We start from the raw sequence: 114,449 nt of genomic DNA, 5'->3' as shown, positions 1-114,449 counted from the left end.
GCTCATTGCCCAACCAACGACTTTGCGAGAGTAAAGATCAATTAGCACAGCAAGATAAAGCCAACCTTCACCCGTCGCCAAGTAGGTGATATCACCCACCCACTTTTGATTAGGGGCTGAAGCCCTGAAGTCTTGCTCTAGCAGGTTTGGCGCAACAGGTAGCGAATGTCGAGAGTTTGTGGTGGCCTTGAACTTACGGGCAGCTTTAGCACGCAGGCCTTGTCGCTGTAAGCTGGCAGCCACGGTCTTGCGATTCACCGGTATTCCGTCATCTTGCAGGTCTAGAGCTAATCTCGGGGCGCCTGAGCGGCCTTTACGTTGGTGAAACGCCGCAGCCACACGCTTATCGAGAACGGCTTGCTGGCTGCGCTTTAGAGACAGACCTCCTTCGCGCTGTCGCCAAGCGTAGTAGCCGCTTCGAGCGACCCCAACAACATGGCACATGCGCTGAACACTGAAAGCCTGGCGATGACGATGGATAAAGGCGTACTTCACTTCAGGCTCTTCGCAAAGTACACCGCGGCCTTTTTTGTGATAGCCAGCTCCTCATTGGCTTCGGCTAATTGCCGCTTCAGACGAACGTTTTCTTCTGCCAGCGAGCGCTCTCGCTCAGATGTATCTTGCTGTTGCTGAACCTTAGAACGCCACTGATAAAGCTGACTCGAGTGTATGCCCAGTTCACGAGCCGCTGCGGCAACGCCTATGCGATCAGCAAGCGCTAACGCTTCTTGCCGATAGGTATCTGAGTAACGGGTATAGGATTTTTTCTTCATTGATGTCGTCGATCTTGCCATGGTTCACCTCGTGGCAGTGTATTACATTCTTGAGGTGTCCATCGTTACTGGGCAAGATCATATGAAATGTCAGCTGGCCTTATCCAGCTCAAGGAACCGCCTAACCCGTTCACTACCAGGATTATTAAAAAACACATCCGGCGCCGATTTTTCAATAATGATTCCCTTGTCCAGAAACACCACTTGATCTGAAACGTTACGGGCAAAATCCATTTCATGCGTGACGATAATCATGGTGTAGCCTTCCTGCGACAGGTCACGCATCACCGACAGCACTTCACCTACTAACTCAGGGTCTAGTGCGGATGTGGGTTCGTCAAACAACATGACCTTAGGTTGCATAGCCAGCGCACGCGCAATGGCGACCCGCTGTTTTTGTCCACCAGAAAGCGTGCACGGATATGTGTCCGCCTTTTCTGCCATTCCTACTTTTTGTAAGAATCCCATTCCACGTTCCCGGGCTTCCTCTTTTTTCAAGCCTTGAACATAGGTGAGTGCTTCGGTCACATTTTTGAGTACCGAAAGGTGCGGCCATAAATTGAATCCCTGAAAAACCATGCCCAGCTGAGTGCGTACTTTGGCCAGCTCTCGTCGAGTCATCGGTTTGCTGGAGTCCTCACGGACCCCGATACGCTCTCCGTTAATACGTATCTCGCCCCGGTCAGGCACTTCCAACCAGTTGATACACCTTAGCAGTGTGGACTTGCCTGACCCCGAAGACCCCAGAATACTGACCACCTCGCCACTGCTAACATCGAGACTGACATCCCTGAGGACTTCTGTACCGTCAAAACTTTTGGATAGATTGTTGATGCTCACTTCAGAATATTCAGGCATTGCTAAAACCTCTTTTTTCACCAAGGCGCCCCAGCAGGCGGATACTTTGCTCAAGCATTAAACTGATCGCCCAGTAGAAGCCAATCACCACAATAAAGGCCTCCATAGGGATGAAGTAGGTGCTTGATAGGCTATTAGCAGCAGCCGTTAACTCCCTCACGGTGATGATCACCAGAAAGGCTGTGTCCTTAAGCAGGATAATCAGCTGGTTTCCCATCACCCCTCTGGTGCGGAGAACGAGTTGCGGCAATATAATGCGTATGAACATGGACGGACGTGAAAACCCCAGCGCCGTTGCGGCCTCTTCCTGCCCACTGGACAAGGTGACCCGGCTGCCACGTAAGATTTCGGCAAAATAGGCACCATGATAAAGAATCAAGGCTGACACACCCGCCTGCCAGGCACTTAAGCGTATTTCCAGACTGGGTAGACCATAATAGAAAAGGTACGCCAGAATCAGAAAAGGCAGCATGCGCATACCATCAATGAAAATGCGTAGTGGCGTCTTCAGCCGAGGCCTGGCGCCTTCCATCATAAAGACGAGCAGGCTTCCCAATAAAAAAGCAGCAATCGCGGAAATGACGAAGATGGTGACGGTATTTCCAAACCCTTGCCAGAACACATCGCGGGACGACCATAGAATTTCCCAGTTGCTCATACTCCCCCCCTGACACATCAGGCATTAAATACAATGGCTTACATAGCTAATCGGTTTGCCTTACGCTCAGCGATCCGCTGACCCCATACCAGGAATCCGATAATCGCCATATACAATAGAGCGGCTGCCAGAATCGGCGGCAAAGGATCATAGGTCACCGCTGAAATACGGTTGGTCACACGTGTCAAATCAACAATTCCGATTACCGCAATGGCGGGACTGCCTTTCACTAGAAAAGACATTTCGTTGACGAGGTTAGGCAAACTGGTGATCACCGTTTGAGGTAGCATGATGCGTCGAAAATAAGTCCAGGGTGTCATCCCCACTGCCATCGCGGCTTCACGCTGGTCATTAGAAAAGTTGTTAAAGGCTGAGCGCCAGATTTCTGCATTGAACGCCGTAGTATTTAGCGTCAAGGCCATGATGGCCGCCACATTGCGATCCAGGTTAATACCGAAGGTAGGGCCTGAGAGAAAGATAAACAGCACAAGGGTAACCAGCGGAGTGGCTCTTGCCATACTGATATAGGTGCCCAATAGCTGATGTATGAAAGGCAACCTTGCCAAACGTATTAGGGCAATAATGAGGCCCAGTACCACACCAAGTGCAATAGAGACGGCAGATATCCAGGCTGTTGTCCATGCTCCCTGAAGCAACAGCCCCCAAGCGCTACTATCCATGATCGAGACCCCTCTTTGTGTCACAGGAACCCGGCCTTAAGCCGGGTAGCCCGCTAGCCATTGGCGTTAAAGACTCGTTCATTAATGATACTGGCAGTTACATGCCAGCCATTTGATGAAACTCTTCAACACTCATTATTGGGGTAGTAGGTAGTTCCTCGAACGACTCACCAAACCAGGTTTCTTGTAGTTCGTACAAGCGGCCTGACTCTCTAAGGTGAGCCATGAAGTCCGACAGATACGCAAGAAGTTCAGGGCTATTCTTGGGTACCGGCCAGGCAACAAACCCCGGCCCGGATACCGCCTGCCCCGCCTCGAATACATCACCACGCGTACTTATAAGATCATTTACAGGTACCGCCGAATTGATGACGTAATCCAGTCGACCATTGGCAAGGTCAGCATAGATTTCCGGGTAGGCCTCATACTCCATGACATCTCCCAGCTCACCGCCGGTTTCTTCGAGCATGGCCTCCAGCTCAGGCAAACGGCTTAACAGAACACTCCCCGCTTGCACGCCAACCGTCATACCATCAAGGTCAGCCACACTGTTGATACGGTCATCACCTGCGCGCTTAACGTAAAAATGCTGTGCCGAGGCAAACGGTGGCGCGTAATTGAAGACCCGCAAGCGCTCATCCGAAACCGATGCTCCGGTAATTGCCACGTCGTACTGGCCGTTCGACACGGCAGCCAACAAGCCTGTCCAGGGCAGGATTTCCTGACGAATTTCAAAGTCAGCGTACGCTTCAAGCTCGGTCAGCACATCTTCGATAAAGCCATCCGGATCACTGCCATTCATGAAGTTGAAAGGCGCATAGTTATCTTCAGTGGCAACACGCATGTAACCACGCTCCTCGATTTCCGGAAGATCTGCAGCCAGCACCATCACAGAGGCACTCATTGCCAGGCTTCCTAGGGCTAGTACAGCGCCCCTTCTGAAGGCTCTAGGCATCGTTGATGCGACGAGCTTACGGGTTAGTGATTTATCAATAAGAAGATTAAAAGGCTGCATGGTGAATTCTCCGCAAGACGCCTGCTCAAGGCATTGTTCAATCAAGCTGCCAGCCGCCATGGACACGCTGACCGTGCCACCACCTTAGAATTTTCATCACCATCTGCTTAGAGCCAGTTACCTGACAAGATATGGACAGTTTCATGGCACGCATCATGCATGGGCATAACGGGCTGTCGCCCGAGAAGGCAGCGTTGCTGCCTGCAACAGTGTTACGGAAAGGAGTGGCCCTATGATTCTCGGCTTAACACTGCACAAAGACACAGACCGTTGTCTGCAGGAACAACTGAGGTCAGCACTGCTTGATGCCATTCATTCTGGCAGTTTGCCTGACAATGAGGCTATGCCCTCATGCCGCAAGCTCTCCAAGCAACTCGGGGTATCTAGAAACACTGTCGCTATCGTGTATGAAACGCTTGCTGATGACGGCTATATCATCAGCCGACCACGCAGTGGCTATTATCTGCACCCGAACTATCATTTCGACCATTCATCGGGGAAAGCGTCACATCGACCGCCACAGAGTTCCTCTTGCCAAAACAGGACACGGCATCACGTCAATGCAAATACCACTGATTATGCACCACTATGGAACGCCAGACTCAAGCAGCGTCCTAGCCATTTTGAAGGCGTATTAAAGCCAAGCAACTGGCACGCTTACCCTTACTCCTTCATATATGGCCAGCTAGATCCACAACAGTTTCCACTGTCACAATGGCGTGGCATCACTCGGCGGCTGCTGTGCGCCACCCGAGAGAAAAGTTGGCTGAATGACTGCATTGATCAGGACGACCCTTTGCTGATCGAGCAGTTGCGCCAGCGTGTCCTACCGCGAAGGGGTATCTTTGCCAGAGAGGATGAAATTCTGATCACCCTAGGCTCGCAGAATGCGCTTTTTCTACTTTCTCAGCTCTTGCTGGACTCACACAGCCATGTCGGCATGGAAAACCCAGGGTATAAAGAAGCTGCCAATATTTTCCAGCATTGCGGTGCGCAGCTGGTATTCAATGATGTTGACCGAGAAGGCATGGTGATTGATCAACTATCAAGCCAGTGTGATTACCTCTATGTGACCCCCAGTCATCAAGTTCCGACCGGTGTTAGGATGACGCTGGCTCGTCGCCGAGCGCTTGAGGCGCAAGTGATGCGCCATGATCAAGTCATTCTAGAAGATGACTATGACGCAGAACTGCATGGTGACAAACAAGCTTTGCCCGCCATGAAAGCTGGCTCTGTGGGTCATCGCGTCATTTATTTCAGCAGTTTATCCAAAGCATTTGCGCCAGGCCTGCGGCTTGGGTATGTCGTTGCCGACGCTGAACTCATTAATGAAATGCGTGCGTTGAGGCGGCTGATGTATCGTCATCCACCAGCGAATATTCAACATCAAGTTGCTCAATTCATTGCTCAGGGGTATTACGAGAAGTATCTAAGAACACACATCGACGACACCGACCGGCGCCGGGACATTTTGCGCGAAGCACTACAGCGCCATATTCCGGACCTTGCCTGCTGCAGCCATTCCAGAGCCAGCGCCTTCTGGATGAGCGCTACTCCTGACATAGATACACAGCGGCTTGCTTGGCAGGCCGCTCAACAGGGTGTATTGATTGAACCCGGATTTCAGCACTTCTTTGATGCGGCTCCTCCGCGCCACTTTCTGCGCCTTGGGTTCCAAGCCATAGCCCAGCGCCAAATCGTACCGGGGATTACAACCCTGGCTAAGGTGCTGGCACGTTAACTTGGCTTGATCATGCCCCTATCTCAGTTATCACCTGCTGAACAGCATCATGTCACATCGGCCACGCGCAACTGGCCCTAAACCTCAGACACTATTCCCCGCTAAGGTCACAGACTACGACACTGAGGGGAACCACATCATGACAGACGCCCACTGGCTGCTACCGGGAACATTGCTGGCACTTCTTGCGGGCGGGGTTCGCGGCTATACCGGCTTTGGTTTTGCCATGACGTTGGCACTGGGGCTGCTCTGGCTCCTTCCCCCACTACAAGTCATCGTAGTGGTACTGATGCTGGATATTCTGGGCGCTTTAGGGCTGGCCCGGCGCGCCTGGAAAGCGGCAGACAGAACACTGCTGGCCCGCCTAGTACCCGCCATGTTTGGCATGTCTTTACTGGGCACCCTCGTGATGACATCGCTGCCTTATCACGCTGCCAAACTGCTTATTTCAGGGCTTTGCCTGATCGGCGCTGTGGCGACGTTTTTACCTACGGGCCTTATAAGCCGCTCTCGCAGACGCGACAAGGCCATGGCGGTTCCTGCAGGGGCGGCGTCAGGGTTAGCCATGGCAGTGGCATCTGCCGGTGGGCCTCCTCTAATGCTTTATCTGATGCACACCACACTGGATGCCACCCAAGCCAGAGCAACCGCCATCGTTTTTTTTATCGCGGCCAGCAGTACAGCACTGTTCGGTTATAGCTTTAACGGTGCCGTGCCCTTATCAGCCTTCATCATGACTGGCGTGTTATTGCCTGCTGCACTGATGGGCGCCTGGTTAGGGCAGTACTGTTTCCACCGCTTTCCACCTGCTTCTTATCGTAAAAGCGTCAGCCCGCTACTGATCGTGATGGCGCTATGGATTCTGGTGAGTGAGCTGTGGCCAGGAGCTTCCGGCGCTGCAATGCCGTAAGGCGATGTGCGGATTCACCGAGGGCGTTAGGTTGCTATTCAGGCACTTGTCCGCAAGAGCCACCGTGTATTTATCGTTTCGTGAACTCAAGGAGATATACATGCCCGTCATTTTTATTACCGGTGCAACATCCGGATTTGGTTTGGCAACGGCCAGACGCTTTGCACAGGCAGGCTGGTCACTGGTACTGACTGGCCGTCGGGAAGCGCGTTTGAACGCTCTGAAAGAGGAGCTTGCTCAATATTGTGCCGTTCACACTCTGACACTGGACGTATGCAACCGTCAGGCCGTCCAGAATGCGGTAGCGACCTTGCCAGCCTCCCACCAGTCGGTTCAGGTGCTAGTCAACAATGCTGGGCTGGCGCTTGGTACCGAGCCTGCCCAGGCCTGTGATTTCGATAACTGGAAACAGATGATTGATACCAATATCGCAGGATTGGCCAGCATCACCCATGCCCTTCTTCCCATTCTGATTGACCATGGCCGGGGCGCTAGCATCATCAATCTAGGTTCGATTGCCGGGCGCTGGCCGTACCCTGGCGGCAATGTCTACTGTGGCACCAAGGCATTCGTCGATCAGTTCTCTCACGCACTACGCTGCGATCTCTCTGGCACCGGCGTGCGCGTCACCAACCTGGCCCCAGGCCTTTCAGAAAGTGAATTCACGCTAGTACGCACAGGCGGTGATCAGCAAGCTTACCAACAACTCTATGAAGGCGCTGAGGCCATACAGCCGGAAGATGTTGCAGAGACCATTTTATGGCTGGCTAATCTGCCCGCTCATCTAAACATCAACCACCTTGAAGTCATGCCAGTGACCCAGTCCTGGTCACCCTTTTCTGTTTATCGTCAAACACAAGATACCTAACCAGGAGTACATCATGATAAAGCTGACAGAAAGCACACCGACAGCACAGCCAGAAACCTGCGAGCTGGAAGACCTAAAGAAGCAGGATCAACAGCATGTTTGGCACCATCTGACGCCTGGAGCCGCAGCGGCAAAGGGTGTCCCTATGTTTGTACGCGGTGAGGGGCTTCAACTCTGGGACAGTGACGGCAATCAATACCTAGACGCTTCGGCCGGAGGGGTCTGGGTAACCAATGTCGGTTATGGGCGCCGTGAAATTGCCGATGCCATGTACCAACAGCTGCTAGAACTCAACTATTTCGCCGGCTCCATGGCTAGCAAACCCGCCACTCGGTTTGCCACTCGCCTACTGGAAAAGATGCCTGGGTTCAGCCGGGTGTATTATTCAAGCTCAGGCTCCGAGGCCAATGAAAAAGCCTTCAAGATGGTACGCCAGATCAGTCAAAAACATTATCAAGGCAAAAAACACAAGATACTTTACCGCGACCGCGACTATCACGGTACGACCATTGCCACACTAAGTGCATCCGGGCAGAACGAAAGACGCGACCACTTCGGGCCTTTTGTGCCTGATTTTATTGCTATTCCACACTGCTGTGAGTATCGCAATCAGTACCCAGAGGCCGAACACTATGGGCTGCGTGCCGCCCAAGCACTGGAAGACGTTATCCTACAGGAGGGCCCAGACACCGTCGGAGCTGTGATTCTTGAACCGATTACAGCTGGCGGAGGCATCATCACGCCCCCTGAAGGATACTGGCAGCATGTCAGCGACATTTGCCAGCGGCACAACGTATTGCTGATCATGGACGAAGTCGTCTGTGGCCTGGGGCGTACAGGCGCATGGTTTGGTTACCAGCATTTTGGCATTCAGCCAGACATTGTCACTATGGCCAAAGGGGTTGCGTCTGGGTACGCGGCCATTTCGTGCACCGTCACCAGCGAGCACGTTTACGCCCTTCTACAGGAAAGCGAGGAAGATACTCTGGGCTATTTTCGTGATATCTCCACCTTCGGTGGCTGTTTAGCGGGCCAGGCAGCCGCATTAGCCAACCTGGAAATCATTGAGCGCGAAAATTTAGTAGATAACAGCGCCCGTATGGGCAAGCGGCTATTAGACGGTTTCCGCACATTAGCTGAACACTATCCGATGATAGGCGACGTCAGGGGTATGGGACTTTTTGCAGGTATTGAGCTGGTGGAAGATAAAGTCACCAAAGTTCCTGTTCATGAGCGTATTCCCACTGCCATTGCCGCCGAATGTAAGCAGCGCGGGCTACTGATTGGTCGAACCAACCGTAGCATGAGCGGCTATAACAACATTCTCAATTTCAGCCCTGCTCTTATCGCTAGCGAAGGGGATATTGACAATATTGTGCGTATTCTGGATGACGCTATGGCCAAGGTATTTAATCAGCACGCCGCATGGGCTTCACCCAACGATAAACTTTAATCACTTATACCCGCCTCATTCACGAGGGCTCTGATCGGGCAGTCTGAAGCTACGTGCCATCGGCATTTTTCCGGCGTGAGCGCCTGCTTCGTAATGCCCGAACACTGCGTTTCTTTCGCCGATTTATAACCTCCAGGAATGAGTCTCGACCTTCAAAGCAGCCGTGATCGCCGACCGCCCCTGCGGCCGTTCGACTTCTGGTGCTGTGGTGGTCTCGCTGGAGCGTCAACTCAACGCGGTCAGCTTTGGCAACCCCTTCAGCAGCGTCGGCCACCACTTGTCGGCGGCGGCGCCGAGGTGAACCGTGATGCGCCGAGCGTGCAGCGACAAGGTGGCGGCGGTCTTGAGCACTTGCTCACGAAGCCGGCTCAGACTCCAGCCTTGCCGAGTCTGCCGCTCCAACAGGCAGCGCAGGCCATGCAAGACCTGATAGGCGTAGAGGCTCAGCAGCAGACTCACCTCGTTGCGCGCCATCACGTCCTGGACGGTGGAGGCGCCGCGATCCGTCGACGAGAGGTGTACGTCGAGTGCCGACGTCACCTCGCCCATGTGCGCTTCGGCGCTGCCGCGCTTGCGGTAGAGCGCCTGGATCTTCTCCGGCGGCCAGTCGAACTTGCCGAGGTTGGTGACCAGGAAGAAGGCATGCAGCAGCAGGTCATCGGGGCGTTCCTGCACCACCAACACCACGCGCATCACTGCAGGCCAACTGCCAGAGCGGGTCGCGGCGCAGCGTGTCGGTATCGCTGAGATCGATCCAGCCCATCGCGCGCTGCAGCACCAGGGTACGCAGCTGGCTGGCCAGTGAGTGGCGGACGCGTAGCGGATTGCGGAGGTCGACCAGATTGTCCTCGAGCGCCTCGATCACGCCGCTGTTGTCGAGGGCTTCACGCAGCAGCAAAGCGCCGCTGTCGCTGGTGGTGCGCTGGCCGCTCAGCTCGACACGGACAGCGCCGTTGCAGGAGGGCGTCCAGGTGGATAGGCTTTCACCCATGGCGAGTGGTCCTCTTGAATCGTGTTCTGCCAGGAACATCCTGATTCTACAAGAGAAAACCACTCGCCATCTTCGTTTTCAGGCCGGCCTCGTGAATAAGCCGGGTTTAACATGCGATGAAGGGCTGAGCGTGATAATGCTGGATTGAGGAATTCACGCGCTACTGCCAGCAGGTCATCCAGCCCCAGACGCAGGTACTCACGGGCAGCAATCAAGACGGTTTCCTGTGCAGGGGTTAAAGTGGCCAAAAGGTTGTGGCGGGTATGGGGTCGATCATGAACATCGTCACGATAACGCCAGCGACGGATCGTAGAGACAGAAACACCATACTGGGCGGCCAGATCTTTATTGCTGACTGATTCTGGGCTCTTCTGTATCTCCGCTCTGATCCTGGGTGTAGTGGTGGCCTGTTATGCAGTTTGATGTTCATGAATACGCTCCTGAATGATCTGCTGAAGGAGACCCTTTGCAGCAAGCAAAGGATAACTCCTAAATGAGACTTGATCATCCGGGACCCTACATCTACTCAATACCCCATCATGCTCGGCAGCCAGGTCGCCAGTCCAGGCACGGCGATCAACAGCAGGATCGTGGCCAGGATGGGCAGCAGGAACGGCAATACGGCTTTGACCACCTGGCCGTACCTCAACCGGGTAATCCCGACCATCAGGAACAGTACCGTGCCAAAGGGCGGCGTGATGACGCCCACCGAGAGCGTGATGACCATCACGATACCGAAGTGAACGGGGTCCAACCCCGCGCTGAGGGCGGCCGGTACGACGATGGGCGTGAAAATCAGGATGCTCTCGATCACCGACATGAAGCAGCCGATCAGCAGGAAAAACAGCGCAAAACAGAGCAGCAGCACGATAGTGGGCATATCGATGCTGGCGACCTGGCCTGCCAGCGCCTGGGGGATACCCATACGGACCAGAATCCAGCCGTAGAAACTCGATACCGCGATGATCAGCAGAATGACCGCGCTGAACATCAGGGTTCTACGAAACGCCAGAAATAAATCCCGCCCGTTCAGGTCACGGTAGATCACCCCGCCCAGGATCACCGCGTACAGCGAGGCAATCGCACCCGCTTCTGTGGGGGTGAAAAAGCCTCCCCAAATACCGCCCACGATAATGGCGGGCATCATCAGAGGCAGGATGGCCCGCTTGCCCGTGCGCACGACTTCGCAGGCATCGAACGCGGTCGGTTTGGGCATCACCACTCGGCCAGTCATGCCCAGCACCACCGTCATGCCCATCAGTAACAGCGCCATCAGGATGCCCGGTAGCAACCCCGCCATGAACAGCCCACCGATACTGACATTGGCCAACCAGCCATACACCACCAGCGCAATGCTGGGCGGCAGGATAGGGCCGATGACGCTGGAGGCCGCCGTAATACCGGTGGAATAGCCCAGCTCGTAGCCGCGCTCCTTCATGGCCTTGATTTCAATGCTGCCAAGCCCGGCGGCATCGGCGACTGCGGTGCCCGACATGGTGGCAAAAATCGAGCTGGCCACGACATTGGCATGCCCCAGCCCACCTTTGGTGAATCCCACCAGCGCCGTGGCGAAGTCGAAGATACGGGTGGTCGTGGAGCCCACGTTCATGATGTTGGCCGCCAGAATGAACAGCGGGATGGCCAGCAGCGTGAAGTTGTTGAGGGTTTGCACCATGCGCAACGGCAGCAGCTCCACCGGCAGCCCCCCCGCCCCGGTTACCGCCAGGGCAATGAACGAGGTCACGCCAATGGCCACCACCACGGGCAATCCAATGGCCATCAGGGCCAGCAAGCCCCCTACGAATACGAGCAATTCCATCATGGCTGCGCGGGCTCCTCTTCACGGGGCGCTTCCAACCAGGCCACGGGGCCACGCAGGGTCTGCCACGCGGCGATCAGCGCCATGCCCGAGAAACTGAGCAATACGCCGTAATAGAGAAAACTGAAGCTGATACTCAGCGATACGGTCTTGTTGTTGGCACTCATGTCGGACATGATCCAGGCGCCCCAGGCCGCCAGCACGAAAAATCCGCAGGAGATCATGGCCGTCAAGCGATACTGAAGATGCCTGCCCACGTTGGAGAGCCGGTGACTAAACAGGTCCACGACCAGATGCTCACTACGCACCCACGCCGAAATGGAGCCAAAACCAATCGCATAAATGGCCAGCAGCGACGCGACTTCTTCTGTCCAGGGCATTCCCAGCCCCAGCAGGTCACGAGCCACCACGGCGGCCACCAGCAGCACCAGAATGGCCACCATCAAGGTCACGCCCACCACATCGCACAGGCTCGTAATGACACGCAGCACACTTTGGGCGGCTCTATCCAGCCCCTGCACGGGTGCCGCTTTCTCTTCCGAGGGAGCATTCATCGATAATTTCCTGAGGTGATCTCGCAATCCACGGCCACGGGGGTGTCGGGCACCCCCGTGGCTGCACCCAACGCGTTGGCGCTAGCGCGTCATTCGCCCTGATGCCCGAGGGCGTCCTCGCTCACACCATCGGCCATATCGGCCATGACCCGCTCGATGGCAGGCAACGCAGCGGTTCTGAACGCTTCGATATCCGGTTCGATGATGGTCATGCCCTGCTCTTCCAGCGCGCCGAGGTAGTACTCGTCCAGCTCGCGCTCACGCTCGGAGCCATGGGCTCGCGCCACGTGTATGGCCTCTTCGATCAGCGCTTGATCGTCTTCTTCCAGGCCGTTCCACCACCGCGAACTGGCCACCCAGTTCCACGGGAACTGCACGTGGCTGGTCAGAATGATGTGATCCTGCACTTCCCATAAGCGCCGGGTATATGGCGAAGAGAGCGAGTTTTCATGGCCGTCTACCTGGCGCGTCTGCATGGCCAGGTAGATCTCCGGAGCAGGCACGTTGACCACCTGGGCACCGATCTCTTCCCATACCGCCAGCCACACCGGCAACGAAGGTAGGCGCATGCGGAAACCGCGCAGGTCTTCAGGGGTTTCGATGGCCTTATTGGCCGTCATGTGGCGCGGCCCACGATGCTGGGTGCCGAAGTACTTGAGCCCGCCCTGGCTTTCGGCCTGCGCGATCAACGCCTGCCCAGAGGGGCTCTCCATGTACGCATCCACCTCTTCCCAAGTGGCAAACACGAATGGCACGGTAATGGCGTCGTACTCAGGCGCATACTGCTGGCGCCAGTTCCCGCCGGTAATGGAAAGCTGGGTCTGCCCCAGGTTGAGCAATTCCAGAATGGCATCCTCGCCTCCCAGCGAGCCCGCCAGGAAAGGGCGAACGTTGAAGCGGCCTGGCGCCTGCTCTTCCAGGTACTCCGCAAAGCGCTCCACGGCGGCGCTTTCGGAACCGCCTTCGCTCATGGTGTTGTTGACTTGGATTTCGATCGGGTTAGCCAGAACGAACGGTGCTGTCGTCAGCATGCCCAGGGTCGCCAGCGTGGCAAGCAGTTGTTTCCGCATGGGAAGGCTCTCTACGGTTGTCGTTATTGGGTGTGGTACTGATTCGATCTTGAAACAAGCCGTCAAACGGCTCAAATCGGCGTTCGAGAAGGCAGGCTTCGTCAATGACGATGGCTGCAATGTCCCTCATAGCGGCACTTTTTCCAGGGCGCTGCGAAAGGCTGCGACTAAAGATGGATACTCAAGGGCTCGGGTTCGTTACCCAATGGCGCTACCCCGAGAGGTTCCATGACAATTCAATGTGGGAGTATTCTCCATGCACGAAACCGAGCAGGTCGTGTTCATCACCGGTGCGACGTCCGGCATTGGGCTGGCATGCGCGCATCTTTTTGCCGATGCGGGCTGGGCACTGGTATTGACCGGGCGGCGTCAGGACCGCCTGGCGCAGCTGCAGGCCACCTTCGAACAGCGCGTGCCTACCCATACGGCGGCTTTGGACGTCAGCGACGCCGAGGCGGTGGCCGAAGTCGTGGCGGCCTTGCCCGAGCGTTTTCAGCGCGTGCACACGCTGATCAACAATGCCGGGCTGGCGCTGGGCAAGGACCCGGCGCCGCAAGCATCGCTGGAAGACTGGCATCGCATGATCGACACCAATATCAAGGGGCTGGTCAACGTCACCAAGCACCTGCTGCCGCTGCTGAGCGCTTCCACCCCAAGGGCCACGATCATCAACCTGGGCTCCATTGCCGCCAATACGCCCTACCCGGGTGGCCATGTTTACGGCGCCACCAAGGCCTTCGTGGAGCAGTTCAGCTATAATCTGCGCTGTGACGTGAGCCCGCTGGGCATTCGCGTCACGGACCTGGCCCCCGGCATGACGGCCAGCGAGTTCACCCTGGTGCGCATGAAGGGCGACCAGAGCGTCGCAGACCGCTACTACGAAGGCGCCCAGCCGCTCCAGCCAGAAGACGTGGCCGCGCAGGCGCTGCATGTGGCCTCCCTGCCTGCCCACGTCAATATCACCCGCCTGGAAGTCATGCCCGTGTGTCAGCAGTGGTCAGCGCCTACCATTTTGCGCCACCAGACGTAAGCGTTGGCCCGGCGACTTACGCCGGGCCAACCACATGCTTCACCTCCAGGTAGGCGCTCAACCCCCAAGGGCCCAGCTCGCGACCAATACCGCTGCGCTTGAAGCCACCCCAGGCGGTTTCGGGCAGCACGAGCTGCTCGCTGTTGTACCAGATACTGCCCGCTTTCAGCTGGCGGCCAATCCGCTTGGCGCGTTCTGGATCGCCGCTGATCACCGTGGCGGCGAGGCCAAAGTCACTGTCATTGGCAAGCCGAATGGCTTCGGCCTCACTTGCCACGCTGCGGCCGCAAAGCACGGGGCCGAAGATCTCTTCTTTCCACAGTCGGCTCTCTAACGGCACATCGCGGTAAAGCGTGGGTGCCAGAAAATAGCCTTGGGTGGGTAGCGTGCGATGCCGCCCATCGCGCACTACCGTCAGCCCTTCCTGCTCGGCAATATCGAGATAGCGCTGTACGGCATCGCGCTGCCTGGCGCTGGTCAACGGCCCCAGGTCGGTGCCTTCAGCGAGCGGGTCTCCCAGCGTCAGCGCGTCCATACGCTCGGCAAGCGCCGCGTAGAGCGCCTCGGCAACGTCTTCGTGCACCAGCAGTCGCGAGGTGGCAGAGCAAATCTGCCCGGCGTTGAAGTAGATACCCGCCATCACCCAGTCAGCGGCTTGGGCGGGGTCGGCATCGTCCATCACCAGGATGGGGGATTTGCCGCCCAGCTCCAGCGATACGCTCGCAGTGCGCGCGCTGGCGGCCTGCATGACGGCCTCGCCCACGCGGTTACTGCCGGTAAAGGAGATTTTATCCACACCTGCATGGTGAGTGAGCGGCGCGCCAATGCCTTCACCGTCACCATTGAGGAGATTCAGTACGCCTGCGGGCAGGCCAATGTCCAGCGCGATCTCCGCCAGCACCCGCTCGGGCAGCGGAGTGACTTCCGAGGGTTTGAACACCACCGTACAGCCTGCGGCCAGCGCGGGCGCCAGCTTCCAGGCGCTGGTCACCAGCGGGAAGTTCCAGGGCGCAATCAGCCCCACGACGCCGACAGGGTCGTGATAGGTGCGGGCTTCTACGCCTTCCATTTCGAGACTGACGCGCTCTCCTTGGCGCGCATCCAGCGCTTTGGCCTGGGCGGCGTAATAGCGGTAACAGGCAATCGCATCGTCCAGATCGATCCCTGCCTCGGCCAGCGGTTTGCCGTTGTTGGTCGCCGACAGCTGCATCAAGGCCTCACGCCGTGCCTGTAGCGCCTCGGCCAACCTGGTCAGATACTCGGCCCGTGCCGCCCCGCCCAACGCCTGCCACTCGGGCTGTGCCTGCCGGGCAGCGGCCACCGCCGCATCGACGTCTGCCGCATCGCCACCGGTCACTAGCGCAATCCGCTCTTCGCGGTAAGGGTTCATCACATCGAGCAGGCGAGTGCCCGCCGAGGCGACCCATTGATTATTGATGAACTGCTGGTCGAGAGTCTGCATGGGAACGTCCTAGTCGGGAAGTGAGCACGCCCGCTGCCAGGCAGCGGCGTCGATTTCGATCAGTAGCGGGCCGCTGGGCACGCGCTGAGCAAGCGCTTTGGAAAGCTCGTTGGGGCTCTCTACCAGCATGCCGGGGCAGCCGAAGCCTTCGGCCAGGGTGAGAAAATTGGGCGCTTGAATATCGACCCCCAGGCGGGCCACGCCGTTGGCATCCATGTAGCGGCGGATCTCTTCATAACCGGCGTTGTGCCATAGCACGATGACCACTGGCAGGCGGGCTTCCACCGCAGTGGCAAGCTCCGAGAGCGTAAACATCACCCCGCCGTCTCCCACCAGCGCGACGACGGGGAGATCAGGCCGGGCTAGCTGTGCTCCCAGTGCCGCAGGCAGCCCATAGCCCAGGGTGCCGTAGCCGGTAGAGGCGTTGAAGTAGCGCCTGGGCGCAGGCTGGCTGACCAGATGGTTACCGGCATACACCGGCGCGGTGGAATCACCGACCAGGATGGCCTCAGGCAGGTGGTCAGCCAACGCGGCATAAAGCGGTACGAAATCGCGAAACGCAGGATCATTGACCAAATCCAATGCGTTTAGCGCAGCGGCCGTTCGCTCGGCGCCCTGACGTTTCAGCGGCTCAGAAAAATGCTCAAGCAGAAGCTCTAAACTGCGCCCGGCATCACCCACCAAACCCAGCGTGGTGCGCTGATTGCGCACCAATTGCTCGGGGTCAAGATCAATGCGAATCAGCGTGCCGTTGAGGTGAAAACCGTCGTCGAAAACGACGTCATAGTCGGTTTCACCCAGCTCGGTGCCTATGGCCAGAATCACATCGGCACTGGCAGCCAGCTCCCTGACGGCAGGCAGCGCGGCATTGGCTCCCAGGTCCAGCGGGTGATCACGCCCCAGCAGCCCCTTGGCGTTGATGGTCGTCACCGTGGGCGCATCCAGCTGCCCAACCAGCGCTCGCGCGGCTGCTGGCGCTGACACACAGCCACCCCCCAGCAGCACCAGGGGCTGCTTCGCCGCCTGGAGCAAGCGAGCCGCTTCGGCCACGCCTTCCGGGTCGGGGGCCGCTCGGTATAGCGTTGGCGCTTGCCAACTGGTCGGCACGGGTACGGGTGCATTGAATAGATCGATGGGGATTTCGATATGCACCGGGCCTGGGCGAGCACCGTTGAACACAGCAAAGGCGCGGGCAAGTACCTCCGGCAGCGTGCTGGCATCCAGCAGGGTGTGGCTGAACCGCGCCACGCCGCTGATCATCTGCTGTTGGCTGGGCAGTTCGTGCAGCCTCCCTTGGCCCAGGCCCAGCGTATCGCGACGATTGACGCTGGAGATCACCAGCATGGGGATGGAGTCCGCCAGGGCTTGGCCCATGGCGGTGGCCATATTGGTCATCCCCGGCCCGGTGATGATCAGGCAAACGCCGGGCTGGCCACTGGCGCGGGCATAACCATCGGCCATGAACCCCGCCCCCTGCTCATGGCGCGGGGTGATGTGCGCCACCTCACTGCCCTCCAGGCCACGGTACAGCTCCACGGTATGCACGCCGGGAATGCCAAACAGCGCCCGCACGCCGTAGGTATCGCGCAGCAGGTGGATCAACAGGTCGGCGCAGGACATCGTCTTCGACTCGTTCATGCATCGCCCCTTAGAAGAAAAACGTGTGGGCCATGAAGGCAATGATCGGCAGCGTAATGGCCGTACGCAGCAGGAACACCACGGCCAGTTCCCAGAACTTGATGGGAATCTTCGACTTGAGCAGCAGCGCACCGATCTCGGACATATAGACCAACTGGGTCATGGAAAGGCAGGCAATCACGAAGCGGGTCAGCTCGCTTTCGATGTTGGTAGCCAGCACCGCAGGCAGGAACATGTCCACGAAGCCTACCAGCGTGGCAGGTGCAGCCGCCTGGGCTTCAGGAATGCGCAGCAGCTCCAGCACCGGCACCATGGGGTACGAGAGCCAGGTAAACAGCGGCGTGAACTCGGCCAGAATCAGCGCCACGGTGCCAATCGCGAATACCAGCGGCAGCAGCGTCAGGAAGATGTCGATGACGTTGAGCAGCGCCAGTCGGGCCAGCGCTTTTGGCCCGGGTGCGCCCGCCGCACGGCGGGTGGCCTGCAGCAGGCTGTAACGCAGCAACCCCACGTTGTCAGTGCGCTCTTCGCTCAGCTGGCAGCCCACCGGCTCGTGGTAGTCATCGGGTTTACGCGACAGCGGTGGGATACGCGACACGATCACCGCCGCGATCAACCCGGATACGACGACGGTAAAGTAGAACGGTATGAACAGGTGATTGAGATTGACGAAATTGACCACCAGCAGACTGAATGCAATCGACGCTACCGAAAAGTTGGTGGCAATGACCGAGGCTTCACGGCCGTTGTAAAAGCCCTGTTCGTACTGCTGCGAGGTGATCAGCACGCCCACCGTGCCCGAACCCATCCAGGAAGCGGTAGCATCGATGGCACTGCGACCCGGCAAGTTGAAGATGACGCGAAACGGCTTGCGCACCATGGTGCCAATGAACTCCATGAAACCAAACTCGACCAGAAACGGCAGCAGCAACGCAGCGAAAAAGAAGAACGTCAGCAGCACCGGTGCCAGGTCGTTCAGCATCACGCCGCCGGTAAAGGACGCCGTCACGAACTCAGGGCCGACCTGAAAAAAGGTCATGATGACGAAGACGGCCCCCAGAACGCGCATGGCAATCCATACGGGGCCCACATCGAACATCTCCTTGAAGTGGCCTTGCCGTGCCCAGGCGGGCTTTGCCAGCTTGACGTACAGCGTCACCATCACGGAAACGCACAGCACGCCTAGCGCAATGGCAGGCAGCGCCCCACCCAGCAGGGTCTGCAGGCCATCGGCCATCAGCCCCATGCCGATATTGACGGTCTCACCAAACTGAAAAGGGATCAGAAACAGCAGCACGCCGATCAGCGAAGGAATCAGAAACTTCAGCAGATGCGCGCGGGGTATCGACGTGGACGAAGCGGATGCATCCGGCGTCGCTTTAGAGTGTGACATACGGTTCACCTATTGGATGTGATTATTGGAGGTGGGCTGGCGGCGTCCTGAAAGGGAGCACCGCTCCCCTTCCTGTGTATTGTCATCCGCGCCTTGTCAGGTCGGCGCTTGGTGCAGGGCACTTTTGCAGGCAGCGCTTACGAGCGGCGTTGCGCTGCGGGCAGTACGCAGAGCATTTCATACAGCAGCGTGGCGCCCATCAGCGCCGTGTTGCCGCTGGGGTCGTACGGCGGCGACACCTCGACCAGGTCCCCGCCCACGATGTTCAAGCCAGCGGCACCGCGCACGATTTCCAGCCCTTGAGCAGAGGTCAGCCCTCCCATTTCCACCGTGCCGGTACCGGGGGCGACCGAAGGGTCCAGACCATCGATGTCGAAACTGATGTACACCGGGGTATCGCCCATTTGCTCACGCACTTCGGCCATCAGTGGCGCCAGCGAGCGGTACCAGCACTCTTCGGCGGGCACTACGCGGAAACCCTGCTTGCGGCACCAGTCGAAATCTTCCGGGGCATAGCCGGTTCCACGCAGGCCGATTTGCACGACCTTGTCACGGGCCAGCAGCCCTTCCTCCTGGGCACGGCGGAACGGCGTGCCATGGGCAATGGGCTCTCCGAACATGTGTTCGTTCACATCCGCATGGGCATCGATATGAATCAAGCCCACCGGGCCGTGCTTTTTGGCCATGGCGCGTAGAATCGGCAGCGTCAGCGTGTGCTCGCCCCCCAGCGTGAGAGGAATGCAGTCGTGCTTCAGCACGTCGTCGTAGAAGGCGGTGATGATGTCGACGCTTTTCGGCAGGTGAAAGGTGTTGATGGGTACGTCACCGATATCGGCGACCTGAAGCCGCTCGAAGGGAGCCGCCCCCGTGGCCATGTTGTAGGGGCGCAACATGCGCGACTCATCGCGAATCTGGCGTGGCCCCAGGCGGGTACCCGGGCGATTGGAGGTGCCGATATCCATGGGAATGCCGATGAACGCCGCGTCCAACCCTGCTGCGCTCTGTTGCGTGGGCAAGCGCATCATGGTGGCGGGGCCTGCAAAGCGTGGCATGGTGTTGCCGCCCAGCGGCTGATTGAATTCCGACATCGTTCTCTCCTTGGATTTATTGTGGCCAGCCTGACGGGCCAAGCGCTTCAGCGATTTATCCAGCTCATACCGCTCATGCATCGTTGATGCACAGATCAATACACAGACCACTGCACAGACCATGCCAAGTCACCTGCGCTGATAAATAGGGAGGTTTACCGCCCCATCGATGCAAAAATGAATCAATGAATCATATTTGCATCGCCCTGTTCATCCAACGATACAAAAGCGGCTGCGGTAGATAAGGAGGGACGCATGAGTGAAATCGACAGGCGCGTACTGCAAACCATCGTGGAAACCGCCAATGACCACTTCTTTATCGTCAGCGGCGACGGTCAGATTATGGATATCAGCCCCGGCGCCGAGGCGGTATACGGCGTATCACGGGAGGAGCTGCTTTCCAGCAGCGTTCAACAGCTCCAGGCCGCCGGTGTTCTGAAACCGTCCATCACCATGGAAGTCATCCGCACTCGCCAGCCCGCTCAGCTAATGCAAATCACCGGCACGGGCCGCCGCGTCATTGCCGAAGCCTACCCCGTGTTCGTCAACGGCAAGCTGGAGCGCATTGTCAGCCGCTCACGGGATTTGACCGACCTTCAGCTGCTGCAGGACGAATACGCTCTGCTGCAAAAACGTTTTAGTGAACACTTGAAGCGCAGCCAGGCCGCCCCCGATGCCGAAGAGCAAGCGCTGGATGCTGCGCTGGACCATCTTCAGGTCAGAAGCCATGTGATGCGGGAAATCGCCCTGTTGCTCAAGCGCGTGGCACCATCGGATGCCAACGTGCTGATGCTGGGGGAGTCTGGCGTGGGCAAGACGGCCTTTGCCAAGCAGCTCCACCGCTGGAGCGAGCGCCATCATGGCCCGTTCATCGAGGTCAACTGCGCAGCGATCCCGGAAAACCTGTTCGAGTCGGAGATGTTCGGCTACCAGCCCGGCGCCTTCAGCGGTGCCGCGCGGCAAGGCAAGGCCGGACTGCTGGAGCAGGCCGAAGGGGGCACGCTCTTTCTGGATGAAATTGGCGAGCTGCCGCTGCTGATGCAGACCAAACTGCTGAAAGTGATTCAGGATGGCAGCCTGACCCGGTTGGGCGACACGCGGGCTCGTCGCGTCAACTTCCGGCTGGTCGTGGCGACCAATCAGGACTTGGCCAAACGGGTCGAAACTGGCCTGTTCAGGCTGGACCTCTACTATCGTCTGAACGTCATCCCCATCACGCTGCCCCCGCTACGCGAGCGCCGCGAAGACATTCCCGTGCTGGTGGAAGCCTGCCTGACCCGGCTGAACCACCGCTATGGCCGCCAAAAAATCATCAGTAACCCGGCCTGGTCGACGCTGATGGGCAGCGACTGGCCCGGCAACGTGCGGGAGCTGGAAAACTGGCTGGAAAGAGCCTGGCTCTCAAGCCCCGGCGACCAGATCGAAGCGCCCGCGGCACCCCCTCACGCCGAACAGCTCCCGGCTAACTTGCAGAGCGCCTCGCCAGCAACGTCGGCAGTAGCACTCGCCCCCCAGGAAACCCTCAAGCAGTACCTAGCGCGGCTGGAGCGTGAAACGCTTGAAGAGTTATGCCATACGCTACCCAGCACTTACGCCATCGCTGAACGGCTGGGCATCAGCCAATCCAGTGTGGTGCGCAGGCTGCAGCAGTACAGTCTTAACGCTCCCCAGCGCCAGCCCAGATAACACACGCGGTAGGCATAATGACACGCAAAGACTGTCAGGCCATCGACTCGCCCAAGCCTGACCGAGAAGGCAGGAGCTCTGAAAGCTTCCCAGAATCAGTTAATCATCCTCAAGCCATGGCCCGTTCCAGCCGCTGCTTGCGCCGTTCCCAGTCCGGCATCACCTGCTCTAGCAGCTCGAAAAATGCCGGGCCGTGGTGGGGTTCGGCGCGGTGGCAGAGCTCATGGGTGATCACATAGTCGATGGCGTCCACCGGTGCCTGAACCAGGCGGCGATTGAGCAGCAGACGGCCTGCGGGAGACATGGATCCCCAACGCTGCTGAATCCGACGCACGATGATCCCGATCGGGCGAAATGACTGTGGCACCGCGAAGCGATCCAGGCAGTGCTCCAGCCGCTCTGGGAACTTGAGGTGCGCCCGTTCACGATACCAGGCCTCAAGCAGCTCACGCGTCGTCTCGGGGCTTTGGGGGCGAGGGGTCTGCACGACGATGAAGCCCCGGATCAGCGTCACACGCTTGTGCGTATGCGGGATCACTTTCAGGCGATACTGCCGTCCGAGGTAGAGGTGCGTCTCACCGGCGAGATACTGCCGCTCGGGTGTCCGCGGCAGGAACTGTGAGAAATAGCGCTGCTGCCGCACCACCCAGGCGGCGCGCTTGCGCAGCTTGGCCTCGATAGCCGCCAACGGGGTTTCCATGGGGGCTGCGATCATCACCGAGGCGTCCGGCTCGACGGCGATTTCGAGCGTCTTTCTGGGGCGGCGTTTGACCTCGTAATGAATCTCCTGGACCCCATAGCGCAGGCAGTGCCGTTCCCGAGTCATGCGTTGAACCTGGCGCGAGCGAGGTTCATGATCTTCTGCTCCAGTTCGTCCAGCACCTCGACCGGCAGATCGACGCCCTTCTGGTCGCGGATGACATCGAAGAAGTAATCGTCGATGGCGTTGCGTAGATCGTTCTGTGCCACTTCGTTCGACCACAGGTCGACGATCAGATGTGACCTGATGATCTCGATGATGTCCAAAGAGATGACGGCCGCTTCGTCGCCCGCCACCGCCGCCTCGTCCCGGGTCTGGAGTTGGCCGTCGAGGATACCGAAGAGCGCCTGCCCATCCTCATCGCCACGAAGGCGCTCCGGCACGTGATGGCCGCGCTCCTTGCGCGCTATCTGGCTCGCCAGCTTGACCACGCTCTGCAGGTACTCACGCTCGGAGAGGCGCTGCTCGCGATAGGCGCGAATCGTCTCTTCGAGCAGCTCCGAGAAACGTTTATAAAAGGTGGGGTCCTCATCCATGTTCTCGGTGATCGCCCGCCGCGTGGCACTGGAGATGCGGTCGGCCTTCGAGGCTTCCGAGACGCCGGTTTCCTCGACCACCGCTTTCAGCGCATCGGGGTCGTTGATGTTGACCACATCGATGATCGTCTCGGCGGGCATCGCCACGACATGGTCGTCGAGCAGCTTCTGGATCTTGGGCTCGAACTCGCGGATATCGACCGTTTCCTGATAGCGGATCTGGACCGAGCGCTTGAGTTCCGAGAACTGCTGCCAGTCGCGCTTTAGGGCGTCCACTTTATTCTGGTCGAAGACGTCAAGCAGCTTATCCGACGACATCGCGATGTGCAGGCAACGGCTGAAGGCGCTCAGGCGCGCATAGAAGTCCTGGCGGCGCGCTTCGTCGGCGAGATGGCGCTCGAACTGCTCCATGTCGCGCTTGTTGCGCACCGGCTTGAACAGATCCCACAGCTGATCGTGACGCTGAGGCAGCTTGCGGATCTCCTCGCGAACATCGTGCACCGTCCCGGCGAGATCGGCCGCTTCATAGCCCTCGAAGGCGTTGTAGGTGGTCAGCGCGCTGTCGAGCTCGCCGAGCAGGCCTTCGTAGTCGATGACGAAGCCGAACCGCTTCTCCGTATTCCCCTCCTCGAAGAGTCGGTTCACGCGCGCGATGGCTTGCAAAAGATTGTGCTCCTTGAGCGACTTGCAGACATAGAGCACGGTATTGCGCGGTGCATCGAAGCCGGTGAGCAGCTTGGAGACCACGATCAGGATTTCCGGATCGCCCGAGCCTTTGAACGCCTCGACGATCTCGCGATTGTAGGCCTCCTCGGTTTTGTACTGCGCCATCATCTTCGCCCAGAAGTCGCGCACGAGATCTCGGGCGTCCTGGTCGACTTCTTCGTGGCCCTCGTTGTCGTCCGGGGGCGAGATGACGATGGCGCTCGAGACATGGCCGATCTCGTCGAGCACCGCCTTGAAGCGCACGGCGGCGGCCTTGGAGGGCGCAACGAGCTGCGCTTTGAAGCCGGTCCCCTGCCAGTGCTGGCGATAGTGTTCGGAGATGTCGAACGCCTTGGCGCGGATTGCTTGCTCGGTCTTGGCCAGTGCATCCATGCGCGAGAACTTGCGCTTCAGATCGCGGCGCTGATCCTCGCTCAAACCAACGCTGATCTTGTCGAACCAACGGTCGATCACCTGCCCCGAGACCTGCTGCTCGACCAGCCTGCCCTCGTAGAGCAGCGGCACCACGGATTCGTCGGCCACCGCTTCGTCGATGCCATAGCGGTGGATCAACCGGCCGAAGGTCTGTAGCGTGTTTTTCTCTTTCTTCAGCAGCGGCGTACCGGTGAAGCCGAGATAGCAGGCGCGGGGCAGCAGCCGGCGCATCTTGGCGGCAAACTGGCTATGCCCGCCGTAGCGGCCGGTCTGTGTGCGGTGGCTTTCGTCGACCAGCACGAAGACGTTGGGATCGTCATCCGGCGGCTGGTTGTGCTTCAGCGCGGTATCGAACTTGTTGATGATCGTGGTGATCAGTGGCGTCTTGTCGCGCACGAGTTCGAGCAGATGCGCGCCGGTCGTCGCCCGTACCGGCTCCAGATCGCAGGACTTGAACGTCCCCTTGATCTGCCGGTCGAGATCGTCACGGTCGGTGACGATGATGATGCGCGGGTTCTCGATGCCGCTTTCCAGCGCCAGGGCACGCCCCAGCATCACCATGGTCAGCGACTTGCCCGAGCCCTGGGTGTGCCAGATCACACCGCCCTTGCGCGCGCCGCGGGTATCGTGCTGGCTGATGGTCTCGATCGCCCGCCGGATGCCGAAGAACTGCTGATGACGTGCGATCTTGCGCACACCGCCATCGAACACGGTGAAGCGACGGACCAGATCGAGCAGCCGCGCCGGTCGGCACAGCGCGTAGAGCGTTCGATCCTGCTCGGTCACGGCGCGCTCGCCTTCCTCCCGCAGCGCCAGGAAATGGTCGCGGGCATCCGCCAGGCGACTGGCATAAATTGCCTGCGCTTCCGCGATGCTCAGCGGCTGGTTGGCCGCCGCCAGCAGTCGCTCGGCTTCGTCCTCGCTGGCGAGCTCGGCCATCTGCTCCGGGGCCGGTGCTGCCGTGGCGGGGAGCGCGCGCGCCATGACGGAGAGGGCATCCTCCGCGTCGTCCTCCTCCCGCCAACCGTGCCAGAACTTCGCCTTGGCACCGACGGTGGCATAACGCGCATCCACTCGATTCATGGTCATCAGCAGCTGCGCAAAGTGGAAGAGCTGAGGAATGCCATCTTCGCGCTGGTAACCGATCAGCTGGCTATCGGCCTTCTTCAGGTCTTCGGTGGGCCGCTTGTTCTCGATCACCACGAACGGGATGCCGTTGACGAACGCGACGATATCGCAGCGCCGAGTCTGGCGAGACGCTGTCCGCTCGACCGCGAATTCGGCGGTGACGTGGAAAACGTTGTTTTCGGGCGTCTCCCAGTCGATATAGCGAAACGAGTGGCTCTTGGAGTCGCCGTCGATGGATTTGGTGATCGTGGTGCCGAGCACCAGGGTGTCGTAGATCTCCTGATTGGTAACGCGCAGCCCTTTCAGCCGGTCCGGCGTGGGCTTGAGCCTGCGCAGCGCCTCATGGGCATCCTGCAGGTCGAAGGGGTACTCTCGCCCGCGATGGGTGAAGCGGTTGAGGCGCATCGACTGCTCGATCAGGATGTCGTCCAGCACCACGTTCTTGAGCCGCCCACCGCGCAGGCGCAGCACCTCCGCCTGCGACAGCGGGGTGAAGCCCAGCGCCACCAGCAGCTGTAGCGCGGGAATCTGGGACTGGTGTTTTTCGGCGGCGTCAAAAACCACGCTTTATCCTCGCAATATCTCCGTACTCCGTGATGTCAGGCCGGGCATCTAAAAAATTCTTGACATGCTCGCGCGAGATATGCATAGTTCGCCTGAGTTCACTGCCCAGCGGCCGTGAATCTGTCGAGGCTTCGGACGCTGAGCCAGCATAGCGAATCAGCGTTTCTTTTTTTGCCCCCTCTTGTCTCACTTTATTGCAGCTCATTCAGACAATCCTCCAGCGTCCATAGCGGGGCTTGGGCCAATTTGGCTTGTGTCTTGACGTCGGCGGGGTAGCAAGTCACGAACTGGGCTCGAAGCTGGCCCTGGCCTCCTAAGCGCAAGGCAATCACCACGAGAAAGCCATCGATGAATACGGTCACACGCCGCCTCGGATCGTGACGCTGTTCTTTCTTCAACCAGCCTTGTAGGCATTTTGCATCGGGATTTGCCAGAGCAGGGGCGATCCAGTCCATGCGTCTCGCGCGCTCGATGGAAAACACATCGTTCTCCCCCGCGCCGTCCTGAGCTTTCGAAAAAGGCGTGGTCGAACTCCTGTTTACGGAAAAAGACTTGGATACCATCGTGGGTAAAGATACCCCCGCGGCAGAGCGTGCGCTCATAATGCCGACGGTAGGCAGCCTGATCGGCGAGTTGCAGGAATGGAGGCGTCACCAGCCACCCCCTAGTCGAATCTTGAAGATATTGAATTTCTCCTCCGACTTTGGGGTGGGAACGAGCTGGTGACGGTTCAGACGCCGCTCCAGGTGGGAAATCACACCCTCCTTCGCCGTACCAAGATCAGTTCGCCCATTGATTCGTGCGGAAGCCGCCCCGAGCAGGATATCGCATAGTTGCAGCGGCACGACTTCAGCAGAGGGAAGCGATTGTACGTCTCGGACAATCGAGGTGCGGTTGGCGTTACTCAGAACGCGCTGTAGCGTGTGCAGGCGTGTACGGTCACGATTGCGTTTGAGATCGCAGAAAACGGTGTATTCGTTCCGATCCAGAATCCAGTGGTGCAGGACCTGGTAGTAGAACTTGTAGAATCCGAGCTCGGCGTCGCCATTGTGAAGTTCTAGATTCATCGCCTGGCGGTCTACCGCGATGCAACGAAACCGGAGGTCCAGACCAAACCCCATGAACAGATCCATGAGATCGGTATAAAAAGCGACCTTCGATGGCGAGACTTTCCGCCACTTCAGCTCTCCATGAACCTGGTGATGCTGACGCAGTTCCGAAGTTCGCGCCTTGACCTCTTCGCGCAACTCGCCTGGAAGCCATAGGCTACCAATCATCAGGTATCGAGCTTGTGGATGGACCGAGGTGAATAGCTCCGGCCGTGTTTCGTCACAGTAGACTTCGAACCTCATGCCGCGACCCTCCACTCTCCCGTCAGCAGCTTCTGCATAAGTCCGCGCTTCTGTCGAGTCACTGCGTCGATTTCTGCATCGAGAATTGACAGCTCTTTCCGTGCGCAGGACAGGATATCGGCGATGTGGTCCTGGGTGGCGCGGTCTGGCAGGCGCAGCGGTGAGGCCAACCAATCATCGGGAGCGACACGACGAGCCTTGCGCTGGCCGCGTGCCAAGTGAATTTGCCGCGTGTAATAAGCGGGACGGGTAAGATATTCGATCAGCCATGCCGGGTTGACGCTGGGGTCGCAATCGAAGGCGGGGAGATCTAACGTGGATTCACAGCCGTCGAGTTCAGGGCCGATAAGGGCAAAAGCGCCGTTCAAGAAGTCCAGTTTGCTCCAGATAATCTGGCCTGTCTTGCGGCGATAGTAACGCGTGTTTGCGCTACCGCTACGGGAGCCATTTTTCTCCAGCGTGCCTTTTCCATACAGACGGACCGAGATTTTCCGTGCTGTTGCGCCGTTGCTGCCGGGGATACGGCTTTCCGTGAGAAAGTCACCGAAACAAGCTGGCCGACCTTGTCGGCTGGCGCGTGCCATTAGAGAGTCTCGGAGTCCAAGAAGGCGACTCTCGTAAGCGATGCGCAGTCCATTGAGCTTCTCGATGGCCTCATCCCAAGTTCGCAGAATCTTGGCGATCTTGAGTTGTTCTGGACGAGGAGGGCGTAGGACTTTTATAGTATGTAAGTCATTGCGGTTAACGCCCGGCACTCCTGTCTTTCCACTTAGCTTGGAAAAATTCAGAGATTTGAGTAACTGATAAATAAATGGTGGATGGTTAGAATGAAAATCAGAGACAAAAAGAGTTGTGTTTAAAGGCCAGTAAGGTCTGTCGACCCAATATACCTCACCGATAGAGCCATACCTTCCAGTTACTACGCCTGGTCCGTCTTGTTTCTTATCCGAATGCCAGCCGGTAACGCCACCAGATGAAATGATAGGAAATTCGCCGTCTTTGCGGCGATTGGATGGCAGGTCGTAACCACGCTGAAGCGTTGCCACTTTGCCTAGCGGCAACCAATCCCATTGGTTTATCTCACTCATCTCCACGCCCCCTCTTCCCCGACTTCGCCACATCGGCAATGCGCTTCAGCTCCTCGAGATCGCCCGCCTCATCCGCTGCCTGCCGCTGAGCGGCCTTGCGCTTGGCATCGAACGCTTCGTAGCGCTCGTGGGCGATACGCTTGGCGGCTTCCGCCGAGATGGAGCCCGCACCCTCCAGTTTTGGCAGCTCGTTGGCGGTCAGGAAGGTGTCGAGCACGCGCTCCCACTCCGCCAGCCGCATGGTTTGGCGTCGCGTCGCGCGCAGTTCGGCGGTGTTGAGGAAGGTCTCGACGATCAGGTTGAGCTCCTTGATTTCGGCTTCGGCCAGATAGTTCTTGGCCGTGCCCACATCGGCCTTTCGCAGGGGGCGCCCCTTGTCGGCGTTCTTCCAGGTCATTAGGCCCATATTGGGCTGCTCGGGGTTGGCGCGGGCGCGAATCAGCTCGCCGGCGGTATGGCTGGTCACAGCGTTGAGCATCTTGTTCTGGATCGTGGCGTAGAAGGTGGGCACGGCCGACGAGCTGGGGTCGTAATCCTCGCTGAGCGCCAGGATATCGCGCACTTTCTGATAGAAGCGCGCTTCCGAGGCGCGGATATCGCGGATGCGCTCGAGCAGCTCGTCGAAGTAGTCCCAGGCGGGGTCCTTCAGGCGCTCGTCGTGCATGACGAAGCCCTTGACGAGATACGCCTTCAAGACTGCCGTGGCCCAGCGGCGGAACTGCACACCGCGGGGGCTGCGCACGCGGTAGCCCACCGCCAGAATCAGCTCGAGGTTGTAGTGCTTGAGCGATCGGCGCACCTGGCGCCCGCCCTCGCTGCGAACTTGTAAGAATTCCTTACAGGTTGCCGCCTCGGTCAGCTCTTCATCGTCGTAGATTGCGCGCACCAGCTGGGTGATGGCCTGCGGGCTGGAAGCGAACAGCTCTGCCATCTGGCCTTGGGTCAGCCACACGGTACCCTCCACGGCGCGCAGCTGAATCTCGGCCTGGCCGTCCTCGGTGGTGTAGAGGATGATTTCGCCTTCAGACATCGACACCGAGCTCCTTCAAATAGCCGGCCATCTTGGCGCGAACCTCGGCCAGCTCACCTTCGATGCGTTCGATGTCGCGCTGTACGGCGGCCACGTCGATCTCTTCTTCCGGCTCGAAGGTATCCACGTAACGGGGAATGTTGAGGTTGTAGCCGTTTTCCAACAGCTCCTCGGGGCTAGCGCGATGGGAGTAGCGCTCGATCTCGGCGCGGGTGCGATAGGTCTCCAGCACCTTGCCGATATGGGTGTCATCCATCACGTTCTGAGTCTTGCTCGGCGTGAATGCCTTGCTGGCGTCGATGAACAGCACGTCGCGGCGTGATTCGTTGGCACCGCCTTCCTCCCGCGAGCGGTCGAAGATCAGAATGGCGACCGGAATCCCCGTGGTGGTGAACAGGTTGGCAGGCAAGCCGACGACCGTATCGAGCAGATTCTCTTCGATCAACTGCTGGCGGATGCGACCCTCGGCACCGGCGCGGAACAGGACCCCGTGGGGCACGATGACCGCGACGCGGCCGGATTGGCGCTTGGCGATCTCGATCATGTGGGTGATGAAGGCGTAGTCGCCCTTCGATTTGGGCGGCACACCGCGCCAGAAGCGCGCGAACGGATCGGCACCGGCGTTCTCTGCGCCCCACTTATCCAGCGAGAACGGCGGGTTGGCCAGCACCACATCGAAGCGCATGAGATGGTCGCTTTCTACCAGCGCCGGGCTGTTGAGGGTGTCACACCACTCGATGCGCGCGGCATCCTTGGCGTGCAGGAACATGTTCATGCGTGCCAGTGCCCAGGTGGCACCGTTGACCTCCTGGCCGTAGAGGGCGAAGTTTTCGGAGCCGACCTCCTGAGAAGCCTGGATCAGCAGCGAGCCAGAGCCGCAGGCGGGATCGCAGATGGTGCTACCCGGTTCGGGGGCGGCCAGCTTGGCCAGCAGGCGCGAGACTGCCGTGGGCGTGTAGAACTCGCCTGCCTTCTTGCCGGCGTCCGAAGCGAAGCGCGAGATGAGATAGATGTAGCACTCGCCGATGATGTCCTCGGTCACCCGAGAGGGGCGCAGGTCGAGTGCGGGTTTGGCGAAATCCTCGAGCAGATTCTTGAGCCGGCGGTTGCGGTCCTTGGGGCGGCCAAGATTGGCTTCCGAGTTGAAGTCGATATTGCGAAAGACCCCTTCCAGCTTGCTGCGGTTGGCGTCTTCGATCTTTTCGAGGGCGATATTGATCAGCTCGCCGATATTGGGCGCGTTGCGCTGTGCGTGCAGGTCATAGAAGCTCGCGCCCTCGGGGAGGACGAAGCGTTCGCGCTCCAAGCGGCGGCGAATGCGGGCCTCGTCGCCGTCGAACTGCTCGCGGTAGGTCTTGAGGTGATCGTTCCAGAGATCCGAGATGTACTTCAGGAACAGCATCACCAGGATGTAATCCTTGTACTGGCCGGCATCGACGGCACCTCGGAAGGTGTCACAGGCGGCCCAGGCGGTCTGGTTGATCTGGTGTTGCGTCATTTGGTCGGTCATGGGGCCATTTCCTTGTGATCAGCGGCCATCGCGGCTTCGCCGAGAATGAGGCTCGATAGTCGTTCCCGGTGTGTGGCGAGTTCCCGCAGCAGATGCACTTCCTGCCGCGACAGGGCGTTCAGTTCGACGATGCGTTGCTGCGTGGCGAGGTCGGGGACGGCGATCTCGAGCCGTTCCAACACTTTCATCGGAATCATTCGCAGGCTCGTGCCCTGGGCTTCGGCGCCAAGCCTGCGCTGGGCATCGGGTTGATTGATAGCCCAGGCCAGATAGGCCGGCAGCAGGTAGTTCGTATCGGGGCGCAGGATGAAAAGAGGATTGACGACCAGTACGGGCTCCGTCAGACCATCGTCAATGGCGACGGCAGTGCTCGGCTCTCCCCGAGAGCGAAACACGACCTCACCGCCGGTCACGAAATAGCGAGCAGCAAGACCTTCTAGCATGTAACGCTCAAACCGAGGCCCAGGCGGCATAGCGTCCGTAGCGATATTGCGCAACTGAAGCACTGGAACCCCTCCATGTGCGGCGGGTTCGAGACTGCTGCGCGCTGTATATCCTGAATGAATACTGCAAATCTCAGCGAGCATCATGCATTAACCTCTGTAGCAACTATACAGCAATATAATCACCAACCCCAAAACAAGCAACTCATATTTTATGCAGTTTTTCTCCTACAGAGACCGTGCGCAACATCAGGGCAAGAATAGTCTAGTAGTGAGCTGCGCGTAGCATCGATTTTTCAAAGGACAGTTACTTTCGGCACCGAGGTGATTGCTGAAAAACTAGACCGACGTTAATGAGAAGTATCAGCCCGGCTGATGGACACTTTGCAGGCCTGCTCTAGCGCCCATGGCCGCCGGGGCGTTTCATGTACTAACAAACGCCATATAAGTGTCACGCAACGGAAACATCATTGGCCCAATGTGATTGGCTATAGCCACTTTCAGTCTCACGTCGAGCGCCAAGCCATGAACCAATCGCGCATTCGCCTGGCAGGCGTCTCCAAGCACTGGGGCGCGACCACGGCAGTCAACGACATTTCCTTCGATATTCAGCCCGGGCAGTTCGTCATTCTGCTGGGGCCGTCAGGCTGTGGAAAATCCACCACCCTGCGCATGCTGGCAGGGCTGGACGACGCCAGCAGTGGCCGCATCCATATCGGCGAACGGGACGTGACCCACCTGCCGCCCGGCGACCGTGGGCTGAGCATGGTGTTTCAGTCCTATGCGCTATTTCCGCACTTGAGCGTGGCCGACAACATCGTCTTTGGCCTGCGCAGCCGCAAGGTAGCGAAGGCAGAACGTCAGCAGCGCCTGGCCCAGGTGGCCGAGCTGGTGGACCTGACGGATTACCTACACCGCAAACCGGCACAGCTTTCCGGCGGCCAGCGCCAGCGGGTGGCGTTGGCGCGCGCCATCATTTCCGAACACCCCATCTGTTTGATGGACGAGCCGCTGTCCAACCTGGATGCGCGGCTGCGCAGCGATATGCGCAGGGAGATCAAAGCCCTGCAATCACGACTCGATATGACGGTGGTTTACGTCACTCACGACCAGGTAGAGGCCATGAGCATGGGAGACCGTGTGATCTTGATGCAACAAGGACATATCGTGCAGGACGGCACACCCGACGAGCTTTATAACCAGCCCGCCAGCGCCTTCGCCGCCAGCTTCATCGGCAGCCCGGCCATGAACCTGCTGCCGCTGGTGGCCGGGGCACAGGGAGCGGTGATCGAAGGCGAACCCACCACCCCCGTTGCCCCGTTGCCCGCGGCAGGCGGCCAGTTGGGCATTCGCCCCGAGGATATCGAACTGCGCGGGGCCTCGGCGGCTGGCCTGCCCGGCCTGGTGGAAAGCGAAGAGTATCTGGGCGCCGACACCATTGCCCATGTGAGCGTCGGGCAGCACACCCTGCGTGTGCGGCTGGGCGGCAAACACAGCCTGACGGGCCAGCCCTGCCGACTGTTCTGGTCGGCAGACAAGGCCCACCTGTTCGGCCCCTCCGGCGCACGCCGGGACGACCTGTCGGCGCTGGAACTCACGCCGTATCGCACCATTCCGCGCCCGCCGACGGTGGGCTCTTTTCAGCACTGAGTTTGCTCACCACCCCACAACCCTTGCGACATCACCCACTCTTTGAGGAGTCAGCCATGCGAGTTTCTCATCCCTTGATGTCCGGCGCCCTGCTTGCCAGCGCACTGGGCGCCGCTCAGGTTCAGGCGGATACCATCGATTTGACGATGTACTACCCGGTGTCGGTGGGGGGCGCACTGACCGACGTGATCGATGGCCTGGTGGCTGAATTCGAAAGCGAATATCCGGACATCAATGTGGAAGCCATCTACGCAGGCAACTACGACGACACCCGCGTGCGCGCCATGTCCGCCATGGAAGCAGGGGATGCGCCTCAGCTCTCGGTGCTGTTCTCCATCGACCTGTACGAGCTGATCGAGCAGAACGCCATCGTGGCCTTTGATGACCTCATTGACACCGAGGAAGAGCAAGCGTGGCTGGATGGCTTCTACCCCGGTCTGATGGAGAACGGTCAGTTGGATGGCAAGACCTACGGCATTCCCTTCCAGCGCTCCACCATCGTGCTGTTCTGGAACAAGGACGCCTTTGCAGCCGCTGGCCTGGACCCGGAAACGCCGCCGGAAAACTGGGAAGAGATGGCCGAGATGGCCGCCACCGTGCGCGAAGCCTCGAATGGTGAACAGTGGGGCGTGATGGTGCCGTCCACCGGCTACCCCTACTGGATGTTCCAGGCCTTTGCCTTCCAGAACGGCCATCGCCTGATGAACGACGATGGCACCGAGGTCTATTTTGACGACCCGGCCGCCATCGAAGCCCTCGAATACTGGGTGTCGCTGGCCACCGAGCATGACGCCATGCCCAGTGGCACCATCGAGTGGGGTACCCTGCGCCAGAACTTCCTCGAGCAGTCCACCGCCATGATGTGGCACACCACGGGTAACCTGACCGCGGTACGCAACGAGGCCAATTTCGAGTTTGGCGTCGCCATGCTGCCCATGAAGACCCAGCGCGGCAGCCCCACCGGTGGCGGCAACTTCTACATCTTCGAAGATGCCAGTGAAGAGGAGCAGCGCGCAGCGATGACCTTCATCCGCTGGATGACCGCTCCCGAGCGTGCCGCCGCGTGGTCGATTGACACCGGCTACATGGGCGTCAGCCCCGCCGCCTATGACACCGATGCACTGCAGCGCTACGTGGCAGAGTTCGCCCCCGCCGCCGTGGCCCGGGACCAGCTCGAACATGGCACGGCTGAGCTCTCTACCTACCAGGGTGGCCGCGTGCGCCGTGCCTTAGATAACGCCGTGCAGGCCGCGCTAACGGGCCAAATGAGCCCTGCCGAAGCGCTGAGCCAGGCCCAGCGTGAGGCCGATGCCGCGCTACGCCGCTATGCACAGTAAGTGTCACTAGGGTTACGTTTCCATGCTCGCCGGGGTTCGCCCCGGCTTTTTCTCATCACGGCTGCCCTATGAACCTGAACGCCCATCGAACGATGCAGCTTTACGGTGCCCTACTGCTCCTTCCAGCGGCGCTGCTGCTCAGTACCTTTGCCTACCTGCCCACGATCACCACCGTGATCAACAGTCTTTTTTTGCCCGGCTTTCGCGGCGAACCCGCCGCCTTTGTCGGGCTCGACAATTATCGCGTGCTGCTGGACGACCCCACGTTCTGGAAAGTAGCCCGCAACAACCTGCTTTACGCACTGGGTACGATTCCCACGTCCATTGCGCTGGCCCTCGGCATGGCGCTATTTGTTAACGGCAAGCTGCCAGGGCGCGGGCTGGTTCGCATGGCCTATTTCACGCCCACCATTCTGCCCATGATCGCCGCCGCCAATATCTGGATGTTTTTCTACGCCCCGCAGATAGGGCTATTCAACAAGCTGCTCGGCGCCCTGGGGTTTGCCGGGGTGAACTGGCTGGGCGACCCCGGCGTGGCATTGGGGTCGGTCATCGTCATGTCGGTGTGGAAAGAAGCGGGCTTTTTCATGATCTTCTACCTGGCCGCGCTACAGGCCATCCCCCCGGAGCTCAAGGAAGCCGCTGACCTGGAGGGCACGAGCCGCTGGAGCTTCTTTTGGCGAGTGACGTTTCCCCTGCTGATGCCCACCACGCTGTTCGTGCTGATCAACGCGCTGATCAATGCGGTGCGGGTGGTCGACCACCTGTTCATTCTGACCAAGGGCGGGCCCAATAACGCCACCAACCTGCTGCTTTATTACGTCTACGAGAACGCCTTTTCGTTCTTCGACCGCACCATGGCGGCCACCATCACCGTGGTCATTCTGCTGGTGTTGGCGGTGGTGGCCACGCTGAAGTTCACGATTCTGGACCGCAGGACGCACTACCAATGAGTACCTCCTCTTTTCCGGTGTCGCCACGGCGCACCCTGGCGCTTCCCCGCCTGGAAACCCTGGCGGCCTGGCTGCTGGCCGTGATCTGGATCTTTCCGCTGCTTTACGCGGTGTGGGCCGCGATTCACCCGCCCGCCTACATGGTACGTTTCGACCTGCTGGCGCCTTTGACGCTGGACAACTTCACGAACGCCTGGGCCCAGGCCCCCTTTGCGCGTTACTACCTGAACACCTTCGCGCTGGTGACCGGCGTGGTACTGGCCCAGTTCGTGGTCTGCACGCTGGCCGCCTTTGCCTTTGCCCGCTTTCCGATCCCCGGCAAGAACCTGCTGTTCATGCTGGTACTGATTCAGCTGTTCGTGTTTCCCGAAGTGCTGATCGTCGAAAACTACCGTATCGCCAGCGATTTGGGGTTGATCAATACTATCACCGGCATTGGCCTGCCCTACGTGGCCAGCGCCTTCGGCATTTTCCTGCTGCGCCAAACCTTCAAGACCATCCCCCGAGAGCTGGAAGACGCCGCCCGGATCGAGGGCTGTGGCTGGCTGGAAATCCTGTGGAAGGTCTACGTGCCGCTGGCCAAGCCCACCTATCTGGCCTACGGGCTGGTGTCGATCAGCCACCACTGGAACAACTTCCTGTGGCCACTGGTGGTGACCAACTCCGTGGAGAGCCGCCCGCTGACGGTAGGATTGGGCGTGTTCTCCGCGCCAGAAACCGGCGTCAATTGGGCCACCGTCAGCGCTGCCACGCTGCTGAGTATTGCGCCGCTGCTGGTGGCTTTTCTGCTGTTCCAGCGCCAGTTCGTGCAGTCGTTTTTACGCGCGGGGATTCGCTAGCCCAACTCACTCGGGTTTTCGTGCGACAATTCTCCTTCACGCACACGACAAGGAGAGCAGCGATGCACGGCGACCCGGCAGCCCTCAAGGTACTGCAGGAGGTCTTTGGCTACGACCACTTTCGTGGCCCCCAGCAGGCCATCATCGAGCACGTGACGGGCGGCGGAGACGCACTGGTGCTGATGCCCACCGGCGGCGGCAAATCGCTGTGCTATCAGATCCCGGCGCTGCTGCGCGCTGGCACTGCCATCGTGGTCTCGCCGCTCATCGCGCTGATGCAGGACCAGGTGGCCGCGCTGATCCAGAACGGGGTGCGCGCCGCCTACCTCAACTCCAGCCTCGAAATGCATGAGGCGATGGAGGTGGAGAACCGCCTGCGTGCAGGCGAGCTGGACCTGCTCTACATCGCGCCCGAGCGGCTGGCCACAGCGCGCATGCAGATGCTGCTGGAGCAGACCCACATTGCGCTGTTCGCCATCGACGAGGCCCACTGCGTTTCCCAGTGGGGGCACGATTTCCGCCCCGAGTATCGCCAGCTCTCCCACCTGCATCAGCGCTTTCCTGACGTGCCGCGCATCGCGCTCACCGCCACCGCCGACGTGCCTACCCGGCACGACATCATGGAGCATCTGCAGCTTCAGGAAGCCGCGCTTTACAACAACGGCTTCGACCGCCCCAACATTCGTTACCATATCGCTGAAAATCAGGGCAATGCCAAGGAGCAGCTGCTGGGTTTCATCCGCGAACACCACGACGGCGAGGCGGGCATCGTCTACTGTCTCTCACGGCGCAAAGTAGAGGAGACCGCCGCCTGGCTGGCCCGCCAGGGACTCACCGCACTGCCCTACCATGCCGGGCTGCCTGCCGAGCAGCGCCAGCAGCATCAAACCCGTTTTCTGCGCGAAGATGGCGTGGTGATCGTCGCCACCATTGCCTTCGGCATGGGCATCGACAAACCCGACGTGCGCTTCGTGGCGCACCTCAATCTGCCCAAAAGCATCGAAGCCTACTACCAGGAGACCGGCCGCGCCGGACGCGATGGGCTGCCCGCCGATGCCTGGATGGCCTACGGCCTTCAGGACGTGATCACCCTGCGCCAGATGCAGCAGGACTCCAGTGCCGCCGACCAGCAGAAGCGCATCGAACAACAGAAGCTCGATGCCATGCTGGGGCTCTGCGAGATCATCAGCTGCCGCCGTCAGGCGCTGCTCCACTACTTTGGCGATTCGCTAGACGAACCCTGCGGCAACTGCGATAACTGCCTCACCCCGCCTGACACCTGGGAGGCCACCGTGGCCGCGCAGAAGGCGCTGTCGTGTGTCTACCGCACCGAACAGCGCTTTGGCGTCACTTATCTGGTGGAGGTGCTGCTCGGCAAGCGCAACGAGCGTATCAGCCGCTTTGGTCACGACAGCCTGAGCACCTTCGGCATCGGCCAGGAGCTCACCGCCAGCGAGTGGAAAGCGCTGTTTCGTCAGCTGATCGCCAGCGGCTATCTAAGCGTGGACATGGAGGGCCATGGCGCGATCAAGCTCACCGCCAACGCCAGGCCCATACTGCGCGGCGAGCAACGTCTCACCCTGCGCAAACCCAGCAAGCCTGCGCGGCGCGGAGCCAAAGGGGCATCCGCCGCCAAGGGCCACGGCGTACTGTGGGAAGCGCTGCGCCAGCATCGCAAAGCGCTAGCCGATGCCCAGGGCGTACCCGCCTACGTGATCTTCAACGACGCCACCCTGGCCGAGCTGGTAGCGCAAAAACCGCAAACGCTGCAGGCGCTGGGCACCATCTCGGGCATCGGCGCACGCAAGCTGGCCGATTATGGAGAAGGCTTTCTGGAGGTAGTGCTAGCACACCCCGACGAACCCGCCGCTAGCGCTCCTGTGGGCAGCAGCGCTCTAGAATCCGCCGCGCTACTGCGCCAAGGGCTAACGCCGGAGCAAGTCGCCGAGCAGCGCGGGCTGGCCGCCAACACGGTCTACCGTCATTTGAGCGATGCCATTCAAGGTGGCGAACTGGCCCTGGAAGAGGTGATCAAGCTCGATTCAGCAACCCTGGCGCAGATTCACGCCGCCTTCGAGCAGTTTCCAGGCCAGGGGCTGAAAGTGGTGTTCGAGGCGCTGGAGGGGCGTGTGGATTATCCGATACTGCATTGCGTGCGGGCTTCCATGGCGGCCCGACGTTAGTCGCCACCAATTGAGCGATTTTTTATAAAACCGCTCAATTGGTGTACTCTCTATACAAGAGAGGAGACGCGATATGGCCATTCAGCACAACACCGCTACCAAGCGCCGCGACATGGGAGCTGCTGCCATGCGCACGTATCCCAACATATCCCGCCGCTGGGGCCTGAAAGAGAGCGAAGCCGCCTTGTTACTCGGCGTGCCCGACTCGACTTACCGACGCTGGAAGCAAGCCCCCGAGCAAGCCCGCCTGGATGCCAACCATCTTGAGCGCATGTCGTTGATTCTGGGCATCTACAAGGCGCTGCATATCCTGCTCCCCAACCAGGAGGCCGCCGATAGCTGGCTAAAACGAGCCAACAGCAATCCCCTGTTTGCTGGCCACACGCCCATGGAGCGCCTGCTGAGTGGTCACGTTTCCGACCTCTATGTCGTTCGCCAGCACCTGGATGCCGCACGTGGAGGGGGCCATGTATGAACTTCCCGCTCAGCAACGTCACATGGCGGCCAAGCTACCGCGTCATCCCTTCACGTTTCCCACCGATCGACCTGTTCGAAGGCGTCAACAGCCACACGGACGACTGGGATTTGCTCAACGAACTGGAAGGCGAGACCTCTGCCAGGCTTCGTGAAGAGGCGGGCGCGATTCATCTGGTGCGCGACGGCGACCGCCGTTATGGGCCAGGCTGGTCTCCCGTCATGGCGGCGTTTTGCCATTTCTCTGCCTCCGGTTCACGGTTCAGCGATGGCACCTTTGGTGCCTACTACTGCGCACTCACCGAAGCCACCGCCATTGCGGAAACCCTGTACCACGCAGAGCGCTTCATGGGAGAGTCCAACGAGCCGCCCATGATGCTGCAGCAGCGCGTGTATCTCTCCGATGTGATGGGCCAACTGATTGACTTGCGGGGCCACCGCGACGCAGCGCCCCTACTCGCCCCAGACAGCTGGTCTGCCGGGCAAGCCCTGGGCAGAAACGCTTGGGAGCAGCAGGCAGATGGCATCGTTTACCCCAGCGTTCGCGACCCCGGCGGCCAGTGCGCGGCCGTGCTAAGACCCCCGGTACTCTCCGCCACTCGGCAAGGCCGTCATCTCGGGTACGATTGGGACGGCCAGCGAATTCGCCATGTGTACGAGCTGACGCTGCTGGAATGAGCCTGCCGGAACGTTAACGCCATCCTCGCAGATGCTCGCCCTGGGCAATAGCGGCGGCGTCGAACACGCCGGTATCCAGAATCCAGGCGGTGACTAGTTTGGCGGGCGTCACGTCGAAGGCTGGGTTCCACACCGGGGCATCGCTCGGTGCCCATACCACCTCGCCAAACGCGCCGGCGGCACCGCGCACCTCCGCGCCATCGCGCTGCTCGATGGGAATCGCCGCGCCGGTCGCGCAGGCGGGGTCGACCGTGGTGTAAGGGGCCACCACATAGAACGGCACCTGATGGTAGTGCGCCGCCACCGCCAGCATGTAAGTGCCCACTTTATTGGCAAAGTCGCCGTTGGCGCAGATGCGATCCGCCCCCACCATCACTTTATCCACCTTGCCCGCCGCCATCAGGCTGGCCGCCATGCTGTCGGTGATCAACTGGTAGGGAATGCCTAAATCGGCCATTTCCCAGGCGGTCAAGCGGCCGCCCTGGAGCAGCGGGCGGGTCTCATCCACATAGACATGCAGCGCCACGCCGCGCTGTTTGGCGATGGCCAGCGCGCCAATCGCGGTGCCTACGCCCGCCGTGGCCAGCGCGCCGGTGTTGCAGTGGGTCAGCACCCGGTCGCCGGAGGCCAACAGGTCAGCGCCCCGTTCGGCCATGCGCTGGCACAGGGCACGGTCCTCTTCGAACAGCGCTTGGGCACGCTCGGCCAGGGCGTCTGGGCCTTGGGCAAAGCAGGCTTCCATGGCGTCCAGGCAGTACATCAGGTTCACCGCCGTGGGGCGCGTCGCCCGTAAGCGGTCGCTCACTAACTGCCACTCACTTTGCGGATGGCGAGCCGCATACTGGGCCAGTACGAACGCCGCGCTCAAGCCGATCAGCGGCGCCCCGCGAATGGCAAGATGCTTGACGGCGTGCTGCCACGCCTCGGGAGAGTCGCAGCGCACCCACTCTTCGGCCTGGGGGAGCCGGGTCTGGTCCAGGTATTCGAGGGCGTCGGCATGCACTCGTAAACTGCGTGACTGTAACGTAACCATGAAGGGCTCCTTGAGGTCTTGAACCGGTGAACTCGGCGCGCGGCTTATCAGGCGCGAAGCTTATCATATAGAATGATGCCCATTGGATGAGACGATGCAGGCCTTATGACTACCTTACACACCGAACTGCTGGACGCCATTGCCTGGGCAGCGCAGCAAGGCTGGACTCCCGCCACCGGCGGCAACTTTTCCGCGCGTACCGAGGCTGGTTACTGGGTCACGGCCTCCGGGCGGGATAAAACCCGCATTCAGGCGGATGACCTGCTGCTCTGCGATCTGAATGGCCAAGTGCTGGAAGGCAACGGCAAACCCAGCGCCGAAAGTGACCTGCACGCCGCGCTGTACCGGCTAGACCCAAGTATTCACTGCGTGCTGCACACCCATACCGTGGCCAGCACCGTGCTATCGCGGCGCTTTCCCGATGGCATTGAGCTGAGCGGCTTTGAGATGCAAAAGGCGTTGGCGGGTAACGTGACCCATGAGGCGACCATTCACCTGCCGGTGGTGCCTAACTCCCAGGACATGGAGGAGCTGGCCAGGCACGTTCGCCAGGGCTGGCCGATGCCCTGGGGCTTTTTGGTGGCAGGCCACGGCATTTACGCCGTGGGCGACAGTATTGCCAGCTGCCGCCGCCATCTGGAAGCGATTGAATTCTTACTTGCCTGTGTACTGGAAGAGAGCCGATGGCCCCAATGAGTCAATCAACCGTTCGCGCTATCGTGACCGATATCGAAGGCACCACCACCGATATCAACTTCGTTCACAAAGTGCTGTTCCCCTATGCCTACGCCAAGCTGCCTGACTTTCTGCGCGAGAACGCAGAGGCACCGGCGGTGGCCGAGCAGATCCAAGCCGTGCGTGATGTCATGCAGGACCCCGACGCCTCGCTGGAAGCGGTGATTGCGACACTACTGCACTGGATCGACACCGACCAGAAAGTGACGCCGCTGAAAGCCCTGCAGGGCATGGTATGGGCCGACGGCTACCAGCGCGGCGACTTCACTGGCCATTTATACGCGGATGTGGCGCCGGCGCTGCGCCAGTGGCAGGCGGAAGGCAAGGCGCTGTATGTGTACTCGTCAGGCTCGGTGCAGGCGCAGAAACTGCTGTTTGGCTACAGTGACGAGGGAGATTTGACCCCTCTGTTCAGCGGCTACTTCGACACCCATGTTGGCCATAAGCGCGAGGCCGCCTCGTATCAGCGTATCCTCGACACCCTTGACCTGCCGCCCGCATCGGTGCTGTTCTTGTCAGATGTCGTCGAAGAGCTGGATGCGGCCCAGCAGGCGGGCATGCAAACGCTACAGCTGGTGCGTGAAGGCACCCAGGCGGGAACACACCACGCCTGCGTCGCACGCTTCGACGAGATTGCCGTCTAGCGGCAACGGTTGACCATTGCTTATTTCAGGAGTCATTGATGTCACAACTGAAAGTCTTTGCCGATCAAAACCCTAACGATGCGCTTCTGGATACCACGGACGGCGCGCAAATCGCCGCAGAACTGAACCGCGTGGGCGTTCTGTTCGAACGCTGGGCAGCGCCGGGCGAGATTGCCGACGATGCCACCCAGGAAGAGATCCTGGCGCTCTATCAGGAAGATATCGACCGGGTCAAAGCCAAGGGTGGCTACCAGACCGTCGACGTGCTCCACATGGTGCCCACCCACCCGGACAAGGAAGCGATGCGCCAGAAGTTCCTGAACGAGCACCGCCACCATGAAGACGAAGTGCGCTTTTTCGTAAAGGGCCAGGGGCTGTTCTGCCTGCACATCGACGACAAGGTCTACCAGGTGCTCTGCACCCGCAACGACCTGATCAGCGTGCCCGCCAACACCCCGCACTGGTTCGATATGGGCCCAGAACCGGAATTCACCGCGCTGCGCTTCTTCGACAACGTAGAAGGGTGGGTGCCCCACTGGACCGACAGCGACATCGCCGGGAAGTTTGATCGTTTGGATCAGCTTTAACGTGTGAAGGCGGCTATCGCCGCCCTCGCGGGTGCCTCATTTGCTCGTACCTCGCAAGATTCGTTACGCCGCGCTACATGGCTTCGCCGAACTCCAGGAGGGGCATTCGTAGCGCGGCGTAAGCGGAGCGCACCCGCGAAGCACCGCAAAGCGGTGCCGAAGGTGCCACCGAGGGTTAATCATTCACAGCGCCCCCACCCAGGCGGCTACCGCCGCCCTCGCGGGTGCCTCATTTGCTCGTACCTCGCAAGATTCGTTACGCCGCGCTACATGGCTTCGCCGAACTCCAGGAGGGGCATTCGTAGCGCGGCGTAAGCGGAGCGCACCCGCGAAGCACCGCAAAGCGGTGCCGAAGGTGCCACCTAAAGTGCTTACAGCACTGATTTCTGATTGTATGCCTTGGCTAAAGCCACCAGCGCATTGAGATCACAGTAAGCTTGCGACTCCATGATCAGCGCTTGGCCCATCAACACGTTGCGCGCTTCCAGCTTGGCGCGCAGGGCAGTGTCTTCGATCTCTTCGAAGTCGGCATTGTGGGCCAGCGACAGCACGCGGCGGTGCATTTCGATGCCGCAGTAGGCCAGCGCATCTTCACGGATCTCATCCAGCAGCGCGTCGCAGGCGTCGTCGGCGCTGTTGCCCTGCTCTTCAAACAACGCTCTGGGGAACAGAATGCCGGTGCGTTCGGTTTGCCAGAGGTGGCGAAACTCCTCATCGAAGCGGGTAAAGCAATCGGTGATCACTTCTAAAATCCACGCTTGATACTCCTCCAGGTCACCTTCTTTACGGTGGGCGGGCTGGCTAAAGTAGGCCATGAAGAAGTTGGCTACCGCCATGCCCAAGTCGAACGCCATGGGGCCGTATTGAGAAAATTCAGGGTCGATGACCCGCACGCTGGTGTCGGTGGCCATGATGGAGCCGGAGTGCAAATCACCGTGGAGCATGGTTTCGGTGTTGGCGGTGAACTTCATCAACAGCCGCTGTACCCTGGCTTTCAAAGGCGCGTTGCGGCGCAGTGCGTCCACCACGGGCGATAGCTCGGGCGTATGGCGGTTCATCTCCGCGCCGTAGTAGGGGTCGGTAAACACCAGCGACTCGGTGATCGCCGGAATCGCCACGTTGCCCGAGAACAGCCCCACATCCGCTTTCTTGTCCGGGCTTGCCATGGAGAGTTCAGAGCCGCGAAACGCTGTGCGCGCACAAAACTCACCCAGAGTAGCGCCCAGCTCCGCCACCCGTTCGCCACTGATCAGCTTGCGCCGTAGAATCACATGGGGGTGCAGGTACTCCATCACGATCAATGCCTGGGGCTTATCGAAGTAGTACACCTCGGGGGCCACGCCGGGCGCGCGCTTGGCCTGACGCACCAGTGCGTAGTATTCGAAATGGGCGCGATAAAGCGGCAGCGGCCAGCTCTCGCCCACCATGCGCACATAGGGCAGTGCCTGCTTGACTACCACGCTGCCGGTGCTGCCGGTGACGATGAATACCAGGTTGAGGTTGCCGTCGCCTACTTCACGAATGTGCCACTCGGCAGGGTTGCCGCCCACGCGGCTGGCGACTGCCTCCACACCGCCTAGCCGTTGGCCAAGGGTATCCACTGCCAACGCTTGATAAGTCTGCTCGTTTGCCACCGATGATTCCTCGCACAAAATGGATGTGTGTTTGTCATACCCCGGCAACGTTGTCAATTCAGTGCAGCATGATGGGGGCGGTACACCACTGGCTGCATCACTTTTTAAAATGCATTTCGCTCAGTACGCTTCTACACACCTTCTCTAACGCTTCGACGCCACCTGTCATGCCGCCAAGCCTATCGCCAACAACGCCAACGCCCGCAATGCGGGGCGTTGGGGCTATTCCATTTACCAAACACTGGCGTGATTAGCCACCCGCAAACGAGGCGTACATGATCACCACCAGCACTACCAGCACGATGCCGGTGGGCACGGCACCTTTCCACGGGGTGAGATCGACATCGCCGGAATCTTCCTGCACCCAGTCCGTGGCGCGGGGGCGAAGCTTGCCGATCACCAGCATCACCGCGACCAGCAGCACGAACACCGCGGCGACGAAGTGGAACTCGTGCATGACCAGCGGCAGCTTGTTGAACGGTGGCACGAAATAGCCTGCCGCAATCAGCAAACAGCCGCCTACCAGGGCCACCTTTGCGGCCATGGGCGGCACGCGCTTGGTCAACAGTCCTACCAGTACCACGGCCAGAATCGGAATGAAATAGATGGCGTTCATGCGCTGCAGGTAGCCGAACAGGCTGTCCTGGCCCGCCAGCAGCGGCGCGATGATCATGGTGCTGATGGCCATGATCCAGCCAAACACCTTGCCGGATTTCACCACCTGCTCTTCCGTGGCGTCCTTTTTCAGCACGCCTTTGTAGATCCCCAGGCTGAAGATCGTGGTGGTGCTGTTCAGCGCCGAATTGAACGAGGAGAGAATCGCCCCTACCATCACCGCCGCAAAAAAGCCCGTCAGATAAGGCGGCAGCACGTTGAATACCAGGTGCCCATAGGCTTCATCGGCGCGCACGCCCTGGTCGGCATACAAGTGGTAGGCAATGATGCCCGGAAGCACCAGATAGAGCGGCCCCAGCAGCTTGAAGAAGCCGGTCAACAGCACCCCTTTTTGGCCTTCCGCCAGATTTTTCGCGGCGAAGGTGCGCTGGATGATTTGCTGGTTGGTGGTCCAGTAGAAAAGGTGCAGCAGCAGTACGCCGGTAAAGATGGTCGAGAACGGCACCTGCTGGTCGGGGCCACCCATGGAGTTGAACTTGCTGGGGTCGCTCTCCTTCAGGATATTCCAGCCTTCCATGACGCCTGTGCCGCCACTCACCGCCTGAAGGCCGAAGTAAACGATCACGAACCCGCCAATCAGCAGCCCCACGCCGTTGAGGGTATCGGACACCGCCACCGTGCGCAGGCCACCGAACAGCGCATAGACGGCACCAATCAGGCCCACGACCCAGACGGTTGCCCACAGCAGAGCCGTGCTGGACTCGATGCCGGTCAAGCCCTGCAAGTCCAGCATGCCCTGCAAGCCAATGGCGCCGGAATAGAGAATGATGGGCAGCAGCACCACCGCGTAGGCAATCAGGAAGATGACGTTGGCAATGAGCTGGGTGCCGGCATCGAAGCGAATCGCCAGCAGCTGCGGCAGCGTGGCAATCCCGCTTTTCAAGAAGCGCGGCAGGAAAAACAGCGCCAGAGCAACCAGCGCAATCACGGCGATGACTTCCCAGGCCATGACGCTCAGGCCGTCGGTAAACGCCGAGCCGTTCAACCCAACCATCTGCTCGGTGGAAAGGTTGGTCATCAGCATCGATGCGGCAATCAGCGGGAAGGTCAGCGTTCGGCCTGCCAAAAAATAGCCGTTAGTGCTTCGGTGGTCGTCGCGGCGCGTAATGCGCCAAGTGACAAAGGCCACTAGGCCCGTAAAAAACAGAAACGATGCCAGGGTTAGGGCATGCATGAGGGGAAGTCCTTCGAAGCGGTCGCGTCTAAAGCGGTGCCCAACACGGGCACGAAGAGCGGTATCAAGCGATACGACACGGTGAGTTTAGGTAAAAATACCAAGCATCGCGGGATTTTAAGAAGGTGACACGATTCATCCATTAGCCTTTAGTCGCATAAAAATATTAAAAAGACGTTTTTTAACCACCTAAAAAAACAACCTGCAGAAACACAGCCTGCGATTCTCGCTACTCCGCTAAGCTATGTCACAATGTCGATTGCTTATTGGCCACACGTCATTAACTACAAGGATGCACATCGCCATGCTGCACTATTTACAGGGATTACCGTCTTTCTTCGCCTACCTGCTTGGCGCGCTCGCGCTGCTGGTGGCCTTTATGTACTGCTATAGCCGCCTGACCCCTCACCACGAGTGGGCGCTGATTCGAGCGGGCAATGCGGCAGCCGCCACTGCCTATGGCGGCTCTATCCTGGGCTTCACCTTGCCGCTGTACAGCGCCATGGCCCACTCGATTAGTTATATCGACTTTATTCTGTGGGGCGTGGTGGCGTTCGGCGTACAGATCGCCACGTTCTTTGGTGTAAAACTGTTCCTGCGTCGTCAGGGGGAGAGCCTGTCCCAGCACATCACCGAAGGTCATCAGGCCTACGGCACGCTAGTGGGCAGTATCTCAATTGCCGTGGGCTTAATTAACGCGGCTTCAATGACCTGGTAACGGAGCGCCATCATGGAAAAGCAGTCTCACCCTACCCACCTGCCACGTCGTAAACGTAGCGCACGCCTATCGCTTGCTATGATGGGCGCGAGCGCCTTTGGCTTAACTGCCTGTACCCAGCCAGCAGAAGATGAGCACTTAACCGATGTGCGCTTTGATGAGCCGCAAAGCTTTCAAAGCGTAGAGGATTGCGTCGCAGCCAACGTCTACACCCGCAGCGCCTGCGAAGATGCCTACGAGGCCTCGTTGGCGTCCGTCCCCCGCTTCGACACCCTAGAAGCCTGCGAAGCTGAACACGGCGAAGGCGCCTGCGCAGCCCCCACCGATGAGCAAGCCCAGGCTGCCGGCGGTGGAGGTGGTTGGTTCATGCCTGCCATGATGGGCTATATGGTCGGCAGTATGTTGGCGAACACTAGCCGAGGGCGCTCGTTCGAGCGCGTGTATCAAGAGCCGGTCTACCGCAATCGCCAAAACCAGGGCAACTGGAATGCTGCGGCCAGCCAGGCGACGCAACGGGTCAATCAGCGTAACGAGGCCCTGCGCAGCTCGGTGGTGCAAAACCGCCAAGCCACGACACGTCGCGGTTTGGGCACACGATCGGCCTCTTGGGGTTCCTAGCGTTTTGGGGTATTGACCACCGTTTGGGAGCCACCATGCTGCGCATCAACGTCTCTGAACGACCGCAATGGAAAGCCCTGGCCAAAGAGCTGGGGTTTCATTTTCACACCATCGATGGCGAGCCCTATTGGAAAGAGGACGCCTACTACCAGTTCACCCTGGCACAGGTGGAGAGAGAGATCGAAGCACCCACCGAAGCCCTGCACGAGATGTGTATGGAGCTGGTCGATAAGGTCTGCCACTCCAATGCCTTAATGCAGCGCCTCGCAATCCCCGAGCATATGTGGGACCTCATCCACCACTCCTGGCGCAGCGGGCAGCCGCCCCTCTATGGGCGAATGGACTTTGCCTACTCAGGCAACGGCCCCGCCAAGCTGTTAGAGCTGAATTACGATACGCCCACCTCGCTCTATGAGGCGGGCTTTTTCCAGTGGGTATGGCTGGAGCAGGCGATTGAGCAAGGCATCCTGCCCCGCCACGCCGACCAGTACAACTCCATCCAGGAGCGCCTGCTGAACGCCCTGGCACATCTGGGCGACCGGCTCCCCGACCGCACGCTGCATTTCTCTTGTGTGAAAGGCAGCGACGAGGAGCGGGCTACCGTCCGCTACCTGCAGGACATCGCGCTGCAAGCGGGGCTTCACGCGCCGTTCGTCTACATCGAGGATATTGGCGTAACGCCGGGTCAGTCCCACTTCGTGGACCTGGAAGACCAGCCGATGGCGGCAGTTTTCAAGCTGTACCCGTGGGAAGAGATGGCGGTGGAAGCGTTCAGCCAGCAGATCACCCAGCTGGACACCTACTGGTTCGAACCGCCCTGGAAGGCGATTCTGTCCAATAAAGGTATCCTGCCGCTGCTGTGGAAACAGTTCGAAGGCCACCCCAACCTGCTGCCCGCCTATTTCGAGCCAACCGAGAACGCCTCGCCTGCGCCGGGCTGGGTTCGCAAACCGTTTTTCTCCCGTGAGGGCAGCAACGTCAGCCTGACCACCCCCGATGGAGTGTCGGAAAACGTCGACGGGCCTTACACCGATAGCCCTTGGATTCGTCAGGCGTACCATCCGCTCCCCAGGTTTGGGGAGCGGCATGCCTTGGTCGGCAGTTGGGTGGTGGGCGACCGCGCCTGTGGTATCGGCATTCGCGAAGACGTGGGCAGAATTACCAAGGACACGTCCTGCTTCGTACCTCACGCGATCGTGTAAGCGTGCGTATGTGAGCGCACGTCGCGCTCAGGCGGCGCTGCTGCCCTGATGATGCTCGGCTGCAGGCTGCCACCTGGGCGCCACCCGAAGAGCTGCGTTTCACGCGGGCAGAGAACGCTTCCGCTGCACCTTCAGCGTCGGGATCAGCAGTTTCCCTGAACATCCCTCTACCGAATCGCTACGCCTCAGCGCCGATCAGGCGCTCTATCGTGCCAAGCACCAGGGGCGTAACCAGGTGGTCTTGATCAGCACGGCGCAGGATCATGGCGGATTCGCACCCCGCGGGGCATGAGGCAGCAAACCTATCCCTTGAAGATGCTATCCGCGAGGACGATGGCCGCATCGTCGATGTGGAAGAGCCCTGCCAGCAGGTGGTGCGACTTGCCCCTTGGCGCCTTCAAAGCGCCCCGAAACGCTGCCTGACGCACTGCGCCCTTTCGTCAGCACGCTTTGGCAGCCCGAAGATGCCCGTGTGGCCACGATGGCACTCGAACCGTGACCTGCGTGGTCTTTCAGGCAGGCGGTTATTCCAGCTTGCCAGCTCCCCAAGCCGCTGGCTGACCCTGCGCGACGCCGCAGGCCCATGGCAACTGGGCATTGGCTCGGAGAGTCGGCTGGCACGCCTGCCGGTCGTCCAGCTGCATCCACTGCCCGCGCTGGTGGCGGCTCGCACGCGCATGCCCGCGCTGTGCGGGCTGATGCTGGAACAGCAACGTCTGACCTTGCTGCTGGATGGCCAACGGCTGTCGCCGTCAGTGCTCCAGCCATAGGCAGCGCACGGCCTCCCCTGGGGCTATCTGCTGGTGAGCATCGATGACGGCCAGCGCATCGGCCTCGATACACGAGGAGAGCACCGCCGAGTTCTGGTCTTCAAACGCCACCGCCTCGATTCCCTGAACGCCAAAGCGCAGCGCCACGCGCATGTAGTGTTGCCGTGGCCCTGTCTCGGTGGTGAACTGCGCCTTCGCGGTGATCTCTGGCAGTGACGCAAGCGCAGGGCACCCCGACAACGCTCCCATCAGCGGGCGTAAAAAGAGCCAGGCGCCGACGAACCCCGACACCGGGTTGCCCGGCAGGCCGACAAAGCGCGCCTCGCGCCCTGCCTCGGCCGGCAGGCGTCCCAGCGCCAGCGGCTTGCCTGGGCGGATGGCCAGTTTCCACATATCCAGCTGCCCCAGCGACTCCAGCGCTGCCTTGACGTGATCCTCTTCCCCCACGCTGACACCACCGGTGCTGACCACCACATCGGCCACGGCGGCTGCCTGTTCGAGAATCTCGACGGTGCGGGCATAGTCGTCGGGAACGCTGACCCGCTGCACGACCTCGGCACCAAAGCGCTCCAGCAAACGCGTCAGCATCGGGCGATTGGAGTTATAGAGCTGGCCAGGCTGCAAGGGCGTGCCCGGGTCGACGATCTCGTCGCCGGTGGAGAGCAGCGCCACCCGGGGACGACGGCGCACGCTGACCTCGGTCACCCCTTGCCCCGCCAAGTGCCCCAGCGCAGCCGCTTCCAGGCGCTGTCCCGCCTTGAGCAGCACGTCTCCACGCTGCACGTCACGCCCCTTGAGCCTGACGTTGTCACCCGCGGGTACGTCATGGGGAATCACCGCGTGGCCGTCGTCCAGGGTGACGCGCTCCTGCATGACCACGCAATCCGCGCCTGCCGGGATCTGGCCCCCGGTAAAGATCCGCGCGCAGCTGCCTTCTGCCAGCGGTTGGGCCAGGCTTCCGGCAGCAATCCGCTGACTGACCGGCAGCCGCTTGCCCGCGTCGCTGGCGCGCAGCGCGTAACCATCCATGGCGCTGTTATCGAATGGCGGCACGTCCAGCGTTGCCATCACCGGCTCGGCCAGCACCCGACCCGCCGCCTCTTCAAGCGGCACCTGCTCGGCGGTCAGCGGTACCAGCCCCGCCAGCAGCGCATCGAGAGCGGCGCTGATAGGTTGCAGTGGCGGTGGCTGATGTTCTGCGCGCTGCTCAGCCATGCTGCCCCCGGCCGGGAATGACCAGGTTGGCAAAGTTGCAGGGCTTGTGGCGGCTATCCAGCTGCTCGGCCAGAATGCCGTCCCACCCGGTGCGGCAGGCACCGGTGGAGCCCGGCAGACAAAACACCACCGTGGCGTTAGCGAAGCCACCCAATGCGCGACTCTGAATGGTGGAGCTGCCGATTTCGTCGCCGCTGAGCTGGCGAAAGCGCTCGCCAAAGCCTTCGATACGTTTATCCAGCAACACCGAGATAGCTTCTGGGGTGGAATCGCGTCCGGTAAACCCTGTGCCACCGGTGGTCAGCACCACCTGCACGCCGGGGTCGGCGATCCACTGCGCTACCACGGCACGAATCTGGTACACGTCGTCCGGCACGATCCGCTTGTCGGCCAGCGTATGCCCCGCCTCGGTCAACCGCTGCACCAGCGATTGGCCCGAGCGATCGGTCTCTTCCGTGCGAGTATCCGAGACGGTGAGCACCGCAATATTCAGCGCTTCCATGGCATCCATCGGCTACTCCTTGTGCTCGTTGGAGGAGGCATTGGCCTTTTTCTTGGCTTGGCGCGCTTCAAGAGCGGCCAGCTGTTCCGGCGTTGCCTCACCCTGGTGATTGGCTTTCCACTCGCTGTAGGGCATGCCGTAGACGTACTCGCGGGCGGCGTCCATTTCCAGCGGCGTGCCACGCTCATCGGCTGCGCTGACCAGCCACTTGGAGAGACAGTTACGGCAGAAGTCCGCCAGAATCATCAGGTCGATGTTCTGCACGTCTTTATTGTCGTCCAGATGCTTGAGCAAGCGCCGAAAGGCGGCGGCTTCCAGCTCAGTGCGGGTGGTGGCATCCAGTTCGTCAAATGTCGCCATGGTGATTCCTCTTTCAAAAGTCATTGGAGTGCAGCATAACAAAAGACACCGCCCGAGGGCGGTGTCGAAGGGCGTTCACGTCCACTTATCTCGACGGCGTGACTCAACTTGGCTTGGCTGCTGAAGGCTTACCGTTGCCGCCTGCTTTACGCGCGGCCAGTTCCTCTTCACTAACGGCCTGATCTTTAACCGCTTCATACCACAGGTTGTGGTGTTCTTTAGCCCAGGTTTCGTCCACGTAGCCGGTGGTCATGCCCTCCAGCGACCCCTCGGTCCCTACCGTACCGATGTAGATGTGCCCCAGCGCCACGGCAGTCAAGCCCAGCGCGCCCACGGCATGGATGATGTTGGCCCACTGCATGGTATCGCGGCTCTGCCCGTAGTTCGGGAAGTCGAGCACGAAGCCACTGGCCACGACCAACAGCCCTGCGGTAGCCAGCAGCCAGTACCAGGCTTTTTCACCGCCGTTGGCAAAGCCTGCATCCGGGTGGCCTTTACCGACCAGGCCGCCGCCCTGCTTGAACCACTGCAGGTCATGCTTCTTGGGTATATTGTCCTTCAGCAGCTTGACCAGCAGCACGATCAGCAGGATGCCGAACAGTGGCCCCAGGTAGTTGTGGAGCACCTTGGAGGCCGCAATCATCCAGGCCCATACCGCGTCGCCAAACAGCGAGCGGAAGACGAACTTGCCATACAGCAGGTTGAGACCGGTCAGCGCCAGGGTGATGAACAGCGTCGCCACCGTCCAGTGCAGCGCGCGCATGAACAGTGGCCAGCGCAGCAGCTTGCGGCCGGTACGCGGCTCGTCCAGATGCTTGCGGCCAATCACCAGGTAGAACAGCGTGATCACGCTGGCCATGCCCAGAATGGCAATCAGGCCAAATGGCGATACCCAGCGATTGCGCAGAATCCGCCACGTTTCACCGCTGGCGTTGATCAGGTTGTAGTTGCTGTCGTGACGCGAATCACGATAGTTCGGGCCGGTTTCACCGCTGCGTACCTGGCGCCACTGCTCGGCCGTAATGCCAGGGGCGGCAGTGGACATTTCCCGTTGCGGGTCCGCCTGGGCCACGGCCAGCTGGCTCACACCGAGGCTGGCCACCAGCAGTAGCAGCATCAGGCACAGGTGCCAGGTACGCTTCAACCCACGGGTGGCATGCCCGTTGGCCGATGCAGGCATTTCAACGGTGGTCATGGTCATTGTGGTCATGACACGCCTCCTTAGCCTTTACGGGCAGCATCGTAGGCAAGGTTGTCGGTGCTGGCCTGGGGATTGTTCGACCACGCTCCATCCGGGTGGCCACGATGGACGACACGCTGACGGAAGATGTCGGCAACGTCCTGCGCATCACCTGCCAGCAGCGCTTTGGTCGAGCACATCTCGGCGCACAGCGGCAGCTTGCCTTCGGCAATACGGTTGGAACCGTACTTCTGGTACTCCTCTTCCTTGCTTTCTGCCGGGCCGCCTGCGCAGAAGGTGCACTTGTCCATCTTGCCGCGCTCGCCAAAGGCGTTCTGCTTGGGGAACTGGGGTGCGCCGAAGGGGCAGGCATACAGGCAGTAGCCGCAGCCGATGCACAGGTCCTTGTCGTGCAGCACGATACCGTCGTCGGTCTTGTAGAAGCAGTCGGTAGGGCAAACCGCCATGCAAGGGGCGTCGTCACAGTGCATGCAGGCCACCGAAATCGACATTTCGCTGGCTTCACCGTCGTTCAGCGTGACCACGCGGCGGCGCTGGATGCCCCACTCGACGTCGTTGGCATTTTTACAGGCGGTGACGCAGCCGTTGCATTCGATGCAGCGCTCGGCGTCACACATGAATTTCATTTGAGCCATGGTGTTCTCCTCTTGCCGATGCGGACATTGCCGCATCGGCCTGCTATCTGGTCGGGTCGCGCGTTATCGATCAAGCGCGCTCAATACGACAAATGGTGCACTTGGTCTCTTGCATCAGTGTCACCGGGTCGTAGCCGTAAGTGGTTGCCGTGTTGGCTGCCTCGCCCTGAACATAGGGCGCCGTGCCTTCCGGGTAGCGATCATGCAGGTTCTCGCCCTGGAAGATGCCGCCAAAGTGGAACGGCATGAAGGCCACCTTGCGATCCACCCTCGGGGTGACCAGGGCTTTCACCTTGACGCGGCCGCCCTCGGCGCCTTCGACCCAGACATCGTCACCGTCACGCACGCCGATATCGTTGGCGTCGGCGGGGTTCATCTCGACGAACATTTCCTGCTGCAGCTCCGCCAGCCAAGACATGGAGCGGGTTTCTTCACCCCCTCCCTCGTACTCGACCAAACGGCCCGACGTCAGAATGATCGGGTAATCCGCGCTGTTGTCACGCTCCTGAATGGTCTTGTAGAGCGTGGGCAGACGCATGATGGAGTCGAAGTCGTCCCAGGTGGGATACCGCTCGACCAGATCACGCCGCGTGGTGTAGAGCGGCTCGCGGTGCTTAGGCACTTCATCGGGGAAGGTCCACACCACGGCGCGGGCCTTGGCGTTACCGTAGGGCGCACAGCCGTGTTCGATGGCCACGCGCTGGATACCGCCGGAGAAGTCGGTTTTCCAGTTCTGGCCGTCGGCGGCGGCTTTCTCTTCGTCGGTGAGGTCATCCCACCACCCCAGGTCCTTGAGCAGCTGATCGGTGAACTCGGGATAGCCGTCATCGATATCGCCGCCCACCGGGGCCGAGCCTTCGGCCAGCAGGTTGACACCGTCGCGCTCGATACCAAAGCGGGCGCGGAAGCCCATGCCGCCTTCCATCACGGGCACGCTGGTATCGTAGAGGTTCGGGGAGCCCGGGTGACGGAACTCCGGGGTGCCCCAGCAGGGCCACGGCAGGCCATAGTAGTCGCCATCGGCAGGGCCGCCCTGGGCACGCAGGTTTTCAAAACTGAAGGTGTGCCAGTTTTTCTGGTGCTCTTTCAAACGCTCGGGGCTTTGACCGGTATAGCCGACGGTCCACATGCCGCGGTTGATTTCGCGCAGCACGTCTTCGATGAGCGGCTCGTTGCCGTTCATCTCGAAGTTCTTGACGAACTCGTTGCCAAACCCCAGCTTATTGGCAAACAGGGTCATGATCTCGTGGTCGGGCTTGGACTCGAACAGCGGCTCGATGACCTGATCGCGCCACTGAATCGAGCGGTTGGTGGCGGTGACACTGCCGGTGGTTTCGAACTGGGTGGCCGCAGGCAGCAGATAGACGCCATCGGTGCGGTCATGCATGACCGCCGCCACCGTGGGATACGGGTCGACGATGACCATCATTTCCAGCTTCTGCATGGCCTTCTGCATTTCCACGCCGCGGGTTTGCGAGTTGACCGCGTGCCCCCAGTAGAACATCGCTTTCAGCGCCGTACGCTGGGAGATGTTGTCGTCCTCCTCCAGCACGCCATCCACCCAGCGCGATACGGTGATGCCGTTGGTGTACATGGGCTTGCCATCGGCGTACTCGGTGTCGTCGAAGCGGCCTTTCAGCCAGTCGTACTCCACGTCCCACACCTTGGCCCAGTGCTGCCAGGCGCCTTCGGCCAGGCCGTAATAGCCGGGCAGCGAGTCGCAGCCCAGCCCCAGGTCAGTGGCACCCTGTACGTTGTCGTGGCCGCGCAGGATGTTGGCTCCGCCGCCCGACTTGCCGATGTTACCCAGTGCCAGCTCCAGAATGCAGTAGGCGCGGGTATTGTTATTGCCGGTGGTGTGCTGGGTGCCGCCCATGCACCAGACCACACAGCCCGGGCGGTTGTCGGAAAGCCGCTTGGCCACATCGAACATCTCGGCTTCCGGCACCCCGGTGATGTCTTCCACGACGCTGGGAGTGAATTGCGCCACTTCGGCACGCACGTCGTCCATCCCATAGACGCGCTGGTTGATGTATTCGCGGTCTTCCCAGCCGTTTTCGAAAATGTGCCACAACAGGCCCCAGATGTAGGCCACATCGGAGCCAGGGCGGATGCGCACGTACTTGTTGGCTTTCGCCGCAGTACGCGTGAAGCGCGGGTCGGCGACGATGATGTCGCAGCTGTTGCGCTCCTTGGCAATCAGGATGTGCTGCATCGCCACCGGGTGGGCTTCACTGGGGTTGGAGCCGATGAACAGCATGGAGCGGCTGTTGTGCATATCGTTGAGCGAGTTGGTCATCGCCCCGTAGCCCCAGGTATTGGCCACACCCGCTACAGTGGTGGAGTGGCAGATACGGGCCTGGTGGTCGGTGTTGTTGGTGCCCCACATGGAGGCGAGCTTGCGCATCAGATACGCCTGCTCGTTGTTGAACTTGGCCGACCCCAGCCAGTAGACGCTATCGGGGCCGTAGGCTTCCCGCAGCTCCAGCAGCTTGTCGCCGATCTCATTGACGGCGTCGTCCCAGCTCAGGCGCTGCCATTCACCCGCGACCAGCTTCATCGGGTACTTCAGGCGGCGCGTGGAATGACCGTGCTGGCGCAGAGAGGCGCCTTTCGCACAGTGGGCGCCACGGTTGATCGGGTGGTCGAAGGCTGGCTCCTGCTTGGTCCAGATGCCCTCCTGCACTTCTGCATACACGCCACACCCCACTGAACAGTGGGAGCAGATGGTGCGTTTGGTTTCGACGGGGGAGTCGAGCACCGGGGTCTTGTTCGCCGCCTCGGTGCGCTGCATCATGGGTGCGCCCATGAAACCAACCGCCGCAACACCGGCCGTACCCGCGCCGGTACGCTTGAGGAACTGACGACGAGAAATACCCAGCCCAGACGCGGCCGGAGCTTGAGTTTTACGAGTTAAGCGCATGGCAAATCTCCTGATGGTCGCCGTCAGTCACGCAGCGAGGCGTAGTAGGCACGAACGTGATCCGTCTCGCGGTAATTCACCGACTGGGCTTCACGTTGGCTGGGCGTCTTGTCGCTCGCCTGTACGAGGGTAACGTGACCGACCGCCGCTGCCGCGCCTGCTGCTGCGGTGCCCAGGCCAACGGTCTTCATGAACCGACGCCGTTCAGGGTTGTGTGACGTGTGCATAGGGTTCTCCACTGTCATGCTTGTTATGCGTGGGCCGCTGGCCCGGCTATTCACTGACCGCGAACCAGGGTCAGGTCACGAGTCGTACTGGCTGATGGGCGGCTCGGTCGCTGATGCGCGCCTGCTCGCTCTCCATGAAGGCACTGCCCAGCGCGCCCAGCGCGGCATAGAAGGCAGTCTCCACGTCAGCCACATCGTCGAAGCAGCGCTTTGCCCAAGGGGCCAAGTGCTGCTGAAAAAAAGCTACCTGCTCATCTGCCTGGGCTTCTACCAGCATGCCCATGACTTCACACACGGCGGCAAGGTGATCCTCGGGCTCATGGGTGCGTTCACTGCGCTCGAAGCCCAGCACCCTCAGGTCACGGCGCAGCGCCACCAGCGCGGCTTCCATGAGCTCACCCTGCTGATACCAGGAGGCATAGGGCACGATATCGCCCTGAATGACGCCCACCAGATGGCGAAAGTGGGCGCGCTGCAGTCGCTCGGGGTCAGCCTGGGCGGCGGCCTGAGCAAGGCCAACCCAGCACTCGGCCAGCCGCGTGCCGTCCTGTTCTACCTCCAGCTCGGCCAGCCAGGCCAGGAGCTCGACGTCGGGCGACTGGCGCAACAGCCGTGCCAGCAGCTGGTAGATATCCCCGCGCAGCGCATCGACCTCGCTGAGCATCGCCTCGGTTTCACTCATGGCGTTACACCTTCAACTGCGCGTCAGGGTCGCGCATCATGGTTTTCCAGACGTCTTTCACGCGGCAGTCTTCACACATTTCCAGACGCGCCAGCGCATCGCCGGCAAAATAGGGGTGATTGGCCAGCTTGGTTTTCATGGCGGCCACCGTGCTGACCGTCGCGAACGGTTTGCCACAGCCGATACACTCAAAGGCAGGCTCTTCATGGCACACGTGGCGCGTTTCACGGGCAGGCGCGGCCAGAAAACCAGGCACCAGCGTGATGGCATTTTCCGGGCACGCCTGTTCGCACAGGCCACACTGCACGCAGTCGGCTTCCAGGAAGCTGAGCACCGGCGTATCGCCGCCTGCCTGCAACGCGGGTGTCGGGCAGTTGCTGACGCAGGCATAGCACAACGTACAGGCGCTGCTATCCACATCGATGCCGCCGTAGGCCGCGCCTTCCGGCAGCGCTTGACGCTCGCCGCTGGGGGTTCCCAGCGCGGCCAGGCGTGCCAGTACCTGGTTCAATCGCGTGCGCTTGTTGGGCTCGCGGAAGCTGACGGCAGTGTCACTCAACGGCAGCAGGCTGGGCAGAGCATCGCGCGCGTCAGTGGCGTTGGCCGCCACCAGCTGGATACGTTCGACGGCGTGGCCAAGCGCTGCCAGCAACCCATGGGCCAGCGCTACCTGATGGTTCAGAAAGGTGCTCAAACGGGGCGGCATGCCGTCGTGAAGCTGAATGCGCACTTCAGAAGCGCCGCTGGCGAGCGCCGTCAGCCACTGGTCGTGGCCCGCCGCGCCCAGCTCTTCCAAGGGGGCATCAATGATGTGGCCCGGCGTGGTAATGCCTGCAGCACGCTCAGCTTCCAACGAGTCATGGGTAATAAAGCGCAGCACCGGCACCTCGCCACCGGCGTCCCGATAAGCAGTGAGCCAAGTGGCTAACGTATCCTGCTGACGGCGGGTTTCCGGCAGGCGAAACTCGATGGCACCGGTAGGGCAGGCGCTGGTGCAACTGCCTACGCCTTGGCAAAGGAAAGGATCAATCTCAATGCGCGACTCAATGCGGCCTTGGATGCTAGAAATCGCATCCGCCGGGCAGACGTCGAGGCAGCGGGTACAACCGACGTTACCACTGGAAGAGTGGGCACAAAGATCGGTATTGACCTGGAAATAGCGCGGTTTATCGAATTCGCCCACCAGCTCCGTCACGCTCTCTAACACGTCGGCACGCTCAGCTTCCTGGCGCTCCCATGCGAGGCGCAGGTAGCCCGGCGGGGGCAGTTCCCAAGAAGCGACGTTAAGTGCTCCCTCCGAAAGGTCCAGCACTACGTCAAACACGTCCCGCTCAATCAGCGCTTGGGCAAGATTGAGGGAGTCGCCATCGTCTTGGCTCAGAGTGGCACGAAAACCACCCAAATGACCCGCGATGTTAAGCTGTGACTGTTGATGCGCACTCAGCACTTGAGCGATCAGCGGCTCGCTGGCGACGGGAAGATCAACGGCCTCATCTGTGGTCAGCATCGTGAGGGACGCTAATCCTCGCCCCTGAAGCACTCGTGCCGCTTGAGTCACTGACGGCGCACTACCGAGCAACAGCACATGACCGCGGCTGTGGTAGGTCACGTTGGCAGGCGTTAAATTCACCGGCCATGAGATACGCCGACGCACCGCTTCACGAGCGGCGACGTTGCGCTGGTCGTCAATCGACGCCAGTTGGATTCGTTGGTTCATGCATTCTCACGGTCAAGAGGTCGTTTTTGTTATAATTAGAGATTAGATTTTGTCATCTCACCACGGATGACTTTCGGCGTTATAACGACATAGCTTCTTGTATCAGCGTATGGCGAAAACAGCTTTTTTGCCACTTTCTTTGGTCGTACCGCTGTCAACGAAAGCCCGCCATACTTGCCATAACCCACTGATTCAAAAACTAACTGTCTTTTTTTCGCTCTCCTGGAGCGTGATCAGGATAATCAGACTGGTCGTCTGGCGAGGCACTTTGTACAAAACTGTCATCACTTGTGCAAGCGCTCACCTGCTCAGGCGGGCTTTCAGCCGCTACTTTTTCGCTGTGCTCAGCGTCTTTTTGTGCCGAATCTTCCAGCTTCTCTAAGGTCTCTTCCGCCTTATTGGCCCAACGCCGCAGCTTGCCCGCTAGCTCGCTGGTCATGGGCTTTAACTGTTGAGTGAAGTCGGCGTCGTAATCATCCAAACCATCGCGCACATTGTAGTTACCGGTGGCCCAGAGCCTACGCAGAGCACGGCGGCGCAGCGCAGCACTGACGCCAGGCACCATAAAGGCGCTGAAGTCGCTGCCTGCAGGCAAGGTGTCTGGGTCGGGCAACGTGTGGTCCAGGCTACCCGGCAGGGGCGGAGCTGCGGCCTCTTGCTCGTCTACCGCTGAGGAGGAGGCATCTATGCCGTCAGACTCAGGCGCGTGCGTCTCTACTTCCAACTGAGGCTCTATCGGCTCCACCGGCTGACTGTCATCACTCTCATGTTCAATGCCGCGCTTTTTACGCGACCAGCGCTCCAAACGGCTCACTGTGGCTGCTCCTTGGTCGGGGTCTCTTTACTGCGCCCGGCCCCTTTGCGTTTTTTCTTGCGGGTTTCCATCGGCGCTTCACCGTGGCGCGCGAGATAGTGCTCTATCCACACCTGAATCGCCATCGGCATCGACGCTTCTAATACTTGCTGCTCGCCATCTAGCCAGCCCGCGGCCACATCCTGGCTGGCGGTGATCGCATCAGGTTTTGGGGTTTGCCCGGTGAACCCGGCACGCACGAACAGGCGCGGCGTCGGCGAGGTGAGGTTAAATCGATAGGCGGCTCGCTCGGTCATATAGAGCTGCAGGTTGAGTACGCCCCCCCCTTGGCCCCCCGGCACTAGCTCTGCAATGCGCCACTGGGTCAGCGTGAAACTGCGCACCTGCTTGGGCTCGGCGACTAAGGTAACGCTTAATGCGCGTAAACTATCACTCATGGGTTTCACCACCTTAGACCTTGAACGGGTAGACAAGTAAGCCTTTTGAGCGCCATCATCGTCAACTCAGACTATTTTACTCAACTATTACGTTAAACGCCGCGCCTATCGGGCGAGGCAGTGACGCGGAGCAGTGAGGATTGCGCATGCCCGCCCTTCAGTTAAGCCGAGCCCGCTTACCGGCCACGACCACCATTGATGTCATGGATGCCTACGGCGACACTCGCCCGCAGGCCATTGCCGCCGAGCGTGCGCTTACGGTGTATCTTAACAAGCGTGAAATTGTCACCCTGATGACGCTAGGCGATGACCCCGAGGCACTAGTGGTAGGCTACCTGCGCAACCAGGGGCTATTAAGAAGCGCCGAGGACTTAACCGCGGTTCAAGTCGATTGGGAAGTAGAGGCTGCGGTGATCGTTACCCGCCACCTGCCTGATGATTTGGAAGCGCGCCTTAGCACGCGCACTGTCACAACGGGCTGCGGTCAGGGCACTGTGTTTGGTAAACTGTTAGAGCAAACTTCTCTCACAGCGCTGCCTGAGACACCGCTGGCCCAATCGACGCTCTATCAACTGTTGACCAATTTGAACACCTATAACGACACCTACCGCAGCGCGGGCGCGGTACACGGCTGCGCGCTGTGCCACCAAGCTCAGGTGCTGGATTTCGTCGAAGACGTGGGCCGCCACAACGCCGTGGACACACTGGCGGGTCGCCAGTGGCTTAACCAAGCCGATAGCCGTAGCGCCGATATTTTTTACACCACCGGCCGTTTAACGTCTGAAATGGTGCTGAAAGTCGCGCAAATGGGCATTAGCGTACTGGTATCGCGTTCAGGCGTGACACAGAAAGGCGTAGAGCTGGCCGAGCGTTTCGGCGTGATGCTGATTGCCCGTGCGAAGGGCAAAGGCTTCCAAGCTATTAACGCCGCTGGCCGCTTGACGCTGGATGCCATTCCCCCCAAGCCGCCGAGCGCGCGCTCGTCCAAGGAGGCAGGCATATGATCACCAAGCACGAACTGACTGGCATGATCCTCGCGGGCGGAGAAGGCCGTCGCATGGGTGGCCGTGATAAGGGCCTAGAGCCATTTGCCGGACTGCCGCTGGTGGCACACACCGTCAAGCGTTTCGAAGGCCAGGTACATGAGCTGGTGATTAACGCCAACCGTAATAGCGATGCGTATGCGCTGTTTGCCGACCGTGTGATTGAAGATGCCGAAGGCGGCTTTAAAGGCCCGCTGATGGGTATTTACAGCGGCCTGCGTGCGGCTCAAACTCCGTGGCTGCTGGTCGCACCCTGCGACTCCCCTGCGCTGCCCCACGATTTGGTGGCGCGCATGGTCGCAGGTATTACCCAGGAGGGTGTCGAGCACGATATCGCCGTGGCGTTTGATGGCGAGCGCCTGCACCCCGTCGTCGCGCTGCTACGTACGTCGCTGGCTGACGACTTAGCGGCCACCCTGGCCGAAGGCGAGCGTAAAATCGATCGCTGGTACGCGCGCCACGCATGGTGCCGGGTGGATATGTCTGACTGCCCTGAAGCGTTCGCCAACCTCAATACTGAAGAGGAGAAAGCCCGCTTGGAGCTGGCACTGACAACGCCTTCCCAGGAGACGCCATGAGCCTGTCGTGTTTTGAACTGGGCGAGCAGATGCTCAGCGTCGATGCTGCCCGCGAGGCGCTGATGACGCTGGTGGCGTCGCCGGTGGCCACCGAGCAGGTCGCCTTGAGCAGCGCTTTTGGCCGCCAGCTGGCAGAGGACATCATTGCGCCCATCGATGTACCGCAAAACACCAACGCCGCCATGGATGGCGTGGCCCTGGCCTGGCCCAAAGCGCCTCCCTACACCACCCATTTCCCCATCGTGGGGGACGCCTTCGCCGGGCAGGCGTTTGCCGGCGAGGTGCCTGCGGGCCAGTGCGTGCGCATCACCACCGGTGCGCCGATCCCCCGCGGTGCCGATACGGTGATCATGCGTGAACAGCTGATCGACGATGGCGCCAGCGCCACCATCGATGCGCCCGAACGGGTGACGGCCGGGCAACACGTGCGCCAAGCCGGGGAAGACATTGCCAAAGGCAGCGTAGCCCTTGCCGCAGGCGCGCGACTGGACGCCGCTCGCATGGGGCTGGTGGCTTCGCTGGGCCATGCCGTCGTCACGGTGTATCGGCGCCCCCGGGTGGCGATTTTCTCCACCGGCAACGAGGTGACGCCACCGGGCGGCCCACTCCCCAGCGCAGGCGTCTACGACACCAACCGATTTACCCTGATGGGCCTGCTCGCCGAGCAGGGGGCCGAGGTGCTGGATCTGGGCATTCTCCCCGACGATCTCGACGCCATCGAAACCGCACTGGCCAGCGCCGCCACCCAGAGCGATCTGGTGATCACCAGCGGTGGGGTTTCCGTGGGCAATGCCGACTACACTCGGGCGGCGCTGGAAAAGCTTGGCCGCCTGGCCTTCTGGCGGGTAGCGCTACGCCCCGGACGGCCCATGGCCTGCGGACAGCTGGGCGCTACACAAACGCCCCTGATCGGCCTGCCGGGCAACCCGGTAGCGGTCATGGTGACGTTCCTGCAATTCGTGGTACCGCTGCTGCGGCAGTTGCAGGGCCTGCCCCCGGCGCCGCCGCCCCGGCTCGAGGCAATTGCCCAAACCACGTTGAAGAGCCGCTTGCAGCGCACTGACTTCATCCGCGGTGTTTACCACTGCGATGCGCAGGGTACGCTGCATGTGCGCAGTACCGGAGCCCAGGGCTCGGGGATTCTGACCTCCATGGTGGCCGCCAACTGCCTGATCGAACTTGGCGATGACCAGGCAGGTGCCCAGCCAGGCGAGGTGGTCTGCATACAACCGATAACGAGCTGGCAATGACCGAACAACTGATCGACGATTTTGGCCGCCGAGTTCGCTATGTGCGGCTATCGGTGACCGACCGCTGTGATTTTCGCTGTGTCTACTGCATGAGCGAAGAGATGACCTTTCTGCCTCGCGCCCAGGTGCTCACTCTGGAGGAGCTGGCCCTGGTGGCCCGCGCGTTTACCGAACTGGGCGTGGAGAAAATTCGCCTGACGGGCGGGGAGCCGCTGGTGCGCAAGGGCATCGAACAGCTGGTGGACGACATTGGCGCGCTGCCGGGTCTGGATGACTTCACCATGACCACCAACGGCGCGAGCCTGCGCAAGCATGCCAAGCGGCTTTACGCGGGCGGCTTGCGCAGGCTCAACATCAGCCTCGACTCGCTGCACCCCGAACGCTTCAAGCAGTTGACCCGCACGGGCGAGCTGACCCGCGTGCTGGACGGCATTCAGGCAGCCAAAGAGGCTGGTTTCACTCGGATCAAGCTCAACGCGGTGATCCTGAAAGGGCGCAACGAAGACGAGGTGCTCGACCTGGTGAGCTTTGCCCGCCGCGAGCAGCTGGACATCAGCTTCATCGAGGAGATGCCGCTGGGGGATGTATCGGACCACTCTCGAGCAGAGACCTTCTACTCCAGCGATGACGTGCAGGCGCTGATCGAAACCCGCTACTCGCTGACCCCCACCACCGAAAGCACGCCAGGGCCCTCACGCTACTTCAGGATGGCCGACAGCGACAGCCGCGTGGGCTTCATCTCTCCCCACAGCCATAACTTCTGTGACAGCTGCAACCGGGTACGCGTCACCGTGGAGGGCCGCCTGCTGCTGTGTCTGGGCAATGAACACTCGGTGGACCTGCGTGCGGTGCTGCGCCGTCATCCCGGCGAGATCGCACCGCTCAAGCAGGCCATCATCGACGCCCTGCCATTGAAACCCGAGCGCCACCACTTCACCACCGATGGTGATATTCAGGTGGTGCGCTTCATGAACATGACCGGAGGTTGAGCCGTTGGCGCTTGAGGCACTCGTACCCGTGCATATCGTGACCGGCTTTTTGGGCAGCGGGAAAACCACGCTGATTCATCAGCTGATCGAGCAGAAACCCGCCCATGAAAAATGGGCCATTCTGGTCAACGAGTTCGGTCAGATCGGCATCGACCAGACCATGTTCGCTGCCCGTGATGACGTGGTGGTCAAGGGCCTGCCTGGCGGCTGCCTGTGCTGCCAGCTGGCGTTCGTGCTGCAGGCGGCGCTGGTCAATCTGCTGGCACGCCAGAGACCCGACCGGGTGATCATCGAGCCCTCGGGGCTTGGGCACCCCGCCGGGCTGATGGATTTGCTGCAGGGTGAGGCTTTCCGGGACGTGGTGGCGGTGCAGGACATCATCGCCACCCTCGACCCGCGTCGGCTGGACGAAGCCCGCGTGCGAGCGCATGAGACTTTTCAAGATCAGCTGACCATGGCCGATGCCGTGGTCATCACTCTGGCCGACATGGCCAGCGACGAACAGCATGCACGGGCCGAGCAGTTCATCGACACGCTCTGGCCGCCGCGCAAATGGGTGCATAGCACTCAGCAAGGCCCCTTGCCCATCGCCCGCCTGCTGAGCCCCTCGGCCCCTCGGTCTGCGGCGCCAGCCGCCATGCCCGCCGCGCATCAGGCACTGGTTGCTCAGGGGCCCAGCCTCGAAGGGGCGTTCTTCGACTTCCCACCGCCCCCAGGCAAGGCGCAGCAGCAGGCCGCCAGTGCCCTGGGCTATACCAGCACCGGCGTGCGTTGGCACCCCGCCGAGCGTTTCGACCTGGACCGTTTGGCGCTATGGATGAGCGAGCTACCCGCCACCGCCAGGGTGAAGGGCGTCTTTCATACGGACGATGGCTGGAAGCAGCTCAACCGCGCCGAAGGCACCCAGAGCGTGGCCGCCAGTGCCTGGCGACAAGACTCTCGGTTGGAGGTGATTATCCCTGAAGGCACGCTGCCCCTGGCTGATACGACGCTTCCTGATCAGCTACGCGCTTTGGGGGCCTGGCGGTAAGGGACATTGCGCGCGTACGGCCTGCTCCATTTCCTCCACCGACATGGGTCGCCCGAACAAATACCCCTGAAACGCATGGCACCCATGGGCCATGAGCCATGCCTGATGCGCCGGGGTTTCGACCCCCTCGGCGATGACATCCAGGTTCAGGCTCTTGGCCAGAGCAATGGTACTTTCGACGATGGCGGCATTGGCACTGCTCTCGAGCACCTGCTGGACGAAGGACTGGTCGATCTTCAACTGATCCAACGGGAGCTGTGCCAGATACGCCAGCGACGAGTAGCCGGTGCCGAAGTCGTCCAACGAGAAGCGAACGCCGCGCGCCTTCAGGCTCAGCATCTTGTCGCGGGCATCGTCTCGGGCGTCGACGAACAGCGTTTCGGTGACTTCCAGCTTCAACCGCTCGAGCGGGGCTCGGGTGCGCTGGAACACCTGCTCCACTCGATGTAGAAAATCGCTCTCGCGGAACTGCAGAGGGCTGATGTTGACTGAAATGGTCAGCTGTTCGAACCCCGGCTGGCGCTGCCAAGCAGCCAACTGGTGGCAGGCCGCCGCCAGCACCCACTCGCCTACGTCGTTGATCAAGCCGGTGCTTTCCAGTAGCGGAATGAACTCGCCGGGCGACACCAGCCCGCGTTCAGGATGGTGCCAGCGCAACAGCGCTTCGACGCCCACGATGCGCCCCTGTTCATCCACCTGGGGCTGATAGTGCAGCTGCCACTGCTGGTAATCCAGCGCCAGACGCAGGTCAGCCTCCAGCCTGACTCTGGCCAGCAGCGCGGCCTGCATGGAGGGGTCGAAAAAGCGTAACGTGCGTCGACCACTGGCCTTGGCCTGGGAAAGCGCCATGTCCGCCTGCTGCAGATAATCATCGACACTGCGCTGGCTGTCGGCCATGACGGTGATGCCCACGCTGGCCGTGACCAACGCCTGCTCATCCCCCACCTGGATCGGGGTATCCAGCGCTGCCATCAGCTTATTGGCAATGTGTTCGGCCAGCGCCTGCGTTTTACGCGGGCTGCCGTCCACTCCCTCGACCAACACGGCAAATTCGTCGCCGCCCAGTCGCGCCAGAGTGTCCGTATCGCGCAGCATCTGGCCAAAACGACGTGCCACGTTCTGCAACAGCCGATCACCGATATGATGCCCCAGGGTATCGTTGACATGATTGAAGCTATCCAGGTCCAGCAGAATCAGCGCTCCGCAGCGCTGGTGGCGATTCAGCTCCTTGAGAGCCACGCCGATTCGGTCGATGAACAGGCGACGGTTGGCAAAGCCGGTCAGCGGATCGTAGAACGCCAGCTGATGAATTTCCTGCTCGGCCGCCTTGCGTTCGCTGATGTCACTCATGGTGGCCACATAGTGGGTCAAGCTGCCGTTGCGGTCGTGCACGGCACTGATGGTCAGCCACTCGGGAAACAGCTCGCCGTTCTTGCGCTGGTTCCAGATTTCTCCCTCCCAGCTTCCCGTGGAGAGTACGCTGCGCCATAAGCGTCGGTAGAAGGCGGCATTGTGGTGCCCAGAGCTGAACATGCGTGGGTTCCTGCCCACGACCTCTGCATCACTGTAGCCGGTGATGCGCTTGAAAGTGTCGTTCACTTTCAGGATCGTGCCCCGTGCATCGGTCACCATGATGCCCAAATGTGCCTGAAATGCAGCGGCAGCAATTTGCAGCTCCACTTCGGCGCGTTTTGCGTCTGTTACCTCACGGGTCACGGAAAGCGCTCCTTCTAATTCGTCCGGTTGTTGGGTGCTGCTCACCAAAGGGCTCAAGGTGGCATGAAAATCGTGCGACTGCTAGCCCAATGGCAGCGAATACTCGAACGTGGCCACCTGACGAGTGCGCTGCACCTGCCGGAACACGTCAGGCATCCCGTGGGCGCACCTGATAGAGTGAAAAAAAGACAGAGGAAGATACACCAGCCCGGAACACGGGTGGGATTGTTAAAGTGTGACGCGATGCTTTTTTGATGTATATCAATTTTTAGCACAATAGAGCATCAAAAACGGCATATCGGTATAGCAGGCAAGGCAACGAGGCAGCCATGGCATCTCTGGGGCAAATGAGTGATTACGAAATACGCCTGGTGCGTATTTTCAAGACCGTGGTGGAGTGCGGTGGCTTCACCGCTGCAGAAACGGCGCTGGGCATCAGCCGCTCGGCCATCAGCCAGCACATGAGCGACCTGGAGAGCCGACTGGGGTTTTCGCTTTGCCAGCGAGGTCGCGGTGGGTTCAGCCTGACCGAAGAAGGCAAGGAGATTTACCAGGCCGGCCTGACCCTGCTGACCGCCCTCGAAACCTTCAAAAGCGATGTCAATGCACTGCATCACACCATCAAGGGCGAGCTGAATATCGGCATCACCGATAACCTGGTGACGCTACCCGCCATGAACGTTACCCACGCCCTGGCGGCGCTGACGGCACCCAACCATGCGGTGACCGTGAATATTCATATGGAACCCTCTGACGCGGTGATCCGGGGCGTCATGGATGGGCACCTGCACGTCGGGGTGGTGCCTGCCGTGAACCTGCCGACCAGCCTGGAGACGCGCTGGCTTTACGACGAGCCGTCATACCTGTACTGCTCGGCCGAGCACCCCTTGTTTCCACAGGCCGACGAGAGGCTCGAAGCAGGCGACATTGCCCAGCACCCTGCCATACAGCCCCGCTACCCGCTACCGGAAAAGGCCCGCCAGGCCCACGAAGCACTCAATCGTCGAGCCTCTGCGTCAGACCGAGAAGGCGGCGCCTTCCTGATCCTGACCGGGCGCTTCATTGGCTTTCTACCCGAACACGTGGCTGCCCAGTGGGTCAGCGCAGGCAAGATGCGCGCCCTGCTGCCCCAGCACTACGCGTATCGCATCCCGTTCGTGCTGATTACCCGCCATGACCGCCGCCCCAACCGCGTGGTGGATGCCTTCCTGGGGCTGGTGAAGGAAGCCAACTAGGCTTTGTACGAAAAGTCGGCGAGCGATGTCCAGACAAGGCAAAAATCGGCGAAAAGACGGAGTTTACAAGGTGTAAATGAGTACTTTGAGCCGATTTTTAACGCCGTATGGGCGAGCATAGGCAATTTTCGTACAAAGCCCAGCGGCGCAGCCCGCCAGGCTCTGCCCGACAGCTGACTGCGCCATGCGCTACCGCATCAAGGCTGGCGAGCCGCCTCGCTGGCCATCAGCGGCACAGGGCCTGCCTGGGGAGACGACGCCAGCGTACGGCTGGCGACGTAGTACACCAGCGCCCCCAACGCCGAGCCCGTGAACCAGCCGTAGTCATAGAACCAGTTCATGGTACCGGTCAGCAGCGACAGCAGGGTCAGGCTCACCGGAATGCCGAAGGCAATGAATCCGGCGATATTGACCGCGGGGTAAGCCTGGTGGTCCATGTACAGGCTAGGCACATCCAGGCGCTGGCGTTTGATCAGGAAATAATCCACCGCCATGATGCCTGCAATCGGGCCCAGCAGGCTGGAGTAGCCCAGCAGCCAGTTGGAGTACATCTGCTCCAGTGAAACGCCCTGGCTCACCACCCCCGCCTTTTGCAGCAGGTCGTAGCCCATCAGCAGCACCCCCACGGCGCCGGTCATCAGCACGCCACGGGTTTGATTGATCAGCTTGGGGGCAATGTTCTGAAAGTCATTGGTGGGTGAGACGATATTGGAAGCGGTGTTGGTCGAGATGGTCGCCACGATGATCAGCAGCATGGCCATGATGACCCAGAAAGGGCTGTCGATATAGCCGATCAGGCGCACCGGGTCGGCCACGGTTTGGCCTACCAGAGTTTCCGAGGCGGCAGTCAATACCACGCCCAGGGCAGCAAAGAAGAACATGGTCAACGGCAAGCCCAGGATCTGCCCGACGATCTGGTCCTTCTGGCTCTTGGCGAAGCGGCTGAAATCAGGAATGTTCAGTGACAGTGTCGCCCAGAAGCCCACCATGGCCGTCAGGCCAGCAAAGAAATAGCCATACACCGAAGCCCCTTCCGGGCGCGACGGCGGCTGGGCCAGCAGTTCGGTCATCGACATGTGCGGCCACGCCCACATCATCAGTCCGATCCCCACGGCCAACAGCAGCGGTGCCGCCAGGGTTTCTAGCCACTTGATCGACTCGGCCCCGCGAATCACCACGTACAGGTTCATGGCGCCAAACACGAAGAAGCCAATCACCTCGCCGACGCCCCCCAGCGCCGCCCAGGCGGGAAACAGCGCCGACAGCAGCAGGTGAATGGCCAGCCCGCCAAACATGGTTTGAATGCCAAACCAGCCGCAGCCCACCAGCGCCCTGACCAGGCAGGGCACGTTGGAACCCAGGATGCCAAACGAAGAGCGCAGCACCACCGGAAAGGGAATGCCGAATTTGGTGCCGGGAAAAGCGTTCAGCGTTAGCGGAATCAGCACGATCACATTGGCCAGCAGAATGGCCAGTAGCGCCTCGCCAACGCTCAGCCCAAAGTAGGCCGTGAGCACGCCGCCCAGGGTGTAGGTAGGCACGCAGATCGACATACCGACCCACAGCGCCGCAATGTTCCATTTACTCCAGGTACGCTCTTTTGCTTCGGTAGGCGCAATATCGTCGTTGAAGCGTGGGCTTTCACGCACATCGTCTTCCACTGCCAGTTCGACCAACCCCTGCTGATCGATCATTCGAGATTTAGCTGCCGTCATCGTTGTCTCCTCAGCCTCGCCATTGCCTTTTTATCTTCAAAGGTTCAACAGGTTGCGCAGCAATAAGCGTGCCCAAAACCACGCGCTCACCGCTAACTCATTGAACACAAAGCTGACTAAACAGACATATATAAAGACGAAGCCCTCTGTATCATTGTTGTTATAGTCACGGGAATTAAAACCTCCTAAACAGGGTAGCGACACATTCATAAAACGCACCATAAGAATGCAAAACACCAATATAAAAACCAAAAAATAAAACACAAATCATTGATTTAAAAAAATAAAAATGAAACGCCATAATAGTGCAACACCTCACCAAATTGATAAAAACGGCCAATAAAAAACTTAAAAAACAGCAAAAACAGTTACTTGAAAGACAGCCAGGCTTTTCATAAAAACTTCTTGCAAAACGTCTTCAACCAGCGCTATGTTCAAAAAGCTGTCTATCTTGACAGCTTTGCTAACAATTATAAGTTTCGACCATGAGTCGATGTCATGACACGCCTAGCGATCTTTTCTGCCACTCATCGATACCGGCAGAAAAGCCACCCATAGCTGGCCTCCCATCCATTCGGAGGTCGTCGCGTTATGACAAAAGAGGGGTAGTCCATGCAGAAAATGAAGATTGGCCTGATCCAGATGGCCCTGAATACCAGCACAGATCAGGAACCCGGCGTCATTCGTGACGCGATGAACGAAGCGCACCTGCCCATGATTCAGCAAGCCGCCGAGCAAGGCGTGCAGGTGCTGTGCTTTCAGGAAGTGTTCAATCAGCCCTATTTTTGCCCCAGCCAGGATAGCAAATGGTACGCCGCCGCCGAGCGAGTGCCGGAAGGCCCCTCCTGCCAGATGATGCAAAAGCTCGCGGCAGAGCACCGCATGGTGATCATCGTCCCTATCTATGAAGAGACCGAGACCGGCGTTTACTACAACACCGCCGCCGTGTTCGATGCCGACGGCAGCTACCTGGGCAAATACCACAAGACACACATTCCCCAAGTGGCTGGCTTTTGGGAGAAATTCTTCTTCAAACCAGGCAAATCCAACTGGCCGGTTTTCGATACCGCCTACGGCAAGATCGGCGTGTACATCTGCTATGACCGCCACTTCCCGGAAGGCTGGCGGGCATTGGCGCTCAACGGCGCCGACGTGATTTTCAACCCTTCGGCCACGGTGGCCGGTCTTTCCCAATACCTCTGGGAGCTTGAGCAACCCGCCTCTGCGGCTGCCAACGGCTGCTTCATCGCCGCTATCAACCGGGTTGGCACCGAGGCGCCCTGGAATATCGGCGACTTCTACGGCTCCAGCTACATCGTCAACCCACGCGGCAAGATCGAAGCCCAGGCCAGCGCCACGGAAGACGAGCTGCTGGTGCATGAGATCGATTTAGACATGGTGCGCGAAGTGCGCAACAACTGGCAGTTCTTCCGCGACCGCCGCCCCGAGACCTACACCCGCCTCACCGACGGTGAATGATTCTGCTGGCTAAACACAACGACAGGAGCGAACCATGAGCTTATTGATCAAGGGCGGCACGGTGGTCACCCACGCCGACACTTACCGCGCCGATGTGCTGTGTGTCGATGGCAAAATCCACGCCATTGGCACCGACCTGGACGTGCCGGAAGGCTGCGAGATCGTCGATGCCAGCAACCAACTGGTGATGCCTGGCGGCATCGACCCCCATACCCACATGCAGATGCCCTTCATGGGCGCGGTGGCCAGCGAAGACTTCTACACCGGCACCGCCGCCGCCATGGCGGGCGGCACCACCACGATTATCGACTTCGTGATCCCCAGCCCCGGCCAGTCGCTGCTGGAAGCCTTCGAGACTTGGCAGGGCTGGGCGGAAAAAGCCGCCACTGACTTCGCCTTCCACGTGGCGATCACCTGGTGGGATGAGAGCGTTAAAGAGGAAATGGGCACCCTGGTACGCGACCACGGGGTCAACAGCTTCAAGCACTTCATGGCCTACAAGGGCGCCATCATGGCCACCGATGACATTCTGGTGGAGAGCTTTTCCCGCTGCCTGGAGCTGGGCGCGGTGCCCACCGTGCATGCCGAAAACGGCGAGCTGGTCTACCACATGCAGCAAAAACTGCTGGCCCAAGGCATCACCGGGCCGGAAGCCCACCCGCTTTCCCGCCCACCGCAGGTGGAAGGCGAAGCCGCCAGCCGCGCGATTCGCATTGCCTCCACCCTGGGTGCGCCGGTCTACCTGGTGCACGTCTCCACCAAAGACGCGGTGGATGAAATCGCCTACGCCCGCCAGCAGGGCCACCCGGTGTTCGGCGAGTGCCTGGCGGGGCACCTGGTGATCGATGACAGCGTTTACCAGCACCCGGACTGGGCCACTGCTGCCGCCCATGTGATGAGCCCGCCTTTCCGGTCCAAAGGCCACCAGGAAGCGCTCTGGCATGGCCTGCAATCTGGCAATCTGCAAACCACCGCTACCGACCACTGCTGTTTCTGCGAAGAGCAGAAGGCCGCCGGGAAAGATGACTTCACCAAGATCCCCAACGGCACTGCGGGTGTGGAAGACCGCCTGGCCGTGCTGTGGGACGAAGGGGTGAATACCGGCAAGCTCTCGCCCCAGGAGTTCGTGGCGGTCACCTCCACCAACACCGCCAAAATCTTCAACCTCTACCCGCGCAAAGGGGCGATTCAGGTGGGTGCCGATGCCGACCTCGTGGTCTGGGACCCCAACGGCACCCGCACGATTTCCGCCAGGACCCACCACCAGAACGTCGATTTCAATATTTTCGAGGGCAAGACGGTGCGCGGCATTGCCCGTCATACCATCAGCCAGGGCAAATGGACCTGGCGGGATGGCGAGCTGCACGCCGAACGCGGCGCAGGACGCTACCTGAAGCGCCCCGCCTACCCCGGTGTGTTCGAGCTGCTGGCCAAGCGTGCCGAGCTGAATGCCCCCGTGGCGGTTACTCGCTGAGCCTCGCCCCACGCAGAACAGAACGATCCAGAAGGACCAGGGAGAAACGACCGTGACCCATTCACTTGATCATCTGCCCAGCGCAAAAGAGGTCGGCACCTACGACCCAGCGACGCTGGCAAGCAACTTCAGCGACCTGCATCCGCCGCTGGCGCCGCGCCAGGCCATCATCGAAAGCCAGCGCTGCCTGTACTGCTATGACGCGCCCTGCGTCGAGGCCTGCCCGTCGGACATCGACATTCCCAGCTTCATCCGCCAGATCAGTGACAACAACATTAATGGCGCAGCAGCAACTATTCTGGAAGCCAATATCCTCGGCGGCAGCTGCGCCCGAGTGTGCCCCACGGAAATCCTCTGCGAACGCAGCTGCGTGCGTAACCACGACGCCGAGTGCCAGCCGGTACTGATCGGTTTGCTCCAGCGTCATGCTACCGACCACATGCAGTTCGATAGCCACCCCTTCAAGCGGGCCGCCAGCACTGGCCGCCATGTTGCCGTGGTGGGCGCGGGGCCTGCGGGGCTCTCCTGCGCCCATCGTCTTGCCATGTTGGGCCACCAGGTCACCATCTTCGAGGCCGAGCAAAAGCCTGGCGGGCTCAACGAGTACGGCATTGCCCGCTACAAGATGACCGACGATTTTGCCCGCAAGGAAGTCGAGTTCCTGCTGGACATTGGCGGCATCGACCTCCAGTACGGCCAACGCTTGGGCGACAACCTCACTCTCGATACCCTGCGCCAGCAGTACGACAGCGTATTTCTGGGGTTGGGGCTGGGAGCCAGCCGCACGCTGGGGCTGACCGGCGAAGATGCACCGGGCCTGATGCCCGCCGTGGACTACATCAAGGCCCTGCGCCAAACCGATGACCTGGGCAGCCTAGCCGTTGCCAAGCGCTGCATTGTGATTGGCGCAGGCAATACCGCCATCGACATGGCCACGCAAATGGCGCGTTTGGGAGCCAAAGAGGTCACTCTGGTGTATCGCCGTGGCACTGAGGCGATGTCCGCCACCGACCACGAACAGGAGATTGCCAAGGCCAACGGCGTGCGTATGGTGACTTGGGCCCAGCCGGACGAAATTCTGCTGGATGCTCAAGGTCGAGTGGCAGGCATGCGTTTTGCCAACACCGCAGAGCAGCAGGGCCGACTCTCCACCACGGGCGAGACCTTCGAGATCGCGGCGGATGCCGTTTTCACCGCCATCGGCCAGGGCTTCGAGGGCGACAGCCTACGCGATGCCACCGCCTCCGAACTGGCCCGGGATGGCGAGCGCATCCACGTCAATGAGCTGTTCCAGACCTCATTGGCCAACGTTTACGCTGGCGGCGACTGCGTCAAACCCGGCCAGGACCTCACCGTGCAGGCCGTGCAGCACGGCAAGCTGGCCGCCCACGCCATCCATCAAGCGCTCGCCGCCCAGCAGGAGGCCGCATGAACACCACACCTTTCAACACCCTCTTTTTTCCAGGCAAGAAAAACAGCGGCGACAGCGTGGTGAACGGCGTCGATCTATCGGTGAACTTTGCCGGTATCAAAGCCCCCAATCCCTTCTGGCTGGCCTCGGCCCCGCCCACCGACAAAGCCTACAACGTGGTGCGCGCCTATGAGGCGGGCTGGGGCGGCGTGGTATGGAAAACCCTCGGTGAAGAGCCGCCTGCCGTGAACGTCTCCTCCCGCTACTCGGCCCACTACGGCAAAAACCGCGAGGTGATCGGCTTCAACAATATCGAGCTGATTACCGACCGTTCGCTGGAGATCAACCTTCAAGAGATCACCCAGGTGAAGAAGGATTGGCCGGACCGCGCGCTGATCGTTTCCATCATGGTGCCCTGCAACGAAGAAGCTTGGGCCTATATCCTGCCGCGGGTGGAAGCCACCGGCGCAGACGGCATCGAACTCAACCTGGGCTGCCCCCACGGCATGCCGGAACGCGGCATGGGCGCGGCGGTGGGCCAAAACCCGGATTTGATCGAAAAAGTCACTTACTGGTGTAAAAAGCACTACTCCAAACCGGTCATCGTCAAGCTCACCCCTAACATCACCGATATACGCGTGGGTGCCCAGGCGGCATTGCGGGGCGGCGCCGATGCAGTCTCGTTGATCAACACCATCAACTCCATTACCAGCATCGATCTGGACAACATGGTCGCCAAACCCACCGTAGGCCATCAGAGCACCCACGGCGGCTACTGCGGCAGCGCGGTGAAACCCATCGCCCTGAACATGGTGGCGGAAATTGCCCGTGACCCAGCCACGCCCACGCTGCCCATTTCCGGTATTGGCGGGATTTCCACCTGGCGGGATGCGGCGGAATTCATCGCCCTGGGCGCGGGCAGCGTGCAGGTGTGCACCGCTGCCATGCTCAATGGCTTCCGAATCGTGGAGGAAATGAAAGACGGCCTCTCCCGCTGGATGGCAGAGAAGGGCTACGACTCCATCGAAGCGTTTTCCCGCAAGGCGGTGCCACAAACCACCGACTGGAAGCACCTGGACATCAACTTCAAGACCATCGCCCATATCGACCAGGATCTGTGCATCGAGTGTGGCCGCTGCTATATCGCCTGCGAGGACACCTCTCACCAGTCGATTGCCAAGCTCACCGAGCAGGACGGCGCGCGCCGCTACGAGGTCATCGAAGACGAGTGCGTGGGCTGCAACCTGTGCCAGATCACCTGCCCGGTGGAGAACTGCATCACCATGGTGCCCCAGGAAACCGGCAAGCCCTTCCTCGCCTGGGATGACGACCCGCGCAACCCCTTCCGCGTCGCCTCTTAGTCGCCTGGTTGCTTGATCACCATGCGCCACCACGACCGCCTCTACGGAGGCGGTCGCATTTTCTGCAACGTGCCGTTCCCCTTTCAACACGCGACAACGCCGCTGCTTGCTGAGATGATGAGAAATTATTGCATATAGCTATATTTCTCAAAGAACAGCTGTGTTTCTCAAAGCTGTGTTCCTCAAAAAAGGGCCTCTCATGAAAGTAACCGCCATCGCCACTGCACTACTGCTGACCAGCGCCGGCGCGAGCGCCGACCAGCGCATTGCCACGTTTGATCTAGGCAGCCTGGATACGCTGGCCGCCCTGGGGGTGAGTGAACAGGTGGTGGGCGTGCCCAAAGCCAGCTTACCGAGCTACCTCGAACAGTATGCCGCCGACCGCTACACCGACATCGGCGGCCTGCGCTCCCCCGACATGGAAGCACTGGCAGAGGCCAACCCGACGCTGATCGTACACACCGGCCGCCAGGCAGAGTGGGCCGACGCGCTGGGCGAGATCGCCCCGCTGTTCGATGCCAGCGTGACCGGTGAGGCGTATCTTGACTCCGTCGAGCGCAACGTGCGTGAAATGGCTAGCCAACTGGCGGTGGAAAACGCAGCCGAAGAGGCCCTGCAGACGCTGAATAGCGAAATCGAGCGCCAGCGGGAAACATTGCAGGATGCCCCGACGACGCTGGTGGTCACCCATAATGGTGGCAACCTGATGCTCAATCAGCACCCGGTGGTTCATGAAGTATTGGGCATTGCTGCCCTGGAGATGCCCGAGAGCGTGACCCCCGAAGTACGTGGCGAACGCACCTTTACGCCGCTTTCCGCTGACGCCATTGCCGAGATCGACCCTGAGATCGTGCTGGTGATCGACCGCAGTGCGGCCATTGGCAACGAGCCCGCAGACGCCGAGCAGCTTCGCCAGCAATGGACGGAAGCGGGCACGGACGCCCAGCTGGTGATGCTCACCCCTGCGCTTTGGTACCTCTCTGGCGGCGGCCTGCATAGCCTGGCCCTGCAAATCGAGGAAGTGGCCAGCGCGCTCAACTAGGCTCTGTCTGAAAAGTCGGCTTGCTGCTTAACCATGCAGGTGCCAAACACAGAGCCCCGCCACCGGTTTACGGTGGCGGGGCTCTGTGGCTCATAGAGATAACGTCAGCCTATCAAAACGCTTCCCACTCCTGCTCGGCACTGGCGGCCGCGTTGGACTTCGGCTTACCCGTAAGCTGGGGGCGCAGCAGCTCGCCGCGGGGCTGCGGGGTAGTCAGCGCGGGCTGACGACGCTCGCTACCCTGCTCCAGACGGAATGCCGCCACCACGCCCTCCAACCGCTCGGCCTGCTCCTCCAGCGAGCTGGCCGCCGCAGAAGCTTCTTGCACCAGCGCTGCGTTCTGCTGGATGACCTCATCCATCTGAGCGACGGCCTGATTGACCTGCTCGATGCCCGCGCTCTGCTCCTGGGAGGCTGCCGATATTTCGTCCATGATATCGGTGACTCGGCGTACCGACCCGACGACTTCCCGCATGGTGGCACCGGCTTTTTCTACCAGTTGAGAGCCTTCATTGACCTGCGCCGTGGAAGCATCGATCAATCGCTTGATCTCCTTGGCCGCCTCGGCACTGCGGCTGGCCAGGTTGCGTACTTCGCTGGCGACGACCGCGAAACCGCGCCCCTGCTCGCCTGCCCGGGCAGCCTCGACCGAGGCATTGAGCGCCAGGATATTGGTCTGGAAGGCAATCGAGTCGATCACGTTGATGATATCGGCCACCTGCTGGGAGCTCGAAGAAATCCCGTGCATGGTCGAGATGACCTGATCGACCACGTCGCCGCCCTCTACCGCCTTACCCGAAGCATCATTGGCCAGCGTGCTGGCCTGACGTGCGTTATCGGCGTTCTGCTTCACGGTTTGGGTCAACTGCTCCATGCTGGCGGCGGTTTCCTGCAAGGAGGCCGCCTGCTGCTCGGTGCGGGACGATAAATCCGCGTTGCCCCCGGCAATTTCTCGTGCGCCGATGTAGATCGAGCCACTGCTGTCGCGCACGGTCGCTACCGTGGCCGCCAGACCACTCTGCATGCGCTGCATGGCGCTGAACAGCTTGCCAATTTCATTGCTGCCGCGCAGGTCCACGCGAGTTGACAGATTATTTTCGGCAATGCGCTCGAAATGCACCACGGCCTCGTCCAGCGGCTTGACGATAGACCTCACCATGGCCATACGCACCAGCACGATGGTCAAAAGCGCAACGATGATCACGGCGATATCGATGTAAGCGAACATTTGCACGTCGCGTTCATAGTTGGCCAGCAATTGATCACCGTAATCCTTGAGGAAGTCATTGAACGCCATGCTCGATGAGATTAACTCCTGGTTAAGAGAACTAAGGGTTTGCCGTATACTCATCAACTGTACGTCATTACCAGAGGTGACCGCAGCAGCGAGCGGCACAAGCCCTTGCTGCATGACCGCATGAAAGTCGGTAATGACGGCATCGGCCAATTCGCCATTGATGTCACGGGGGGACGAAGCCTCGAACTCGGCAAAGTAGCGCTGGGCTGATTGCAAGAAGCCGTCGGCCTCCGCCAGATAGGACTGAGCTTGCTGACGCTGCCCATCCTTAGCCGCTACGACAGCGTTCATGTAAGCCAACTGAGAAAACCCCACCGAACGTTGAACACGTGCAAGCGGCAACATCTGATCCATCGAAATGGTATCCAGTACTACTAGCGAGCGCGCGCCCCTTTCGCCTGATAAATGAGCGATAAAAGCAACTACCATGATCAATACACCAAAGATGGCCAGTACAACGGTCAGACCTGTTTTTACCGAGATGTTTGCCAATAGCTTGTTCATGTTACCCCCTCGCTGACCAACCAACGTTTGCCAGCCCAGTCGAGAAATCCCTTTCCTTGAATGTGATGCCCGTTACCGAGCCTCAATGCGTTAATCACATTCTGTTGGGAAGTTACCATCTTGACAATAGGGTTCACATTGTTTGACGTTATTGATAACTTGCTAACAATCCTGCTTCTTTTTCGTGCAACTTCGCCAAAACTGCACCATTTCTACGCTGCACCGCATCATCCCTGCCTCCTTCGAGAACAAGACGTCTCTTCGACTCTTATGACTAACCTTTTGAAAAGCTGATATTTCGCAAAAACGACTAAGCCATTTGGCATGTTAGCTGCACAAGACAAGGGGATAGCAAACTGGGCCAACGTGGGCCCGGCGATAAAAAAAGATGATCAACAGACAACGGCGTCTGCAACAGCTCCTCAACGGGGCTGATTGCAGGCGCCGTTTTTGTCTCCAAAGGGCAGGAACCGTGTCATGCGCAAAAAAATCACTTCGTCCCACTCACCGGAACGTCGCCACTTTCTCAAAAGCTCCGCCGCCGTGGTGGGAGGCTCTGCCGTGCTCAGCAGCCTGCCCATGAGCTGGGCTTTTGCCAACGGCGCTTTGGAAACCACGTCGGCCAAACTCGGCTTCATTGCGCTGACGGATGCAGCGCCGCTGTTCGTGGCCGATGAAAAAGGATTTTTTGCCAAGCACGGCATGACCGATGTGGAAGTTCTCAAGCAGTCTTCCTGGGGGACCACCCGAGACAACCTGGTGCTGGGTTCCCAGCGTAACGGGATCGATGGCGCACACATCCTGACGCCCATGCCTTACCTGATCGCCAGCGGTGCCATGACCCCCAACAACATTCCCGTGCCGATGAGCATTCTGGCGCGCCTCAATCTCAACGGGCAGTGCATCTCGGTGGGCGATGAGTACGCCGACCTCAAGGTCGCGCTGGATACCCGTGAGTTTGCCCAGGCCCTGGCGGAAAAGCGCAGTGGAGGCAGCGAAGTCAGCGCTGCCATGACCTTCCCCGGCGGCACCCACGACATGTGGATTCGCTACTGGATGGCCGCCGGGGGCATCGACCCCAACCGCGACATCTCCACCATTACCATCCCGCCGGCCCAGATGGTGGCCAACATGCGGGTGGGCAGTATGGACACCTTCTGCGTATGCGAGCCCTGGAACCAGCAGTTGATCAACCAGGGCATCGGCTACACCGCCAATACCACCGGCGAGCTGTGGAACGACCACCCGGAAAAAGCCTTCGCCATGCGCAGCGACTACGTCGAAGCCCACCCCAACGCCACCAAAGCGCTGCTGATGGCCATCATGGAAGCGCAAATATGGTGCGAAGACCCGGCAAACCACGAGGAGATGGCCCAGATCTGCTCACGCCGCCGCTGGATTCATGCGCCTTATGCCGACCTCATCGACCGTATTCAGGGCAACTTCGATTACGGCACCGGGCGCGTCGTGGAAAACCATCCGCACATGATGCGCTACTGGGACAAGCACGCCTCCTACCCCTTCAAGAGCCACGACCTGTGGTTCCTGACCGAGAACAAGCGCTGGGGCTACTTGCCGCAGGACTTCGACAGCGCGGCCCTGATCGAGCAGGTCAACCGCGAAGACCTGTGGCGAGAAGCCGCTCACGCCCTCGGCGTGGCCTCGGCAGACATTCCGGACTCCACCTCTCGCGGCGTCGAAACGCTGTTCGACGGCAAGGTCTTCGATCCGGAAAACCCGCAAGCCTACCTCGATAGCCTGGAGATCAAGGCGCTGGCCTGAGCCAGGCAGCCTGGGAGAACCTCATGACGACTTCATCAAGAGCGAATACGCTATCTACCCCCATGCCAGGCGTGCACCCTGTGCTGCTACGCCTGCGCGATACCCTGGTCAAGAACGTGCTGCCGCCGGTGGTCGTGCTGGCCATTCTGATCGGCCTGTGGGAAGCGCTGTGCTCCCATCCTGGCGCGGCGCTGCCGCCGCCCTCGCAGGTGCTCAACGATACCTGGGAGCTGATCATTCATCCCTTCTACGACTACGGCGGCAACGACAAGGGCATGGGCTGGCAGATTCTGGCCAGCCTGGAACGCGTGGCCTATGGCTACCTGCTGGCGGTGGTGGTAGGTATCAGCCTGGGCGTGCTGGTGGGCCAATCGACCTGGGCCCTGCGTGGCCTCGACCCCGTGTTTCAGGTGCTGCGCACCGTGCCTCCGCTGGCCTGGCTGCCGATTTCACTGGCCGGGTTTCAGGACAGCACTCCTTCGGCCATTTTCGTGATTTTCATCACCGCCATCTGGCCCATCATCATCAACACCTCGGTGGGGGTGCGTAATATCCCCGAGGATTACCGCAACGTGGCCCGCGTGATTCGCCTCAACGGCATGGAGTATTTCACCCGTATCATGCTGCCCGCCGCCGCACCCTATATCTTCTCGGGCCTGCGCATTGGAGTAGGGCTTTCCTGGCTGGCCATCGTGGCCGCCGAGATGCTGATTGGCGGCGTGGGCATCGGCTTTTTCATCTGGGACGCCTGGAATGCCTCCATGCTCAGCGACATCGTGCTGGCACTCATCTATGTGGGCATCGTGGGCTTCATTCTTGACCGCATCGTGGCCTTCATCGGCCAGTGCGTGACCCGTGGCACCACCCAAAGCTAACCCAGGAGATTGGATCATGGCTTCACACTATTTAAGCGTCGAGCAGGTGGACATGACCTTTGCCACCAAAGGTGCCACTACCAACGTGCTCAAGGAGATCGACCTGGGCGTCGCCAAAGGTGAGTACATCTCGATCATTGGCCATTCGGGCTGCGGCAAGTCGACCCTGCTCAACATCATCGCCGGGCTCACCTCCTCGACCTCTGGCGCGGTCATCCTGGATGGCAAGGAGGTCAATGCGCCAGGCCCCGACCGCAGCGTGGTCTTCCAAAACCACTCGTTACTGCCTTGGCTCACGGTGTACGAAAACGTGGCGCTGGCGGTGAACAAGACCTTTGCCCGCCGCAAGACCAAGGCCGAACGCCACGCCTGGATCCTCAAGAATCTGGACATGGTCGGTATGTCCCATGCCCTCGACAAACGCCCGTCGGAGATTTCCGGCGGCATGAAGCAGCGGGTAGGGATCGCCCGCGCTCTGGCCATGGAGCCCAAGGTACTGCTGCTGGATGAGCCGTTTGGCGCCCTGGATGCGCTGACACGCGCCCACCTGCAAGAAGAGGTGATGCGCATTCAGGACGAGCTGGGGAATACCGTCATCATGATCACCCACGATGTGGATGAGGCCGTGCTGCTGTCTGATCGTATCGTGATGCTGACCAACGGCCCCTCGGCGCGCATTGGCGAAATTCTCGACATCGACCTGCCGCGCCCCCGCAACCGTATCGCGCTGGCCGACGACCCCCGCTACAACCGCTACCGCCAGGAAGTGCTGCGCTTCCTGTACGAAAAGCAGCGCAAGGTAGAGCACCTGGCCGAACGACGCGAGAAAGCCCCCAGTACTGCCACGGCTAAAAAAGCCCGCGCCTAGTCCTGTAAAACAGCCTGAGGGGTGATCTGAGGGAAGGCCTGGGGATTGGCAAAGTGGTTTTTCAGCGTTTCGCTCAGCGGCACGTTCAGAGCAAGTTCCTTGCCGGGCAATGGCTGCAGGAACCACCGCTCGTAAAGCGCCAGCATCTCATCGCTTTGATAGATCTGGCGCAGCGCCTGGTTCACCTGCTCGACAAAAGCGTCATCGCCTCGGCGCATCAGCAGTCCCAGCGGCTCCTCCGCCGTTATCGCCTCTTCCGACAGGCGATAGGCCGCAGGGTTGCCGGTTTCTGCCATCATCGTGCTCAGCAGAATGTCATCCATGGCAAACGCCGCCACCCGCTCATGGGTGACCAGGTCAAAAGCCTCCTGAAGCGTTTCCATCGGCACTACCGACAGGTTCAAACGCTGCTCGCGGTTGGCCAGATTGATCTGCCCCACGTTCACCGTTCCCCGCGCCACACTGACGCTGCGCCCCGCCAGATCCTGCAACGTGGCAAACCCATGTTTGGCCAGCGCAACATAGCGCACGGAGACGAAAAAGTGGCTCAGCGAAAAATCCGCACTACGGCGGCGCTCTGCCGTATTCGTACTGGCATTGCATTCGATATCGATCACACCGCTGTTCAATAATTGAACCCGGTTACCCGGGGTACGGAAGACGTATTCGATCTCCAGGTGGGGAAGTGCCAGTTGCTGCTGTAAATGCTCCGCCACCCGCTGACACAGCTCGATGGAATACCCCACCACGCGGCCCTGATCATCCGCATAGGAAAAAGGCGCCGTATCGCCATAGCCAACTCGCAGCGTGCCGGTTTCCCTGAGGCGTTTCAAGGTGTCGATCTCGGCAGCGAACGCCAACGCACTGGCGCCCAAGGAGGCCATCAACCCCACCCACCAGCGCCTGTATCTTCGTGACATGACTCACTCCTTACTCAGCGAATGCTTCCGGGTGTGCCAGAACGGCCTCCAGCTGAGGGCTCATGGGTAGCCCCACCACCTGCTGGTCGGGCGGAATGGGAGACAAGAACCACTTCTCATAAAGCGCCAGCATGTCGCCACTCTGATAGAGCGCGCGTAACGCTTCATTGACCCAGGCTAAAAATTCGGGGTCGTCACGGCGCAACATCAGGCCATACGGTTCGGGGTCACTCAGCGCTTCCGACGAGATATGAAAGCGCTCGGGAGAGGCATCGGACGCCACCAGGCCCGCCAGCAAGATATCGTCCATCACGAACGCAGACGCCTGCTCGGCAGCTACCATGGTGAACGCTTCGTCGTGGGAGCGACTTAGCATGACCGAGATATTGAGGCTTTGCTCCCGGTTCATGGCATTGAGCTGCTCGATATTGAGCGTCCCTGTGGTCGATACGACGCTGCGCCCTGTCAGGTCTTCGATGCGATCCAGCGCATTCTTCGCCAGCGACACATAGCGGGTAGTACTGAAGTAATGGGGGTAGGAAAATGCTGCCTGCCGACGCCGCTCTGCGGTATTGGTCGTCACACCACACTCAAGGTCGATATCGCCCTTGCTCAGCAGGATGAAGCGGTTGGCGGGCGTCACCGGCACGAAGGTGACTGCCAGCGCAGGCCCACCCAGCCGAGCGCTGATGCTGTCGACCACTGCTTGGCAAATATCGATGGAGTAGCCGATGGGCCGCCCTTCCACCACGTAGGAGAACGGCTCCTCGTGTTCTCGGTGCCCAATCAGAATGGTGTGATCCTGCTGAATACGCGCAAGCGTCGGGCCTGTCTGGGCACTGGCCGTGCCCATGGCCAGCAGCAGCAAGCCCATCAACGCGATATACCGCCCGATCACGCTACACGTCATGGCTGGCTCCCATGGTCATGCCGCTACTGAACACCTGATAACGCCCTCGACCCATGGCCTTGGCGGCGTAAAGCGCCACATCGGCACTGCGCAACAGCGTATGGCTGCTTTCGCCATCCCGTGGGGCCAGGGCAATCCCGATGCTGACACCGATCTGGACGCGCTCTCCCTGCAGGTCAAAGGGTTCGCGCAGCGCAGCGACCAGCCGCCCTGCCCGCACACTGGCTTCGTCCAGCGCATGGTGGTGAACAGGCTGGAGAATCGCGAACTCATCGCCTCCCAGGCGCGCCACCAGCTCACGCTCGGCCAACAGCCGCTGTACCCGTCGGCTGGCCTGGACCAGCAGTTCATCCCCGGCGGCATGCCCTAACGTATCGTTGACGGCCTTGAAGCGATCCAGGTCAAAAATCATCACATTGAAGCGCTCGCCTCCCGACAGCTGCGCGACGGCGACCTGCAAGGCCTCGTTGAACTGAACACGGTTAGGCAGCTTGGTCAGCGCATCGTGGTGCGCCAGGTGCTGGAACTTGAGCGCCTCCTCCTTGACCTCAAGCAGCAGCTCGCGCTCGACGACTTTTTTGCGTAACGCTTCAATGGCCTGGGCCATACAGCCAATCTCATCCTGGCGCTGTGTGTAGGGCGTTGCCTGCTCGGTTCGGTTATGGGAAATATGCGTCAACGCCTTGATCAGACGCGGCACGGGCTTGAACAGCTGATGCATCAGCAGGCTCAACAGCAAGGCCGTGGCCAACAGCACGATGCCCAGTGAGGCGACGACTTTCAGCAGAAGCTCGCGGTGCACCTGGTACAGCGTCGCCTTGGTGCCAATGGTGGCAACCGACACCCCCCATAACTCCCCCTGAGGAGACACGATGGGCAATGCGCTGATGAAGTGCTCCTGTTCGCCAAGCCGGGCAAAGCCCACGTACAGCTCACTGCCAGAAGCAGCCAGCGACAGCTCTGGGACGTGGGGGAGTTCGAGCGTGGTCTCTTCACCGTGGTGGGCATCGGCGACCATGGCGAAGCCGCCATCTGGCAAACGTGAAAACAGCCAGACGTTGTGGCGCGTTTGCGCACTCGCCAGCGCCAACACATCCACGGGGCTGAACCCCGTGCTGAGCACCGAGTCTTCATCACCAATGGGCTGTTCGGACACCAGGTGCGTCACTTGGCCTGAGAGGTCCGTGCGTACCGCGACATTCGTGTAGATACGCCGAATCGTGGCGCTCACGATCTGGGCATTCACCAGCGCTTCCCGGGCCCACTGTTCGCGTGCACTGCGCTCCACGATGGCAAAGCCCAGCAAGGCCCCCATGGAGTAGGCAAAGACTACCCCCAGCACCATGAATACCGCCACTTTACCGACCAGCGTCCGGTACCAGGGCAACCGGACGGCTGGCGACGGTGGCTCTTCCGAGCTTGATGGTTTCATATTGGCCGACTCCCCCTCAGCCACGTCTTGCCACATCGCCCATTGCTGATCATCGATCCTGTCAATGGCACGTTAGCGCCACGCCATGCAGAGCGCTCGTTACCTTGTGGTGCGCGTGCGCGCTCGTTATTCCTGTCTTCTTTTCGCAAACTACCATTAAAGACGCGCACGAGTAGCTAAAAATTTAAACGTTTCTTGTTACCTGACCACGCCTGATTGGCATGCGGCTTGCTGCATCTTTCTTGACCATGACACGCGACGACGTATCGAAGGGGAAAAAGATGCACCATTCAGACTACCCACTTAGCGAAGTACCCCTCCAAGCTCGGAAAGGGCTACTCTCTACCTCAGCGGTACTGCTTGGCTTTACCTTTTTCACCGCCACCATGTGGGCGGGTGGCTCCCTGGGCCAAGCCTTCCCGATTGGCCAGTTACTGTGGATTATCGTGGCAGGCAACCTGCTACTGGGTATCTACGCAGCAACGCTGGCTTATATCGCCTGCCAGAGCGGCCTGAATGCCGTCCTGATGGGGCGGTTCTGCTTCGGCGAAAAAGGCAGCAAACTCTCTGACATTATCCTCGGCTTCACCCAGATTGGTTGGTACGCCTGGGGAACCGCCACGATAGCCCTGGTGCTGGTACGCACCACGGGGATGCCTGAATGGCTGGAAATCCCCTTGATGGTGCTGTTTGGCTTTGGATTCTGCGTGACCGCCATGATCGGCTATCGAGGCATGGACTGGCTGTCGCGCTTCGCCGTACCCGCCATGATGCTCTTCATCCTGGTCAGCCTGTTCACCGGGCTGGTCGATGTGCGCGGCTTTGCAGGATTAAGCCAGCAAACGCCAACGGAAAGTATGAGTGTCGCAGCGGCGATCACCGTGATTATCGGTACCTTCATCAGCGGTGGCACCCAGGCGACCAACTGGAGTCGCTTTGCCAGGACGCCGAAAGTTGCGGTGATCGCAACGCTGGGCGCTTTTTTCATTGGCAATGGATTGATGGTGCTGACCGGTGCCTTGGGCACGATGATTTACCAGCAGGCAGATATCGTCGATGTTCTCATTGCCCAAGGCTTTCTCTCCCTCGCGGTATTGATGCTGTTCCTGAACATATGGACGACCCAGGACAACACGATTTACAACTTCGCCGTGGCGGGATGCAACTTGCTGCGCACCGAAAAGCGCCGCTTGGTCACCGTCAGCGGCGCCGCCATTGGTACCGTGCTGGCGGTAGGTGGCATGTACAACCTGCTCATTCCATTTCTGGTGCTGCTCGGCACGTTTATCCCTCCCATGGGCGGGGTGATCATGGCTGATTTTTGGCTCAAGCACCGAGGCCGCTACCCTGCTTTGGCCTCTGCGCAGCTACCCGATTTCAATCGGCGCGGCCTCGCCGCCTATGCCATTGGTGCCGGGGCTGCCTATTTTTCTCCGTTACTACCGCCGCTGGTGGGTGTCGTAGTCGCGGCAGGCAGCTACGCCGTGCTGCTACGTCTGAAGCACGCTACGCTGGGTGATAGCTTCCCATCGACAGCCAAACAATAAGTGAGCACCTGTTTATGAACATGCAGATCATCAATGCCCGCCTTCGCCAGCGTCCTGGGCTTTATCGGCTGGATATCGAGAACGGCGTCTTCACCGCAATCACCGCTCAGGATGCGCCGCAAACGGCAGGCGAAGGCCAGAGGGATGCGGGCGGCAAACTGCTGTGTGCGCCGTTTATCGAGCCGCATATCCACCTGGATGCGGCCCTGACCGCTGGCGAGCCTCACTGGAACCAGAGCGGCACGCTGTTCGAGGGCATCGAACGCTGGGGAGAGCGTAAGCCGTTGCTCGACGAGGCGGACATTCGGGAGCGCGTACTGAAGACCCTCAACCTGTTGATCGGCAACGGCGTGCAGTTCGTGCGCACTCATGCCGACACCAGCGACCCCAGCCTGGTAGGCCTGAAAACCCTTTGCACACTGCGAGACGAGCTGAAGGACAAAATCGACATTCAGGTGGTGGCCTTTCCACAGGATGGCCTGCTCTCTTACCCTGGCGGCGACAAGCTCATGGAAGAGGCGCTGGAGTTTGGCGCCGATGTGGTAGGCGGCATTCCTCACTTCGAGTACACGCGAGAGTTGGGCGTGGCGTCCATGAAGCGCGTCATCGAGCTGGCCATCAAGTACGACCGCCTGGTGGATGTACACTGCGACGAAATCGATGATCCCAACTCGCGGTTTCTCGAAGTGCTCGCCTGTGAGGCACTGTTTCATGAGCTGGGCAGCCGCGTGACCGCCAGCCACACCACCGCCATGCACTCCTACGACAACGCCTACTGTTCGAAACTGTTTCTGCTGCTCAAGCGTTCGGGCATCAACTTCATTTCCTGCCCCACGGAGAGCATCCACCTGCAAGGGCGCTTCGACACCTACCCCAAACGGCGCGGCGTGACACGCGTCAAGGAACTCAACGAAGCCGGTATCAACGTCTGTTTTGCCGAAGACTCCATCTTCGACCCCTGGTACTCGCTGGGCAACGGCAAGCTGCTGCGAACGCTGGATTTTGGCCTGCATATCTGCCAGATGATGGGCTATCAGGACTTCAGCCAGGCGCTGTCGCTGATCACCGACAACAGCGCCCGCACGCTCAACATCGAGGCACGTTACGGTATCGAGGTAGGCAAACCCGCCAGCTTCAACCTGCTGGATGGAGAAGACGACTACAGCGTGCTACGCAACCAGGGTGACGTACTGCTCTCCGTCCGCCACGGTGACATCATCATGCAGCGGGAGCCCGCACGCATCGTGACGCCACCGTGGCTTGGTTAGGGCTTGCGGATTCGAGCAGGCTCAGCAACCGCACTCGTTGAGCCCCGAGGCGTCCAGACTGCCGCGCTGCGCCCCGGTTTGCACCGGATGCTGGTCACGTCGCCAAAAGTCCAGACCTCCCAGCAGCTCTTTTACCTGTAGCCCTGCGCTGGCCAGCTTCCAGGCCGCTTTGGTAGAGCCGTTACACCCAATCCCATCGCAATAGGTGATGTAGACGCGCTGCTTATCCAACTCCGCCAAGCGCTCGGGAGTCATTTCCTTGTGGGGAAGGCTGATGGCGCCAGGGATGTGCCCGGCACAGTAGTGTTCGAAGCTACGCGCATCGATCACCACGATGTCGTTGATGCCTGCGGCCAAATCCTGCGCCACGTCCCAGGCATCCGTGTGGTAGCAAAGCTTGTCATGCATGGCCGATGCCATGCGGTCAGGTGGCGCGGGTGGAAATGCCAGCACCACTGACATGGGGGGTGTGGTCATCGTTGCCTCCTTACTTCACATCCAGTAGATAGCCATAAAACGCCGTATTGCGCTGCCAGCCCAGTGACTCGTAAAGCGCCTGGGCGCGCTGATTCTCTACCTGTGTCATGAGGATCAAGCGTGCGACTCCATGCTCCTGGGCCAGCCTGGCGGCGGCTTCCATCAACGCTCTGCCGGTGCCTTGCGTGCGCGACGCTGGCTGCACGAAGAGGTCATTGAGCGTCCACCGAGCATTCAGCCCCACGGTGGAAACACCCGGATAGAGCTGCACGAACCCCGTCAGTGAGCCGTCGCTCGCCTCACTGACGAGAATGTAGGAGTCGCCCAACCCCATCCGCAATTCGAGAAACCTCCGTGCAGCCGGCAAGTCGCTGGGCTGTTGGTAAAATTGGCGATAGCCATCGAGCAGCTCACTCAAGGGAGCCAGGTCATCAAACACCGCTGGACGAATCTGGGTCATGTCATTGCCTCGATAGTCATGGAGTAATGCCCCAGTCTGCCGCTATAGTGGTTCCTTAAAAAGAGCCACTTTGCACCCTTTCAGGAGAACCAGTGAAACAGAGCGCCAGCGACAGTGACTGGATCATCGACGCATTGGCCTTGCGCATGCATCAACACGCAACGCGATCGCTCAGTCAGCGGCTATACCATCCGCTCAAGGAATGGGTACGCCAGGGCAAACTCACGGCGGGCCAGCGGCTGCCTTCGTCACGTCACATGTCGGATGCGCTGGGCGTCAGCCGCAATACCGTCCTCGCGGCAACGGACAGGCTGCTGGCCGAGGGGCTGCTGGTGGCACGCCAAGGGGCGGGGCTTTACGTAGCGCAGTTGCCTCGCGTGCTGGATACCGAGACAACACCGCCTCCAAAGGCCGTTCACTACTCTTCCCGAGGGCGCACCCTATTGGCGCTGAGCAAGACGCTCAGCAACGGCTACCGGGCGTTCTCACCCGGCGTACCCGCCCTGGACCTGTTTCCTGAAGCGCAGTGGCAACGGCTTGTGCGCCAGCATCAGCGCAACGCCGATGTGGCGTGGATGGATTATCAGACCGGCGGCGGGCTGGCAGCATTGAAAGTGGCGATCAGCGACTACCTGAGGCTCTCTCGAGCGGTACGCTGCCAGCCTGAACAGGTCATCATCACTCAAGGGGCACAGCAAGCCTTCGAGCTGATCACCCAGCTACTGACCGACCCTGACGACGCGGTCTGGATGGAAGAGCCTGGCTACGGCGGTGCCAAAGCCTGCTTTCTGGCAGCTGGGCTCGATGTCACGCCCGTTCCCGTTGATGCCGATGGGCTCGACCCGGCACTGGGCGAAAAGAGTGCTCCCGCCCCTCGACTGATCTATACCACCCCCTCCCATCAATACCCCACCGGCGTGACCATGCCCGTCACTCGTCGGTTGGCACTGCTGGACGTCGCCGAACGCTGCGGTGGATGGATCATCGAAGACGATTACGACAGTGAGTTTCGCTATGACACCCCACCGCTCCCATCACTCCAGGGGCTGACCGAACAGGCGCCGGTCATTTATGTGGGCACGTTCAGCAAAGTCCTGTATCCCGGTTTGCGTCTGGGCTATCTGGTCGCCCCGCCTGAACTCGCTCCCGATGTGTGCCGGGCCCAGGCCCGTTTACATCGAGAGGGTCACTACCCACTCCAGTCGGCACTGGCCGCCTTCATGGCCAGTGGTCACTTCACCCGCCACATCACCCGCATGCGGACGGCCTACCGTCACCGCCAAAGCTGTTTACGTGCCGCCCTGGCCCCCGCCGTTGCGGCAGGTTTACGGTTATCGGAGGGGCATGCTGGCATGCACTTGCTGGCCGAGCTGAGCAGTATCGAGGAGGAAACGGCTCTGGTCAGTCATGCTGCCCAAGCGGGCATTACACTGTCGCCACTGTCACATTACTACCTTTCCGCCAACAAGCGATTCGGTTTGGTGCTTGGCTATGCCAGTGCCAACGAACAGACCCTGGCCTGGGCAGGACAGTGGCTGAGCAACGCGTATCTGGCCCATCAAACCCGCACTCCCGACACGCCACTTTCCCGCGATGGTCACAAGACCAACGTATTCTAGGGGGGCACTCTTGTAGTAGTGTAGCGTTCTTTATACGCTCATTTATAAACCTGATAGAAAGGGAACGGCCGTTCCCCATGGGGTCAAGGTGGCTCAATTGCTCTCTTCACACACAGAATCGCGCGCCTCGGTCTACAAGGCCTGGAGCGTGCATGTCTTCACTGCCAGCGGTGTCTTGCTGGGCACCATGGCGCTGTTGGCGCTGATCGATAACAACCCCGTGGCCTGCCTGCTGTGGCTAGGCGCCGCCATGATGGTAGACGGCCTGGACGGCACCCTGGCGCGCAAGTATGAAGTGAAGACCATTCTGCCCCACTTCGATGGCTCCACGCTGGATATGGTGATCGACTATCTCACCTGGGCATTCATCCCGGCGCTGTTCATCTATTTTTTCGTCGAGCTGCCCACCCACTTCGAACTGCTCTCGGTCTTCATCATCCTGCTCTCCTCCATGTTCTGCTTTTGCAACGTGAACATGAAAAGCCAGGACAACTACTTTGTAGGTTTTCCTGCTGCCTGGAACATCATCGCCGCCTACTTCTACATTCTTGATTTTCCGCCGTTTGTCACCTTCGCGATCATTCTGCTCATGGCGGCCCTCACCGTCACCCGCATGAAGTTTCTGCACCCTTTCCGGGTACGGCAATTCATGCCGCTGAACATCACGGTCACGCTGGTGTGGTGCGTCTGCACGACTTCGCTGATTCTCTCGAACCCCACCCATGCCGCCTGGGCCTTGTGGGGCTGGGTGCTGACATCGGTCTACTTCACCGGCATGTGCCTGTGGCGCACCGCTCGGGAATGGTTTGCGTGACTGCTCCCCGCCCTAAGCGCTGACGCGCCACGGGCGAGGCTTCCCACTTCTCAGGCAGCAACCGGCGACATGCCGGACTTACGCAAGCCTCCATGGGCAGAGACGGACAGCCCTTCCGCCTTCAGCTCGATAATGCCTTGATGCTTGATGTTCAGCGCCGCGTTGATGTCCCGGTCGTGCTGTGTGTGGCAGGCGGGGCACTCCCACGACCGGACGTTCAACGGCATGGCGTCCATCTTGTGCTGGCAGACATGGCAGGTCTTGGAGCTGGCAAACCACGGGTCGATCTTGACCAGATGCTTGCCCTGCTCCTTGGCCTTGTAGTCCAGCTTGGTCACCAAGGCATGCCAGGACGCATCGCCGATGTGCTTGGCGAGGCGGGCGTTCTTCATCATGTTGCGGACCTTCAGCGTCTCGACGATCACCGCTTGGTTGTCGTCAACGAGCTGTCGAGAGAGCTTGTGCTGGAAGTCGTTGCGGGCGTTGGCAACCCGCTCGTGCGCCTTGGCGACGAGTAACCGTGCCTTGGCCCGATTGGCGCTGCCCTTCTTCGTGCGGGACAACGCCTGCTGCTTGCGCTTGAGGTTCTTCTGCGCCTGCTTGAGGAAGCGCGGATTGGCGACCTTGCGGCCATTTGAGTCGATAGCAAGATGGGATAGCCCCATGTCCAGTCCGACGACGCGAGAGGTATCAACGTCCATGGTCGGCACGGGGGTCGCCTGGTCGGTATCAAAGAGCAGCGAGGCGTAGTGCTTGCCGGTAACCGTGCGCGACAGCGTGATGCTCTTGAGCTTGCCGTCAACAGGCCGGTGAACTTTGGCCTTGATCGGCCCCAGTTTGGGCACCTTGATCCAGTTGTCGCCGGCCTTGACGCCGACGCAGTGATAGCTGGACTGCTTGCCCCGCTTGCTCTTGAAGCGCGGATAGCCGGCCTTCTGCTTGGGGTCGAAGAAGCGCTGGAAGGCCTGATCGAGGTTGATGCAAGACTGCTGGAGCGCCATGGAATCCGCCTCTTTCAGCCAGCCGTACTTGCGGGATTTCTTGGCCACCGGCAGCAGCTTTTTGATGTCGTGCTTGGCGCTCAACGACTGGCCGTGGCGCTGGTAGCGATGGGACATGATGCGAAGGCCGGTGTTATAGACGAAGCGCACCGCGCCGAACTGGCGGTTCAGAAATGCCGCCTGCTCGATCGTGGGATAGAGTCGTACCTTGGTAGCCTTCAGCATGGCGCGCCATTGATGCATGAATGTATGTACAGCTTATACCGCCGGGCCCCATGCCGCAAACCCAGCAGCGCTATCGCGCTGCCCGCCTGTATCTCCGCCCGAGTGAGGTTGTCGCAAATCTCCTAACGACTCAAAACTAAACCTATACACAACGATGTCGATGGCTGGACGACATCATCACGCACGCCCTGGGAGGCGCGATCTTTTTCTTTGTTGCTAGGTAAGGTAATCCCAGGCATCCCCACAACCACTCCCAGAGATGATGACAAAGGCTCAGCGCTACAGCGCGAGCCAAGTTGTAAGCCAGGGCATGCAAGGAAAACTCGCGTTTGACACCCGCCAGCCCACGGCGCCGGAAGCGAGACAGTCCCTGTTGCTGACGTAGCGCTGAAAACACTGGCTCGACCATGGCCTTTCGCTGCCGGAAGACCGCTTGGGCTCCCGGGTGGGTCATGATTTGTTGCAATGCCAGGCGTGCCTCGTCCTCCGGGTAATGTTTGATTCGGCGCCCCCGGACCGAACGGGTACAAGCAATCCGTTGCGGACAGCCCTCGCAGGCATTGCAGGCATAAACCGTTTGCTCACGCGAGCGTACCGACGCGTTTATATGACTGATGCGCTGAAGCCGCTGCCCCGCTGGGCAGTAGTAAACATCCTGTTCGGCATCGTAAGTGAATAGGTTTTTATGATACAGGCCCTTCGCTTTGTCAGTGGTACTGGGCCTGGGCGGGCAAAGCAGGCTGACATCACGCGCCAGTGTCGCGTTAATAACGCCATCATCAAAATAGCCGGCATCCAGCAGAAGCTCGCGTGGGCTCTTGGGTTCCACGCGCTCGCTCTGATCGATCAGCTCACCCACCACTCGCGTCTCGCTTGTGGGATCCACAGCGTGTGCCACGATGATGCGTGCCTCATTGGCCAGGACGGAGGGCGTATAAGCCGGCGCAAAACCGCGTCCACGCTTCTGTCGCTGCATGGCGGCCTCTGGCTCCGTCAGGCTGACACGAACCGTATCGGTACGCTTGCCATGGCGACGTCGTGCCGCGATCCTCGCATCAAGCACCTGCTCACAGGTGTGCGCTCTATCCAGCTGCTGCTGAGTCTCGTCCTGTTGCTCCGGAAGAGCCTGCTGATGGCCGATCCGGGCCTTACTGACTCGAGCACGCACGGCCTCCTCCTTGAGCAGACGATAGTGAGAGCAGGCCGCTTCGATCACGGTTCCGTCACCCGCCAGGCAGGCTGTCGATGTTCCGGACCTGGCGAGAACGGTGCGTGTCAGCGCTTCGAAAAATGTCTGTGACAGCGCCTGTTCATGCAAGCAGATGAAGCGTCCGATGTTGGCATGATCGGGGGCAATGCCTCCGGTCACCCACATGGCACCCAAATCCACACGTGCCAGCCGCTCCAACGCGCGCAGCGATGAGACCCCCTGCATGATCCCGTAGAGAATCAACCCCATCATAGCTCGTGGCGCATAGGGTGCGCGCCCTGTGGTGGCATATCGATCCTCGAAGGGTGTCCAGTCCTGGGCATCCAGCAGTTCGGCCACCACTAAAGGGGCACGAATCCCTGACTGCCGCAGATGATCTTCAAGCGGTGTCATGCCCAGGAAAATCGCCGTGGCGTCACCTCGTAGAAAACGCCGCCCTGACGAGCCAGCCGTTACGCGGGAGGATGGAGGGGGCGAAGCAGGCGATGCCTGAAAAAGCGCGAACTGCCTGTCATCGGGTGTGGGCATGCATGCTGTCGACACGGTAAGCTCTCAGACAGATAGAAGGTTCATTTTACGGCTTTGCCCCTTTCGCGACACCCTCGAGTGGGCGAGGGTTCACGCGGGTTTTTGCTGATCCACTGAAAAAACGCGGCTGGAAATTCTTCGGCCCCACCACGGCGTTCGCCTTTATGCAGGCTATGGGGCTGCTCAACGACCACTCGCTCCACTGCATCACACGCGAACAGGTGGAACAGGCCCGCAGGCAGTTTCAGCGCCCGGGCTGATTTTCTACGGTCATCATCGCCTACCCCAGACGGGTAAAGTCCAATAGGCTTTTCTGGCTCTGTGGCTGCAGCACCGCCTCGACCGCTCGCTGCCAATCCTGCCATGCAAACACGCGATAATTCGGCATCTCTAGCTGGCTCAGTAGCTTCCAGATGGCCAGGAACTGATGCTGCCAAGTGTCTGCAGGCATCCTGGCCAAGCTATCGCGCAGATGAAACCTTCTGTAATGAGCGCGAGGTTTGCCATCCAATTGAACAGCCTGCCCCGTCAATAACCCATAGGCGATAAACATCGCACCAGGCGCCATTGACTGTAGAATGTTCGAGGCCACTGGACCGCCCAAGGCGTCAAAGACCACATCGGACACGCGCGCCACATGGGTGATCTGCGACGTATCCTGAAGAGATAGCGGCCGAATACCCAGCTGTTCGAGGCGGGCGGCTCGGCTCTCGGAGCGGTATACCCCAATGACTTCACGAGCCCCATGCTGGTAGGCCCACGTTCCCAGGTATTCTGCGCAATTCGAACCCGCGCCAGTGAGCAGCACACGCTTGCCCCTGACAGGCCACATTTCCAGCATCGTCAAGGCTGCCAGGGGATTGATGTAGGCCCGTGCAGCCACAGCATCAGGAATGTCATCCGGGACAGGCACGGCAAGCGCAGGGTCACAATCCACAAGCGTTTGCCAAGTGCCTTCACCGCGTAGTGGAAGCACACGTTTTCCGATCAGCGAAGCATACGCTTGAGGTGCCTCCATCACGCGCCCTACGCCTTCGTAGCCCGCAACGGCGGGCAGTGCTATGCGATGCGAGTACGCTCCGTGGATGGGAATCAGGTCAGAGGGATTCACGGGAGCGCACAGCATACTGACCCTGAGCTTATTCGCGCTCAGTTCAGGCACCTCAGCCGCTTCCATGTTCAATGTTTCAAGCGGATTACCGAAGGTCCGGTAGGTGAGAGCATGGCGATGCATGGCCAGCTACCTCGACGAGCATATAAATGAAAACAAACGGATATAAAACTATACCGTCTCATGCGCCTGCACTTCTTCCACCATCTCTGTCGCCATATTCCCGATGGTGCGCACCGCGTCTTCGATGGCGGGGGTGAGCGTAAATGCATAGTTCAGCCGCAGGCACTGGCGGAACTTGCCGGAGGCGGAGAACAGCGAACCCGGCGCCACGTGGATGGCATGCTGCGCCAGACGCTGATTGAGCTTCACGCAATCCACCGCGGCGGGTAACTCTACCCATAGCAGGAAGCTGCCCTGAGGGTAGCTGATGCCCGAACCAGGCGGGAAATAGCGCTGCACCCAACCGATCATGACGTCTCGCTGGCGCTGGTATTGCCGGGTCACGTGGCGCAGGTGCCGCTCGTAATGCCCTTTGGCAACGAACTCCGCCACGGCCAGTTGGGGCAGCGTGGCTGAAGCACCGGTGGAGACGTACTTCATGTGCAGCGCCTGATCGCGATAACGCCCCGGCGCCAGCCAGCCCACCCGTAGCCCCGGCCCCACCGTTTTGGAAAAGCCGCTGCACAGCATCACGCGGCCATCGTCATCGAAGGATTTCACGGTGCGCGGCCTTGGCAGGCTAAAGGACAAGTCACCGTAAATATCATCTTCGATAATCGCCACATCGAAACGCTGGGCAAGCTGAAACAGCGCCCGCTTGCGCGCCTCCGGCATGGTGTACCCCAACGGGTTATTGTAGGTGGGCGTGACCTGTATGGCGCGGATCGGCCACTGCTCCAGCGCCAGCTCCAGCGCCTCAAGGCTGATGCCCGTTTGCGGATCAGTGGGGATTTCCAATGCCTTCAGACCATTGGCTTTCAAAATCTGCATGGTGCCGTAAAAACTGGGCGAGTCGACGGCCACCACATCGCCGGGCTGTGTCAGCGTGCGCAAGGCAATGGCCAGCGCTTCCTGACAGCCCGTGGTGATCAGCAGATCATCTGGATGCAGCAGGCAGCCAGACGCGACCGCGAGCCTGGCGACCTGCTGGCGCAGCTCGGGACTGCCGCTCAGCTTGTCATAGTTGAAACCATGCAGATCATTGCGACGGTGAAGACCCGCCAAGATCCTGGAGAGCGGGCGCAGCGTCTCGTACTCCAGGTTAGGCACTCCCCGCCCCAACAACAGCCGCTGATCATCGCGCTGGGTAGCCACGAGCTCCAGCACCTGATCCCATTGAGAGATGTCCAGCGGCCGCTGGGCAGGCCGCGACATGGACGGCAGCACCGCGGGTGCTCGGCTCGGCAGCACGAAGTAACCCGACTTGGGCCGCGACTCGATCAACGCCACATCCATCAGTTGCCGGTAGGCTTCCTGGGCCGTCGAGATACTCACGTCCAGCTCTTGGCACACCGCTCGAATGGAGGGCAGGCGGTCGCCCACACGGTAGATACCGTGCTCGATACGCTCGCGCAGGATAGCGGCGACTTCTTCATAGCGCGTCATGACAATCCCCTTCTTATAGCCCACCCCACCATACAGATGGCGTGCCCAACTGCCATACAGAGGTATAGCACGCCTATCTGTATCTTAAAAATAAAAAAACCTATGTCTGTATCAAAGAAACGGCGCCGAATAATCTAGTCCTGCAACCCACCGTCATGCCTCTGGAGGATTCGCCATGCCACGCTTCAGTCTTGCCCAGCTCCGCTGTCAGCTACGTCTCCAACTGCATCAGTACCGCCACTACCGCCGTAGCCGCCGTAGCCGCCGCCAGCTACTGACCCTGGATGACCGGCTGCTCGAGGATATTGGTATCACCCGCGCCCAGGCAGCCCAAGAAGGCCATAAAGCGTTCTGGAAACATACGTCCCTTGAGGAGACTCCCCATGAAAAGTGCTGACTACTACCTGCTGGACGTCTTTACCGAGCAGCCATTTACCGGCAACCCGCTCGCGGTTTTTCTGGCGTCCGATGAATTGGACACCTCCACCATGCAGGCCTTGGCCAATGAACTGAATCTGGCAGAAACGGTGTTTTTGAGTGCCGCCACGCAAACGAACCATTATCCGATGCGGATTTTCACGCCGACGAGAGAACTCCCGTTTGCAGGCCACCCAACAGTGGGTACTGCACACTTGCTGGCAGCATTGGAACTCGCCAACCCCGCTCACCCCCTGGTGCTTCACCCACCCATTGGTGCGCTGACGGTTCGCTACGAAAACGGCCAGGCCATGTTCACGACGTCGCAACCAGCCCTACTGGCCGCCAGCCCGATCGACCGGCTGACGGCCGTTGAGCTGCTGGGGCTCGATATCCATCAGGTGATAGGCGACCCCGTCATGGCCTCCCTGGGGCTGCCCTTTCATTTGATCGAGCTGGCCGATGTGAAGGCGCTGGAGAACATCCGCATTTCATCGGCACTTTGGGCCAGTGCCGTGATGACCAGCGAGGCCCCCCAGGTTTATCTTTACGTCATCGAACGACACGAGGCGACCCGCACGGTGGTTCGTAGCCGCATGTTCTGCATGCATGCCAGCCTTTGCGAAGACCCCGCAACCGGCAGTGCCGCCGCCGCCCTGACCCACTATCTGGCATCGCTCACCAGCGACGCACTGCATTGCACGATTCATCAGGGCATTGAAATGGGCCGTCCCAGCATCATCGAAACGGCTGCGAATGGTCAGCTCGAAGCTGGGCATGTGCAAGTGGGAGGGCACGCCGTTCTGGTGGGCAAGGGAACCATGAGGCTCAATGCCCATTAGGGGTCGGTTTGTCGGCCATCGTGGCAGCATGAGCCAGCAGTTCATCTCCTTTATATTCATCGACGAGATGCGACTTCTGCCAAAGCTTGGCCACCAGTTCCTGAATGAAGCTTCTCACAATGAGCGATGGACGACGCCCAGCCCGAGTCACTACACAAAAAGGTGACGCAATCTCGACCTGGTCCGGCAAGAGCGCTTTGAGCTCCCCTCTCTCTACCCAATGGTTGGCATAATAATGGGGCAAGTTTCCAATAAAATGACCGCTTAGAATAAGCAGCGCCTGCGCCTCCATATTGGAGGCATGGGCACCCACCTTGGCATTGGGAAAGCTTTTCAGTTCTTGCAAATTGGCATAAGGACGAACTACGAAGGGAAACTTGATCACATCAGCAACTGTTAACTGGGCGCTATCATGATGAAAAAGCGGATGCCTTGTTGCACAGTACATCCCGTGTACCTCGGTATAGACCTGCCGATGCTGCAAGCCTTCCATCTGCGCCGTTTCCGGCAAGATACCGAGTTGCACGGCACCATTGGCGATTTCCCCGATCAAGCGGTCAGGACTGCCTACCGTAATATTGAGCCGTGCTTTAGGGTTCTTGCGCAGAAACTCACCAATTACGCCCTGCAGATCAAGATCGATATCCATGATGGTGTTATCCACCACACCCAAGCGCAATGTTCCGTAAACCGCACTACGCAACTCGCTCATCTCGCTGTCAAAATCGTCTACGGATGAAAGCAACATCTTTGCGCGCTCGTATACGATGGCACCCCGCTCAGTCAGCTCAAATCCTTGTCGACCCCGGTGGCATACGGTGAACCCTACCCGCTCCTCGAGTGCCCGAATGTGAAAGCTGATAGCGGATTGGCTCATATGCAGCGCTGTTTGTGCACCGGCAAAACCACGATGTTCGGTCACCGCAAGGAAAACGGAAAGGCTCTTGAGATCGGCGGCTGAGAGCTTCATTAGCGTGCCCTACGTTAGTGCAAATCACATCAATAAAATGGGTACGAACATCTAAAGATAACAGTTTTATTGTTGCATAGCGCCTGCTTTACTCAAGGTGTTCTTGTTCAACAGGCCTTCGCCTTTTGATTCGAGTATCACCACTCTGAGGAGCATCCCCATGCAACGCATTCCAACGATTACTGCAGGTCTCCTACTTGGCGTCAGCTTTGCCTCCACTGCCCATAGTGATTTGCTAGAAGACATACGCTCTGATGGTACTTTCACCGTAGGCACGGAAGCACGCTTCGCCCCGTTTGAATATATAGAAGACGGCGAAATCGTCGGCTACTCCGCCGATATCATGGAATACATCATGGAAGAGCTGGAAGGCGTCGAGCTGATCCGTATGGATCTACCTTGGCAAGGTATTTTGCCGGGCCTGGAGCGCGAACGCTTCGACTACGTGATTACCTCGGTCACCGCCACCCCGGAGCGTATGGAGCGCTACCACCTGAGCGCTCCTATTGCCGATGCCACCATGGCCATTCTCAAACGCGCTGGCGAAGAGAACATCAACTCACCTGAAGACCTTGCTGGCAAAGTAGCCGCCGCTCAATCGGGCTCTGCCCAGTTGGCCGCTCTGGAAGCCTTGGCGGCTGAACTTGAAGAGGCAGGTACACCCATTGCCAACATACGAACCTACACAGGCGTCGATGAAGCCTACGCTGAGCTGGGTACCGGTCGTGTTGATGTAGTGATCAATAGTCTTCCTAACCTGCTCGAAGCAGAGCGTACCCGCCCGGACGTATTTGAGGTGGTCGGCACCTTCGGCGATCCGGTCTATTTCAGCTGGGCTGGGCGTAACGACGAAGAAAGCGCTTCGCTGAATGCGTTTATGGATGAGCAAATTCAACGCCTCAATGAAGACGGCACACTCAATGAGCTACAGGAAAAATGGTTCGGTGGCCCGATGGATCTGCCTTTGGAACTGCCAGCGACCGAGTAAGACGGCACGCAGTTCGCTCAGCCGATTCGTTTCTCTTTAAGGGTGCACCATGTTTGAGATTCTACTCAACCACTACCCTGTGCTGCTCAAAGGCTTGACCACCACTCTGGTGGTCTCGCTTTCCGCCATCGCGCTGGGGTTGGTACTTGGCGTTTTGCTGGCCTTTGGCTTGACCAGCCGTTACCGCTTGGTACGTTGGCCTTGCGGGCTTTACCGCAGTTTTTGGCGTGGCACCCCCATTTTGTTGCAACTGTTGTTGGTCTATTACTTGCTGCCCGACATCGGTATTGAGATCGCACCCATTTCAGCCGCTATTTTGACGTTAACGCTCAATACAACGGCCTTTCAGGCGGAAATCTTCCGCAGTGGTATCAGCCATATTCCCATAGGGCAGATAGAAGCGGCACGTATGGCAGGCATCTCCATTTGGCAAATACGGCGGCGCATCATCATGCCCCAGGTGTTTCGCCTGACCTTGCCGCCCTTGACCAACGAGATCATCACGATTCTCAAAAACTCGTCGCTGATTTCAGTGATTGCGGTGACGGAGCTCATGCGTGTCAGCGAACAGATCGTGTCGCGTACTTTTCAGCCGCTAGAGACCTACCTTGCTGCGGCCATGCTGTATCTCGCCGTCAATCTTGTACTGGCACGCATCAGTGCTTACCTGGAACGCCGTATGAACGGCGGCCTAGCCACCGAATAGGGGAGTGTCCGTCATGTTCGATATTGCCCTGCTTTGGGAAATGCGCGGCCTGATTCTGCAAGGACTGTGGAATACGCTATGGATATGTTTTTTAGGCTGCTTACTCGCCCTTTCTTGGGGGCTGGTATTAGCGGCGCTACGGCTGGCTAACCCACGCCTTTTCGGATATCCAGTAGCTTGCTACGTGGAGATATGCCGTGGCACACCGTTACTTATTCTGCTGTTTTTGCTCTATTACGGCGGCCCCAGTGTTGGTCTGAGGCTTGATGCCGAAGTTGCCGGTGTCTTCGGTATTGGGCTGTATGGCGCAGGCTACTTCGCGGAAATTTACCGTGGTGGCTTCAAATCCATTCCCAAAGGCCAACTGGAGGCAGCGCGAATGCTCGGCATCTCCCCTTGGCACGCGCTAATACGCATTCAGATTCCTCAAATGGCCCGCCTGATCGTACCGCCAAGCACCAACCAGCTGATCATCCTGGTGAAAGAGTCTGCTCTGATTTCGATCATTTCAGTGGATGATCTGACCAAAAACGCTACCACGATCGTCAATCAGACGTTCCAGGTCATCGAACCTTACCTGGCGGTTGCATTGCTTTACTGGCTAATGATTGAACTGGTCGCCCGAGGTGGCTATGCGCTGGAAAAACGCTTGGCCAATCGTCGACCACGCCACCTCTCTCACAAGAACGCCCACAAGGACCCTGCCCATGCCAACGGCTGAGACCCTCTCGACACCTTCGCCTAGCCCTCGCAAAGCTATTGTCGAGGCTCACGGTATCAGTAAGCAGTTTGGCGAGCTGGAAGTGCTGTCCAACATCGACTTCAGCCTTGCGCCTTCCGAAGTGGTCTGTGTGATAGGCCCTTCCGGTTCTGGTAAATCCACCCTGCTGCGCTGTCTGGCTTTTTTGGAGCCCTACGATCACGGCAGCGTCTATATCGACGGCCAATTATTGGGCTATGAGGATCGTAGCGGCAAGCGTGTGCGCACCAGCGAAAGGCGCGTGGACGAAGTGCGCGCCCCAGTGGGCATGGTGTTCCAGCACTTTCATCTATGGCCCCACCGCACGGCACTTGAGAACGTCACCGAAGCGTTGCGTCTGGTCAATGGGCTGTCTCGCAGCGATGCTGATGTAGCTGGCATGACCATGCTCGAACAGGTGGGCCTTGCTGACCGCGCAGGGCACTTTCCAGAGAGTCTCTCCGGTGGCCAGAAGCAGCGCGTGGCCATTGCCCGAGCCCTGGCCATGAAGCCCCGCGTCATGTTCTTCGATGAACCCACGTCGGCGCTTGACCCTGAATTGGTCGGCGAAGTGCTGGATGTCATGAAAGCGCTTGCCGCAGACGGCATGACCATGGTGATCGTTACCCACGAAATGGGCTTTGCCGCCAAAGTCGCTGATCGCGTGATTTTTATGGATCAAGGTCGCGTAGTAGAGAGCGGCCCTCCCAACACTCTATTTCGTCAACCCAAAAGCGAACGCCTTCAACAGTTTCTCAACACCTGGCGCGAGCGCCATATCGACTGATTCTGCCACCGAAACATCGTTCACTCCCCTGGAGCATCACATGAACTCTGATACACGCTTTGACCACGCCCGCATCGAGCAACTGCCGCGCAGTAACAGCGAACCTTGCGGCCATAACCACAGCCTTGAAAACCCCATCTCCCCTGATGGTACGCCAGTGTTAGGCAAACGTTACGAAGTCGCCGCCCGTGGCGGGCGAGCGGTACGTTTAAAGGCTGGGCAAACCATCCGTATCATCAATACGCACGGCACCCAAGTGTGTGATACCTGGGCGTTCAGCACCGATAACATCAACGAGTTCATGTCCTGGGAGCACGGCCGTGCCTGGCTGAGCGCGCTTATTCCCCAGGTAGGCGACCCACTGATCAGCAATCGTCGCCGTCCGATCATGACCCTTACCGCCGACACCTCACCAGGCATTCACGATACGCTGATGGCCGCCTGCGACCTGTTCCGCTATATGACTCTGGGTGTCGAGGGCTATCACGACAGCTGCGCCGATAACCTGAGGTTAGCCATGAAAGCCATCGGCGTAGATGTCCCTGAGGTGCCCCAGCCGCTCAATTTATGGATGAACATTCCCGTGAATGCGCAGATGAAGGTCGACTGGTGCCCACCCGTTTCAAAAGCTGGCGACTATGTCGAGCTGCGCGCTGAGATGGACTGTATTGTCGCAATGTCCGCCTGCCCGCAAGACATCATTCCCATCAACGGTGCAGACTGTGTGCCTGTCGAGGTACATTTCGAAGTGTACGAATAACAAATCCGTCAGGAGAGCCCCATGCAAAGCCATACCCCGTATCCAGCTGACCGCGCATTGGCCGACATCAAGGCGATAGCAGGCGCAGTCGACCCAGAGCGTTTAGCCAATGACTTGGCAACGGTGGCCAAATTTGGTGCTCGTTCAGATGGTGGTGTGGCGCGCCTTGCGCTCGACGATAACGATACCAGGGCCAGGCTGTGGCTCATTGAGCAGGCCAGTGCACTGGGGGCAACGGCAAGCGTGGACGCCATCGGCAACGTGTTTCTCGACGTACCCGGTAGCGACCCTACGCTCGATCCCGTCGTCACGGGAAGTCACTTGGACAGCCAGCCGACCGGCGGCAAGTACGATGGGGCGCTGGGCGTGCTGGCCGGGCTCGAGGCGCTTCGCGCGCTAAAACGAGCGGGGTTTGCTCCACGCCGCCCGCTATCACTGGTGAGCTGGACCAATGAAGAAGGCGCGCGCTTCTCACCAGGCACCTCCGGTTCCGCAGTCTTTTGTGGTGTACGTAGCCTGGAGGAAACGCGCTCAGTCAAAGACAGTGAAGGCGTAAGCCTTGGGCATGCTTTAGATACTTGCCTGGCAGAACTGGACGCCGCCGGTGTACCGCGCCGCCCTTTGGCAACGCCCATGCACTCCTTTCTGGAATTGCATATTGAGCAAGGCCCCATTCTGGAGCGCAGCGGTGCTGCAGTGGGCGTTGTCGAAGGTATTCAAGGCGTCAGTTGGTTTGAAGTCACGGTCATTGGAAACGCTAACCACGCAGGCACCACCCCGCGTGCCATGCGCCGCGATGCGCTAGAGGGCGCCTGCGCACTGGCCACGGCATTACGAGAAAGCGCGAAAGACAGCGAAGACCGAGTACGCTTTACCATTGGCAAGTTCGCCGTTGGCCCTGGTTCGGTGAATACCATTCCCGACCAAGTGACCTTCAGTATCGACTTACGCCACCCAGAAGCGGCCACGCTAAAAGCGCTGGAAGCCGAATTCAATCAGCTCACTCAGCAAACCTGGGCGGGGTGCCAAGCCACCCTGACACCGCTATCGCGCGTCGAGCCCGTCGCCTTTCCCACGACACTCACCGCCTTGCTTGATAACACAGCAAACGCACTGGGCATGGCTGCGCCACGTTTTGTATCAGGAGCCTTTCACGACGCCATTCATCTCGCCAGGCACTGCACGACAGCCATGCTGTTTGTACCCTGCCGCGATGGCCTGAGCCATCACCCCGATGAGCACACCAACCTCGACGACGCTGTCGCAGGCACTCAGTTACTGGCCGCCAGCCTGGCGAGCTTGAGCCAATAAGGAGAGCGACATGGCAAAAGGCACCCGTGGCACTCGCCGCAATGCCGCCACCGGCGAAAGCTACCTACCACACCAGGAGCCACGCTATCGTGAAATAGCCAGCTTCTTACGTGCGCCGCTAGCCGACTCATTGGATGAACTTGATATTGCACTGGTAGGCATTCCTTTTGATGGCGGCGTCAGCAATCGTCCCGGCACCCGCCATGGACCTCGTGAAATTCGCAATCAATCAAGCATGATGCGAAGCTTGCACCATATTACCCGCCAGGATCCCATGGCTCAGGCGCGAATTGCTGACATCGGCGACGTTCGCTTTTCATCGATTTACGACCTTGAGCAGGTCTCTAACGATATTGCCGATCATTATTCCGCTATTCGTCGTGCGGGCGTTATGCCGCTCAGTATTGGTGGCGACCACTCGATCACCTATCCCATTCTGCGGGGCTTAGCGGCCGATGGCCCAGTAGGACTGATCCATATCGATGCCCATACCGACACCTGGGATGAATTTCAGGGCTCCAAATTTCACCACGGAGGCCCCTTCCGGCTCGCCTGTGAGCACGGTTTGATTGACCCTAAACGCACGGTGCAGATCGGTATTCGCGGCGCACAAAACACCACCCAAGGCTGGGACTACTCCGATGCAACTGGCATGCGGGTGATGTTTATGGAGGAAGTGGATGCACTGGGTATTGAAGCGGTTATCAGCGAGGCTAAGCGCGTGGTGGGAGGTGGCCCGGTCTACCTCTCCTTCGATATCGACAGCATCGACCCCGCGTTCGCGCCTGGCACCGGTACACCAGAAGTCGGCGGACTTACCAGCCTGCAGGCACTCAAACTGGTGCGAGGTTTTCGCGGCCTACCACTGATCGGTGCCGATGTGGTGGAAGTCTCTCCACCGTTTGATCACACGGGAAATACAGCACTGCTGGGGGCGACCATCATGTATGAGCTGCTGTGCTTGATGGCTGAGCAGGTGGCAACTGGTGAAGGGCACACACGATGACGCTTTAGCCATCGGCAACTTGGCAAAGCGTCATTACGCGGGTGCTACAAACATGGTGGATTACCGCCATTAATCGCCGGCACAATCTCAAGAACGCCTAATAAGTCGCTGCCTTCCGCCCCGCGCGGCGCCAACACCATCACGCCCGCTTCCGGCAGGCTGGTGCCGGAGAGGACATTTCCGAAAATCATTTGAGCCGGAGTACGGTGGCCCACGAGTACGCGATTTTTTCCCGGCGCCATTGGCTCGCTAAACAGACGTCGATGTTCAGACAGAACCCAGTCGAGACGACCGCGGGAATAATCATCCGCGAGCAGGCTATCGGTCACGCTCACTCTCTCGACACCGAACGCCAGTTCAGCGGTATCACGCGCACGGTACACCGGGCCAGACAAAATAGGTTCCTCGACAGGGATGCCCAGCTCTTCGATCCGTTTACCTAGCTCAACCGCTTGTTCGCGGCCCATTGATGAGATATTGCGCTGCCCCTCTCGCCCGGCGCTATCGTTATAGGTATCGCACTGCTGCCCAGAGGTATCGGCATGGCGGATATACATCACCAGCCCGCCTTCACGAAGGCGTTCCAACAGTGCTGTGCCCTCGTCGGATTCAATGCTGAATGCCTGAACGGCTGGCTGAGCATAAGCACCTTGAGCACCGACACTGGTTACAGCCAGTATCGCGAGAAGCCCAAGCAGAATTCTTGCCATTGGAACATGCCCCTTTGTTTTGGGATCACGGAACATCACACCCGAACATCGTGACGCACTCCTCAAGCCGTCAACCCAATCCCTCTCAAAATCACCGAGGTCACCGACTGCACGGCTTTTTCGAACTGCAGGTCGTCCAGCGGTTTGTCGTCGTTGAGCAGTGAGATTTGATAGTCGAAGTCGGCGTAGTGCTGGGTGGAGGCCCAGATCATGTAAAGCAGGTACGAAGGCTCGACGGGGTTGATTTGGCCGGAGTCGATCCACTCGCGAATTTTCGACTCTTTCAGCTTGGCCCATTCATAGAGGTTATCGCGCAGCCGCTCCTTGAGAATCGGGGCGCCCTGCATCACTTCGGCCGCCCAGATCTTGGAGCCGTGGGCGCGGTAGCGGGAATGATTCATTTTGGCGCGAATGTAGGTGGAGAGCACCACCCGTGGGTCGTCGTACAGCTCGAAGCAGAGCGCGTCCTGTTTCCACACCTCCAGCAGCGCCAGCAGCACCTCCTGGTAGAGCGCCTTTTTGGTCGAGAAATAGTAGTGCACGTTGGACTTTGGCAGGTCGGCCAACTGGGCAATGTCGCCCATGGAGGCACCGGCGTAGCCTTTTTCGGCAAACAGCTGCTCCGCCGCTTGAAGGATTTTCTTGACGTTGGTTTGCCGTATTTCGTCCTGTGTTCTCGCCACGCTGATGTCCCTTTGCAACCGTCCGCTCACAATACACACCAAAAACTGCACCACCGCCCCACGAGGATACAGGCGGTGGTGCAGTGAAGATGGCGCAGTTAGCGCATCGCGTCAACGCTGGTTGGTGGGAAACGAGAACTCCGCCCGTGTGGCTTCGCTGACGGAGGGCCAGCGTTGGGAAACCGCTTTGCGGCGCGTGTAGAAGCGCACCGAGTCTGGGCCGTAGGCGTGGAGGTCGCCAAACAGCGAGCGCTTCCAGCCGCCAAAGCTGTGGTAGGCCACCGGCACGGGCAGCGGTACGTTGACCCCCACCATGCCCACTTCGATACCGTCGGTGAAGCGGCGGGCGGCTTCGCCACCACGAGTGAACAGGCAGGTGCCGTTGCCGTATTCGTGGTCGTTGATCAGCTGCATGGCGTCGTCCAGGCTGCCGACCCGCACCACGCAGAGTACCGGCCCGAAGATCTCTTCCTGATAAATGCGCATCTCCGCAGTGACGTGATCGAACAGACAGCCACCGACGAAATAGCCCTCTTCATGGCCAGCGACACTCAGGCCGCGCCCATCCGCCACGAGCGAAGCGCCAGCGTTAACGCCGTCTTCGATAAACCCAAGCACTTTATCGCGATGTTCGGCGGTGACCAGCGGGCCCATATCCAGGCCTTTATCGGTACCGGGGCCCACCTTCAACTGGGCGATCTTGGGCAGCATGGTTTCGACCAGACGGTCGGCGGTTTCATCCCCCACGCACACCGCTACCGAGATCGCCATGCAGCGCTCGCCGCAGCTGCCGTAGGCGGCGCCCATCAGCGTGTTGGCGGCGTTTTCCAGGTCGGCGTCCGGCAGAATCACCGCGTGGTTTTTCGCGCCACCCAGCGCCTGAACGCGCTTGCCTGCCGCCGAGCCACGGGAGTAGATCGCCTCTGCCACGGGGGTAGAACCTACGAACGAAATGGCTTTCACGGCCTTGGCATCCAGCAGGGTTTCTACCGCTTCGCGACCGCCATGCACCACGTTCATCACGCCTTTGGGCAGCCCGGCCTCCTGCAACAGCTCGGCCACGGCCATGGCGGCCGACGGATCTTTTTCGGAGGGCTTGAGGATAAAGGTATTACCGCAGGCAATCGCCATGGGGTACATCCACAGCGGCACCATGGCGGGGAAGTTGAACGGGGTAATGCCCGCCACCACGCCCAGCGGCTGGAAGTTGGACCAGGCATCGATGCCCGGCCCCACGTTGTGGGAGTACTCGCCTTTCAGCAGCTCCGGCACGCCGCAGGCGTACTCGACGTTCTCGATGCCACGTTTCAGCTCGCCCATGGCGTCTTCCACCGTCTTGCCATGCTCTTCGCTGACCAGCTGCACCAGGCGGTCGGCGTGCTCTTCCAGCAGCTGCTTGAAGCGGTACATGACCTGGGCACGCTTGGCGGGCGGCGTATCACGCCAGGCAGGAAACGCCGCCTGAGCCGCAGCAATCGCCCGCTCCACATCCGCCGCGCTGGCATCCGCCACTTGGCGAACCACCTTGCCCGTGGAGGGGTTGGTCACGTCCAGCGTACGCTGGCTTTCCACCAGCTCACCGTTAATCAGGTGGGAAACAACACTCATCATGAAACTCCGAAACAGGGTGGGCCAGGGTTATGCCAGGGAATCCAGGGTACTGGCGACGGCATCGAACAAACGCTCAAGCTCGGCTTCCGTGGTGCCGAAGGGAGGGCCGAACTGCAGGGTGTCGCCGCCGTAGCGCACGTAAAAACCGGCTTCCCACAACGCCATATGGGCATCGCGGGGGCGAATCGTCGGGTCGCCGTTACGCGGCGCAAGCTGCAGGGCACCGGCCAGGCCGTAGTTGCGAATATCGACGATATGTTGACGGCCTTTCAGGGCGTGCAGCTTCTGCTCGAACACCGGAGCAATCGCACTGACCTGCGCGGGGAAGTCCTCACGCTCGAACAGTTCCAGCGCCGCCAGGCCAGCGGCACAGGCCACGGGGTGAGCGCTGTAGGTGTAACCATGGGGAAACTCGATGGCATGCTGCGGGCCACCGGCGTGCATGAAGGTGTCGAAAATCTCGCCAGAGGCGATCACCGCCCCCATGGGCACCGCCCCATTGGTGATCTGCTTGGCCACGTTCATGATGTCCGGCGTGACGCCAAACGCTTCGGCACCGGTGGTCGCCCCACTGCGGCCAAAGGCGGTAATCACTTCATCGAAAATCAGCAGAATATCGTGGGCGGTGCAGATTTCCCGCAGCCGGTTCAAGTAGCCCTTGGGCGGCACGATCACCCCCGCCGAGCCCGACATGGGCTCCACGATCACGGCGGCAATGGTCGACGCATCGTGCAGTGCGATTTGATCCAGCAGCGCATCGGCCAGCTCAGCACCGGTTTCCGCTTGGCCACGGGTGTACGCATGGCCCGCTTGCAGCGTATGGGGCAGGTGCGTCACGTCCATCAACTGGCCGTAGTGCTTGCGGTTACCGCCAATGCCCCCCAGGCTGGTGCCGCCGATATTCACCCCGTGGTAGCCCTTGGCGCGGCCAATCATGCGGGTTTTTTCCGGCTTCCCCTTCAACCGCCAATACGCCTTGGCCATCTTGACCGAGGTATCGGCGGCTTCTGAGCCGGAATTGGTGAAAAACACATGATCCAGCCCAGCAGGCGTGAGGCTGGCGACCTTTTCTGCCAGCTTGAACGCCAGCGGATGGCCTATCTGAAAGCCGGGGGCAAAATCCAGCGTACCTAGCTGCGCCGCCACGGCTTTTTGAATCTCTTCCCGGTTATGTCCCGCCCCGCAGGTCCACAGACCAGAGAGCGAATCGAACAGCTTGCGCCCCTGGTCATCGATGTAATAACGCCCTTCGGCGCCCGCAATCATGCGCGGGTTGGCGCGGAAATCGCGGTTCGCGCTGAACGGCATCCAGAAATGCTGGTTGAGGGCGGCGCCTGATCCAGGCTGCTCAGCCGTCTTTTCCGCTGACTGGGCGGTTGTTTTACTTTTTAAACCAAACATAGTGTCCAGCTCCGTCGCTATGAGACATGCCCTCAGCATGCGCCACCCACTACGTTTATAAAATCATGCTTTTCTTTCGCTCACGTTAGAAAACTCATACGTAATAGAGTATCAAACAGCGCATACCCATCTTGACGGGACGATTCAAAGCGCCTAATTCTTATATTTATACGAATAAATACAACAAATCAGTGGAACACGCCTCAGTTGCACTCACTTAGCGAATGCGCTCACTAGCGCTGTCGCTGGCTGCGTGCACTGCCATCAATGCTCACAATTTCAATATAAACAAAGGGCTACCTTGCTATGAAATACTTAACTCCCTTAAAGCTGTCTCTATATGGCGGCATGCTCTTCAGCTTTATCATGCTGGAAAGCCCCCTCATTATGCTGGCCAACCGTATAGAGCCCACGGTGATGGGTCTCCCCTTTCTGCTGGTGTGGAACTTGTTCTGGTGGTTCGTATTAACGGCGCTGTTTTTGGTGGCTTATTTCACCAACTGGGGCAGCCCCGAGCCTTCCACTATCCACGCCACTCAGCAGCGGTAAGAAAAGGGGGTCACCATGACCGGCAGCTTAATCATCATTGCAGCGTTTATGATCATTCCCTTGATGGTGGGGGTTTTATCCGCTCGTCAATCACAAGAAACCAGCGAGGATTTTTTCGTTCAGGGCCGTGCCATGGGCAGTATCGCGGTCTTCTTCACCGTCGCGGCCACCTGGTGGAGCGCGTTTGCGTTCCTCGGCTCTAATGCCACCTTCTATACCAACGGGCCGGTATTTCTGACGGCATTAGCCTGGAACCTCCTATTTGGTTTCATGTATTACTGGATAGGCAAACGGGTGTGGTTTTTAGGCAAACGATTCAACTATTTAACGCCTTCAGACTTGATCGGTGATTTTTATAACAGCGAAGCGCTGCGTATTACCGTGGCGGCGATTACGCTGATTTTCACCGTACCTTATTTGCAGATCCAGCTAACCGGCGGCGCATACTTAATCGAAGTCGCCTCCGGCGGGCTGATTCCTTTCTGGCTAGCGGCCCTGCTTTTCTACTTCATCATCATTATCTATGTGTGGATTGGCGGCATTCGCGCCATTGCCTGGACCGACGTGATCTATGGCGCGCTGCTGTTCTTCGGCATGCTCTATGCAGGCTATTACATCTCGACCCAGGTGGGTGGCCCAACGGCGCTGTTCGGCCAACTTCAGCAAAGCTCCCCCGAGCATCTCACCATGCCAGGGCCGAACGGCACGATGGGCTACCCCATGTGGTTCTCGCTGTTTGCCATTACCGCCATCGGTGCCTTTATGGGCCCGCAAATCTGGCTGCGCATGTACTCGGTCAAACACGGCAAACTGTTTAACCTAATGCCATTTTTGTTGGGGTTGGCGGCCTTTGCCTACGTAGGCTCGGTGCTATCTGGCTATTCAGGCGTGCTGCTCGAACCCAACGTAGAGAACCCTGACCAGATTCTACCCATCATGCTCATGGAGTATGCGCCTTACCTGCTCGCGTCGCTGATCATGGCGGCGGGCGCTTCGGCGGCCATGTCTACGGCCAACTCGCAGATTCACGCGGTATCCACCGTGGTGACGATGGATATCTATAAACGCTACGTGAACCGCGATGCCACCCAGGCACGTATCGTCTACATCGGCCGTCTCTCGCTGGTGGGATTCTCATTGGCTGCTTACGTCATGGCGCTGACCGTGCCGGGCGTACTGGTCACCATCGGCATTGCAGCACTGGCGGGCACGGCCCAGTTGATCATTCCCACCCTCGGTGCCATCACCTGGAAAAAAGCCCATCCCACGGCCGCACTAGTGGGCTTGTGGGCGGGGGTGGCGTGTGTCCTGCTCATGACCTTTGGCCCGCTAAGCGCCCCCTTTGGCTACCACGCCGGGGTCTGGGGCTTGCTGCTGAATGCAGCGCTGTTCGTAGGGCTCAGCCACGTGCTGAACCGCCGCGACACCGCCGTCGTGGAACGCTTTACCCAAGCACGCCATGACTATGATGCCGAGTACCACCCAGAGCGCTTGCCCACCTATACGCCAGAAATCACCCGAAGCGCTAACCACTAATAAGGAGTGGGTTGATGACTCAAGCCCCTGTTTCGACCTCGCCGCGCAGACCCAAGCTTGCCGAGCTGATTAGCGACGACATCAAGCGCTGGATAGCCGCAGAGTCACTGGGGGAAGGTGACCGGCTTCCCAACGAAAAAGCGCTGATGGAGCTTTACGGTAGCGCCAAGGGCACCGTGCGCGAAGCGCTCAAGATCCTAGAGGTCGAGGGGCTCATCACGTTAAAAACCGGGCCAAAAGGAGGCGCGGTCATCAACCAGCCCAGCATGGAGCCCGCCAGCCGCATGCTGCGTAACTTCCTGCACTTCCAGCAGTTGGATGGTAAGCAGGTGTACCAGTTACGCAAACTGCTGGAAGTAGAACTGGCGGCCTCCGTGGTGGGTAAGCTCAGCGAGCAGGACTTCCAACAGCTGGAAGCCAATATGTCGGCCTGCGCCTGCTGTGCGAGTCATGAAGAGGATCACCGGCACCAACGTTTTCTAGAGCTGGAGTTTCACCAGCTGCTGGTCCGTGCCTGCCCGAATCCATTGCTCGCATTCATGTGCCAGTTCTTGAACGACATGCTGCGCGATTTGGTGGTGATCAAAAAAGCCTACGTCCCGGAGCGAAAGCAATTCGACCACGCCAACCAGGATTACCACCGACAGCTAGTGGATGCCTACCGCGCTGAAGATGCCCCACGTGTGCGACAGATCATGGCCGAGCACATGGCCGATGCTGAACATCACATGAGTGCACTGGAAGCAGAAATGGCGGTACAGATGCTGGTCAGCAACGACTCACCCACTCATCAGAATCACCGTTCCAAGCTGCACGACTTACTAACGGAAAACACATCCGTTTAACTTTGCGAGGAGAGTGAAATGAATACCTACGTTACGCCCATCAAAGAGTCCGACCTACTCACTGACGGCGACCGCCTTTGGGCGTCGCTCATGGAGATGGCTAAACTAGGGGCCACGCCCAAGGGCGGCGTGAACCGTCAGGCGCTGACCGATCTAGACCGCCAGGGCCGCGACCTGTTCATTCAGTGGTGTCGTGCCGAGGGCTGCACGATTCGCATCGATAATATCGGCAATATCTTTGCCCGCCGGGAAGGCAGCGACCCCAGTGCCAAAACAGTCATGGCGGGCAGCCACTTAGATACCCAACCCACCGGCGGTAAATACGATGGCTGCTTCGGTGTCATGTCTGGCCTTGAAGTGATTCGCACCCTAAACCAGCACAACATCACCACGCGCTCGCCCATCGAAGTGGTGGCCTGGACGAACGAAGAAGGTTGCCGCTTTCCTCCCTGCATGATGGGCTCTGGCGTCTTTACCGGCGAACTGGCGTTCGATGCCATGATGGCGCGCACCGACGCCGATGGTGTCACGGTCAGCGATGCCTTAGACGCAATTCATTATCGCGGTAGTGATGAGGTCTCCCCCGACGAGATCAAAGCCTATTTCGAGCCACACATCGAGCAAGGCCCCATTCTCGAAGATACCGACACCACCATTGGCGTTGTTATCGGTGGGCTTGGGCAGAAGTGGTTCGACTTGACTCTCACAGGGCTTGAAGCTCATGCAGGACCGACGCCGATGAACCTTCGTCGGGATGCCATGATGGGGGCCGCAGAAGTCACTCAAGCACTCAACCGGATTGCCCATGAGCACCAACCCCACGGGCGCGGCACGGTGGGCTGCATGACGCTGCACCCGGGCTCACGCAACGTGATTCCCGGCCAAGTCAAAATGACGTTGGACATGCGCCACTGGAAACCCGAGGCCCTGATCGCCATGGGCCAAGCGGTGACGACCGCCGTTGAAGACATTTGCCAACGCCACGGGCTGGAATACGAGCTCACACCCACTGCAGATTTTGCGCCTGAGCATTTCGATCAAACGTGCGTGGATAGCGTCCGACAAGCCGCTGAAAAACTTCAGCTGTCACACATGGATATCATCAGCGGAGCCGGCCACGACGCGATGTTCATTGGCCGTGTTGCCCCCGCCGCGATGATCTTCATTCCCTGCAAGGATGGCATCAGCCATAACGAGATCGAAAGCGCCACGCCCGAACACGTCCACGCAGGCTGTAACGTGCTGCTGCACGCCATGCTGGAAGCGGCAGGTGTCGAGGATGGCGAATAGCATGGCAGATACCTTAGCAACCCTGACGGCCGTGGACGCTCTGGCGCGCTTCAGAGAGGGATCGCTCTCGCCGGGGGCGCTGGTGGAGGACTGCCTGGCCCGCATCGAACGAGATAACCCCAGGGTCAATGCCTTCAGCTGTGTCAACGGAGAACAGGCCCGCCAATTAGCCGCCGAGTCCACTCGGCGCTGGCAGTCCGGGGCGCCCTGCGGGCCGCTGGACGGGATTCCCGTGACCATCAAGGATCTGACCTTGACCAAAGGGCTGCCGACTCGGCTGGGGTCGACGACCACGGCACCGGATGGCCCCTGGGAGGTAGACGCACCCATCAGCCGTCACCTGCGCAATGCCGGGGCTATCGTGATTGGCAAGACCACCTCGCCCGAGTTTGGCTGGAAAGGCGTCACCGACAATCCGCTGCACGGTATTACCCGCAACCCATGGAACACGGAGCTAACGCCGGGAGGGTCATCCGGCGGCGCGGGAGCGGCCGCGGCGCTCAACCTGGGCCTGCTTCATCAAGGCAGCGACGCGGGCGGCTCCATTCGTATTCCATGCAGCTTTACCGGCACGTTCGGTATTAAACCCACCTTCGGGTGGGTGCCTCAGTGGCCTGCCAGCACCATGAGTACGCTGTCTCACTTAGGGCCCATGACACGCACT

General features: G+C 59.8%; 105 protein-coding genes and 3 pseudogenes (2 of these 108 only partly in view). 54 read left to right on the top strand and 54 right to left on the bottom strand.

Annotation, left to right across the window (positions count from 1 at the left end):
• The 5 genes from RVM27_RS11305 to RVM27_RS11285 all read right to left on the bottom strand — a co-directional run.
• Positions 1-794 (bottom strand): IS3 family transposase gene (locus RVM27_RS11305; RefSeq protein WP_139296708.1). Its coding sequence is split into 2 segments (ribosomal slippage): positions 1-533 and positions 533-794, totalling 1,167 coding nucleotides (it extends 372 nt beyond the left edge of the window); the frame shifts between segments, so codons are not numbered across the junction.
• A 69-nt stretch (positions 795-863) separates the two neighbouring features.
• Complete coding sequence (locus RVM27_RS11300; RefSeq protein ID WP_498957770.1) at positions 864-1,631, bottom strand: amino acid ABC transporter ATP-binding protein; 768 nt, start codon at positions 1,629-1,631, stop codon at positions 864-866.
• Positions 1,624-2,289, bottom strand: a complete 666-nt coding sequence (locus tag RVM27_RS11295) for an amino acid ABC transporter permease (protein ID WP_498887784.1) — start codon at positions 2,287-2,289, stop codon at positions 1,624-1,626. The genes RVM27_RS11300 and RVM27_RS11295 overlap by 8 nt, the downstream gene beginning before the upstream one ends.
• Positions 2,290-2,327: 38 nt before the next feature.
• On the bottom strand, positions 2,328-2,969 hold the full coding sequence (locus RVM27_RS11290) for an amino acid ABC transporter permease (RefSeq protein ID WP_498887786.1): 642 nt from the start codon (positions 2,967-2,969) through the stop codon (positions 2,328-2,330).
• Between the two features lie 97 nt (positions 2,970-3,066).
• Positions 3,067-4,044: a type 2 periplasmic-binding domain-containing protein gene (locus tag RVM27_RS11285; RefSeq protein WP_498957769.1), complete on the bottom strand. Its 978-nt coding sequence runs from the start codon at positions 4,042-4,044 to the stop codon at positions 3,067-3,069.
• Positions 4,045-4,216: 172 nt separating this feature from the next.
• Between RVM27_RS11285 and pdxR (RVM27_RS11280) the strand changes: the two genes are divergently transcribed.
• From pdxR (RVM27_RS11280) to RVM27_RS11265, 4 genes are all read left to right on the top strand, one after another.
• Positions 4,217-5,725, top strand: a complete 1,509-nt coding sequence (gene pdxR / locus RVM27_RS11280; RefSeq protein ID WP_498956610.1) for an aminotransferase-like domain-containing protein — start codon at positions 4,217-4,219, stop codon at positions 5,723-5,725.
• 139 nt (positions 5,726-5,864) lie between these two features.
• Positions 5,865-6,635: a sulfite exporter TauE/SafE family protein gene (locus RVM27_RS11275; protein WP_498956609.1), complete on the top strand. Its 771-nt coding sequence runs from the start codon at positions 5,865-5,867 to the stop codon at positions 6,633-6,635.
• A gap of 100 nt (positions 6,636-6,735) precedes the next feature.
• Positions 6,736-7,503 carry a Rossmann-fold NAD(P)-binding domain-containing protein gene (locus RVM27_RS11270; protein WP_498887793.1) on the top strand — a complete coding sequence of 256 codons (768 nt, stop codon included), beginning with the start codon at positions 6,736-6,738 and terminating at the stop codon, positions 7,501-7,503.
• A 13-nt stretch (positions 7,504-7,516) separates the two neighbouring features.
• Complete coding sequence (locus tag RVM27_RS11265; protein ID WP_498956608.1) at positions 7,517-8,956, top strand: aminotransferase family protein; 1,440 nt, start codon at positions 7,517-7,519, stop codon at positions 8,954-8,956.
• 225 nt (positions 8,957-9,181) lie between these two features.
• Here the strand turns inward: RVM27_RS11265 and RVM27_RS11260 are convergent.
• The 5 genes and pseudogenes from RVM27_RS11260 to RVM27_RS11240 form a co-directional block, all read right to left on the bottom strand.
• Positions 9,182-9,986 (bottom strand): annotated as a pseudogene (locus RVM27_RS11260) (transposase).
• Positions 9,987-10,054: 68 nt separating this feature from the next.
• Positions 10,055-10,377: pseudogene (locus RVM27_RS11255) on the bottom strand (IS481 family transposase); the annotation flags it as partial.
• A 96-nt stretch (positions 10,378-10,473) separates the two neighbouring features.
• A complete protein-coding gene (locus RVM27_RS11250) occupies positions 10,474-11,769 on the bottom strand; it encodes a TRAP transporter large permease (RefSeq protein WP_498956607.1) in 1,296 nt (431 codons plus the stop codon).
• Entirely contained in the window at positions 11,766-12,320 is a 555-nt protein-coding gene (locus tag RVM27_RS11245; protein WP_039175186.1) for a TRAP transporter small permease, read from the bottom strand. Before RVM27_RS11245 ends, RVM27_RS11250 begins: the two co-directional genes overlap by 4 nt.
• 89 nt (positions 12,321-12,409) lie before the next feature.
• Positions 12,410-13,390: a TRAP transporter substrate-binding protein gene (locus RVM27_RS11240; RefSeq protein ID WP_039175185.1), complete on the bottom strand. Its 981-nt coding sequence runs from the start codon at positions 13,388-13,390 to the stop codon at positions 12,410-12,412.
• A gap of 256 nt (positions 13,391-13,646) precedes the next feature.
• On the opposite strand from RVM27_RS11240, the gene RVM27_RS11235 reads away from it, so the two are divergent.
• Positions 13,647-14,420, top strand: a complete 774-nt coding sequence (locus RVM27_RS11235; protein WP_498956606.1) for a Rossmann-fold NAD(P)-binding domain-containing protein — start codon at positions 13,647-13,649, stop codon at positions 14,418-14,420.
• Positions 14,421-14,436: 16 nt separating this feature from the next.
• On the opposite strand, the gene RVM27_RS11230 is transcribed toward RVM27_RS11235, so the two are convergent.
• The 4 genes from RVM27_RS11230 to speB (RVM27_RS11215) form a co-directional block, all read right to left on the bottom strand.
• Positions 14,437-15,882 carry an aldehyde dehydrogenase family protein gene (locus RVM27_RS11230; protein ID WP_498956605.1) on the bottom strand — a complete coding sequence of 482 codons (1,446 nt, stop codon included), beginning with the start codon at positions 15,880-15,882 and terminating at the stop codon, positions 14,437-14,439.
• 9 nt (positions 15,883-15,891) lie between these two features.
• On the bottom strand, positions 15,892-17,520 hold the full coding sequence (locus RVM27_RS11225) for a 5-guanidino-2-oxopentanoate decarboxylase (protein ID WP_498956604.1): 1,629 nt from the start codon (positions 17,518-17,520) through the stop codon (positions 15,892-15,894).
• 10 nt (positions 17,521-17,530) lie between these two features.
• Entirely contained in the window at positions 17,531-18,913 is a 1,383-nt protein-coding gene (locus RVM27_RS11220) for a YjiH family protein (RefSeq protein WP_498956603.1), read from the bottom strand.
• Positions 18,914-19,050: 137 nt separating this feature from the next.
• Positions 19,051-20,001 carry an agmatinase gene (gene speB / locus RVM27_RS11215; protein WP_498956602.1) on the bottom strand — a complete coding sequence of 317 codons (951 nt, stop codon included), beginning with the start codon at positions 19,999-20,001 and terminating at the stop codon, positions 19,051-19,053.
• 255 nt (positions 20,002-20,256) lie between these two features.
• Between speB (RVM27_RS11215) and RVM27_RS11210 the strand changes: the two genes are divergently transcribed.
• Positions 20,257-21,687, top strand: a complete 1,431-nt coding sequence (locus RVM27_RS11210) for a sigma-54 interaction domain-containing protein (RefSeq protein WP_498956601.1) — start codon at positions 20,257-20,259, stop codon at positions 21,685-21,687.
• Between the two features lie 109 nt (positions 21,688-21,796).
• Here the strand turns inward: RVM27_RS11210 and RVM27_RS11205 are convergent, their stop codons facing one another.
• From RVM27_RS11205 to RVM27_RS11165, 9 genes are all read right to left on the bottom strand, one after another.
• The gene (locus tag RVM27_RS11205) at positions 21,797-22,513 is read right to left on the bottom strand and encodes a M48 family metallopeptidase (protein ID WP_498956600.1); all 717 of its coding nucleotides are present in this window, start codon (positions 22,511-22,513) and stop codon (positions 21,797-21,799) included.
• Complete coding sequence (locus tag RVM27_RS11200) at positions 22,510-25,815, bottom strand: type I restriction endonuclease subunit R (protein WP_498956599.1); 3,306 nt, start codon at positions 25,813-25,815, stop codon at positions 22,510-22,512. Before RVM27_RS11200 ends, RVM27_RS11205 begins: the two co-directional genes overlap by 4 nt.
• Positions 25,805-26,020: a hypothetical protein gene (locus RVM27_RS11195; RefSeq protein ID WP_498956598.1), complete on the bottom strand. Its 216-nt coding sequence runs from the start codon at positions 26,018-26,020 to the stop codon at positions 25,805-25,807. The genes RVM27_RS11200 and RVM27_RS11195 overlap by 11 nt, the downstream gene beginning before the upstream one ends.
• Positions 26,007-26,177, bottom strand: coding sequence for a hypothetical protein (locus RVM27_RS11190; RefSeq protein ID WP_498956597.1), 171 nt, complete (start codon positions 26,175-26,177; stop codon positions 26,007-26,009). The genes RVM27_RS11195 and RVM27_RS11190 overlap by 14 nt, the downstream gene beginning before the upstream one ends.
• Positions 26,178-26,465: 288 nt before the next feature.
• Complete coding sequence (locus tag RVM27_RS11185) at positions 26,466-27,167, bottom strand: DUF3800 domain-containing protein (protein WP_498956596.1); 702 nt, start codon at positions 27,165-27,167, stop codon at positions 26,466-26,468.
• Entirely contained in the window at positions 27,164-28,255 is a 1,092-nt protein-coding gene (locus RVM27_RS11180; RefSeq protein WP_498956595.1) for a restriction endonuclease subunit S, read from the bottom strand. Before RVM27_RS11180 ends, RVM27_RS11185 begins: the two co-directional genes overlap by 4 nt.
• The gene (locus RVM27_RS11175; protein ID WP_498956594.1) at positions 28,248-29,285 is read right to left on the bottom strand and encodes a virulence RhuM family protein; all 1,038 of its coding nucleotides are present in this window, start codon (positions 29,283-29,285) and stop codon (positions 28,248-28,250) included. The genes RVM27_RS11180 and RVM27_RS11175 overlap by 8 nt, the downstream gene beginning before the upstream one ends.
• Complete coding sequence (locus RVM27_RS11170) at positions 29,278-30,795, bottom strand: type I restriction-modification system subunit M (protein WP_498956593.1); 1,518 nt, start codon at positions 30,793-30,795, stop codon at positions 29,278-29,280. Before RVM27_RS11170 ends, RVM27_RS11175 begins: the two co-directional genes overlap by 8 nt.
• Positions 30,792-31,238 carry a restriction endonuclease subunit S domain-containing protein gene (locus RVM27_RS11165; protein WP_486997316.1) on the bottom strand — a complete coding sequence of 149 codons (447 nt, stop codon included), beginning with the start codon at positions 31,236-31,238 and terminating at the stop codon, positions 30,792-30,794. The genes RVM27_RS11170 and RVM27_RS11165 overlap by 4 nt, the downstream gene beginning before the upstream one ends.
• Before the next feature lie 525 nt (positions 31,239-31,763).
• Here RVM27_RS11165 and RVM27_RS11160 point away from each other — a divergent pair.
• The 7 genes from RVM27_RS11160 (at position 31,764) to RVM27_RS11130 (ending at position 39,352) form a co-directional block, all read left to right on the top strand.
• Positions 31,764-32,888 carry an ABC transporter ATP-binding protein gene (locus RVM27_RS11160; RefSeq protein WP_100731346.1) on the top strand — a complete coding sequence of 375 codons (1,125 nt, stop codon included), beginning with the start codon at positions 31,764-31,766 and terminating at the stop codon, positions 32,886-32,888.
• A gap of 56 nt (positions 32,889-32,944) precedes the next feature.
• Positions 32,945-34,225: an ABC transporter substrate-binding protein gene (locus RVM27_RS11155; protein WP_498956592.1), complete on the top strand. Its 1,281-nt coding sequence runs from the start codon at positions 32,945-32,947 to the stop codon at positions 34,223-34,225.
• 68 nt (positions 34,226-34,293) lie between these two features.
• Entirely contained in the window at positions 34,294-35,178 is an 885-nt protein-coding gene (locus RVM27_RS11150; RefSeq protein ID WP_498956591.1) for a carbohydrate ABC transporter permease, read from the top strand.
• A complete protein-coding gene (locus RVM27_RS11145) occupies positions 35,175-36,017 on the top strand; it encodes a carbohydrate ABC transporter permease (protein WP_498956590.1) in 843 nt (280 codons plus the stop codon). The genes RVM27_RS11150 and RVM27_RS11145 overlap by 4 nt, the downstream gene beginning before the upstream one ends.
• A gap of 62 nt (positions 36,018-36,079) precedes the next feature.
• Positions 36,080-38,200, top strand: coding sequence for a RecQ family ATP-dependent DNA helicase (gene recQ, locus RVM27_RS11140; RefSeq protein ID WP_498956589.1), 2,121 nt, complete (start codon positions 36,080-36,082; stop codon positions 38,198-38,200).
• Between the two features lie 73 nt (positions 38,201-38,273).
• Positions 38,274-38,675: an MbcA/ParS/Xre antitoxin family protein gene (locus tag RVM27_RS11135; protein ID WP_096922051.1), complete on the top strand. Its 402-nt coding sequence runs from the start codon at positions 38,274-38,276 to the stop codon at positions 38,673-38,675.
• On the top strand, positions 38,672-39,352 hold the full coding sequence (locus tag RVM27_RS11130) for an RES family NAD+ phosphorylase (protein WP_498956588.1): 681 nt from the start codon (positions 38,672-38,674) through the stop codon (positions 39,350-39,352). Before RVM27_RS11135 ends, RVM27_RS11130 begins: the two co-directional genes overlap by 4 nt.
• A gap of 13 nt (positions 39,353-39,365) precedes the next feature.
• Here the strand turns inward: RVM27_RS11130 and mtnA are convergent, their stop codons facing one another.
• The gene (gene mtnA / locus RVM27_RS11125) at positions 39,366-40,385 is read right to left on the bottom strand and encodes an S-methyl-5-thioribose-1-phosphate isomerase (protein ID WP_498956587.1); all 1,020 of its coding nucleotides are present in this window, start codon (positions 40,383-40,385) and stop codon (positions 39,366-39,368) included.
• A gap of 105 nt (positions 40,386-40,490) precedes the next feature.
• On the opposite strand from mtnA, the gene mtnB reads away from it, so the two are divergent.
• Genes mtnB through RVM27_RS11110 form a run of 3 tightly spaced genes read left to right on the top strand, consistent with a single transcriptional unit; the run spans position 40,491 to position 42,351 of the window.
• A complete protein-coding gene (gene mtnB, locus RVM27_RS11120; protein ID WP_498956586.1) occupies positions 40,491-41,081 on the top strand; it encodes a class II aldolase/adducin head domain-containing protein in 591 nt (196 codons plus the stop codon).
• A complete protein-coding gene (gene mtnC, locus RVM27_RS11115) occupies positions 41,078-41,764 on the top strand; it encodes an acireductone synthase (RefSeq protein WP_498956585.1) in 687 nt (228 codons plus the stop codon). The genes mtnB and mtnC overlap by 4 nt, the downstream gene beginning before the upstream one ends.
• A gap of 38 nt (positions 41,765-41,802) precedes the next feature.
• Positions 41,803-42,351, top strand: a complete 549-nt coding sequence (locus RVM27_RS11110; protein WP_498956583.1) for a 1,2-dihydroxy-3-keto-5-methylthiopentene dioxygenase — start codon at positions 41,803-41,805, stop codon at positions 42,349-42,351.
• Positions 42,352-42,722: 371 nt separating this feature from the next.
• Here RVM27_RS11110 and mtnK read toward each other — a convergent pair whose 3' ends face one another.
• Positions 42,723-43,985, bottom strand: a complete 1,263-nt coding sequence (mtnK, locus tag RVM27_RS11105; protein WP_498956581.1) for an S-methyl-5-thioribose kinase — start codon at positions 43,983-43,985, stop codon at positions 42,723-42,725.
• Positions 43,986-44,235: 250 nt separating this feature from the next.
• Entirely contained in the window at positions 44,236-45,834 is a 1,599-nt protein-coding gene (locus tag RVM27_RS11100) for an SLC5 family protein (RefSeq protein ID WP_498956580.1), read from the bottom strand.
• 304 nt (positions 45,835-46,138) lie between these two features.
• On the opposite strand from RVM27_RS11100, the gene RVM27_RS11095 reads away from it, so the two are divergent.
• From RVM27_RS11095 to RVM27_RS11075, 5 genes are all read left to right on the top strand, one after another.
• Positions 46,139-46,552: a DUF350 domain-containing protein gene (locus tag RVM27_RS11095; RefSeq protein ID WP_062360914.1), complete on the top strand. Its 414-nt coding sequence runs from the start codon at positions 46,139-46,141 to the stop codon at positions 46,550-46,552.
• Between the two features lie 12 nt (positions 46,553-46,564).
• A complete protein-coding gene (locus RVM27_RS11090; RefSeq protein ID WP_287807174.1) occupies positions 46,565-47,170 on the top strand; it encodes a DUF1190 domain-containing protein in 606 nt (201 codons plus the stop codon).
• 35 nt (positions 47,171-47,205) lie between these two features.
• Positions 47,206-48,372 carry a glutathionylspermidine synthase family protein gene (locus RVM27_RS11085; RefSeq protein ID WP_498956579.1) on the top strand — a complete coding sequence of 389 codons (1,167 nt, stop codon included), beginning with the start codon at positions 47,206-47,208 and terminating at the stop codon, positions 48,370-48,372.
• A 73-nt stretch (positions 48,373-48,445) separates the two neighbouring features.
• Positions 48,446-48,664 (top strand): GGDEF domain-containing protein, encoded by a 219-nt coding sequence (locus tag RVM27_RS11080; RefSeq protein WP_206192733.1) that lies wholly within the window; start codon positions 48,446-48,448, stop codon positions 48,662-48,664.
• On the top strand, positions 48,636-49,142 hold the full coding sequence (locus RVM27_RS11075) for a hypothetical protein (RefSeq protein ID WP_498956578.1): 507 nt from the start codon (positions 48,636-48,638) through the stop codon (positions 49,140-49,142). The genes RVM27_RS11080 and RVM27_RS11075 overlap by 29 nt, the downstream gene beginning before the upstream one ends.
• Here RVM27_RS11075 and RVM27_RS11070 read toward each other — a convergent pair.
• The 11 genes from RVM27_RS11070 to RVM27_RS11020 form a co-directional block, all read right to left on the bottom strand.
• Positions 49,125-50,357 carry a molybdopterin molybdotransferase MoeA gene (locus RVM27_RS11070; protein WP_096922029.1) on the bottom strand — a complete coding sequence of 411 codons (1,233 nt, stop codon included), beginning with the start codon at positions 50,355-50,357 and terminating at the stop codon, positions 49,125-49,127. The two genes, RVM27_RS11075 and RVM27_RS11070, sit on opposite strands and share 18 nt — an antisense overlap.
• Positions 50,350-50,868, bottom strand: coding sequence for a molybdopterin-binding domain-containing protein (moaB, locus tag RVM27_RS11065; protein WP_498956577.1), 519 nt, complete (start codon positions 50,866-50,868; stop codon positions 50,350-50,352). The genes RVM27_RS11070 and moaB overlap by 8 nt, the downstream gene beginning before the upstream one ends.
• 3 nt (positions 50,869-50,871) lie before the next feature.
• Positions 50,872-51,219, bottom strand: coding sequence for a DUF1244 domain-containing protein (locus tag RVM27_RS11060; protein ID WP_287807167.1), 348 nt, complete (start codon positions 51,217-51,219; stop codon positions 50,872-50,874).
• Positions 51,220-51,322: 103 nt separating this feature from the next.
• Positions 51,323-52,429: a formate dehydrogenase subunit gamma gene (locus RVM27_RS11055; RefSeq protein WP_287807166.1), complete on the bottom strand. Its 1,107-nt coding sequence runs from the start codon at positions 52,427-52,429 to the stop codon at positions 51,323-51,325.
• A gap of 11 nt (positions 52,430-52,440) precedes the next feature.
• Positions 52,441-53,055 carry a formate dehydrogenase FDH3 subunit beta gene (gene fdh3B, locus RVM27_RS11050; protein ID WP_016915147.1) on the bottom strand — a complete coding sequence of 205 codons (615 nt, stop codon included), beginning with the start codon at positions 53,053-53,055 and terminating at the stop codon, positions 52,441-52,443.
• Positions 53,056-53,125: 70 nt separating this feature from the next.
• Positions 53,126-55,978 carry a molybdopterin-dependent oxidoreductase gene (locus tag RVM27_RS11045; RefSeq protein WP_498956576.1) on the bottom strand — a complete coding sequence of 951 codons (2,853 nt, stop codon included), beginning with the start codon at positions 55,976-55,978 and terminating at the stop codon, positions 53,126-53,128.
• Between the two features lie 23 nt (positions 55,979-56,001).
• On the bottom strand, positions 56,002-56,205 hold the full coding sequence (locus RVM27_RS11040) for a twin-arginine translocation signal domain-containing protein (RefSeq protein WP_016915149.1): 204 nt from the start codon (positions 56,203-56,205) through the stop codon (positions 56,002-56,004).
• 70 nt (positions 56,206-56,275) lie between these two features.
• Entirely contained in the window at positions 56,276-56,887 is a 612-nt protein-coding gene (locus RVM27_RS11035; protein ID WP_218313893.1) for a TorD/DmsD family molecular chaperone, read from the bottom strand.
• Between the two features lie 4 nt (positions 56,888-56,891).
• Positions 56,892-58,604, bottom strand: a complete 1,713-nt coding sequence (locus RVM27_RS11030) for a 4Fe-4S dicluster domain-containing protein (RefSeq protein ID WP_498956575.1) — start codon at positions 58,602-58,604, stop codon at positions 56,892-56,894.
• Positions 58,605-58,803: 199 nt separating this feature from the next.
• Positions 58,804-59,418, bottom strand: a complete 615-nt coding sequence (locus tag RVM27_RS11025) for a DUF3306 domain-containing protein (protein WP_498956574.1) — start codon at positions 59,416-59,418, stop codon at positions 58,804-58,806.
• Entirely contained in the window at positions 59,415-59,855 is a 441-nt protein-coding gene (locus RVM27_RS11020; RefSeq protein ID WP_498956573.1) for a DUF3305 domain-containing protein, read from the bottom strand. The genes RVM27_RS11025 and RVM27_RS11020 overlap by 4 nt, the downstream gene beginning before the upstream one ends.
• A gap of 146 nt (positions 59,856-60,001) precedes the next feature.
• Between RVM27_RS11020 and RVM27_RS11015 the strand changes: the two genes are divergently transcribed.
• From RVM27_RS11015 to RVM27_RS10995, 5 genes are read left to right on the top strand one after another with little or no spacing between them, the layout of a single operon-like run.
• Entirely contained in the window at positions 60,002-60,859 is an 858-nt protein-coding gene (locus tag RVM27_RS11015; protein ID WP_054641250.1) for a formate dehydrogenase accessory sulfurtransferase FdhD, read from the top strand.
• Positions 60,856-61,476: a molybdenum cofactor guanylyltransferase MobA gene (gene mobA, locus RVM27_RS11010; protein WP_044630049.1), complete on the top strand. Its 621-nt coding sequence runs from the start codon at positions 60,856-60,858 to the stop codon at positions 61,474-61,476. The genes RVM27_RS11015 and mobA overlap by 4 nt, the downstream gene beginning before the upstream one ends.
• The gene (moeA, locus tag RVM27_RS11005) at positions 61,473-62,726 is read left to right on the top strand and encodes a P-loop NTPase family protein (protein WP_498939136.1); all 1,254 of its coding nucleotides are present in this window, start codon (positions 61,473-61,475) and stop codon (positions 62,724-62,726) included. Before mobA ends, moeA begins: the two co-directional genes overlap by 4 nt.
• Positions 62,723-63,715 (top strand): GTP 3',8-cyclase MoaA, encoded by a 993-nt coding sequence (gene moaA / locus RVM27_RS11000; RefSeq protein WP_498956572.1) that lies wholly within the window; start codon positions 62,723-62,725, stop codon positions 63,713-63,715. The genes moeA and moaA overlap by 4 nt, the downstream gene beginning before the upstream one ends.
• 28 nt (positions 63,716-63,743) lie before the next feature.
• Positions 63,744-64,745: a CobW family GTP-binding protein gene (locus tag RVM27_RS10995; protein ID WP_498939140.1), complete on the top strand. Its 1,002-nt coding sequence runs from the start codon at positions 63,744-63,746 to the stop codon at positions 64,743-64,745.
• Here the strand turns inward: RVM27_RS10995 and RVM27_RS10990 are convergent.
• Positions 64,719-66,461: a putative bifunctional diguanylate cyclase/phosphodiesterase gene (locus RVM27_RS10990; protein WP_498956571.1), complete on the bottom strand. Its 1,743-nt coding sequence runs from the start codon at positions 66,459-66,461 to the stop codon at positions 64,719-64,721. The genes RVM27_RS10995 and RVM27_RS10990 overlap by 27 nt on opposite strands.
• A 329-nt stretch (positions 66,462-66,790) precedes the next feature.
• Between RVM27_RS10990 and RVM27_RS10985 the strand changes: the two genes are divergently transcribed.
• Positions 66,791-67,696, top strand: a complete 906-nt coding sequence (locus RVM27_RS10985; RefSeq protein ID WP_498956570.1) for a LysR family transcriptional regulator — start codon at positions 66,791-66,793, stop codon at positions 67,694-67,696.
• A gap of 197 nt (positions 67,697-67,893) precedes the next feature.
• On the opposite strand, the gene RVM27_RS10980 is transcribed toward RVM27_RS10985, so the two are convergent.
• The gene (locus RVM27_RS10980) at positions 67,894-69,411 is read right to left on the bottom strand and encodes an NCS1 family nucleobase:cation symporter-1 (RefSeq protein WP_498939144.1); all 1,518 of its coding nucleotides are present in this window, start codon (positions 69,409-69,411) and stop codon (positions 67,894-67,896) included.
• 612 nt (positions 69,412-70,023) lie between these two features.
• On the opposite strand from RVM27_RS10980, the gene RVM27_RS10975 reads away from it, so the two are divergent.
• From RVM27_RS10975 to RVM27_RS10955, 5 genes are all read left to right on the top strand, one after another.
• Positions 70,024-70,890, top strand: coding sequence for a nitrilase-related carbon-nitrogen hydrolase (locus RVM27_RS10975; RefSeq protein WP_230834555.1), 867 nt, complete (start codon positions 70,024-70,026; stop codon positions 70,888-70,890).
• A 34-nt stretch (positions 70,891-70,924) separates the two neighbouring features.
• Positions 70,925-72,364, top strand: a complete 1,440-nt coding sequence (gene hydA / locus RVM27_RS10970) for a dihydropyrimidinase (RefSeq protein ID WP_498939148.1) — start codon at positions 70,925-70,927, stop codon at positions 72,362-72,364.
• Positions 72,365-72,416: 52 nt separating this feature from the next.
• Entirely contained in the window at positions 72,417-73,796 is a 1,380-nt protein-coding gene (locus RVM27_RS10965) for an NAD(P)-dependent oxidoreductase (RefSeq protein WP_498939150.1), read from the top strand.
• Entirely contained in the window at positions 73,793-75,136 is a 1,344-nt protein-coding gene (gene preA / locus RVM27_RS10960) for an NAD-dependent dihydropyrimidine dehydrogenase subunit PreA (RefSeq protein WP_498956569.1), read from the top strand. Before RVM27_RS10965 ends, preA begins: the two co-directional genes overlap by 4 nt.
• A 199-nt stretch (positions 75,137-75,335) precedes the next feature.
• On the top strand, positions 75,336-76,178 hold the full coding sequence (locus RVM27_RS10955; RefSeq protein WP_498956568.1) for a substrate-binding domain-containing protein: 843 nt from the start codon (positions 75,336-75,338) through the stop codon (positions 76,176-76,178).
• A 112-nt stretch (positions 76,179-76,290) separates the two neighbouring features.
• On the opposite strand, the gene RVM27_RS10950 is transcribed toward RVM27_RS10955, so the two are convergent.
• On the bottom strand, positions 76,291-77,979 hold the full coding sequence (locus RVM27_RS10950) for a methyl-accepting chemotaxis protein (RefSeq protein ID WP_498956567.1): 1,689 nt from the start codon (positions 77,977-77,979) through the stop codon (positions 76,291-76,293).
• Positions 77,980-78,456: 477 nt separating this feature from the next.
• Here RVM27_RS10950 and RVM27_RS10945 point away from each other — a divergent pair, with 477 nt between their 5' ends.
• Genes RVM27_RS10945 through RVM27_RS10935 form a run of 3 tightly spaced genes read left to right on the top strand, consistent with a single transcriptional unit; the run spans position 78,457 to position 81,504 of the window.
• On the top strand, positions 78,457-79,761 hold the full coding sequence (locus RVM27_RS10945; RefSeq protein WP_498956566.1) for a CmpA/NrtA family ABC transporter substrate-binding protein: 1,305 nt from the start codon (positions 78,457-78,459) through the stop codon (positions 79,759-79,761).
• A 23-nt stretch (positions 79,762-79,784) separates the two neighbouring features.
• On the top strand, positions 79,785-80,636 hold the full coding sequence (gene ntrB, locus RVM27_RS10940) for a nitrate ABC transporter permease (protein WP_039175127.1): 852 nt from the start codon (positions 79,785-79,787) through the stop codon (positions 80,634-80,636).
• Positions 80,637-80,652: 16 nt separating this feature from the next.
• Entirely contained in the window at positions 80,653-81,504 is an 852-nt protein-coding gene (locus RVM27_RS10935) for an ABC transporter ATP-binding protein (RefSeq protein WP_498956565.1), read from the top strand.
• On the opposite strand, the gene RVM27_RS10930 is transcribed toward RVM27_RS10935, so the two are convergent.
• From RVM27_RS10930 to RVM27_RS10920, 3 genes are read right to left on the bottom strand one after another with little or no spacing between them, the layout of a single operon-like run.
• On the bottom strand, positions 81,501-82,424 hold the full coding sequence (locus RVM27_RS10930) for an amino acid ABC transporter substrate-binding protein (protein ID WP_498956564.1): 924 nt from the start codon (positions 82,422-82,424) through the stop codon (positions 81,501-81,503). The genes RVM27_RS10935 and RVM27_RS10930 overlap by 4 nt on opposite strands.
• A 10-nt stretch (positions 82,425-82,434) precedes the next feature.
• Positions 82,435-83,334: an amino acid ABC transporter substrate-binding protein gene (locus RVM27_RS10925; RefSeq protein WP_256357522.1), complete on the bottom strand. Its 900-nt coding sequence runs from the start codon at positions 83,332-83,334 to the stop codon at positions 82,435-82,437.
• A complete protein-coding gene (locus RVM27_RS10920) occupies positions 83,324-84,766 on the bottom strand; it encodes a GGDEF domain-containing protein (protein ID WP_193461457.1) in 1,443 nt (480 codons plus the stop codon). Before RVM27_RS10920 ends, RVM27_RS10925 begins: the two co-directional genes overlap by 11 nt.
• 281 nt (positions 84,767-85,047) lie before the next feature.
• Between RVM27_RS10920 and codB the strand changes: the two genes are divergently transcribed.
• The gene (gene codB / locus RVM27_RS10915; protein WP_498956563.1) at positions 85,048-86,313 is read left to right on the top strand and encodes a cytosine permease; all 1,266 of its coding nucleotides are present in this window, start codon (positions 85,048-85,050) and stop codon (positions 86,311-86,313) included.
• Positions 86,314-86,327: 14 nt separating this feature from the next.
• Positions 86,328-87,581: a cytosine deaminase gene (codA, locus tag RVM27_RS10910; RefSeq protein ID WP_016915173.1), complete on the top strand. Its 1,254-nt coding sequence runs from the start codon at positions 86,328-86,330 to the stop codon at positions 87,579-87,581.
• Between the two features lie 21 nt (positions 87,582-87,602).
• Here codA and RVM27_RS10905 read toward each other — a convergent pair whose 3' ends face one another.
• Together RVM27_RS10905 and RVM27_RS10900 are read right to left on the bottom strand one after the other, a co-directional pair.
• On the bottom strand, positions 87,603-88,058 hold the full coding sequence (locus tag RVM27_RS10905) for a rhodanese-like domain-containing protein (protein WP_498956562.1): 456 nt from the start codon (positions 88,056-88,058) through the stop codon (positions 87,603-87,605).
• Between the two features lie 10 nt (positions 88,059-88,068).
• On the bottom strand, positions 88,069-88,518 hold the full coding sequence (locus RVM27_RS10900) for a GNAT family N-acetyltransferase (RefSeq protein ID WP_039175123.1): 450 nt from the start codon (positions 88,516-88,518) through the stop codon (positions 88,069-88,071).
• A 146-nt stretch (positions 88,519-88,664) separates the two neighbouring features.
• Here RVM27_RS10900 and pdxR (RVM27_RS10895) point away from each other — a divergent pair, with 146 nt between their 5' ends.
• Both pdxR (RVM27_RS10895) and pcsA read left to right on the top strand, forming a co-directional pair.
• Complete coding sequence (pdxR, locus tag RVM27_RS10895; protein WP_144981505.1) at positions 88,665-90,137, top strand: MocR-like pyridoxine biosynthesis transcription factor PdxR; 1,473 nt, start codon at positions 88,665-88,667, stop codon at positions 90,135-90,137.
• A 148-nt stretch (positions 90,138-90,285) separates the two neighbouring features.
• A complete protein-coding gene (pcsA, locus tag RVM27_RS10890; protein ID WP_039175315.1) occupies positions 90,286-90,951 on the top strand; it encodes a phosphatidylcholine synthase in 666 nt (221 codons plus the stop codon).
• Positions 90,952-91,001: 50 nt separating this feature from the next.
• On the opposite strand, the gene RVM27_RS10885 is transcribed toward pcsA, so the two are convergent.
• Together RVM27_RS10885 and RVM27_RS10880 are read right to left on the bottom strand one after the other, a co-directional pair.
• Positions 91,002-92,177 carry an RNA-guided endonuclease InsQ/TnpB family protein gene (locus RVM27_RS10885; protein WP_498956561.1) on the bottom strand — a complete coding sequence of 392 codons (1,176 nt, stop codon included), beginning with the start codon at positions 92,175-92,177 and terminating at the stop codon, positions 91,002-91,004.
• Positions 92,178-92,319: 142 nt separating this feature from the next.
• Positions 92,320-93,780, bottom strand: coding sequence for an IS1182 family transposase (locus RVM27_RS10880; protein WP_498956560.1), 1,461 nt, complete (start codon positions 93,778-93,780; stop codon positions 92,320-92,322).
• A gap of 248 nt (positions 93,781-94,028) precedes the next feature.
• Between RVM27_RS10880 and RVM27_RS10875 the strand changes: the two are divergent.
• Positions 94,029-94,175 (top strand): annotated as a pseudogene (locus tag RVM27_RS10875) (DNA-3-methyladenine glycosylase I); the annotation flags it as partial.
• 20 nt (positions 94,176-94,195) lie between these two features.
• On the opposite strand, the gene RVM27_RS10870 reads toward RVM27_RS10875, so the two are convergent.
• Together RVM27_RS10870 and RVM27_RS10865 are read right to left on the bottom strand one after the other, a co-directional pair.
• Positions 94,196-95,149 carry a zinc-dependent alcohol dehydrogenase family protein gene (locus RVM27_RS10870; protein ID WP_498939181.1) on the bottom strand — a complete coding sequence of 318 codons (954 nt, stop codon included), beginning with the start codon at positions 95,147-95,149 and terminating at the stop codon, positions 94,196-94,198.
• Positions 95,150-95,197: 48 nt separating this feature from the next.
• Positions 95,198-96,634 carry an aminotransferase-like domain-containing protein gene (locus tag RVM27_RS10865; protein WP_498956559.1) on the bottom strand — a complete coding sequence of 479 codons (1,437 nt, stop codon included), beginning with the start codon at positions 96,632-96,634 and terminating at the stop codon, positions 95,198-95,200.
• 175 nt (positions 96,635-96,809) lie between these two features.
• On the opposite strand from RVM27_RS10865, the gene RVM27_RS10860 reads away from it, so the two are divergent.
• Together RVM27_RS10860 and RVM27_RS10855 are read left to right on the top strand one after the other, a co-directional pair.
• Positions 96,810-97,031, top strand: a complete 222-nt coding sequence (locus RVM27_RS10860; RefSeq protein ID WP_498956558.1) for a DUF1127 domain-containing protein — start codon at positions 96,810-96,812, stop codon at positions 97,029-97,031.
• On the top strand, positions 97,018-97,893 hold the full coding sequence (locus RVM27_RS10855) for a PhzF family phenazine biosynthesis protein (protein ID WP_498939185.1): 876 nt from the start codon (positions 97,018-97,020) through the stop codon (positions 97,891-97,893). The genes RVM27_RS10860 and RVM27_RS10855 overlap by 14 nt, the downstream gene beginning before the upstream one ends.
• Here the strand turns inward: RVM27_RS10855 and RVM27_RS10850 are convergent.
• Positions 97,880-98,863: a LysR family transcriptional regulator gene (locus RVM27_RS10850; protein ID WP_498956557.1), complete on the bottom strand. Its 984-nt coding sequence runs from the start codon at positions 98,861-98,863 to the stop codon at positions 97,880-97,882. The two genes, RVM27_RS10855 and RVM27_RS10850, sit on opposite strands and share 14 nt — an antisense overlap.
• Before the next feature lie 160 nt (positions 98,864-99,023).
• Here RVM27_RS10850 and RVM27_RS10845 point away from each other — a divergent pair, with 160 nt between their 5' ends.
• The 7 genes from RVM27_RS10845 to speB (RVM27_RS10815) are packed head-to-tail and all read left to right on the top strand — an operon-like array spanning position 99,024 to position 105,160.
• The gene (locus RVM27_RS10845; RefSeq protein WP_144980788.1) at positions 99,024-99,851 is read left to right on the top strand and encodes a transporter substrate-binding domain-containing protein; all 828 of its coding nucleotides are present in this window, start codon (positions 99,024-99,026) and stop codon (positions 99,849-99,851) included.
• 49 nt (positions 99,852-99,900) lie between these two features.
• Complete coding sequence (locus tag RVM27_RS10840) at positions 99,901-100,557, top strand: amino acid ABC transporter permease (protein WP_144980790.1); 657 nt, start codon at positions 99,901-99,903, stop codon at positions 100,555-100,557.
• Positions 100,558-100,570: 13 nt separating this feature from the next.
• Positions 100,571-101,278, top strand: a complete 708-nt coding sequence (locus tag RVM27_RS10835) for an amino acid ABC transporter permease (protein ID WP_498275252.1) — start codon at positions 100,571-100,573, stop codon at positions 101,276-101,278.
• Complete coding sequence (locus RVM27_RS10830; protein ID WP_144980796.1) at positions 101,265-102,083, top strand: amino acid ABC transporter ATP-binding protein; 819 nt, start codon at positions 101,265-101,267, stop codon at positions 102,081-102,083. Before RVM27_RS10835 ends, RVM27_RS10830 begins: the two co-directional genes overlap by 14 nt.
• Before the next feature lie 40 nt (positions 102,084-102,123).
• On the top strand, positions 102,124-102,843 hold the full coding sequence (locus RVM27_RS10825) for a DUF1989 domain-containing protein (protein ID WP_230478424.1): 720 nt from the start codon (positions 102,124-102,126) through the stop codon (positions 102,841-102,843).
• A gap of 21 nt (positions 102,844-102,864) precedes the next feature.
• Positions 102,865-104,154: a M20 family metallo-hydrolase gene (locus RVM27_RS10820; protein WP_498956556.1), complete on the top strand. Its 1,290-nt coding sequence runs from the start codon at positions 102,865-102,867 to the stop codon at positions 104,152-104,154.
• 10 nt (positions 104,155-104,164) lie between these two features.
• Entirely contained in the window at positions 104,165-105,160 is a 996-nt protein-coding gene (gene speB, locus RVM27_RS10815; protein WP_498939189.1) for an agmatinase, read from the top strand.
• Positions 105,161-105,204: 44 nt separating this feature from the next.
• On the opposite strand, the gene RVM27_RS10810 is transcribed toward speB (RVM27_RS10815), so the two are convergent.
• From RVM27_RS10810 to aptA, 4 genes are all read right to left on the bottom strand, one after another.
• A complete protein-coding gene (locus RVM27_RS10810; protein WP_498939191.1) occupies positions 105,205-105,870 on the bottom strand; it encodes a histidine phosphatase family protein in 666 nt (221 codons plus the stop codon).
• 62 nt (positions 105,871-105,932) lie between these two features.
• Complete coding sequence (locus RVM27_RS10805; RefSeq protein WP_498956555.1) at positions 105,933-106,553, bottom strand: TetR family transcriptional regulator C-terminal domain-containing protein; 621 nt, start codon at positions 106,551-106,553, stop codon at positions 105,933-105,935.
• A gap of 111 nt (positions 106,554-106,664) precedes the next feature.
• On the bottom strand, positions 106,665-108,161 hold the full coding sequence (locus RVM27_RS10800) for a CoA-acylating methylmalonate-semialdehyde dehydrogenase (protein ID WP_498956554.1): 1,497 nt from the start codon (positions 108,159-108,161) through the stop codon (positions 106,665-106,667).
• Positions 108,162-108,191: 30 nt separating this feature from the next.
• The gene (gene aptA / locus RVM27_RS10795; protein ID WP_498956553.1) at positions 108,192-109,565 is read right to left on the bottom strand and encodes an aspartate aminotransferase family protein; all 1,374 of its coding nucleotides are present in this window, start codon (positions 109,563-109,565) and stop codon (positions 108,192-108,194) included.
• Between the two features lie 306 nt (positions 109,566-109,871).
• On the opposite strand from aptA, the gene RVM27_RS10790 reads away from it, so the two are divergent.
• The 5 genes in view from RVM27_RS10790 to RVM27_RS10770 are tightly spaced (at most 18 nt apart) and all read left to right on the top strand, a layout consistent with a single transcriptional unit that may run on beyond the window.
• The gene (locus RVM27_RS10790; protein WP_193461471.1) at positions 109,872-110,114 is read left to right on the top strand and encodes a hypothetical protein; all 243 of its coding nucleotides are present in this window, start codon (positions 109,872-109,874) and stop codon (positions 110,112-110,114) included.
• 15 nt (positions 110,115-110,129) lie between these two features.
• Positions 110,130-111,650, top strand: a complete 1,521-nt coding sequence (locus RVM27_RS10785; protein ID WP_498956552.1) for a sodium:solute symporter family protein — start codon at positions 110,130-110,132, stop codon at positions 111,648-111,650.
• 14 nt (positions 111,651-111,664) lie between these two features.
• Complete coding sequence (locus RVM27_RS10780; RefSeq protein WP_054645199.1) at positions 111,665-112,495, top strand: FadR/GntR family transcriptional regulator; 831 nt, start codon at positions 111,665-111,667, stop codon at positions 112,493-112,495.
• An 18-nt stretch (positions 112,496-112,513) separates the two neighbouring features.
• The gene (locus tag RVM27_RS10775; protein WP_498956551.1) at positions 112,514-113,785 is read left to right on the top strand and encodes a Zn-dependent hydrolase; all 1,272 of its coding nucleotides are present in this window, start codon (positions 112,514-112,516) and stop codon (positions 113,783-113,785) included.
• Position 113,786: 1 nt separating this feature from the next.
• Positions 113,787-114,449, top strand: partial view of an amidase gene (locus tag RVM27_RS10770; RefSeq protein WP_058578178.1) — the 5' end (the start) only. Its footprint extends 753 nt past the window's final position; 663 of the gene's 1,416 nt are visible here — the first part of the coding sequence; it begins with the start codon at positions 113,787-113,789; the stop codon falls past the right edge of the window.

This window comes from Halomonas sp. KM007, from assembly GCF_050709225.1.
GTDB lineage: Bacteria > Pseudomonadota > Gammaproteobacteria > Pseudomonadales > Halomonadaceae > Vreelandella > Vreelandella hamiltonii.
Note: the sequence above shows the minus strand (reverse complement) of the source record. Positions and strands in the feature narration are given on the sequence as shown.

Bases quoted from the DNA above. Each gene is read 5' to 3' on its own strand.
- RVM27_RS11300 (WP_498957770.1), bottom strand. From the start codon at position 1,631: ATGCCTGAATATTCTGAAGTGAGCATCAACAATCTATCCAAAAGTTTT.
- RVM27_RS11295 (WP_498887784.1), bottom strand. From the start codon at position 2,289: ATGAGCAACTGGGAAATTCTATGGTCGTCCCGCGATGTGTTCTGGCAA.
- RVM27_RS11290 (WP_498887786.1), bottom strand. From the start codon at position 2,969: ATGGATAGTAGCGCTTGGGGGCTGTTGCTTCAGGGAGCATGGACAACA.
- RVM27_RS11285 (WP_498957769.1), bottom strand. From the start codon at position 4,044: ATGGCGGCTGGCAGCTTGATTGAACAATGCCTTGAGCAGGCGTCTTGC.
- pdxR (WP_498956610.1), top strand. From the start codon at position 4,217: ATGATTCTCGGCTTAACACTGCACAAAGACACAGACCGTTGTCTGCAG.
- RVM27_RS11275 (WP_498956609.1), top strand. From the start codon at position 5,865: ATGACAGACGCCCACTGGCTGCTACCGGGAACATTGCTGGCACTTCTT.
- RVM27_RS11270 (WP_498887793.1), top strand. From the start codon at position 6,736: ATGCCCGTCATTTTTATTACCGGTGCAACATCCGGATTTGGTTTGGCA.
- RVM27_RS11265 (WP_498956608.1), top strand. From the start codon at position 7,517: ATGATAAAGCTGACAGAAAGCACACCGACAGCACAGCCAGAAACCTGC.
- RVM27_RS11250 (WP_498956607.1), bottom strand. From the start codon at position 11,769: ATGATGGAATTGCTCGTATTCGTAGGGGGCTTGCTGGCCCTGATGGCC.
- RVM27_RS11245 (WP_039175186.1), bottom strand. From the start codon at position 12,320: ATGAATGCTCCCTCGGAAGAGAAAGCGGCACCCGTGCAGGGGCTGGAT.
- RVM27_RS11240 (WP_039175185.1), bottom strand. From the start codon at position 13,390: ATGCGGAAACAACTGCTTGCCACGCTGGCGACCCTGGGCATGCTGACG.
- RVM27_RS11235 (WP_498956606.1), top strand. From the start codon at position 13,647: ATGCACGAAACCGAGCAGGTCGTGTTCATCACCGGTGCGACGTCCGGC.
- RVM27_RS11230 (WP_498956605.1), bottom strand. From the start codon at position 15,882: ATGCAGACTCTCGACCAGCAGTTCATCAATAATCAATGGGTCGCCTCG.
- RVM27_RS11225 (WP_498956604.1), bottom strand. From the start codon at position 17,520: ATGAACGAGTCGAAGACGATGTCCTGCGCCGACCTGTTGATCCACCTG.
- RVM27_RS11220 (WP_498956603.1), bottom strand. From the start codon at position 18,913: ATGTCACACTCTAAAGCGACGCCGGATGCATCCGCTTCGTCCACGTCG.
- speB (WP_498956602.1), bottom strand. From the start codon at position 20,001: ATGTCGGAATTCAATCAGCCGCTGGGCGGCAACACCATGCCACGCTTT.
- RVM27_RS11210 (WP_498956601.1), top strand. From the start codon at position 20,257: ATGAGTGAAATCGACAGGCGCGTACTGCAAACCATCGTGGAAACCGCC.
- RVM27_RS11205 (WP_498956600.1), bottom strand. From the start codon at position 22,513: ATGACTCGGGAACGGCACTGCCTGCGCTATGGGGTCCAGGAGATTCAT.
- RVM27_RS11195 (WP_498956598.1), bottom strand. From the start codon at position 26,020: ATGAGCTGCAATAAAGTGAGACAAGAGGGGGCAAAAAAAGAAACGCTG.
- RVM27_RS11185 (WP_498956596.1), bottom strand. From the start codon at position 27,167: ATGAGGTTCGAAGTCTACTGTGACGAAACACGGCCGGAGCTATTCACC.
- RVM27_RS11180 (WP_498956595.1), bottom strand. From the start codon at position 28,255: ATGAGTGAGATAAACCAATGGGATTGGTTGCCGCTAGGCAAAGTGGCA.
- RVM27_RS11175 (WP_498956594.1), bottom strand. From the start codon at position 29,285: ATGTCTGAAGGCGAAATCATCCTCTACACCACCGAGGACGGCCAGGCC.
- RVM27_RS11170 (WP_498956593.1), bottom strand. From the start codon at position 30,795: ATGACCGACCAAATGACGCAACACCAGATCAACCAGACCGCCTGGGCC.
- RVM27_RS11165 (WP_486997316.1), bottom strand. From the start codon at position 31,238: ATGCTAGAAGGTCTTGCTGCTCGCTATTTCGTGACCGGCGGTGAGGTC.
- RVM27_RS11160 (WP_100731346.1), top strand. From the start codon at position 31,764: ATGAACCAATCGCGCATTCGCCTGGCAGGCGTCTCCAAGCACTGGGGC.
- RVM27_RS11155 (WP_498956592.1), top strand. From the start codon at position 32,945: ATGCGAGTTTCTCATCCCTTGATGTCCGGCGCCCTGCTTGCCAGCGCA.
- RVM27_RS11150 (WP_498956591.1), top strand. From the start codon at position 34,294: ATGAACCTGAACGCCCATCGAACGATGCAGCTTTACGGTGCCCTACTG.
- RVM27_RS11145 (WP_498956590.1), top strand. From the start codon at position 35,175: ATGAGTACCTCCTCTTTTCCGGTGTCGCCACGGCGCACCCTGGCGCTT.
- recQ (WP_498956589.1), top strand. From the start codon at position 36,080: ATGCACGGCGACCCGGCAGCCCTCAAGGTACTGCAGGAGGTCTTTGGC.
- RVM27_RS11135 (WP_096922051.1), top strand. From the start codon at position 38,274: ATGGCCATTCAGCACAACACCGCTACCAAGCGCCGCGACATGGGAGCT.
- RVM27_RS11130 (WP_498956588.1), top strand. From the start codon at position 38,672: ATGAACTTCCCGCTCAGCAACGTCACATGGCGGCCAAGCTACCGCGTC.
- mtnA (WP_498956587.1), bottom strand. From the start codon at position 40,385: ATGGTTACGTTACAGTCACGCAGTTTACGAGTGCATGCCGACGCCCTC.
- mtnB (WP_498956586.1), top strand. From the start codon at position 40,491: ATGACTACCTTACACACCGAACTGCTGGACGCCATTGCCTGGGCAGCG.
- mtnC (WP_498956585.1), top strand. From the start codon at position 41,078: ATGAGTCAATCAACCGTTCGCGCTATCGTGACCGATATCGAAGGCACC.
- RVM27_RS11110 (WP_498956583.1), top strand. From the start codon at position 41,803: ATGTCACAACTGAAAGTCTTTGCCGATCAAAACCCTAACGATGCGCTT.
- RVM27_RS11100 (WP_498956580.1), bottom strand. From the start codon at position 45,834: ATGCATGCCCTAACCCTGGCATCGTTTCTGTTTTTTACGGGCCTAGTG.
- RVM27_RS11095 (WP_062360914.1), top strand. From the start codon at position 46,139: ATGCTGCACTATTTACAGGGATTACCGTCTTTCTTCGCCTACCTGCTT.
- RVM27_RS11090 (WP_287807174.1), top strand. From the start codon at position 46,565: ATGGAAAAGCAGTCTCACCCTACCCACCTGCCACGTCGTAAACGTAGC.
- RVM27_RS11085 (WP_498956579.1), top strand. From the start codon at position 47,206: ATGCTGCGCATCAACGTCTCTGAACGACCGCAATGGAAAGCCCTGGCC.
- RVM27_RS11075 (WP_498956578.1), top strand. From the start codon at position 48,636: ATGGCGGATTCGCACCCCGCGGGGCATGAGGCAGCAAACCTATCCCTT.
- RVM27_RS11070 (WP_096922029.1), bottom strand. From the start codon at position 50,357: ATGGCTGAGCAGCGCGCAGAACATCAGCCACCGCCACTGCAACCTATC.
- moaB (WP_498956577.1), bottom strand. From the start codon at position 50,868: ATGGATGCCATGGAAGCGCTGAATATTGCGGTGCTCACCGTCTCGGAT.
- RVM27_RS11060 (WP_287807167.1), bottom strand. From the start codon at position 51,219: ATGGCGACATTTGACGAACTGGATGCCACCACCCGCACTGAGCTGGAA.
- RVM27_RS11055 (WP_287807166.1), bottom strand. From the start codon at position 52,429: ATGACCACAATGACCATGACCACCGTTGAAATGCCTGCATCGGCCAAC.
- fdh3B (WP_016915147.1), bottom strand. From the start codon at position 53,055: ATGGCTCAAATGAAATTCATGTGTGACGCCGAGCGCTGCATCGAATGC.
- RVM27_RS11045 (WP_498956576.1), bottom strand. From the start codon at position 55,978: ATGCGCTTAACTCGTAAAACTCAAGCTCCGGCCGCGTCTGGGCTGGGT.
- RVM27_RS11040 (WP_016915149.1), bottom strand. From the start codon at position 56,205: ATGCACACGTCACACAACCCTGAACGGCGTCGGTTCATGAAGACCGTT.
- RVM27_RS11035 (WP_218313893.1), bottom strand. From the start codon at position 56,887: ATGAGTGAAACCGAGGCGATGCTCAGCGAGGTCGATGCGCTGCGCGGG.
- RVM27_RS11030 (WP_498956575.1), bottom strand. From the start codon at position 58,604: ATGAACCAACGAATCCAACTGGCGTCGATTGACGACCAGCGCAACGTC.
- RVM27_RS11020 (WP_498956573.1), bottom strand. From the start codon at position 59,855: ATGAGTGATAGTTTACGCGCATTAAGCGTTACCTTAGTCGCCGAGCCC.
- RVM27_RS11015 (WP_054641250.1), top strand. From the start codon at position 60,002: ATGCCCGCCCTTCAGTTAAGCCGAGCCCGCTTACCGGCCACGACCACC.
- mobA (WP_044630049.1), top strand. From the start codon at position 60,856: ATGATCACCAAGCACGAACTGACTGGCATGATCCTCGCGGGCGGAGAA.
- moeA (WP_498939136.1), top strand. From the start codon at position 61,473: ATGAGCCTGTCGTGTTTTGAACTGGGCGAGCAGATGCTCAGCGTCGAT.
- moaA (WP_498956572.1), top strand. From the start codon at position 62,723: ATGACCGAACAACTGATCGACGATTTTGGCCGCCGAGTTCGCTATGTG.
- RVM27_RS10985 (WP_498956570.1), top strand. From the start codon at position 66,791: ATGGCATCTCTGGGGCAAATGAGTGATTACGAAATACGCCTGGTGCGT.
- RVM27_RS10980 (WP_498939144.1), bottom strand. From the start codon at position 69,411: ATGACGGCAGCTAAATCTCGAATGATCGATCAGCAGGGGTTGGTCGAA.
- RVM27_RS10975 (WP_230834555.1), top strand. From the start codon at position 70,024: ATGCAGAAAATGAAGATTGGCCTGATCCAGATGGCCCTGAATACCAGC.
- hydA (WP_498939148.1), top strand. From the start codon at position 70,925: ATGAGCTTATTGATCAAGGGCGGCACGGTGGTCACCCACGCCGACACT.
- preA (WP_498956569.1), top strand. From the start codon at position 73,793: ATGAACACCACACCTTTCAACACCCTCTTTTTTCCAGGCAAGAAAAAC.
- RVM27_RS10955 (WP_498956568.1), top strand. From the start codon at position 75,336: ATGAAAGTAACCGCCATCGCCACTGCACTACTGCTGACCAGCGCCGGC.
- RVM27_RS10950 (WP_498956567.1), bottom strand. From the start codon at position 77,979: ATGAACAAGCTATTGGCAAACATCTCGGTAAAAACAGGTCTGACCGTT.
- RVM27_RS10945 (WP_498956566.1), top strand. From the start codon at position 78,457: ATGCGCAAAAAAATCACTTCGTCCCACTCACCGGAACGTCGCCACTTT.
- ntrB (WP_039175127.1), top strand. From the start codon at position 79,785: ATGACGACTTCATCAAGAGCGAATACGCTATCTACCCCCATGCCAGGC.
- RVM27_RS10935 (WP_498956565.1), top strand. From the start codon at position 80,653: ATGGCTTCACACTATTTAAGCGTCGAGCAGGTGGACATGACCTTTGCC.
- RVM27_RS10930 (WP_498956564.1), bottom strand. From the start codon at position 82,424: ATGTCACGAAGATACAGGCGCTGGTGGGTGGGGTTGATGGCCTCCTTG.
- RVM27_RS10925 (WP_256357522.1), bottom strand. From the start codon at position 83,334: ATGACGTGTAGCGTGATCGGGCGGTATATCGCGTTGATGGGCTTGCTG.
- RVM27_RS10920 (WP_193461457.1), bottom strand. From the start codon at position 84,766: ATGAAACCATCAAGCTCGGAAGAGCCACCGTCGCCAGCCGTCCGGTTG.
- codB (WP_498956563.1), top strand. From the start codon at position 85,048: ATGCACCATTCAGACTACCCACTTAGCGAAGTACCCCTCCAAGCTCGG.
- codA (WP_016915173.1), top strand. From the start codon at position 86,328: ATGAACATGCAGATCATCAATGCCCGCCTTCGCCAGCGTCCTGGGCTT.
- RVM27_RS10905 (WP_498956562.1), bottom strand. From the start codon at position 88,058: ATGACCACACCCCCCATGTCAGTGGTGCTGGCATTTCCACCCGCGCCA.
- RVM27_RS10900 (WP_039175123.1), bottom strand. From the start codon at position 88,518: ATGACCCAGATTCGTCCAGCGGTGTTTGATGACCTGGCTCCCTTGAGT.
- pdxR (WP_144981505.1), top strand. From the start codon at position 88,665: ATGCATCAACACGCAACGCGATCGCTCAGTCAGCGGCTATACCATCCG.
- RVM27_RS10885 (WP_498956561.1), bottom strand. From the start codon at position 92,177: ATGCTGAAGGCTACCAAGGTACGACTCTATCCCACGATCGAGCAGGCG.
- RVM27_RS10880 (WP_498956560.1), bottom strand. From the start codon at position 93,780: ATGACACCGCTTGAAGATCATCTGCGGCAGTCAGGGATTCGTGCCCCT.
- RVM27_RS10870 (WP_498939181.1), bottom strand. From the start codon at position 95,149: ATGCATCGCCATGCTCTCACCTACCGGACCTTCGGTAATCCGCTTGAA.
- RVM27_RS10865 (WP_498956559.1), bottom strand. From the start codon at position 96,634: ATGACGCGCTATGAAGAAGTCGCCGCTATCCTGCGCGAGCGTATCGAG.
- RVM27_RS10860 (WP_498956558.1), top strand. From the start codon at position 96,810: ATGCCACGCTTCAGTCTTGCCCAGCTCCGCTGTCAGCTACGTCTCCAA.
- RVM27_RS10855 (WP_498939185.1), top strand. From the start codon at position 97,018: ATGAAAAGTGCTGACTACTACCTGCTGGACGTCTTTACCGAGCAGCCA.
- RVM27_RS10850 (WP_498956557.1), bottom strand. From the start codon at position 98,863: ATGAAGCTCTCAGCCGCCGATCTCAAGAGCCTTTCCGTTTTCCTTGCG.
- RVM27_RS10845 (WP_144980788.1), top strand. From the start codon at position 99,024: ATGCAACGCATTCCAACGATTACTGCAGGTCTCCTACTTGGCGTCAGC.
- RVM27_RS10840 (WP_144980790.1), top strand. From the start codon at position 99,901: ATGTTTGAGATTCTACTCAACCACTACCCTGTGCTGCTCAAAGGCTTG.
- RVM27_RS10835 (WP_498275252.1), top strand. From the start codon at position 100,571: ATGTTCGATATTGCCCTGCTTTGGGAAATGCGCGGCCTGATTCTGCAA.
- RVM27_RS10830 (WP_144980796.1), top strand. From the start codon at position 101,265: ATGCCAACGGCTGAGACCCTCTCGACACCTTCGCCTAGCCCTCGCAAA.
- RVM27_RS10825 (WP_230478424.1), top strand. From the start codon at position 102,124: ATGAACTCTGATACACGCTTTGACCACGCCCGCATCGAGCAACTGCCG.
- RVM27_RS10820 (WP_498956556.1), top strand. From the start codon at position 102,865: ATGCAAAGCCATACCCCGTATCCAGCTGACCGCGCATTGGCCGACATC.
- speB (WP_498939189.1), top strand. From the start codon at position 104,165: ATGGCAAAAGGCACCCGTGGCACTCGCCGCAATGCCGCCACCGGCGAA.
- RVM27_RS10810 (WP_498939191.1), bottom strand. From the start codon at position 105,870: ATGGCAAGAATTCTGCTTGGGCTTCTCGCGATACTGGCTGTAACCAGT.
- RVM27_RS10800 (WP_498956554.1), bottom strand. From the start codon at position 108,161: ATGAGTGTTGTTTCCCACCTGATTAACGGTGAGCTGGTGGAAAGCCAG.
- aptA (WP_498956553.1), bottom strand. From the start codon at position 109,565: ATGTTTGGTTTAAAAAGTAAAACAACCGCCCAGTCAGCGGAAAAGACG.
- RVM27_RS10790 (WP_193461471.1), top strand. From the start codon at position 109,872: ATGAAATACTTAACTCCCTTAAAGCTGTCTCTATATGGCGGCATGCTC.
- RVM27_RS10785 (WP_498956552.1), top strand. From the start codon at position 110,130: ATGACCGGCAGCTTAATCATCATTGCAGCGTTTATGATCATTCCCTTG.
- RVM27_RS10780 (WP_054645199.1), top strand. From the start codon at position 111,665: ATGACTCAAGCCCCTGTTTCGACCTCGCCGCGCAGACCCAAGCTTGCC.
- RVM27_RS10775 (WP_498956551.1), top strand. From the start codon at position 112,514: ATGAATACCTACGTTACGCCCATCAAAGAGTCCGACCTACTCACTGAC.